This is a genomic window from Bradyrhizobium algeriense, assembly GCF_036924595.1.
Classification (GTDB): domain Bacteria; phylum Pseudomonadota; class Alphaproteobacteria; order Rhizobiales; family Xanthobacteraceae; genus Bradyrhizobium; species Bradyrhizobium algeriense.
Genome location: NZ_JAZHRV010000001.1, coordinates 227,321 through 339,369, shown reverse-complemented (window position 1 = coordinate 339,369; position 112,049 = coordinate 227,321). Strand labels below are relative to the sequence as shown.

General features: G+C 63.2%; 116 protein-coding genes, 1 other RNA gene, 3 pseudogenes and 2 riboswitches (2 of these 122 running past the window's edge). Of the genes and pseudogenes, 39 read left to right on the top strand and 81 right to left on the bottom strand.

The window, feature by feature from the left end; all coding sequences use genetic code 11:
- On the bottom strand, positions 1-399 hold the start of the coding sequence (locus V1286_RS01670; RefSeq protein ID WP_334477164.1) for a sensor domain-containing protein. Its footprint begins 2,307 nt before the window's first position; the window shows 399 of its 2,706 coding nt (coding positions 1-399); it begins with the start codon at positions 397-399; its stop codon lies beyond the left edge, outside the window.
- 258 nt (positions 400-657) lie between these two features.
- On the opposite strand from V1286_RS01670, the gene V1286_RS01665 reads away from it, so the two are divergent.
- Positions 658-1,761, top strand: a complete 1,104-nt coding sequence (locus V1286_RS01665; protein ID WP_334477163.1) for an NAD(P)/FAD-dependent oxidoreductase — start codon at positions 658-660, stop codon at positions 1,759-1,761.
- Positions 1,762-1,837: 76 nt separating this feature from the next.
- Here V1286_RS01665 and V1286_RS01660 read toward each other — a convergent pair whose 3' ends face one another.
- Positions 1,838-2,023 (bottom strand): YdcH family protein, encoded by a 186-nt coding sequence (locus tag V1286_RS01660; protein WP_108514121.1) that lies wholly within the window; start codon positions 2,021-2,023, stop codon positions 1,838-1,840.
- A gap of 344 nt (positions 2,024-2,367) precedes the next feature.
- Here V1286_RS01660 and V1286_RS01655 point away from each other — a divergent pair, with 344 nt between their 5' ends.
- From V1286_RS01655 to V1286_RS01645, 3 genes are all read left to right on the top strand, one after another.
- A complete protein-coding gene (locus V1286_RS01655) occupies positions 2,368-2,574 on the top strand; it encodes a YdcH family protein (protein ID WP_057851906.1) in 207 nt (68 codons plus the stop codon).
- A 296-nt stretch (positions 2,575-2,870) separates the two neighbouring features.
- A complete protein-coding gene (locus V1286_RS01650; protein ID WP_334490243.1) occupies positions 2,871-3,017 on the top strand; it encodes a hypothetical protein in 147 nt (48 codons plus the stop codon).
- A gap of 23 nt (positions 3,018-3,040) precedes the next feature.
- Positions 3,041-3,292 (top strand): hypothetical protein, encoded by a 252-nt coding sequence (locus tag V1286_RS01645; protein WP_108514122.1) that lies wholly within the window; start codon positions 3,041-3,043, stop codon positions 3,290-3,292.
- A 116-nt stretch (positions 3,293-3,408) separates the two neighbouring features.
- Here the strand turns inward: V1286_RS01645 and V1286_RS01640 are convergent, their stop codons facing one another.
- Positions 3,409-4,092: a GGDEF domain-containing protein gene (locus V1286_RS01640; protein ID WP_334477160.1), complete on the bottom strand. Its 684-nt coding sequence runs from the start codon at positions 4,090-4,092 to the stop codon at positions 3,409-3,411.
- A gap of 151 nt (positions 4,093-4,243) precedes the next feature.
- Here V1286_RS01640 and purE point away from each other — a divergent pair, with 151 nt between their 5' ends.
- Both purE and V1286_RS01630 read left to right on the top strand, forming a co-directional pair.
- Positions 4,244-4,732 (top strand): 5-(carboxyamino)imidazole ribonucleotide mutase, encoded by a 489-nt coding sequence (purE, locus tag V1286_RS01635; protein WP_334477158.1) that lies wholly within the window; start codon positions 4,244-4,246, stop codon positions 4,730-4,732.
- Positions 4,729-5,832: a 5-(carboxyamino)imidazole ribonucleotide synthase gene (locus V1286_RS01630; protein ID WP_334477157.1), complete on the top strand. Its 1,104-nt coding sequence runs from the start codon at positions 4,729-4,731 to the stop codon at positions 5,830-5,832. Before purE ends, V1286_RS01630 begins: the two co-directional genes overlap by 4 nt.
- Positions 5,833-5,868: 36 nt before the next feature.
- Here the strand turns inward: V1286_RS01630 and aqpZ are convergent, their stop codons facing one another.
- Positions 5,869-6,591: an aquaporin Z gene (gene aqpZ / locus V1286_RS01625; protein ID WP_334477156.1), complete on the bottom strand. Its 723-nt coding sequence runs from the start codon at positions 6,589-6,591 to the stop codon at positions 5,869-5,871.
- A 251-nt stretch (positions 6,592-6,842) separates the two neighbouring features.
- On the opposite strand from aqpZ, the gene rpsU reads away from it, so the two are divergent.
- Together rpsU and V1286_RS01615 are read left to right on the top strand one after the other, a co-directional pair.
- Positions 6,843-7,148: a 30S ribosomal protein S21 gene (gene rpsU, locus V1286_RS01620; protein WP_100385686.1), complete on the top strand. Its 306-nt coding sequence runs from the start codon at positions 6,843-6,845 to the stop codon at positions 7,146-7,148.
- 227 nt (positions 7,149-7,375) lie between these two features.
- Complete coding sequence (locus V1286_RS01615; protein WP_334477150.1) at positions 7,376-8,041, top strand: tetratricopeptide repeat protein; 666 nt, start codon at positions 7,376-7,378, stop codon at positions 8,039-8,041.
- Between the two features lie 110 nt (positions 8,042-8,151).
- Here V1286_RS01615 and V1286_RS01610 read toward each other — a convergent pair whose 3' ends face one another.
- The 14 genes from V1286_RS01610 to V1286_RS01545 all read right to left on the bottom strand — a co-directional run bounded on the left by V1286_RS01610 (position 8,152) and on the right by V1286_RS01545 (position 19,082).
- Positions 8,152-9,216 (bottom strand): hypothetical protein, encoded by a 1,065-nt coding sequence (locus V1286_RS01610; protein ID WP_334477149.1) that lies wholly within the window; start codon positions 9,214-9,216, stop codon positions 8,152-8,154.
- A 209-nt stretch (positions 9,217-9,425) separates the two neighbouring features.
- Positions 9,426-9,710 carry a cupin domain-containing protein gene (locus V1286_RS01605; RefSeq protein WP_334477147.1) on the bottom strand — a complete coding sequence of 95 codons (285 nt, stop codon included), beginning with the start codon at positions 9,708-9,710 and terminating at the stop codon, positions 9,426-9,428.
- A 21-nt stretch (positions 9,711-9,731) separates the two neighbouring features.
- Positions 9,732-10,829 carry a calcium:cation antiporter gene (locus tag V1286_RS01600; protein WP_334477146.1) on the bottom strand — a complete coding sequence of 366 codons (1,098 nt, stop codon included), beginning with the start codon at positions 10,827-10,829 and terminating at the stop codon, positions 9,732-9,734.
- Between the two features lie 54 nt (positions 10,830-10,883).
- Positions 10,884-11,690: an alpha/beta hydrolase gene (locus V1286_RS01595; RefSeq protein ID WP_334477144.1), complete on the bottom strand. Its 807-nt coding sequence runs from the start codon at positions 11,688-11,690 to the stop codon at positions 10,884-10,886.
- 18 nt (positions 11,691-11,708) lie between these two features.
- Positions 11,709-13,106: an NAD(P)(+) transhydrogenase (Re/Si-specific) subunit beta gene (locus tag V1286_RS01590; RefSeq protein WP_334477142.1), complete on the bottom strand. Its 1,398-nt coding sequence runs from the start codon at positions 13,104-13,106 to the stop codon at positions 11,709-11,711.
- A 42-nt stretch (positions 13,107-13,148) separates the two neighbouring features.
- Positions 13,149-13,466: a proton-translocating transhydrogenase family protein gene (locus V1286_RS01585; RefSeq protein WP_212419221.1), complete on the bottom strand. Its 318-nt coding sequence runs from the start codon at positions 13,464-13,466 to the stop codon at positions 13,149-13,151.
- A gap of 11 nt (positions 13,467-13,477) precedes the next feature.
- The gene (locus tag V1286_RS01580) at positions 13,478-14,605 is read right to left on the bottom strand and encodes a Re/Si-specific NAD(P)(+) transhydrogenase subunit alpha (RefSeq protein ID WP_334477140.1); all 1,128 of its coding nucleotides are present in this window, start codon (positions 14,603-14,605) and stop codon (positions 13,478-13,480) included.
- A 132-nt stretch (positions 14,606-14,737) separates the two neighbouring features.
- Positions 14,738-14,890, bottom strand: a complete 153-nt coding sequence (locus V1286_RS01575; protein ID WP_108514134.1) for an aa3-type cytochrome c oxidase subunit IV — start codon at positions 14,888-14,890, stop codon at positions 14,738-14,740.
- An 83-nt stretch (positions 14,891-14,973) separates the two neighbouring features.
- On the bottom strand, positions 14,974-15,360 hold the full coding sequence (locus V1286_RS01570) for a type II toxin-antitoxin system death-on-curing family toxin (protein WP_334477138.1): 387 nt from the start codon (positions 15,358-15,360) through the stop codon (positions 14,974-14,976).
- Positions 15,357-15,629 (bottom strand): AbrB/MazE/SpoVT family DNA-binding domain-containing protein, encoded by a 273-nt coding sequence (locus tag V1286_RS01565; protein ID WP_334477136.1) that lies wholly within the window; start codon positions 15,627-15,629, stop codon positions 15,357-15,359. The genes V1286_RS01570 and V1286_RS01565 overlap by 4 nt, the downstream gene beginning before the upstream one ends.
- Positions 15,630-15,712: 83 nt before the next feature.
- Positions 15,713-16,300, bottom strand: a complete 588-nt coding sequence (locus tag V1286_RS01560) for a dioxygenase family protein (RefSeq protein ID WP_334477134.1) — start codon at positions 16,298-16,300, stop codon at positions 15,713-15,715.
- A 101-nt stretch (positions 16,301-16,401) separates the two neighbouring features.
- Positions 16,402-18,264 carry a M3 family oligoendopeptidase gene (locus V1286_RS01555; RefSeq protein WP_334477132.1) on the bottom strand — a complete coding sequence of 621 codons (1,863 nt, stop codon included), beginning with the start codon at positions 18,262-18,264 and terminating at the stop codon, positions 16,402-16,404.
- 45 nt (positions 18,265-18,309) lie between these two features.
- The gene (locus V1286_RS01550; protein ID WP_334477131.1) at positions 18,310-18,753 is read right to left on the bottom strand and encodes a hypothetical protein; all 444 of its coding nucleotides are present in this window, start codon (positions 18,751-18,753) and stop codon (positions 18,310-18,312) included.
- Positions 18,750-19,082: a helix-turn-helix domain-containing protein gene (locus V1286_RS01545; protein WP_334477129.1), complete on the bottom strand. Its 333-nt coding sequence runs from the start codon at positions 19,080-19,082 to the stop codon at positions 18,750-18,752. The genes V1286_RS01550 and V1286_RS01545 overlap by 4 nt, the downstream gene beginning before the upstream one ends.
- A 78-nt stretch (positions 19,083-19,160) precedes the next feature.
- Here V1286_RS01545 and V1286_RS01540 point away from each other — a divergent pair, with 78 nt between their 5' ends.
- The 5 genes from V1286_RS01540 to V1286_RS01520 all read left to right on the top strand — a co-directional run bounded on the left by V1286_RS01540 (position 19,161) and on the right by V1286_RS01520 (position 26,243).
- Positions 19,161-19,502, top strand: coding sequence for a hypothetical protein (locus V1286_RS01540; protein WP_334477128.1), 342 nt, complete (start codon positions 19,161-19,163; stop codon positions 19,500-19,502).
- Positions 19,503-19,621: 119 nt separating this feature from the next.
- A complete protein-coding gene (locus V1286_RS01535; protein ID WP_334477126.1) occupies positions 19,622-20,266 on the top strand; it encodes a TerC family protein in 645 nt (214 codons plus the stop codon).
- Between the two features lie 104 nt (positions 20,267-20,370).
- Positions 20,371-21,870, top strand: coding sequence for a sigma-54-dependent transcriptional regulator (locus V1286_RS01530; RefSeq protein WP_334477125.1), 1,500 nt, complete (start codon positions 20,371-20,373; stop codon positions 21,868-21,870).
- 366 nt (positions 21,871-22,236) lie between these two features.
- Positions 22,237-24,366, top strand: a complete 2,130-nt coding sequence (locus V1286_RS01525) for a L,D-transpeptidase family protein (protein WP_334477124.1) — start codon at positions 22,237-22,239, stop codon at positions 24,364-24,366.
- A gap of 254 nt (positions 24,367-24,620) precedes the next feature.
- On the top strand, positions 24,621-26,243 hold the full coding sequence (locus tag V1286_RS01520) for a peptidoglycan L,D-endopeptidase MepK (protein ID WP_417021090.1): 1,623 nt from the start codon (positions 24,621-24,623) through the stop codon (positions 26,241-26,243).
- Between the two features lie 111 nt (positions 26,244-26,354).
- Here V1286_RS01520 and V1286_RS01515 read toward each other — a convergent pair whose 3' ends face one another.
- Positions 26,355-26,627, bottom strand: a complete 273-nt coding sequence (locus V1286_RS01515; protein ID WP_108514145.1) for a DUF2312 domain-containing protein — start codon at positions 26,625-26,627, stop codon at positions 26,355-26,357.
- Between the two features lie 13 nt (positions 26,628-26,640).
- Here V1286_RS01515 and V1286_RS01510 point away from each other — a divergent pair, with 13 nt between their 5' ends.
- Positions 26,641-26,790, top strand: coding sequence for a hypothetical protein (locus V1286_RS01510; RefSeq protein ID WP_190241771.1), 150 nt, complete (start codon positions 26,641-26,643; stop codon positions 26,788-26,790).
- Positions 26,791-26,917: 127 nt separating this feature from the next.
- Here the strand turns inward: V1286_RS01510 and V1286_RS01505 are convergent, their stop codons facing one another.
- Entirely contained in the window at positions 26,918-27,220 is a 303-nt protein-coding gene (locus V1286_RS01505; RefSeq protein WP_334477122.1) for a DUF1244 domain-containing protein, read from the bottom strand.
- A gap of 207 nt (positions 27,221-27,427) precedes the next feature.
- Between V1286_RS01505 and V1286_RS01500 the strand changes: the two genes are divergently transcribed.
- Both V1286_RS01500 and pyk read left to right on the top strand, forming a co-directional pair.
- Positions 27,428-28,009: a DUF1036 domain-containing protein gene (locus V1286_RS01500; protein ID WP_334477121.1), complete on the top strand. Its 582-nt coding sequence runs from the start codon at positions 27,428-27,430 to the stop codon at positions 28,007-28,009.
- The gene (gene pyk / locus V1286_RS01495) at positions 28,006-29,442 is read left to right on the top strand and encodes a pyruvate kinase (RefSeq protein WP_334477120.1); all 1,437 of its coding nucleotides are present in this window, start codon (positions 28,006-28,008) and stop codon (positions 29,440-29,442) included. Before V1286_RS01500 ends, pyk begins: the two co-directional genes overlap by 4 nt.
- Positions 29,443-29,497: 55 nt before the next feature.
- On the opposite strand, the gene V1286_RS01490 is transcribed toward pyk, so the two are convergent.
- From V1286_RS01490 to V1286_RS01460, 7 genes are all read right to left on the bottom strand, one after another.
- Entirely contained in the window at positions 29,498-29,923 is a 426-nt protein-coding gene (locus tag V1286_RS01490; RefSeq protein WP_334477119.1) for an OsmC family protein, read from the bottom strand.
- 84 nt (positions 29,924-30,007) lie between these two features.
- The gene (locus V1286_RS01485) at positions 30,008-30,682 is read right to left on the bottom strand and encodes a TetR/AcrR family transcriptional regulator (RefSeq protein ID WP_108514149.1); all 675 of its coding nucleotides are present in this window, start codon (positions 30,680-30,682) and stop codon (positions 30,008-30,010) included.
- Between the two features lie 272 nt (positions 30,683-30,954).
- Positions 30,955-32,178, bottom strand: coding sequence for a glycosyltransferase family 87 protein (locus V1286_RS01480; RefSeq protein ID WP_334477118.1), 1,224 nt, complete (start codon positions 32,176-32,178; stop codon positions 30,955-30,957).
- Positions 32,179-32,313: 135 nt separating this feature from the next.
- Positions 32,314-33,597: an IS4 family transposase gene (locus V1286_RS01475; RefSeq protein WP_334489483.1), complete on the bottom strand. Its 1,284-nt coding sequence runs from the start codon at positions 33,595-33,597 to the stop codon at positions 32,314-32,316.
- Positions 33,598-33,892: 295 nt separating this feature from the next.
- Positions 33,893-35,023, bottom strand: coding sequence for a ribonucleotide-diphosphate reductase subunit beta (locus V1286_RS01470; RefSeq protein ID WP_334477117.1), 1,131 nt, complete (start codon positions 35,021-35,023; stop codon positions 33,893-33,895).
- 26 nt (positions 35,024-35,049) lie between these two features.
- Positions 35,050-37,965 carry a ribonucleoside-diphosphate reductase subunit alpha gene (locus V1286_RS01465; protein ID WP_334477116.1) on the bottom strand — a complete coding sequence of 972 codons (2,916 nt, stop codon included), beginning with the start codon at positions 37,963-37,965 and terminating at the stop codon, positions 35,050-35,052.
- A 115-nt stretch (positions 37,966-38,080) separates the two neighbouring features.
- A riboswitch (cobalamin riboswitch) is annotated at positions 38,081-38,296 on the bottom strand.
- 138 nt (positions 38,297-38,434) lie between these two features.
- Positions 38,435-39,856, bottom strand: a complete 1,422-nt coding sequence (locus V1286_RS01460; RefSeq protein ID WP_334477115.1) for a short-chain fatty acyl-CoA regulator family protein — start codon at positions 39,854-39,856, stop codon at positions 38,435-38,437.
- Between the two features lie 134 nt (positions 39,857-39,990).
- Between V1286_RS01460 and V1286_RS01455 the strand changes: the two genes are divergently transcribed.
- From V1286_RS01455 to V1286_RS01430, 6 genes are all read left to right on the top strand, one after another.
- Positions 39,991-40,422 carry an acyl-CoA thioesterase gene (locus V1286_RS01455; RefSeq protein WP_334477114.1) on the top strand — a complete coding sequence of 144 codons (432 nt, stop codon included), beginning with the start codon at positions 39,991-39,993 and terminating at the stop codon, positions 40,420-40,422.
- Entirely contained in the window at positions 40,419-41,972 is a 1,554-nt protein-coding gene (locus tag V1286_RS01450; protein WP_334477112.1) for an MmgE/PrpD family protein, read from the top strand. Before V1286_RS01455 ends, V1286_RS01450 begins: the two co-directional genes overlap by 4 nt.
- 11 nt (positions 41,973-41,983) lie before the next feature.
- Entirely contained in the window at positions 41,984-43,156 is a 1,173-nt protein-coding gene (gene prpC / locus V1286_RS01445) for a bifunctional 2-methylcitrate synthase/citrate synthase (RefSeq protein WP_334477111.1), read from the top strand.
- 10 nt (positions 43,157-43,166) lie between these two features.
- A complete protein-coding gene (gene prpB, locus V1286_RS01440; RefSeq protein WP_334477109.1) occupies positions 43,167-44,081 on the top strand; it encodes a methylisocitrate lyase in 915 nt (304 codons plus the stop codon).
- 109 nt (positions 44,082-44,190) lie between these two features.
- Positions 44,191-44,405: riboswitch (cobalamin riboswitch) on the top strand.
- A gap of 108 nt (positions 44,406-44,513) precedes the next feature.
- The gene (metE, locus tag V1286_RS01435; RefSeq protein WP_334477108.1) at positions 44,514-46,898 is read left to right on the top strand and encodes a 5-methyltetrahydropteroyltriglutamate--homocysteine S-methyltransferase; all 2,385 of its coding nucleotides are present in this window, start codon (positions 44,514-44,516) and stop codon (positions 46,896-46,898) included.
- A 196-nt stretch (positions 46,899-47,094) separates the two neighbouring features.
- Complete coding sequence (locus tag V1286_RS01430; RefSeq protein ID WP_108514159.1) at positions 47,095-47,292, top strand: hypothetical protein; 198 nt, start codon at positions 47,095-47,097, stop codon at positions 47,290-47,292.
- Positions 47,293-47,427: 135 nt separating this feature from the next.
- On the opposite strand, the gene V1286_RS01425 is transcribed toward V1286_RS01430, so the two are convergent.
- The 4 genes from V1286_RS01425 to ybgF all read right to left on the bottom strand — a co-directional run bounded on the left by V1286_RS01425 (position 47,428) and on the right by ybgF (position 53,269).
- Positions 47,428-48,633, bottom strand: a complete 1,206-nt coding sequence (locus V1286_RS01425; RefSeq protein WP_334477106.1) for an ABC transporter substrate-binding protein — start codon at positions 48,631-48,633, stop codon at positions 47,428-47,430.
- Positions 48,634-48,815: 182 nt separating this feature from the next.
- Positions 48,816-50,738: an ATP-dependent zinc metalloprotease FtsH gene (gene ftsH, locus V1286_RS01420; protein WP_108514160.1), complete on the bottom strand. Its 1,923-nt coding sequence runs from the start codon at positions 50,736-50,738 to the stop codon at positions 48,816-48,818.
- 267 nt (positions 50,739-51,005) lie between these two features.
- Complete coding sequence (gene tilS / locus V1286_RS01415) at positions 51,006-52,070, bottom strand: tRNA lysidine(34) synthetase TilS (protein ID WP_334477103.1); 1,065 nt, start codon at positions 52,068-52,070, stop codon at positions 51,006-51,008.
- A 50-nt stretch (positions 52,071-52,120) separates the two neighbouring features.
- On the bottom strand, positions 52,121-53,269 hold the full coding sequence (gene ybgF / locus V1286_RS01410) for a tol-pal system protein YbgF (protein WP_334477102.1): 1,149 nt from the start codon (positions 53,267-53,269) through the stop codon (positions 52,121-52,123).
- 181 nt (positions 53,270-53,450) lie between these two features.
- Between ybgF and V1286_RS01405 the strand changes: the two genes are divergently transcribed.
- Positions 53,451-54,323, top strand: a complete 873-nt coding sequence (locus tag V1286_RS01405; RefSeq protein ID WP_334477101.1) for an alpha/beta fold hydrolase — start codon at positions 53,451-53,453, stop codon at positions 54,321-54,323.
- Positions 54,324-54,369: 46 nt separating this feature from the next.
- On the opposite strand, the gene pal is transcribed toward V1286_RS01405, so the two are convergent.
- From pal to V1286_RS01360, 9 genes are all read right to left on the bottom strand, one after another.
- On the bottom strand, positions 54,370-54,861 hold the full coding sequence (pal, locus tag V1286_RS01400; protein ID WP_108514164.1) for a peptidoglycan-associated lipoprotein Pal: 492 nt from the start codon (positions 54,859-54,861) through the stop codon (positions 54,370-54,372).
- A 339-nt stretch (positions 54,862-55,200) separates the two neighbouring features.
- Positions 55,201-55,941: an N-acyl amino acid synthase FeeM domain-containing protein gene (locus V1286_RS01395; RefSeq protein ID WP_334477100.1), complete on the bottom strand. Its 741-nt coding sequence runs from the start codon at positions 55,939-55,941 to the stop codon at positions 55,201-55,203.
- Positions 55,942-56,081: 140 nt separating this feature from the next.
- Entirely contained in the window at positions 56,082-58,412 is a 2,331-nt protein-coding gene (locus V1286_RS01390; protein ID WP_334477099.1) for a putative bifunctional diguanylate cyclase/phosphodiesterase, read from the bottom strand.
- Between the two features lie 181 nt (positions 58,413-58,593).
- Positions 58,594-59,886 carry a Tol-Pal system beta propeller repeat protein TolB gene (gene tolB, locus V1286_RS01385; RefSeq protein WP_417021235.1) on the bottom strand — a complete coding sequence of 431 codons (1,293 nt, stop codon included), beginning with the start codon at positions 59,884-59,886 and terminating at the stop codon, positions 58,594-58,596.
- Between the two features lie 126 nt (positions 59,887-60,012).
- Positions 60,013-60,951 carry a protein TolA gene (locus V1286_RS01380; RefSeq protein WP_334477098.1) on the bottom strand — a complete coding sequence of 313 codons (939 nt, stop codon included), beginning with the start codon at positions 60,949-60,951 and terminating at the stop codon, positions 60,013-60,015.
- Between the two features lie 47 nt (positions 60,952-60,998).
- On the bottom strand, positions 60,999-61,475 hold the full coding sequence (locus V1286_RS01375) for a biopolymer transporter ExbD (protein ID WP_334477097.1): 477 nt from the start codon (positions 61,473-61,475) through the stop codon (positions 60,999-61,001).
- 37 nt (positions 61,476-61,512) lie between these two features.
- Positions 61,513-62,226 (bottom strand): protein TolQ, encoded by a 714-nt coding sequence (tolQ, locus tag V1286_RS01370; protein WP_108514169.1) that lies wholly within the window; start codon positions 62,224-62,226, stop codon positions 61,513-61,515.
- Between the two features lie 1,172 nt (positions 62,227-63,398).
- On the bottom strand, positions 63,399-64,157 hold the full coding sequence (locus V1286_RS01365) for a serine acetyltransferase domain-containing protein (RefSeq protein WP_334477095.1): 759 nt from the start codon (positions 64,155-64,157) through the stop codon (positions 63,399-63,401).
- Positions 64,158-64,253: 96 nt separating this feature from the next.
- Positions 64,254-65,639, bottom strand: coding sequence for an MFS transporter (locus tag V1286_RS01360; protein WP_334477094.1), 1,386 nt, complete (start codon positions 65,637-65,639; stop codon positions 64,254-64,256).
- Positions 65,640-65,744: 105 nt separating this feature from the next.
- Between V1286_RS01360 and V1286_RS01355 the strand changes: the two genes are divergently transcribed.
- On the top strand, positions 65,745-66,668 hold the full coding sequence (locus V1286_RS01355; RefSeq protein WP_334477093.1) for a LysR substrate-binding domain-containing protein: 924 nt from the start codon (positions 65,745-65,747) through the stop codon (positions 66,666-66,668).
- 40 nt (positions 66,669-66,708) lie between these two features.
- On the opposite strand, the pseudogene coaA reads toward V1286_RS01355, so the two are convergent.
- The 11 genes and pseudogenes from coaA to V1286_RS01300 all read right to left on the bottom strand — a co-directional run bounded on the left by coaA (position 66,709) and on the right by V1286_RS01300 (position 74,599).
- A pseudogene (gene coaA / locus V1286_RS01350) lies at positions 66,709-67,665 on the bottom strand (type I pantothenate kinase).
- 389 nt (positions 67,666-68,054) lie between these two features.
- Positions 68,055-68,540: a DUF2852 domain-containing protein gene (locus V1286_RS01345; RefSeq protein ID WP_334477092.1), complete on the bottom strand. Its 486-nt coding sequence runs from the start codon at positions 68,538-68,540 to the stop codon at positions 68,055-68,057.
- A 108-nt stretch (positions 68,541-68,648) separates the two neighbouring features.
- Positions 68,649-69,362: a TetR/AcrR family transcriptional regulator gene (locus V1286_RS01340; RefSeq protein ID WP_334477091.1), complete on the bottom strand. Its 714-nt coding sequence runs from the start codon at positions 69,360-69,362 to the stop codon at positions 68,649-68,651.
- Between the two features lie 114 nt (positions 69,363-69,476).
- Positions 69,477-69,842: a hypothetical protein gene (locus V1286_RS01335; protein ID WP_334477090.1), complete on the bottom strand. Its 366-nt coding sequence runs from the start codon at positions 69,840-69,842 to the stop codon at positions 69,477-69,479.
- A gap of 91 nt (positions 69,843-69,933) precedes the next feature.
- On the bottom strand, positions 69,934-70,581 hold the full coding sequence (locus tag V1286_RS01330) for a glutathione S-transferase family protein (protein ID WP_334477089.1): 648 nt from the start codon (positions 70,579-70,581) through the stop codon (positions 69,934-69,936).
- Between the two features lie 61 nt (positions 70,582-70,642).
- A complete protein-coding gene (locus V1286_RS01325; protein WP_334477088.1) occupies positions 70,643-71,068 on the bottom strand; it encodes a YciI family protein in 426 nt (141 codons plus the stop codon).
- Between the two features lie 72 nt (positions 71,069-71,140).
- Complete coding sequence (locus V1286_RS01320; protein WP_334477087.1) at positions 71,141-71,554, bottom strand: YciI family protein; 414 nt, start codon at positions 71,552-71,554, stop codon at positions 71,141-71,143.
- Positions 71,555-71,682: 128 nt separating this feature from the next.
- Positions 71,683-72,876: a serine hydrolase domain-containing protein gene (locus V1286_RS01315; protein WP_334477086.1), complete on the bottom strand. Its 1,194-nt coding sequence runs from the start codon at positions 72,874-72,876 to the stop codon at positions 71,683-71,685.
- A 67-nt stretch (positions 72,877-72,943) separates the two neighbouring features.
- A complete protein-coding gene (locus tag V1286_RS01310; protein ID WP_334477085.1) occupies positions 72,944-73,318 on the bottom strand; it encodes a nuclear transport factor 2 family protein in 375 nt (124 codons plus the stop codon).
- Positions 73,319-73,331: 13 nt separating this feature from the next.
- Positions 73,332-73,985, bottom strand: coding sequence for a glutathione S-transferase family protein (locus V1286_RS01305; RefSeq protein WP_334477083.1), 654 nt, complete (start codon positions 73,983-73,985; stop codon positions 73,332-73,334).
- A 62-nt stretch (positions 73,986-74,047) separates the two neighbouring features.
- Positions 74,048-74,599, bottom strand: a complete 552-nt coding sequence (locus V1286_RS01300) for a dihydrofolate reductase family protein (RefSeq protein WP_334477082.1) — start codon at positions 74,597-74,599, stop codon at positions 74,048-74,050.
- A 112-nt stretch (positions 74,600-74,711) separates the two neighbouring features.
- On the opposite strand from V1286_RS01300, the gene V1286_RS01295 reads away from it, so the two are divergent.
- From V1286_RS01295 to V1286_RS01280, 4 genes are all read left to right on the top strand, one after another.
- The gene (locus V1286_RS01295) at positions 74,712-75,209 is read left to right on the top strand and encodes a winged helix-turn-helix transcriptional regulator (RefSeq protein WP_334477081.1); all 498 of its coding nucleotides are present in this window, start codon (positions 74,712-74,714) and stop codon (positions 75,207-75,209) included.
- A 212-nt stretch (positions 75,210-75,421) separates the two neighbouring features.
- A complete protein-coding gene (locus tag V1286_RS01290) occupies positions 75,422-77,098 on the top strand; it encodes a methyl-accepting chemotaxis protein (RefSeq protein ID WP_417021089.1) in 1,677 nt (558 codons plus the stop codon).
- A 163-nt stretch (positions 77,099-77,261) separates the two neighbouring features.
- Complete coding sequence (locus V1286_RS01285) at positions 77,262-78,050, top strand: SDR family NAD(P)-dependent oxidoreductase (protein ID WP_334477078.1); 789 nt, start codon at positions 77,262-77,264, stop codon at positions 78,048-78,050.
- 280 nt (positions 78,051-78,330) lie between these two features.
- Positions 78,331-78,621, top strand: a complete 291-nt coding sequence (locus V1286_RS01280) for a hypothetical protein (protein WP_334477076.1) — start codon at positions 78,331-78,333, stop codon at positions 78,619-78,621.
- 73 nt (positions 78,622-78,694) lie between these two features.
- Here V1286_RS01280 and V1286_RS01275 read toward each other — a convergent pair whose 3' ends face one another.
- Together V1286_RS01275 and cobS are read right to left on the bottom strand one after the other, a co-directional pair.
- Positions 78,695-79,273, bottom strand: coding sequence for a histidine phosphatase family protein (locus V1286_RS01275; RefSeq protein WP_334477075.1), 579 nt, complete (start codon positions 79,271-79,273; stop codon positions 78,695-78,697).
- Positions 79,270-80,028, bottom strand: coding sequence for an adenosylcobinamide-GDP ribazoletransferase (gene cobS, locus V1286_RS01270; RefSeq protein ID WP_334477073.1), 759 nt, complete (start codon positions 80,026-80,028; stop codon positions 79,270-79,272). Before cobS ends, V1286_RS01275 begins: the two co-directional genes overlap by 4 nt.
- A gap of 60 nt (positions 80,029-80,088) precedes the next feature.
- Here cobS and cobT point away from each other — a divergent pair, with 60 nt between their 5' ends.
- Positions 80,089-81,105 carry a nicotinate-nucleotide--dimethylbenzimidazole phosphoribosyltransferase gene (gene cobT / locus V1286_RS01265; RefSeq protein ID WP_334477071.1) on the top strand — a complete coding sequence of 339 codons (1,017 nt, stop codon included), beginning with the start codon at positions 80,089-80,091 and terminating at the stop codon, positions 81,103-81,105.
- A 66-nt stretch (positions 81,106-81,171) separates the two neighbouring features.
- Positions 81,172-81,609: a hypothetical protein gene (locus tag V1286_RS01260; protein WP_334477070.1), complete on the top strand. Its 438-nt coding sequence runs from the start codon at positions 81,172-81,174 to the stop codon at positions 81,607-81,609.
- A 136-nt stretch (positions 81,610-81,745) separates the two neighbouring features.
- Here V1286_RS01260 and V1286_RS01255 read toward each other — a convergent pair whose 3' ends face one another.
- From V1286_RS01255 to V1286_RS01230, 6 genes are all read right to left on the bottom strand, one after another.
- Complete coding sequence (locus V1286_RS01255) at positions 81,746-82,159, bottom strand: VOC family protein (RefSeq protein ID WP_108514189.1); 414 nt, start codon at positions 82,157-82,159, stop codon at positions 81,746-81,748.
- Between the two features lie 37 nt (positions 82,160-82,196).
- Positions 82,197-82,733 (bottom strand): SRPBCC family protein, encoded by a 537-nt coding sequence (locus V1286_RS01250; protein ID WP_334477069.1) that lies wholly within the window; start codon positions 82,731-82,733, stop codon positions 82,197-82,199.
- Between the two features lie 28 nt (positions 82,734-82,761).
- A complete protein-coding gene (locus V1286_RS01245; RefSeq protein ID WP_334477067.1) occupies positions 82,762-83,175 on the bottom strand; it encodes a DoxX family protein in 414 nt (137 codons plus the stop codon).
- 262 nt (positions 83,176-83,437) lie between these two features.
- Complete coding sequence (locus tag V1286_RS01240) at positions 83,438-84,709, bottom strand: RNA polymerase sigma factor (protein WP_334477066.1); 1,272 nt, start codon at positions 84,707-84,709, stop codon at positions 83,438-83,440.
- Positions 84,706-85,074 carry a YciI family protein gene (locus V1286_RS01235; protein WP_108514193.1) on the bottom strand — a complete coding sequence of 123 codons (369 nt, stop codon included), beginning with the start codon at positions 85,072-85,074 and terminating at the stop codon, positions 84,706-84,708. Before V1286_RS01235 ends, V1286_RS01240 begins: the two co-directional genes overlap by 4 nt.
- Positions 85,075-85,378: 304 nt before the next feature.
- Positions 85,379-85,678, bottom strand: a complete 300-nt coding sequence (locus V1286_RS01230; protein ID WP_334477063.1) for a hypothetical protein — start codon at positions 85,676-85,678, stop codon at positions 85,379-85,381.
- 108 nt (positions 85,679-85,786) lie between these two features.
- Here V1286_RS01230 and V1286_RS01225 point away from each other — a divergent pair, with 108 nt between their 5' ends.
- Positions 85,787-86,752, top strand: a complete 966-nt coding sequence (locus tag V1286_RS01225; RefSeq protein WP_334489479.1) for a 2-hydroxyacid dehydrogenase — start codon at positions 85,787-85,789, stop codon at positions 86,750-86,752.
- 47 nt (positions 86,753-86,799) lie between these two features.
- Here V1286_RS01225 and V1286_RS01220 read toward each other — a convergent pair whose 3' ends face one another.
- Together V1286_RS01220 and V1286_RS01215 are read right to left on the bottom strand one after the other, a co-directional pair.
- Positions 86,800-87,783: a Bug family tripartite tricarboxylate transporter substrate binding protein gene (locus tag V1286_RS01220; protein ID WP_334477061.1), complete on the bottom strand. Its 984-nt coding sequence runs from the start codon at positions 87,781-87,783 to the stop codon at positions 86,800-86,802.
- 29 nt (positions 87,784-87,812) lie between these two features.
- Positions 87,813-88,910 carry a mandelate racemase/muconate lactonizing enzyme family protein gene (locus V1286_RS01215; RefSeq protein WP_334477059.1) on the bottom strand — a complete coding sequence of 366 codons (1,098 nt, stop codon included), beginning with the start codon at positions 88,908-88,910 and terminating at the stop codon, positions 87,813-87,815.
- Here V1286_RS01215 and V1286_RS01210 point away from each other — a divergent pair.
- On the top strand, positions 88,851-90,002 hold the full coding sequence (locus tag V1286_RS01210; protein ID WP_334477058.1) for a LysR family transcriptional regulator: 1,152 nt from the start codon (positions 88,851-88,853) through the stop codon (positions 90,000-90,002). The two genes, V1286_RS01215 and V1286_RS01210, sit on opposite strands and share 60 nt — an antisense overlap.
- Positions 90,003-90,322: 320 nt before the next feature.
- Here V1286_RS01210 and V1286_RS01205 read toward each other — a convergent pair whose 3' ends face one another.
- The gene (locus V1286_RS01205) at positions 90,323-90,976 is read right to left on the bottom strand and encodes a TetR/AcrR family transcriptional regulator (RefSeq protein ID WP_334477056.1); all 654 of its coding nucleotides are present in this window, start codon (positions 90,974-90,976) and stop codon (positions 90,323-90,325) included.
- A gap of 109 nt (positions 90,977-91,085) precedes the next feature.
- Here V1286_RS01205 and V1286_RS01200 point away from each other — a divergent pair, with 109 nt between their 5' ends.
- Positions 91,086-91,730, top strand: a complete 645-nt coding sequence (locus tag V1286_RS01200; protein WP_334477055.1) for a glutathione binding-like protein — start codon at positions 91,086-91,088, stop codon at positions 91,728-91,730.
- Positions 91,731-91,759: 29 nt separating this feature from the next.
- Here V1286_RS01200 and V1286_RS01195 read toward each other — a convergent pair whose 3' ends face one another.
- From V1286_RS01195 to V1286_RS01135, 13 genes and pseudogenes are all read right to left on the bottom strand, one after another.
- Complete coding sequence (locus V1286_RS01195; protein WP_334477054.1) at positions 91,760-92,326, bottom strand: TetR/AcrR family transcriptional regulator; 567 nt, start codon at positions 92,324-92,326, stop codon at positions 91,760-91,762.
- Positions 92,327-92,330: 4 nt separating this feature from the next.
- Positions 92,331-92,798: a nuclear transport factor 2 family protein gene (locus tag V1286_RS01190; protein ID WP_334477053.1), complete on the bottom strand. Its 468-nt coding sequence runs from the start codon at positions 92,796-92,798 to the stop codon at positions 92,331-92,333.
- 68 nt (positions 92,799-92,866) lie between these two features.
- Positions 92,867-93,319: a tol-pal system-associated acyl-CoA thioesterase gene (gene ybgC / locus V1286_RS01185; protein ID WP_334477051.1), complete on the bottom strand. Its 453-nt coding sequence runs from the start codon at positions 93,317-93,319 to the stop codon at positions 92,867-92,869.
- A gap of 215 nt (positions 93,320-93,534) precedes the next feature.
- Positions 93,535-94,446, bottom strand: coding sequence for a metallophosphoesterase (locus V1286_RS01180; RefSeq protein ID WP_334477050.1), 912 nt, complete (start codon positions 94,444-94,446; stop codon positions 93,535-93,537).
- Positions 94,447-94,540: 94 nt separating this feature from the next.
- A complete protein-coding gene (locus V1286_RS01175) occupies positions 94,541-95,386 on the bottom strand; it encodes a DUF6869 domain-containing protein (RefSeq protein WP_334477048.1) in 846 nt (281 codons plus the stop codon).
- Between the two features lie 117 nt (positions 95,387-95,503).
- Entirely contained in the window at positions 95,504-96,553 is a 1,050-nt protein-coding gene (ruvB, locus tag V1286_RS01170; RefSeq protein WP_334477046.1) for a Holliday junction branch migration DNA helicase RuvB, read from the bottom strand.
- Entirely contained in the window at positions 96,550-96,969 is a 420-nt protein-coding gene (locus V1286_RS01165) for a cytidine deaminase (protein ID WP_334477044.1), read from the bottom strand. The genes ruvB and V1286_RS01165 overlap by 4 nt, the downstream gene beginning before the upstream one ends.
- 128 nt (positions 96,970-97,097) lie before the next feature.
- On the bottom strand, positions 97,098-97,640 hold the full coding sequence (locus tag V1286_RS01160; RefSeq protein WP_334477042.1) for a hypothetical protein: 543 nt from the start codon (positions 97,638-97,640) through the stop codon (positions 97,098-97,100).
- Positions 97,641-97,705: 65 nt separating this feature from the next.
- Positions 97,706-97,774: pseudogene (locus V1286_RS01155) on the bottom strand (Holliday junction branch migration protein RuvA); the annotation flags it as partial.
- A 47-nt stretch (positions 97,775-97,821) separates the two neighbouring features.
- Entirely contained in the window at positions 97,822-98,316 is a 495-nt protein-coding gene (locus V1286_RS01150) for a hypothetical protein (RefSeq protein WP_334477041.1), read from the bottom strand.
- The gene (gene ruvA / locus V1286_RS01145) at positions 98,313-98,930 is read right to left on the bottom strand and encodes a Holliday junction branch migration protein RuvA (protein WP_334477040.1); all 618 of its coding nucleotides are present in this window, start codon (positions 98,928-98,930) and stop codon (positions 98,313-98,315) included. Before ruvA ends, V1286_RS01150 begins: the two co-directional genes overlap by 4 nt.
- Complete coding sequence (ruvC, locus tag V1286_RS01140; RefSeq protein WP_334477038.1) at positions 98,927-99,454, bottom strand: crossover junction endodeoxyribonuclease RuvC; 528 nt, start codon at positions 99,452-99,454, stop codon at positions 98,927-98,929. The genes ruvA and ruvC overlap by 4 nt, the downstream gene beginning before the upstream one ends.
- A 459-nt stretch (positions 99,455-99,913) precedes the next feature.
- A complete protein-coding gene (locus tag V1286_RS01135) occupies positions 99,914-100,660 on the bottom strand; it encodes a YebC/PmpR family DNA-binding transcriptional regulator (RefSeq protein WP_334477037.1) in 747 nt (248 codons plus the stop codon).
- A gap of 201 nt (positions 100,661-100,861) precedes the next feature.
- On the opposite strand from V1286_RS01135, the gene V1286_RS01130 reads away from it, so the two are divergent.
- The 5 genes from V1286_RS01130 to V1286_RS01110 all read left to right on the top strand — a co-directional run bounded on the left by V1286_RS01130 (position 100,862) and on the right by V1286_RS01110 (position 108,297).
- On the top strand, positions 100,862-102,631 hold the full coding sequence (locus tag V1286_RS01130; RefSeq protein ID WP_334477035.1) for a methyl-accepting chemotaxis protein: 1,770 nt from the start codon (positions 100,862-100,864) through the stop codon (positions 102,629-102,631).
- 107 nt (positions 102,632-102,738) lie between these two features.
- Positions 102,739-104,163, top strand: a complete 1,425-nt coding sequence (locus V1286_RS01125) for a methyl-accepting chemotaxis protein (RefSeq protein ID WP_334477034.1) — start codon at positions 102,739-102,741, stop codon at positions 104,161-104,163.
- A gap of 392 nt (positions 104,164-104,555) precedes the next feature.
- Positions 104,556-105,071: a (2Fe-2S)-binding protein gene (locus tag V1286_RS01120; RefSeq protein ID WP_334477032.1), complete on the top strand. Its 516-nt coding sequence runs from the start codon at positions 104,556-104,558 to the stop codon at positions 105,069-105,071.
- Positions 105,068-106,084, top strand: a complete 1,017-nt coding sequence (locus V1286_RS01115; protein ID WP_334477030.1) for an FAD binding domain-containing protein — start codon at positions 105,068-105,070, stop codon at positions 106,082-106,084. The genes V1286_RS01120 and V1286_RS01115 overlap by 4 nt, the downstream gene beginning before the upstream one ends.
- 5 nt (positions 106,085-106,089) lie before the next feature.
- Positions 106,090-108,297: a xanthine dehydrogenase family protein molybdopterin-binding subunit gene (locus V1286_RS01110; protein ID WP_334477029.1), complete on the top strand. Its 2,208-nt coding sequence runs from the start codon at positions 106,090-106,092 to the stop codon at positions 108,295-108,297.
- Positions 108,298-108,324: 27 nt separating this feature from the next.
- Here the strand turns inward: V1286_RS01110 and V1286_RS01105 are convergent, their stop codons facing one another.
- From V1286_RS01105 to ssrS, 4 genes are all read right to left on the bottom strand, one after another.
- Positions 108,325-108,966, bottom strand: a complete 642-nt coding sequence (locus V1286_RS01105; protein ID WP_334477028.1) for a hypothetical protein — start codon at positions 108,964-108,966, stop codon at positions 108,325-108,327.
- A gap of 27 nt (positions 108,967-108,993) precedes the next feature.
- A complete protein-coding gene (locus V1286_RS01100) occupies positions 108,994-109,815 on the bottom strand; it encodes a TIGR00282 family metallophosphoesterase (protein ID WP_334477027.1) in 822 nt (273 codons plus the stop codon).
- Positions 109,816-109,818: 3 nt separating this feature from the next.
- Complete coding sequence (locus tag V1286_RS01095; protein WP_334477026.1) at positions 109,819-110,394, bottom strand: 5-formyltetrahydrofolate cyclo-ligase; 576 nt, start codon at positions 110,392-110,394, stop codon at positions 109,819-109,821.
- A 191-nt stretch (positions 110,395-110,585) separates the two neighbouring features.
- Positions 110,586-110,746: non-coding RNA, 6S RNA (ssrS, locus tag V1286_RS01090), on the bottom strand.
- A 249-nt stretch (positions 110,747-110,995) separates the two neighbouring features.
- Here ssrS and V1286_RS01085 point away from each other — a divergent pair.
- A pseudogene (locus V1286_RS01085) lies at positions 110,996-111,387 on the top strand (endonuclease domain-containing protein).
- 81 nt (positions 111,388-111,468) lie between these two features.
- Here the strand turns inward: V1286_RS01085 and V1286_RS01080 are convergent.
- Together V1286_RS01080 and V1286_RS01075 are read right to left on the bottom strand one after the other, a co-directional pair.
- Positions 111,469-111,852, bottom strand: coding sequence for a cell division protein ZapA (locus V1286_RS01080; protein WP_247518535.1), 384 nt, complete (start codon positions 111,850-111,852; stop codon positions 111,469-111,471).
- Positions 111,849-112,049, bottom strand: the 3' portion of a protein-coding gene (locus V1286_RS01075) for a DUF4164 domain-containing protein (RefSeq protein WP_334477023.1). The gene runs 120 nt beyond the window's last position; the window shows 201 of its 321 coding nt (coding positions 121-321); the start codon falls outside the window, past its right edge; the stop codon is at positions 111,849-111,851. Before V1286_RS01075 ends, V1286_RS01080 begins: the two co-directional genes overlap by 4 nt.

Sequence of the window (112,049 nt, the reverse complement as noted above, 5' to 3'; positions counted from 1 at the left end):
CGAAATCTCGGCGCGGCTGAGCCCGTACATTTCGAGAAAGCGGTCGTTGCAGAAGACCACGCGGTTTTGCGCGTTGGTGATCATCACGCCCTGGTTGAGCGTGTTGAGCGCCGAACCGATGAATGCGCTACGCTGCAATTGTGCGCTCTTGGCCCCGCGCAACGCCGCCAGTATCCAGATCCCGATCGCGACCAGGAAGGAAACGACGGCAATCCCCCCGAGCAGGAGTTCCCACACCAGATTGGGATCGAGTTCGCCGATATAGCTCGCCGGGGCAAAGCCCGCGGAAGGCGCGGCAGCCCACGCAATTCCGCACGGCGCAGCAATGGCGAGCAGACAGACGAGGGCCTGCGCCGGAATCGAATTCTTCCGTCCTGCCTGCCGGTTCCTGTCAGTCATTACCCACCCGAGGTTTCCGGGCGGAGTGTCTGGCTTGACGGGTTTGGATCGGGTAAATGACTACCCCTGCAATTCTAAAATGCGACCCAAATTACGGCAATTGGCCTGACATGATTAATGCTTCACTAACAAGACGGCGTTCGCGGCGTATTTCGAACCAAACCAACGGGTTGTTTGGCTGCTCCGGCGGACGAAACGACGATTGCCGTGCGTGGCAGGCGCCGATCTCCACGCCGGATTCTCAGGTCCGAAGCTGACATGGACAAGGTCGATAGCGTCGTCGTCGGAGCGGGGGTGATCGGGCTTGCGATCGCGCGACGGCTGGCCCAGGCGGGCCGCGAAGTGATCGTGCTCGAGGCCGCTGAGGGCATCGGCACCATCACCTCCTCCCGCAACAGCGAGGTGATCCACGCCGGCATCTATTACCGCGCGGGCAGCCTGATGGCGCAGATGTGCGTGAGCGGCAAGCGCGCGCTCTACCAGTATTGCCGCGACCACGGCATTCCCCATCGCAATTGCGGCAAGCTGATCGTTGCGACGACACCAAGCGAAACCGAAAAACTGCAGTCGATCCGCACGCATGCCAAAGCCAATGGCGTCGACGATCTGCAGTTGCTGACGGGCGAGGCGGCGCGCGCGCTGGAGCCCGCGCTCAACTGCGATGCCGCCCTGCTCTCGCCGTCCACCGGCATCATCGACAGCCACGCCTACATGCTGGCGCTGCGGGGCGACGCGGAAGAAGCCGGCGCGGCTTACGCATTCCACACGCCGCTGTTGAGCGCCCGGGCCGGCGCCGGCCGGATCGAAATCGAAGCCGGCGGCGACGTGCCGATGACGCTTGCATGCAACCTGCTCGTCAACGCGGCGGGGCTGGGCGCGCCCGCGTTGGCGCGCAGCATCGAAGGCATGCCGATCGGGCTGATCCCCTGCGCCTATCTGGCCAAGGGCAATTATTTCAGCTGCAGCGCGCGGGCCCCGTTTTCACACCTGATCTATCCGGTGCCGGAGCCCGGCGGGTTGGGCGTGCACCTGACGCTCGACATGGCGGGACAGGCGCGTTTCGGCCCCGACGTGGAATGGATCGAGAGCATCGACTATGCGGTGGATCCTGCCCGTGCCGAGCGATTCTATCCCGCGATCCGGCGCTACTGGCCGACGCTGCCGGACGGCGCGCTGATGCCGAGCTATTCCGGAATCCGGCCGAAGATCGTGCCGCCGGCCGTCGCTACCCAGGATTTTCTGATTCAGGGCCCAGCCGATCACGGCGTCGCCGGGCTGATCAATCTGTTCGGTATCGAATCGCCGGGACTGACATCGTCGCTCGCGATCGCCGATCATGTCGGCGCGCTGGCGGCGATGTAACAGGCCGCGAGCGGACGGATGAGCGCAGCGGCGCCCATCCGGTCGCGTGGGAATTTTCGATACTTTGCTGGACTGATTAGTGGAGAGTTTCGCCGACGGTATGCTTCAACCGCTCGATCTCATCCTTGACCATCAACTTGCGGCGCTTCAACTCGACAATTTGCAGGTCGTCTGTGGAGAGGTGCACGAGCGCTTCGTGCAATTCATTCTCGAGGATCTTGTGTTTACGTTCAAGTTCAACAAGATGCGCCTGTAGTGCCATACGAAATCTCCTCGGTGGGTGAACCTCAGATTCGATCCGGACGAGGGAGTGTACACCAGACCGCGAATCTGTCGATGGTTATCCAGAATCGCGCCTGTCATATTTTCGGATTTATCTGTAACCAAACGTGAGTATGGGAACCCGGTCAGCTTGCGGACCGGCCTCGCAGGGACGATATTCACTGCCAGCCCAGAGCATGATCTCCGCGCCAACGCGTTCCGCGTTTGTCGCGGAGATTGTGCTCAAATCAAAGAGCTGGAGCGGGATGACTATTCGAGGAAGAGTTATCGCGCTCCAGGAATAATCCGTTCACAACCTCATCGCGCTTTCAGCTAACGTACACCATGACCGACGATGATGAGCGTGAGCTAGAAAACGAGCTCGCCCGGCTGCAGCAGGAGCATCGCGATCTCGATGCGGCGATCGACGCGCTGCATCAGTCGCCGGCGCCGGACTTGCTGCGGTTGCAGCGGCTGAAAAAACGCAAACTGCAATTGCGCGACCGCATCGCCTTCATCGAAGACCAGATCACGCCCGATATCATCGCCTGATCGTTGCGCTTGCCTGGTTCGGCCAATTCGGTTCGCAAAGATCGTCCGCCTTCCGGCAGATATTTTTCCCCGACATCCACACCACCCGGCGTCGCGAAGAATCTTGCCGGACGGCCAATCGAAAAAAACAGGTTTCCGGTGGGCGGATGCGGCTTGACTTCACAAGAACAAAAAGGGAACATATCACCCTGCCGCCAGCCTCGGGAGTTCCGCCATGTCCGTCACATCATCCATGTCCGTCACCCCTCCACTGTCCGACAACAGCCGTTGAGCAGGCCTGCGACCAGGCCATCGCGATGTGCGACGGCAATCTACGCTCGACCATCAAGGCGCTGATCATGGCGAACGAGTATCTGGAAACCGAACTGGAGGAATTGCAGGCGGCAATCGCCGCCGGCTGCGTGCCGGCGCGAACCTCCCATACGGAGAGCGACGCTGCCTGATCCACCAAACCCGGAGCGAACCAATGGCCGATGTCACTTATTACGTCGCAATGCCATTCCTGCAGGACGATAGCGGTTCGCCGATGGCGGGAGCCGCGGAAGAATGCCAGAGCCCGACGACCGCGTTACGGCGCGCCGAGATGATGTCGCGAATGGCCGGCAGCATCGGCGCCGTCGCCTTCAGCCGCAGCGGCGATCCGATGATCGGCGAATTCGGCGACGCGAAGTTGCTGCGCAAGTTCGGCGATGTGCCGGATGATCTCAGCGGGCTGTAGGGATCGTCGGCATTCGTAGGTGGGCAACGCGCAAGCGTGCCCACCATCATGCTTGCCAGATATACGGTGGGCACGGCGCAAGCGAGCCTTTGCCCACCCTACAGATCTCAAGCTCTTCACGACGCCTCGTGCCGCCGCAGCGCCTTGCGCACATACATGGCGCTGTCGGCCGCTTCCAGCGCGCGGCCGGCTTCGGAGTGGGTATCGAGAACAGAGACGCCCGCGGAGGCGCCCGCGGTAATGGTGCGGCCATCGAACTCGAAGGCGAGGCGATCGATCGCTTCCTCCAGCGCGGCCGCCTTGGCCCTGGCATCGGTCTCGCTGAGATTCCACAACAGCAGCGCGAACTCGTCGCCACCGAGCCGGCCGACCACATCGGAAGCGCGCACCTGCGCGAGCAGCGTCGTGACGATGGCCTTGAGCACCTGGTCGCCTGCGGCGTGTCCGAAGGCGTCGTTGATCGGCTTCAAGCGATCGACGTCGAGCACGACCAAGGCACCGCCGGCACGATAGCGCTTGATGTAGGCAATCGCGCGATTGAGCTCGCGCTCGAAGCCGCGCCGGTTCGGGATGCCCAGCAGGAAGTCGGTATCGGCGGAGGCCTGAAGTTCCTCGATCTGCGCCTGCGTCCGGGCCAGTTCCGCCTTCAGCCGGCGAATCGTCGCCTTGGTGCCGTTAGACACTGCCGGCGGCCGGGATCCCGGCGCGGATGACCGCCGCGGTGCGGCTTTTTGCCCGGAAGCCGCGCTTTTGAGGCGTTTTCCGGCCCTGGAGGCGGTCGCCCTGGTTTTCTTCTTCATGGCCTTCCCTGTGCAGGCTTGCTTATGAAGGCTTGCCGGGATTCACCAAGACAGGATAGTCCATTCCTGATCCCTTGCCACGCCTTGGATGAGCCCCGGGTCGACCCTATAATCGGCCTATGTTTCTGGATTCCCGAACAGAATTGACGAGATGACCGCACCCATCGCCATCATCATGGGCAGCCAGTCCGACTGGGAGACCATGCGCCACGCCGCCGAGACGCTGACGGCGCTCGGGATCGACTGCGAAAAGCGCATCGTCTCGGCCCACCGGACCCCGGACCGGCTGTTCGCCTTCGCCAAGGGCGCCAAGGCGGCCGGCTTCAAGGTCATTATCGCCGGCGCCGGCGGCGCGGCGCATTTGCCGGGCATGGCGGCGGCGCTGACGGAACTGCCGGTGTTCGGTGTTCCCGTCGAATCCAGGGCGCTGTCGGGGATCGATTCGCTGTACTCGATCGTGCAGATGCCGGCCGGCGTTCCCGTCGGCACGCTGGCGATCGGAAAGGCCGGCGCCATCAACGCCGCACTGCTCGCAGCAAGCGTGCTCGCGCTGAATGACGCGGCGCTGGCAACGCGATTGGCCGCCTGGCGCAAGCAGCAGACCGACGCCGTCAACGAGCGCCCGGAGGGATCGGCGTGACGGCTTCAGGCAAGGTGAAGCTGAAGCCGGGCGATACCATCGGAATTCTCGGCGGTGGACAATTGGGCCGGATGCTGGCGATGGCGGCGGCGCGCCTTGGCCTCAGATGCCAGGTGTTTTCGCCGGACCCGGATTCGCCCGCCTTCGACGTGGTGCTTAACGCGACCTGTGCCGAATATGCCGACGTCGAGGCGCTGGAGTTGTTCGCCAACGATGTCGATGTCATCACCTATGAATTCGAGAACGTGCCGGCCGCCACCGCCATGGTGCTGGCCGCGCGGCGTCCGGTATTGCCGGCGCAGAGGATCCTCGAAACCACGCAGGACCGGCTGATCGAAAAAGATTTCGTCAAGCGGCTCGGCATCGACACCGCCGACTATGCTGACGTGTCGTCGGTGGAAACGCTGCGGAGCGCCATTGCACGCATCGGCCTTCCCGCCGTGATCAAGACCCGCCGCTTCGGCTATGACGGCAAGGGCCAGGCGATCATTCGCGAAGGCGACGACCCCGCTCAAGTCTGGCAAGACCTCGGCACCAAATCCGCGATCCTCGAAGCCTTCGTTCCATTCGAGCGCGAGATCTCTGTGATCGCCGCGCGCTCAGTCGACGGTCAGGTCGAATGCTACGATGTCACCGAAAACGAGCACCGCGATCACATCCTGAAATTCTCGCGCGTGCCCGCTGCGATCTCGGATGCGCTGACCGCAGACGCGCGTGCGGTCGCCGAGAAGATCGCCAACGCGCTTGACTATGTCGGCGTGCTTGCAGTCGAATTGTTCGTGGTCGCCGGAAACGGCGGACCGCATGTGCTGGTCAACGAGATTGCGCCACGGGTGCATAATTCCGGCCACTGGACGCTGGACGGCGCCTCGATCTCCCAGTTCGAGCAGCACATCAGGGCGATCGCCGGCTGGCCGCTCGGCAAGCCGGTACGTCACGGCCAGGTCACCATGACCAACCTGATCGGCGACGATATCCTCGATTACGAGCAATGGCTGACGGTGCCCGGCGCCACCGTTCACCTCTACGGCAAGGGCGCGCCGCGGCCGGGCCGCAAGATGGGCCATGTCACCGAAGTGGCTCCGGCAAGCAAAAAATAGCGTGCCTGCTCTGCTTCGCCGGGCGCGTTTAAAAGATCAGGCTGTTTTCAAGCCTTCTACGACACCGGCCGGCTCCTCGCTGAGCCAGCGATAGATCACGCCGCCGAGCGCACCGCCGATCAGGGGCGCAACCCAGAACAGCCAGAGCTGCGCCAGCGCCCAGCCGCCGACGAACAGCGCAGGCCCGGTGCTGCGCGCGGGATTCACCGACGTGTTGGTGACGGGAATGCTGACGAGATGGATCATCACCAGCGCCAGGCCGATAGCGAGCGGCGCAAAGCCCGCAGGCGCCTTGCCGTGGGTGGCGCCCATGATGATGAACAGGAACATCATGGTCATCACCACCTCGGTGATGAAGCAGACCATCATGTTGTACTGCCCGGGCGAATGCGCGTCATAGCCGTTGGAGGCAAAGCCCTTGGCCAGATCGAAGCCGGGCGCGCCGCTTGCGATCACATAGAGCAACGCCGCGGCAACGACCGCGCCGATCACCTGCGCGATCACGTAAGGAACGATCTGCTGCGCCGGAAACCGTCCGCCGGCCGCGAGGCCGATCGTGACGGCGGGGTTGAGATGGCATCCCGAAATGTGGCCGATCGCATAGGCCATGGTGACGACGCTCAGGCCGAACGCCAGGGACACGCCAACCAGGCCGATACCGACCTGCGGAAAACCGGCGGCGATGACCGCGCTGCCGCATCCCGCAAAAGTGAGCCAAAACGTGCCGATCGCTTCAGCGGTATATTTTTTGGTGTTCATACTCGCCTCCTGCATGTTTAGGTTGCCGGATGCTAGAGAGAGCCCGTGAAGGGCTCGTTATTTGAAAAAACCGGGGAGCACAGGCCGAATCCCGCTGATATTAGTGGCTTTCCGGGGCTGGAAACCGGCTTCTCAGGTGGACATCTGCGGATTTGTCTGCTACATGCCCGCGCTCAGGGTAAGGGCCAGGCCTTTCGCCGGCCCTTCACTTTACCAGAATTCCTATCCGATCAATTGAAAGAGGATGCCGCGTGCAGGTTCTCGTCCGCGATAACAATGTCGATCAAGCCCTCAAGGCGCTGAAGAAGAAGATGCAGCGCGAGGGTATTTTCCGCGAGATGAAGCTCCGCGGACACTACGAAAAGCCCTCCGAGAAGAAGGCCCGTGAAAAGGCCGAAGCCGTGCGCCGCGCGCGCAAGCTGGCCCGCAAGAAGCTGCAGCGCGAAGGCCTGCTGCCGATGAAGCCCAAGCCGGTGTTCGGCGCTGGTCCCGGTGGCGAGCGTGGTGGCGCTGGCGGCCGTGGTGGCCCGGGCGCAGGTCCGCGCGGACCGCGCTGAGCATCTACAGAGTTTGAATTGAAAACGCGGGCCTCGGGGCCCGCGTTTTTGTTTGGGCCGTTTTTGTTTTCGCCATCGCAGATCCAGCCGTATGGAATAATCGGCTCCGGTATGAGCAGCGCGCTCGATCCACATCTCCTTCGGCCATTGCTGCTATTTTGACCGATGCATTTTGCGACTCATCGGGTTATCTATGCTGCATTGGACAAGCGAGAGTATTCCGCTGCATGGCCGTTACGGATTGCAATGCCTTTCCCTGCGCTTTGCGCTTCACGCCCTGCGCTTCGCGCTTCACGGCCGCACCCATCGCGCTGCTGGCGATCGTTCTCACCTTTCCTCTCGGCGGCTGTTCGTTCGACCTGGGATCATGGGGGGCGGACAAGGAGAAGCCACAGGCCGCCGAGCAGAAGCCTACCGGCACGATCAGCGGGCAAGGCGCCGGCGACGCCCAAGGCTACGCCACGCGCGGCCAGACTCTCGCCAAATCCGGCAAGACCGAAGAAGCGCTGGCGGAATTCGACCGCGCGCTGGCACTCGATCCCTACAATGTGCAGGCCCTGTACGGCCGCGGGCTGATCTATCAGACCGACAAGCGGCATGAGCAGGCGATCGCGGATTTCACCGCAGCCAACGGCCTGACGCCACAACGGGTCGAGCCGCTGCTGGCGCGTGCAACCAGCTACCTCGCCATCGACAAGGCAAAGGAAGCCGCTTCCGATCTCGACGAGGCGGTGCAGGCCGACTCCAACAGCGCGCAAGCCTGGTCGGCTCGCGGCGTCACCTATGAACGTCTGGGCGACAAGGCCAAGGCGTTCACCTCCTACGGCCGCGCGCTCGCGCTCCGCCCCAAGGACGAAGCCGCGCGAAGCGGCCTCGCGCGCACCGGCGGCTAAGGTTTTTCCGGTTTTGATTGAATCGGAATCTGGCTGCAGCTTTGCTTGCGCCAAGCACAAGCCCCCGGATCAAATCCGAGGGCATGCCTCGCCCGAAGACGCCATAGACTTTATTTCGGCAGCACCGCGTGGAAGATCGACTTCGCCGTCGATAGCGCGTCCTCGGCAGCCGCCGTGGCGCGTTCGCGCACGGAAGGTTCGGCCACTTCGGCACGCAGATCGAGCGGGCGCGAGACCGGAATATCGGCGGGCGGGGTCGGGCGGTTCGGGTTGACGGCTTCGGCATAAGGCGGCCGCGCCGGTGACGGAGCTTGACCATAGGGCTCGCCGGCCGGCGAGCCCGAGACCATGATCGGCGGCGGCAGCGGACGAAGCGCGGGCGCATTCGCGGCTGCAGCCGCATTGGCGACCACGGGCGCGTTCGTAACGACAGGCGCGTTCGCGACCCTGGGCGCCTCGGGAGCGCGAGCCGTCTCCGCGGCGCGCGGAGAGGCTTCGCCGTTGGCGCGCAGGCGCTCGATCGCAGCACGCGCCAGATCGTTGGCATCGCGCCGTTCATCCGGTGCAACCGCGGTCTCGACCGGAGCAGCCGGCGCGGCCGCCACAACCGGCGCCGCCGAGGAATTCACGGGAGAGGAATTCTTGGGCTGCACGGGCGACGGCAATATGACTCTGATCTTTTCCTTTTCGCGCGGCGCCGCTGCATGGCGGCTCTGGTCGGCGTCGGCCGGACTTTCGGCCGATTTCGCATCGGACTTGGAATCGGCGGACTTGGTATCGGCGGACTTGGTATCGGGCTTGGCGTCAGCCTTTGCTTCGGTCTTCGCGTCAGTCTTTTCCTGGGCCTTTTCGACCACCGCCGGCCGTTCGGCAGCGGTCTTCTCCATGATGGCTTTCTCGGAGATTCCCCTCGCCTTGACGCCGGCGGCCGGGAGGTTGCTGACACTGGCCGTGGTGTCGGCCGACTTGGATTCGGACTTGGCGGATTCGGACTTGGCGTCGGATTTGGCTTCCGCCTTGCCATCCCCCTTGGGATTGGCAGTCGACGCCGCCGCGGCAGGAGCATCCGCGCTGGGCTTGGTCACGATGTAGTGGTTGACGATGTAGGCCCCGATGACGGTCGCAGCCACCGAGGGAAAGATGTCTACGGCGAACTTCTTCAGGTAATTCAACATTCAGGCCACTCCCCGCGGTCCCTCAATTGCAGGAACTTTGAGGCACATTGAGGGATCAACTGCGACGGATCGGTGGCAATTCAGCAGTTCCCGTGCAGGCCGGGCAACGCCGGCCTGGATCGATCTGGAAAATCCAGGTTTCGTTTCAGGGAGGTTAACGGGTTCCCGCCGCCGCCCGGCCCCCGGGGCCACGGCTCCACGGCGGTTGGTCAGGGCTTCAGTTCGACCTCCAGAAACACGATCTCGGCTGCCGTCTCGTTGAGCACGTCGTGCTGGACGCCCGCCTTCCGGAAGTAGGATTTGCCGGCCCCGAGCTGCGCCTTGGTGCGTTCGCCGGTTGGCGCGACGATGGTCATTTCGCCGGAGGTCACCGGCACGATCACGTAATCCATCCCGTGGGTGTGATGGCCGGTGGCGCTGCCCGGCGCCAGCCGCCACTCGGTGACGCGGACTTCGGGGGTGTCGACCTGAACGTCGGATTTGGCGGCAAGCATATCGGGTTCACTCCAGGAGAACTACGGCACGAACACCATAAACACGAATACGGCAAACACCACCATATGCACCAGTCCGAACAGGATGTTGGTGCGGCCGGTGCCGAAGGTGAGCATGCTGAGGGCGAAGGTGAGCAGCAGCAGTACCATGCCCTGGCCGTTGAGCCCGAGCACCAGTTCCTTGTCGAGCGCGTAGGTCGCCAGGCCGACCGCGGGAATAGTCAGCCCGATGGTCGCCAGCGACGATCCGAGCGCGAGATTGATACTCTTCTGCAGATCGTTGTTGCGCGCGGCTGCAATGGCGGTGACCCCCTCCGGGAGCAGAATGAGGAGCGCGACCAGTACGCCCGCGAACGCCGGTGGGGCGCCGATCATCGCGGTTACGACATCGACTACGAGCGAAAATTTCTTTGCCAGAAGCACCACGGCAAGCAGCGAGACAAGCAGCAGCGCAATGCTGAGCGCCAGCATCCGGTTCGACAGGGATGAGGTTTCGGTGGCAGCACCGGCGCCTCCCTTGATGAAATAGTCACTGTGCCGGATCGTCTGGGTATAAAGGAACACGCCGTAGAGCATGAGCGTGACCAGGTCCACAAAGCCAAGCTGCGCTGCCGAATAGATCGGCCCCGGCGCCGTCAGCGTATAATTGGGCATGATCAGCGTAATGGTCGCCAGCACGAACAGCACGCTGAGATAAAGGTTGGCGCCGGAAACCTGGAAATCCTGCTCGCGATAGCGCAGGCCGCCAATGAAGATGCAGAGGCCGACGAGGCCGTTGCACACGATCATCACCACCGCAAACACGGTGTCGCGCGCCAGCGCGGGCTGCGGCTTTTCGCCGAGCATGATGGTGGCGATCAGCGCGACCTCGATGATGGTGACCGCAAGCGTCAACAATAGCGTGCCGTAGGGCTCGCCGATCCGCTCGGCGATCACCTCGGCATGATGCACGGCTGCGAACACCGTGCCGAACAGGACCGCCAGCAGCACGGCCGCGAACAACAGCCCGCCGGCCGACGGCGTAAAGCCGAGCCCGAGGCCGGTGGCCCCGGCAAACAGCAGCACCGCCAGCGCCGGGAATATCCAGGCCGATTTCGGCATTGGTCCGTGTGCGCTCATGCGGTCAACTCCCCAATGGGTCGTGGACACAAGATGCGTCCCTGAGGGCAGCCATCACCCCTTCGCAAGGTTGATGAAATTTCGCGCGATTTCAATCGCGCCGAAATTATCCAGATCGTTATGACCGCCCCGGGCAAGCCGGACAAACCGTTTCGGCTCGTTCGCCAGCGCAAACAGCCGCTCGCCAAAGGCAACGGGTATCGTGGGATCGAGCGCACCGTGCATGACGAGCAGCGGAACCTTGACGCTTGCGATCTGCGCGTCGGAACGGAACTGATCCCGCATAAATAGACGCACCGGTGCGAACCAGAACGCCGACGCGGCGACATCGGCGATCGACGTATAGGGAGCTTCCAGGATCAGCCTTCCGATGCGCTGCTCCGCTGCAAGCGCCACCGCAACGCCGGTGCCGAGCGAAAAACCCCAGACGACGATGTCGTCGGCGCGATAGCGTGCGGCCGCAAAGGCATTGGCGACAGCTGCGTCCTGCAGCAATCCGTGCTCGCTCGGTTGCCCGGTCGAGCCCGCATAGCCGCGATAGGACAATGCGATGACCCCGGTCCCGTCAGCGATGATGCTGCGAAAGCGGCCGAAGAAGCCGGCGAGATAATCGCCATTGCCATGGAAGTAGAGGACGACCGGGCGGCCCGGCTTGGCCGGAACGTGCCAGACGATGACCTTCTCACCATCAGCCGTGGTCAAGATATGTTCTTCGGCTTCCGGAAAGCCCGCCGCTGGCGGCGCAGTGCGCGCGGTCGTCGGCACCGGAAACAGAACGGCGCGCTGCGCGAAGAACAGGGCGAGCAGACCACAGACGTAACCGACTGAGACGACGATCAGCAGCCATTTCAGTACGGTCATGAATTTCCTGCGCGCGACCTACATCCCCTTGACGATGTTCTCGGTGACCTTCTTGGCGTCGCCGAGCAGCATCATGGTGTTATCGCGGTAAAATAGTGGATTATCGATGCCGGCATAGCCCGAAGCCAGCGAGCGCTTGATGAACATCACGGTGCCGGCCTTCCAGACCTGCAGCACCGGCATGCCGTAGATCGGCGAGGTCTTGTCTTCTTCCGCGGCCGGGTTGGTGACGTCATTGGCGCCGATCACGAAGGCGATGTCGGCCTGCGCGAATTCGGAGTTGATGTCCTCTAGCTCGAACACCTCGTCATAGGGCACGTTGGCTTCCGCCAGCAGCACGTTCATGTGGCCGGGCATGCGCCCCGCAACCGGGTGGATGGCGTACTTCACCTCGACGCCTTCCTTCTTCAGGAGGTCGCCCATTTCGCGCAGCGCATGCTGGGCCTGCGCCACCGCCATGCCGTAGCCCGGTACGATGATCACCTTCTGCGCGTTCTTCATGATGAAGGCCGCGTCGTCGGCCGAGCCGAGCTTGGCGGGCTTCTGCTCACCGCCGCCACCGCCGGCCGCGGCGGTTTCGCCGCCGAAGCCGCCGAGGATGACCGAGATGAAGGAACGGTTCATCGCGTGGCACATGATGTAGGACAGGATCGCGCCCGAGGAGCCGACCAGCGCGCCGGTGATGATCAGCGCGGAGTTGCCGAGCGTGAAGCCGATGCCGGCCGCAGCCCAACCGGAATAGGAGTTCAGCATCGAGATCACGACCGGCATATCGGCGCCGCCGATCGGTATGATCATGAGCACGCCGAGCACCAGCGCGATGATCGTGATCAGCCAGAAGTCGAGCGCGCTGCCGGACCGGACCAGGCCGAAAATGAAGAACACCAGCGCAAGCGCGAGCGCGATGTTGATGATGTGGCGGCCGGGCAGGATGATCGGCGCGCCGCTCATGCGCGCGGATAGCTTCAGGAACGCGATCACCGAGCCGGTGAAGGTCAGCGCGCCGATGGCGACGCCGAGCGACATTTCGACGAGGCTGGATGCGTGAATGGCGCCGGGCTTGCCGATATCGAAGGCTTCGGGCGCATAGAAGGCGCCGGCGGCGACCAGCACCGCGGCCATGCCGACCAGCGAGTGGAAGGCGGCGACCAGTTCGGGCATCGAGGTCATCGGCACGCGCCGCGCGATGACAGCGCCGACGCCGCCGCCGATGGCGATGCCGAGGATGACCAGCACCCAGGCGATGCCATCCGCCGGCGGATGACTGGCGAGCGTGGTCGCGACCGCGATCGCCATGCCGATCATGCCGAACAGATTGCCCTGGCGGGACGACGCTGGACTGGACAGACCGCGCAGCGACAGGATGAACAATACACCCGCCACGAGATACAGAATTGCAGCCAGATTGGCGTTCATCTCAGGTCCCCTTTGTCTTCGTCACCCCGAGGTGCACGCCGCTCACTTGGCCTTTTTCTTGTACATCGCCAGCATGCGCTGGGTGACAAGGAAGCCGCCGAAGATATTCACACAGGCGAAGATCAGCGCGATAAAGCCGAAGCCGCGCGCCCAGCCGCTGCCGCTTGAGATCATGGGGACGCCGACCGCGAGCAGCGCGCCGACCACGATCACCGAGGAGATCGCGTTGGTCACCGACATCAGCGGCGTGTGCAGCGCAGGGGTCACCGACCAGACCACGAAATAGCCGACGAAGACGGCGAGAACGAAAATCGACAGCCGGAATACGAAGGGATCGACGGCCTGGGCGACATGCTCCATGGATTCTCTCCTTAGGCTTTCGGCTGGAAGTTCGGGTGGATGACGGCGCCGTCCTTGGTCAGCGCAGTGGCTTTCACCAGTTCGTCATCCCAATTGACCGCGAGCGCCTTGTTCGGCTTGTCGACCATGGTCTCGATGAACGAAAACAGGTTGCGGGCATAAAGGCTGGAGGCCGACTGCGCGACACGGCCGGCCACATTCGTATAGCCGACGATCTTGATGCCGTCGGCGTCGACGACTTCGCCAGGCTTCGCGCCCTCGACATTGCCGCCGCGTTCGATCGCGAGATCGATCAGCACCGAGCCCGGCTTCATCGACTTCACCATGTCCGAGGTGACGAGCCGCGGCGCCGGGCGGCCCGGGATCAGCGCGGTGGTGATGATGATGTCCTGCTTCTTGATGTGTTCGGCGGTGAGCGCGGCCTGCTTGGCCTGGTACTCTTTCGACATTTCCTTGGCGTAGCCGCCGGCGGTCTGCGCGTTCTTGAATTCCTCGTCCTCGACCGCGAGGAACTTTGCGCCGAGCGATTCGACCTGCTCTTTTGTGGCCGGGCGCACGTCGGTCGCGGTGACCACGGCGCCGAGCCGGCGCGCGGTCGCGATCGCCTGCAGGCCGGCCACGCCGACGCCCATCACGAACACTTTCGCCGCCGGAACGGTGCCGGCCGCGGTCATCATCATCGGGAACGCGCGGCCAAAGGATTCGGCCGCCTCGATCACCGCGCGATAGCCGGCGAGGTTCGCCTGCGAGGACAGCACGTCCATCACCTGCGCGCGCGTAATGCGCGGCATCAATTCCATCGCAAACGCCGCGACGCCGGCGTCCGCGATCGTCTTCAGCGCCGCTTCATTGCCGTAAGGGTCCATGATGGCGATGACCAGCGCGCCGCGCTTGTATTGCGAAAGTTCGCTGGCTTCCGGCCGTTTCACCTTGATGATGATGTCGGCGTCCTTTAGCGCGTCCGCGCTGATGGTGGCGCCGACCGCGGTGAATTCGGAATCCGGCAGGCCCGACTTGATGCCCGCGCCCGGCTCGATCGCGACTTCGGCACCGAGTGCCTTGAATTTCTTCACGGTGTCCGGGGAGGCCGCAACCCGCGGCTCGGACGGATCGATTTCCTTGGCAACGGCAATCTTCATGAGGCCTCCCGGCGCGGCAGGCGCGCGCGCAAGCAAACTAGCGTCTTTTTCGCTTAGTTGGATACCGGTTTCGCAACCGGCATGCGTGCATTTTCTGGCCACCGCCGAGGTGGCGGTGCAGGCAGCGATGCGTCAGGTCAGAAAGTAGCCCATCAGGGCCACGATGATCACGACGGCGATGGTGCCGTATTTGACCAGCATGATGAACCCTTCATAAGTCTGCTCATGGGCCTCATAGTCATTGCCGTCAGCGGTCGTGTAGGCCACTTCGTTATGGTCTGCCATCGGTATCCCCAGTCAAAATCCGCGTTTCTCGCGTGCAATTACCGCAAAGCGTTTGGCAGGGCAACGGCCCCCTGCCTATCGGGTCATTCGGAAGGCCAATTATCCCGGATCCAGCGGGTCAGGTTTTCCTCGCTGACCTCGCCTGCGGCGAGGGAGAGGATGATGGCGGCCGCCTCTGCCTCGGGCACAATGAAGTCGACGCCGTTGACGCCGAGAAAGGTGTACAGCGCCAGCAGTGACGTTCGCTTGTCGCCGTCGACGAAGGGATGATTGCGGGCAATGCCGAAAGCATGGGCTGCAGCCAACTCGGCCAGTTCAGCCTGCTCGTATGCCCATCTGTTCTTCGGTCGATCGAGGGCAGATTCAAGCATGCCCTCATCGTGCAATCCGCTCGCACCGCCGTGTATCGTGAGTTGCTCGTCGTGAATGGCAACGATCATCTGGCGAGTGAGCCAGAACGGCTCAGTCATTTGGCAAGCTCGGCCAACGCGTTGTGATAGCGCTTCATGCCACGCCGGGCGACTTCCATCGCCTTCTCGAAATCCGGGTCATGCGGAGTTAGCCGAAAACCACCGTCGGGCGTTAGAGTCGCATAGAGTTTATCGCCGACGCTGACGTGCATCCGAGCAAGTACATCCTTCGGGAGGATGATCCCCGAGGAATTACCAATCTTCTTGATTTCGACGGTTCCGATCACTTGACCGCGGGGATCGGGCGTAACTTTCGGTTGCTCGTTCATGGCGCAAGCTCCGTTATACGAAATGTATAACATACCTCGGCCACCCGTTCAACAAATGTTTTACGGCGCCTGGCGCGGCGCCGCTACCCGACCACGAAGTCGAAACGTCCGGCGAGCCAGCCCGTGTTCTTGGCCGTGCGCACCAGCAGTTCCTTGCGGAACAGGCCGTCGGAGCGGTTTTTTGCCTCGCCGGGGAAATAGAGCTGGGTGGTCAGCACGCGGCCATCGCGCGGCTGCACCTTCACATGGATATGGCGCGTGCGGCCGGGATAAACGCCGGGCACGATGCTGCGCAACCGATAACGCCCTTCCGCATCGGTGAACTGATGGCCACGCAGGCGGAAACCGGAATTGTCGTAGCGGCCCTTATCGTCCGCCTGCCAGAAATCCAGCAAGGCGCCGGCCAGCGGTTTGCAGGCGCGGGAGAGCACGAAGCCAACCAGTTCGATCGGCTGCCCCGCCATGCCCTCTTCGAACAGTTCGGTTCGCTCAGGCGACGACGGCTTGAAGTATGGCCCTTCGGTTTGCGGCACTGTGGCGTCGTCGCCGTCATGGCATTCCGGCGTGGGTGCAAGCGGGGCCTGAGCCATGCTGCCATCGGCCATAAGCAGCGAACCGGCCGCGAAGACTCCCGCTCCAAGTACAACACGCCGCGTCGGGGTGTCGATCATGGGGCACTCCCCTCCTATCGTCACCGTCATCATGGAGTGCGACGGCGGCTGAAATTGTGTCCGCGCCCATCACAAATCCGTTTCGTGGCCGCGGGCGCCCGTCAGCCCATCTCTTCCAGTTCGTCGATCATGCCGGCAATCACCGACAGCCCGCCGTCCCAGAATTGGGGGTTCTTGGCATCGAGCCCGAACGGCTTGAGCAGTTCGGAATAATGCTTGGTGCCGCCGGCCGCGAGCATGGCGAGATAGCGCTCGGCAAAACCCTCCGAGGCATTTTCGTAGACCGCATACAGCGAGTTCACCAGGCAATCGCCGAACGCATAGGCGTAGACGTAGAACGGCGAATGGATGAAGTGCGGAATGTACATCCAGAAATTTTCGTAGCCGGGACGGATGTCGATGGCCGGCCCGAGGCTTTCACCCTGCACGCTGAGCCAGATCTGGCCGATGCGCTCCGCAGTCAATTCGCCGTTCTTGCGCTCGGTGTGCACGGCGCGCTCGAACGAATAAAACGCGATCTGCCGCACCACGGTGTTGATCATGTCCTCGACCTTGCCGGCCAGCAGCGCCTGGCGCTGCCTGGCGTTTTTGGTCTGCGACAATAGCCGCTTGAAAGTCAGCATTTCACCGAACACGCTGGCCGTCTCGGCGAGCGTCAGCGGCGTCGGCGCCATCAGCGCTCCATTTTTGGCCGCCAGCACCTGGTGCACGCCATGGCCGAGCTCATGGGCGAGCGTCATCACGTCGCGCGGCTTGCCTTGATAATTCATCAGCACATAGGGATGCGCCGACGGCGTGGTCGGGTGCGAGAACGCGCCCGGCGCCTTGCCCGGCCGCACCGGTGCATCGATCCAGCGATCGGTGAAGAAGCGTTCCGCGATCGCAGCCATCTCGGCGGAGAAACCGCGATACGCCGTCAGCACCATCTTCTGCGCCTCCGGCCAGGCGATCGTGCCGGTGGCCGCAAACGGCAGCGGCGCATTGCGGTCCCAATGCGCGAGCTTCTTCTTTTTGAACCAGCCGGCTTTCAGTTTGTAATAGCGATGCGACAGCCGCGGATAGGCCGCGCGAACCGAACCGACCAGGGCATCGACGACCTCGCGCTCGACGCGGTTGTTCAGGTGACGCGAATCCGCGACATCCTTGAAGCCGCGCCAGCGATCGGAAATCTCCTTGTCCTTGGCAAGCGTGTTGGTGACGAGCGCAAACGTCCGCTCATTGTCCTTGAAAGTCTTGGCCAGCGCCTGGCCAGCGGCTTTGCGCTTTTCCGGCGCGCGGTCCTGCAGCAGACTGAGCGTCGGCTCGATCGCCAGTTCCTTTCCGCCGACCTTGAAGCGCAGGCCGGAGATGGTCTGGTCGAAGAGCCGGTTCCAGGCGGCATAGCCGCTCTGGGATTTTTCGTGAAACAACTGCTCGACGCGATCTTCGAGCTGATACGGCTTGTCCTTGCGCAGATCCTCGATCCACGGCCGGTAATGGGCGAGCTCGGGCGTCTGCATCGCGCGCTCGATCACGGCGTCGTCGATGCGGTTGAGCTCGAGGGCGAAGAACAGCAAATGTACCGAAGCCGCCGTCAGCCGCTCGGAGACGTCGCCATAGAATTTGGAAATCGCCGGATCGACGCTGTCCCCGGCATGAACGAGGCCAGCATAGGAGCCGAGCCGGCCGGCGAGATCGTCGATCGCCTCGTAGCGCTTCACCGCTTCGGCGAGCCAAAGGCCGCCATCGTCGCGGGCAACGCCTTCCGCCAGCTTGCCTTTGTAGTCCGTCTCGAACGTGATGCATTCCGCATCCATCGTTTGCAGGTCGCGTGCGATTTCGGCCGCGCCGATGCCGGAATATAGGTCGGCCAGATTCCATTCCGGCAGCTTGCCGGTTTTGGATTTGGCTGCGGCCGCCTTGCTGCCCGTGGCTGATTTGCGGGACGTCTTGCCGGCTCGGGAGGTCGCAGATTTCACGCTCATGACACTTTCAAAATTGGGAGGTGATCAGGAAATGGGTTTGCGAGATCAGGCGAAAGCCACAAGCTGCGGCACGAACTGGACGAACAGCTCTTCACCCTCGAGGAGCATCGAATCGAGCTTTTCGTCGGTCGCACTGCGAATCGCAATCCACAACGTGATCACGCGGACCATGAGCCACGACGTCGACGGGACGGCGGCCTTCGCGTGAAGTGCCACGAGATCGAGGTTGCGATGCTCGAACAGCAGCCGGCCCGATCCGTCTTCCAGGATGTAACGACCCCCGATCCGGGACACGCACAACTCGCAGGCCTGATCCGGCAGCGGGCTCAGCAGATAGAACTGGACGTCGCCCTTTTCCGTCACGCCGGTTTCCCATTCGCGTCCGGTCCCCGGCGCAGTCGCCGCGCTCAGCGTCGCCAGGATGGTGCCCAGTTCCCTTTCACTCCATTCGCCGGTGTTCTGTTTACGCTCGAACGCCACGACGCTCATTTGCTTTCCGCTCCGAACAGCAGCCGGTGCAATTCCGGCTCGTAGTACTTTAACAGATGCTTAGCGAAGGCTGACTGTTCAATCCCCAATTCGTTGGCCCATGCCCCCATAATTTCCGTTGGAACCCGGCTGAAGCCGTTCTCGACCTGTGAGATGAAAGTGTAATACTTCAGGCCAAGACGTGCAGCGAGATCCGCCTGCGACAATTCGGCATCCGCCCTGCGCGCCTTGAGCCAATCCCCAGCCAATTTCCGCAATTGCTTGGCCTCCGGCACAGCCTTGCCGGCAAGACGTTCAGTGAAAACGTCTTGATGTTTTCCTCGTTTCATGATTACTAAACTATCTAGAGTGAATGACCGGGTAGGTGATGTTCCCTACCACAATCTCAGCTCGCGAATAAGAATCAGATGGCTTTCTTAGACCGCAGTCAGATTGTTGAGACAAATCCCCGGCCCCCCGCGGCGCGCGGCAAGGAGTTGTTTGCCGGCATCCTGCTCGTGTCGCTGTTAGCGACCGTGGGAATCCGGAACATTGTGCCGGTGGACGCCCTGGCACCCGCGATCGTCACCCTGCTCTTTGCGGTTGCGGCATTGACGGCCGGTTTCGCGCTGCTCTGCCGGCGCGACCGATTCCGCGTCATGTGGTTCGACCTCGCCGGAAGCCTGACGTTCATCGGCGTCGTTCTCTCCGTTCTGATCGAACCGGACCAGATGATCAGGCTCTTCGCCCTCACGGATCAGCCTGAGTAACGGGGAAGCATTTTTCCGCAGTCTGACTGCGTCTTTTTCTACGGACGTCCAAGCCCGGGCCCCTCTGGCAGTTCAAGCGAACTGCGATGTCGGATTGGACCATTAACGGAGTGGCCCGAATGCTGGAACTAATCTCCTCGCAACACCTGACAGCGCTTTTTCAGGTCATCATGATCGACCTGGTGCTCGCCGGCGACAATGCGATCGTCATCGGGCTCGCAGCTGCAGGCCTCCCCGAGGGCCAGCGCAAGAAGGCGATTGTGATTGGCATATTGGCCGCCACGATCCTGCGTATCGGCTTCGCTTCCGTCACGGTTCAGTTGTTGCAAATCATTGGACTGCTGCTCGCGGGCGGCGTCCTGCTGCTTTGGGTATGCTGGAAGATGTGGCGCGAGCTGCGTGCGTCGCATCGTCACGAACCGAAATTGCAGAGTCTTTCAGCCGCAAGCACGTTCGACGGGGCAGCCCCTGCGGGCCATCAAAAGACGCTTGGCCAGGCCGTCTGGCAGATCACGCTCGCCGACGTGTCGATGTCGCTCGACAACGTGCTCGCGGTCGCAGGCGCCGCGCGCGAGCACCCGATGATCCTGATATTCGGTTTGGCACTCTCCATCGCACTGATGGGGCTCGCTGCCAACTTCATCGCGCGCCTCCTGGAAAAGCAGCGCTGGATCGCCTATGTCGGCCTCGCGATCATCCTCTATGTAGCTCTCGACATGTGCTACCGCGGCGCGCTGGAGGTGTGGCCACACCTCAACGCTTAGTTCCCCGCCCCACGGATGCCATTTCCAACAATTAAGCGTGCGTTAATCGGCATCGGCGAAAGTGCCCCGATTCGATACAATCCAGTAGCGTGCGGGGAAAAACCATGGCTGCCACCATTTTGATTGCCGATGACGACGCTGTGCAGCGCCGTTTGGTTGAAAACATGGTGCAGAAGTGCGGTTATGAGCCCCTCGTCGTCGATAGCGGCGATGCCGCCGTGGCCCTGCTGACCGCCCCTGATGCGCAGGCGATCGATGCGGTGGTGCTCGACCTCGTGATGCCCGGCCTCGACGGCCTCGGCGTACTTTCAAAAATGCGTGAAGCAGGCCTGAGCATCCCCGTCATCGTGCAGACCGCCCATGGCGGCATCGACAATGTGGTTTCAGCGATGCGCGCCGGTGCGCAGGATTTCGTGGTCAAGCCGGTCGGCTTCGAACGGCTGCAGGTGTCGCTGCGCAACGCACTCAATACTTCTGCGCTCAAGGGCGAACTGCAGCGCATCCGCCACAGCCGCGAAGGCCGGCTGACCTTTGCCGACGTCATCACCCGCAGCGAAACCATGGCAGCCGTGCTGCGCACCGCGCAGAAGGCGGCGAGCTCGAGCATTCCGGTGCTGGTCGAGGGCGAGTCCGGCGTCGGCAAGGAATTGTTCGCCCGCGCCATCCATGGTTCCAGCGAACGCAAGTCGAAACCGTTCGTCGCGGTCAATTGCGGCGCCATCCCCGACAATCTCGTGGAATCGATCCTGTTCGGTCACGAGAAGGGCGCCTTCACCGGCGCCACCGAACGTCACATGGGCAAATTCGTCGAAGCTTCCGGCGGCACGCTGTTTCTCGATGAGGTCGGCGAGTTGCCGCTGGCGGCGCAGGTAAAGCTGTTGCGCGCGCTGCAGGAAGGCACCGTCGAGGCAGTCGGCGGCCGCAAGCCGGTGAAGGTCGACGTCCGCATCATTTCCGCGACCAACCGCAAACTGCTCGACCTCGTGAAGAGCGGCGCATTCCGCGAGGATCTGTTCTACCGGCTGCACGTGCTGCCGCTGACGATCCCGCCGCTGCGGCTGCGGCGCGAAGACATCCCGCATCTGCTGCGGCATTTCCTGGCGCGCTTTGCCGCCGAGGAAAACCGCACCATCACCGGTATCAGCGGCGAGGCCGTGGCCCATCTCGCGCAGCTCGATTGGCCCGGCAACATCCGCCAGCTCGAGAACACGGTGTATCGCGCCGTCGTCATGAGCGAGAGCGACCAACTCGGCCTGTCGGATTTCCCGCAAACCGTCGGCCACGCCGCAACCGACGGCCAGCTGGCGCACAGCGAACCGTTAATCGTCGCGCCATCGACGGCGCCCGCCATGGTTTCGGGTAGTGATATACCGATTGCTCCGCTCGCCACTGCCGGCAACCTTTCGATGCTGACCGCCACCGGCGAGGTGCGGCCGCTCGAGGACATGGAAAACGAGATCATCCGTTTTGCGATCTCGCATTATCGCGGGCAGATGTCGGAAGTCGCGCGGCGACTCAAGATCGGCCGCTCCACGCTCTACCGCAAGCTCGATGAGGCGGCCGCCGACGACTCTGCCGAAGACGGCGCGCAGGATGCGAACTGAGACGCGAACTAAGCGGACAGCCGGCGGGCGATTATGGCGCCCGCATGGCAAAGATCGTGGCAAACCAACGACATCCATCGTTCGGAAGCTTTTGAACCGTGGCTTGGCGGTGACAGACAAACGGCGGGGAGCGTGGCAAAACCGCGAGACCCGAATGCAAACGGGTTGTTTGAGGTCAGTTTGTCGTGAGTTGTCCCGCATGGCGCTGGCTGCATGAGAGGGGCATATGTATCGTCTGCGTTTGAACCGTGGCGTGCAGGCGTACGACTGAGAAACCGACCGAGCCGGCGCTTCCCGCGCAAGCCGTGACGAACGATACCTAACGACTGTTCCATGCCGGGGCAGTTCGCCCAAGGGGGTGTGACGATGCGTGACTGTTCGATGAATCGTGCAGGATTTGACCGCGTGCTGATGGCCGTCGCGGCAACCTTCCTCACGGTATCCGCGACCTCAGCACTGGCGGCCCAGTCGACCACGCCGCGCGCCAGCGCCGCCGAGCTCGCGATCGACGCAGCAGTCCCCCGCCCCGAACCTGCGAACGTTCCGCCTCCCACCGTCGACGACTTCAAGACGGACACCACCGCCACGGTGCCTGACGCATCCAAGGTAACTGACAAGCCGGCCGAGGCGGCCCCGGCCGCAAAGGCGACCGAGCCCAAGCCGGCCGAAGTCGTCACCACGCCTGCAGCCAACGACGCCGCAACCGCCGCGCCGCCGGCTGCGACAGCCACCGCGCCCGCCGCCGAACCCGCCAAGGAGTCAGTGAAGGTAAGCACCGTCGCACCGGCCGACCAGCCAGTTGCCGACCGGCTGCGCGACATGCTTGGCACCAAGTCGCTGCGCTATTTCGACCGCAAGAACGAGCGCGCTGCCGTCGAGAAGTTCTACTCCGCGCGCGACTATGCGCCGCAATGGACGCAAGCCGGCAAATTGACCGACAGCGGCAAGGGCGTGATCACCCGTTTGAAGGACGCCGCCTCCGAGGGCCTCAATCCGGCCGACTATCCGGTGCCGGATTTTGCGGCCGCCGCTTCGCCGGACCAGCTCGCCGAAGCCGAACTGAAACTGACCGCGAGCATGCTCGACTATGCGCGACAGGCCCAGAGCGGCCGGATGCACTGGTCGCAGGTCGCGGCCGACATCCTCTATCCCGAGCATCCGACCGATCCGGCCGAAGTGCTCGCCAATATCTCGACCGCCAAGGACGCATCCGCGGCGCTCGACGGCTACAACCCGCCGCACAAGCTCTACAGGGAATTGAAGGCCAAGCTCGCCGAGCTGCGCGGTCAGGGCGACGGACCGATGATCCACATCGCCGAGGGGCCGGCGCTGGCTTACAAGGCTGCGACCAAGAAGCTCGGTGAGGTGGCGCCGGAAGATCCGCGTGTGCCGCAACTACGCGCCAAGCTCGGCATCGCCGACCATCCCGACAGCACGCATTACGACGCCAAGGTCGCATCCGCCGTGCGCAAATTCCAGGAGAGCGTCGATCTCAAGCCGACCGGCGTACTCGACGACCGCACGGTGAAGGCGATCAACAGCCCGAAGCGCGACCGGCAGATCGACATCGTCCTCGTCAATCTGGAGCGCCTACGCTGGCTGCCGCGCCAGCTCGGCGCGGCCTCGCTCGGCAACGCCTATGTCATTCTCAACGTTCCCGACTTCACGCTGAAGGTGATGCAGAACGGGGCCCCGGTCTGGACCACGCGGGTCGTGACCGGAAAGCCGGGCAAACATGCGACGCCGATGCTGACGGAGACGATGAAGTTCATCACGGTCAACCCGACCTGGAACGTACCGCCGTCGATCATCTACAACGAATATCTGCCCGCCCTGCAGCAGGATCCGACCGTGCTGGATCGCATGGGCCTGCGACTGGAGCGCAACCGCGACGGCAGCATCCATATTTCGCAGCCGCCGGGCGAAGCCAATGCGCTCGGCCGCATCCGTTTCAACTTCCCGAACAAGTTCCTGGTCTATCAGCACGACACCCCGGACAAGAATCTGTTCGCCAAGGAAGAGCGCGCGTTCAGCCATGGCTGCATGCGGGTGCAGAATCCGGATCAATACGCCTCGACGCTGCTCAACATCGTGATGCCGAACGCGAGCTACACCCCGGAGAAAATCCGCAGCATGTACGGCCGCAGCGAGATCGACCTGAAATTCCCGACGCCGATACCGGTCAACATCACCTACCAGACCGCGTTCGTGGATGACGCCGGCAAGCTGCATATCCGCAAGGACATCTACGGCCGCGACGCCACGATGATCAATTTGCTGAAGAACGGCCGCAACCGGGACCTCGAGACCCTGGTCTCCCACGCGCAGCCGAACTATTCGCGCCCGAAGGATGCGTTGCCGCCCGGCGTCAGCTTCGCCAGCGACAACACCTTTTCCTCCGGACCCTCATTCTTCGAGCGCCTGTTCGGCGGCCCGTCGACCGCGACGCCGCCGGCCCCGGTTGGCCGCCGGCCGCAACAGCGATTCACCCGGTAACCCCGCCGAACGGGATTTCCGAACAAAATCAACGACCTCGCCTCCGGGGCGGGTTCGTTTACGTTAACCCTATCCATCCAGGTTTCGGCACCGGGCACTTTTTCGCCACAGTCCACGGGTTAGGTTAAGTCTAACTGGGGGGCGGGACGGTAAACATCGGTTAACCATCCCGCTTTAAGAAAGCGTTCACCCTCTTTTGCCGGGGTCTTGCAAAAGAAACACCGTGAACGCTCGTCGACTGGGTGGGCTCTTACGTGCTGGCTGGTTTCGCGCGCCAATTCAATCCGCTTGTTCTGCCAAAGGCCGGATATCGGATCGGGCTGACTTCGCTGTTGCTGCTCGCCGGTGCCGGCTCGGTGCATGATGCGACGGCGCTGAACGAAACCCGCACCCTCTCCTTCCACCACACCCATTCCGACGAAGACCTCACCGTCACCTTCAAGCGCGACGGTCGCTACGACGAAGAAGCGCTGAAGAAACTCAATCACTTCCTCCGCGACTGGCGCAGCCAGGACTCCACCACGATGGATCGGCATCTGTTCGACATCCTCTGGGAAGTCTACCGCGACGTCGACGGCAAGAAGCCGATCCAGATCATCTCCGCCTACCGTTCCCCCGCTACCAACTCCATGCTCCGCCGCCGCTCTTCCGGCGTGGCGCGCTTCAGCCAGCATATGCTCGGCCACGCCATGGACTTCTACATTCCGGACGTGCCGCTGGAGCAGATCCGCGCCGCCGGGCTCCGCCTGCAGCGTGGCGGCGTCGGCTTCTACCCGACCTCGGGATCGCCGTTCGTCCATCTCGACACCGGCAGCGTCCGTCACTGGCCGCGCATGACCCACGATCAACTCGCCAGGGTGTTCCCGGATGGGCGCACCGTTCACCTGCCGTCCAATGGCGGTCCGATGAAGGGCTATGAACTGGCCCGCGCCGACATCGAGCGCCGCGGCAATGGCGACAATGCCGCAACCGTCGGCAAAATGCCGAACCTGTTCGCGGCCCTGTTCAGGGGCGGCAAGTCGACCGAAGAGGACGACGAAGGTGGCGGCGCTCCCGTCAAGAACGAGAAGCCCACCCCGGCCAGCGTGACGGCCGCAGCGTCACCGGCGAAGTCAGCGGATCCCGTTCCGACGCCGCGTGCGAAACCGCAGGTCGGAGCCACGCTCCAATTGGCTTCGGCCGACGCGCAGATCGTGTCGGCGCCCAAGGCTAAGCCTGACGCGAAACCGGCCGCGCAGGCTTCCGCCGACAACACCGAGCCGAAACCGCAGACGCCGGCGGATATCATCAACTCCCGTGGCTTCTGGGACGACGTACCGAGGGCGGCGAACCAGGCTACCCCTGCCCAGGTCGCAGCGCTGCGCGCACGCCAGGCGCTCGCCGCCGCCACCGATCCGCAGCCGACGGCCAGCGTCACCGAAGCGTTCAACAAGGCGATGGCCTATGCACCGGCCGCCTCCTCGCCGGTCGATCGCGCCAACGTCGTCGCCGCCTCCGCGCCGGTCCCGCCGCGTCCCACCCGTCTGGCGCGCAATGCCGGTGCCGCAACCGAAATCAATACCGTGGTCGCCAAGGGCGCGCAGGGTCAGGACGCCGTGGTCGCGACCTCGACCCGTCTCGCCGCCGCCCGGGGCAACGATGTCTGGATGCGGGTGGTGATACTGGCGCCGAGCGCGAGCAGCGCGATGTCGACGACGGTACTCGGCGACACCGAGATGACCCAGATGCGCAGCTACTTCGTCAAGCCGCCGGCCGCGATCGCCATGGCCTTCTCGGAAGATCCGATGATGGGCATGACCTGCGACCGCTTCACGGGATCGGCGACCGCGCAACTGCCGACGCAGTCGTTCGTAATGCGCACCGCCGCGCTGCGCTAGGCGCTCGTCGTCATTGCCGGGCTTGACCCGGCAATCCATCCTCTTCGCATGAAGGGCTTTGATGTTTGATGGATACGCGGGTCAAGCCCGCGTATGACATCGTTCGACGCCTCACAGCATCCCGAGCGCCTGCATGTAGGTCTCCAGAATGGTTTCCTGCTCGGCGCGCTCATTGGCGTCCTGCTTGCGCATGCGCACGATGGTGCGCAGCACCTTGACGTCGAAGCCGTTGCCCTTGGCTTCCGCATAGACGTCACGGATATCGTCGGAGATCGTCTTCTTTTCTTCTTCCAGACGCTCGATGCGCTCGATGATGGCCTTGAGCTGGTCTTTGGCGAATTTTGTCGCGGGCTCGTCCTGGACGGCGGCGGCGGAGGTGGCCATCGGGTACTCCTGAATGGAACTGAAAGTGATGCTGAAAGATCAAGCGCCGCACGCGTTACCGCACGGCGCTTTTTTCAGGATTGACCTGAAAGATCGCCGCGCCTTGCGTCAAGGCAGCATCGCGCTCATCCACAGCGCGCCCACAGGAGATGAGGATACGTAGCCGGATGGAGCCAACGGGTCGCGCGAATGCGCGCCCGATGACAGGCTCCGCGCAATCCGGGAAACTTTCGCCCGGCGGGCACTGCCCCGGATTGCGCTGCGCTCCATCCGGGGCTACGAAGTAAGGCTCAATGCCCGGGGTGGACCTTCTTCATCGCGGCCAACTGCTCCGGCGTGGCCGTACCCTGGTGTTTCGCCTTCCACTCCTCATAGGGCATGCCGTAGACCGCCTCGCGGCTCTCGTCCTTGCTGACGGCGACCCCTTTGGCGTCGGCCTCTTCCTTCATCCAGTTGGACAGGCAGTTGCGGCAGAAGCCGGCCAGATTCATCAAATCGATGTTCTGGACGTCGGTACGGGCGCGCAGGTGGTCAACCAGGCGCCGGAAAACGGCGGCTTCCAGTTCCGTTCTGGTTTTGTCGTCGATCGTCATGGCCTTGGGTCCTGGGTCCTGCGTGATATGGGGTCGAGCATATTGATATCAGGTGGGAATTGTCACAGATTTTGCCATATCTGCGCGCAAAAGCGGCTATCGCACGTGGGGTCCCGGTTTCCCATAGCGCGGGAAAGGCGTGCCCGGCCGTTGACAGGTCCCGCCGGCTCACGCGAAATCGTCAATGATTTGATATAGCTTCACTGCATGACCGCAAAAGATTCTCGATGCCTGACCTCCCTCTCCGCTCGCATGACCGCCGGCCTGATGCCGATGCTCGCGTTGGCGGCGACGTGCCTGTGGAACAGTCCGGCGGCAGCCGATTTCCGGCTCTGCAACAACACTTCCAGCCGGGTCGGCATTGCGCTGGGCTACAAGGACCCCGAGGGCTGGACCACCGAAGGCTGGTGGAACGTGTCATCGCGCAGTTGCGAGACGCTGCTGCGCGGAACTCTTGTCGCCCGTTACTATTACATCTACGCGCTCGACTATGACCGCGGCGGCGAATGGTCGGGACAGGCCTTCATGTGTTCGCGTGACAAGGAATTCACCATCAAGGGTACCGAGAATTGCCTGGCGCGCGGCTACGACCGCACCGGGTTCTTCGAGGTCGACACAGGCGAACAGCGAGCGTGGACCGTGCAACTGACCGAAGCCAACGAGCTACCCGGGCAGCGCGTGCCGGGAATTCCGGGAACAATGGGACCGGGCGGCCCCGGCGGGGTTCCCGGCCTGTCCAATCCGCCAAGCGGACCGGGTCTGCCGCCAGCCCCGGCGCCCAAGCAATGAGACGGCTCCGTCGTATCAAAATCCTCGCAACCCTCGGCCCGGCATCGTCAGACAGCGCGATGATCCGGAAGCTGTTCGAGGCCGGCGCGGACGTATTCCGCATCAATATGAGCCACACGCCGCACGACAAGATGCGCGAGCTGGTCTCGACTATCCGCAATGTCGAGTCGAGCTATGGCCGCCCGATCGGCATCCTGGTCGACCTGCAGGGACCGAAGCTGCGGCTCGGTGCCTTTGCCGAAGGCTCCACCCAGCTCAAGAACGGCCAGAGTTTTGTGCTCGATTCCGACAAGGCGCCGGGCGACAACAACCGCGTGCAGTTGCCGCATCCGGAAATCCTCGCCGCCCTGCGGCCGGGCCATGCCCTGCTGCTCGACGACGGCAAGGTGCGGCTGATCGCCGAGGAAACTTCGAGCGAACGCGCGGTGACGCGGGTGGTGATCGGCGGCAAGATGTCGGACCGCAAGGGCGTCAGCCTGCCCGATACCGACCTTCCTGTTTCGGCGATGACGCCGAAGGACCGCGCCGACCTCGAAGCGGCGCTGGTGACCGGGGTTGACTGGATCGCGCTCTCCTTCGTGCAGCGCGCCGAGGACGTTCACGAAGCCAAGCGGATGATCCGCGGCCGCGCCGCCGTGATGGCCAAGATCGAAAAGCCGCAGGCGATCGACCGGCTCGGCGAAATCATCGACGCCTCCGACGCGCTGATGGTGGCGCGCGGCGATCTCGGCGTCGAACTGCCGCTGGAGCGGGTGCCGAGCCTGCAGAAGCAAATGACGCGGATGGCGCGCCGGGCCGGCAAGCCGGTGGTGATTGCGACGCAGATGCTGGAATCGATGATCCAGGCGCCGGTACCGACGCGCGCCGAAGTCTCCGACGTCGCGACCGCCGTCTATGAAGGCGCCGACGCCATCATGCTGTCGGCTGAATCGGCCGCCGGCAAATTCCCGGTCGAAGCGGTCTCGACTATGAACCGCATCGGCGAGGAAGTGGAGCGCGATCCGACCTATCGCTCGGTGCTGACGGCGCAGCGGTCCAACCCGGAGAATACGGTTGGAGATGCCATCGCGGACGCCGCGCGACAGATCGCCGAGACGCTGGAATTGTCGGCGATCATCTGCTGGACCTCCTCGGGTTCGACGGCGATCCGCGTGGCGCGCGAGCGGCCGAAGCTGCCGGTGGTGGCGATCACGCCGAACCTTGTCACCGGCCGCAAATTGTCCGTCGTCTGGGGCGTGCATTGCGTGGTGGCCGAAGACGCCCACGACCAGGACGACATGGTCGATCGCGCCGGCTCCATTGCTTTTCGTGACGGTTTTGCCAACGCCGGCCAGCGCGTGATCATCGTCGCCGGCGTGCCGCTCGGCATCGCCGGCACCACCAACATGGTGCGCATCGCCAAAGTCGAGCCGGAGGGCGCGGCGAAGAAGTGATGGCGTACGTTGCGCCGGGGCGCGCGCAGGCGCGAACCCGGAATGACAACGCCAATTACTGCAGCGTCGCGTCCAGCGTGATCTTCGTGTTCAGCAATTTCGACACCGGGCAGCCGGCCTTGGCCTTGCCCGCCAGCTCCTGAAATTTCGCATCGTCCGCGCCCGGGATCTTTGCGTTCAGCGTCAGATGCACGGACGTGATCGCAAAACCATCGCCCTGCTTTTCCAGTGTGACGTCGGCCTTGGTTTCCATGTGTTCGGCGGTGAGCTTGGCTTCTCCCAAAATCAGCGACAGCGCCATGGTGAAGCAGGCGGCGTGCGCGGCGCCGATCAATTCTTCCGGATTGGAGCCGGGCTTGCCCTCGAAGCGGCTGGCGAAGCCGTAGGGGTAATCGCTGAGCGCGCCGCTCCTGGTCGAGATCGCGCCCTTGCCGTCCTTGATGCCGCCCTGCCATTTGGCGGATCCTGATGTCGTCGTCATCGCATGCTCCTGATCGCGGTTGAACCCGTCGATAAGCCGCAGCGTGGCAAATGGTTGCGACACAGGCGTGTCGAACAGCCGGGTTCAGGCCCCGACCAGCGCTTTCGCCGGCAGTACCGCCTGCACCACGAGGCCGCGGGCGCGGGCATCCATCACGCCGACGGCGCGCAGCGCCAACAACGTGACGGTTTGCACGGCGTCGCGCAGCTTCGCGGAATCATCCAGGTTCTCGGGCGCCAGCGGGCCGACCAGCGATTCATGCAGCGCGCCGAGCAGCGCGGTGGCGGCAAGTGCCGTATCCTGCGCCGGCAGATGGCCGGCGCGCACCGCGGCGTCGATTCTGGCGGCAATCTCGCCGGAGATTTCACGGCGGCTGGCAAGCCGCGACACCGAGACGTCGACATCGACCGGTTCGGCCAGAATGCCCCAGGCGAGCTTGCGTTGTGACAGCACATGCACGGCCACCGTGGTAACGGCGGCAGCCAGTGCCGAGGACGGCCCGGGAGCGGCATCCGCCGCACGGCGGATCGCCGCCAGTTCGTCGCGCGACACTTCGGCGATCAATTCGGAAATCAGCTCGGCCTTGGAGGGAAAGTAGCGGTAGACAGTGCCGGCCGCGACATTGGCGCGGACTGCGACGGGAGCAATCTGCACCGCCGCCATGCCGCCTTCGGCCGCAGCGTCCCGCGCCGCCGCCAGGATGGCGCTACGCCGCGCCGCCAGCCGCTTTACGACCTGATGGGTTCGCCGATAGACCATGGCGCGTCTTCCGTCCCCGGCGCGCCCTCGAGCCCCCGTGGAGCCTGCCAGAACGCGCACACCTTCAACGTCTTGAGCGATGAACGTACTCATCGCTTTGAAGAAGTGAACAACTATTCACGACTGATGACAAGACGGTTTTCAGCGTGTTTCGGGAAGGATTTGCCGGCCAAGGCGCTAGCGAATGCCGCGTTGTGGGCGGCGTTCATCAAATAGCCAGCGGTGATTTCATGCCCCCTGCGCATGATATTGCCGCCATCGCCTCACGCCATTCACGCGCCGGCCGCAACCAGCTTTGGCACCGGCTCATGCCGCCACCACGATCCGGCTCGGCGCAGGACCAGCGTGGACACGACCAGCGTGGCGCCAAAGCCGGTCGGAATACCCGTGAACATGTAGCAGCCGATGAGAGCGACGACGGCGCCGAGCGCCGGGAGCTCGTAGGTGCGAAAACCGGTCTTCAGTCCGACGCGGACCATGAAGGCGATCGGGATCGCCAGCACCATCATGTCGTACATGAAGAGATAGGGCGTGGTCAGCAGCGTACCGGCGGCAAGCGCTGCGGCCTTCAGCGTGTAGGGCACGCGGCTTCGCCACACCAGCGCCAGCACCACGGCCACGGAGGCGGTGAGAACCCACTGGAATGCCCAGCCGAGCGGCTCCGTGCCGCCGAAGTAACGCACCATCGAGAAGATGCTTTGCAGCTTCCACCATGGGGCCTTGCCGTCGGTCAGGAAGGCTTGCGAGAATTTCGGCATCCAGTGGAAGAACGCCAGCCAGCTCTCGATGCCGAAGGCGAGCCAGGAAGCGGTGGCCAGCACGACCGCCGTTACGCCGGCGCTGATGAACACGCGCCAATGCCCGGCTGCGATCAGCATGATCGGAAACAGCAGCCCGTATTGCGGCTTGTACGTCAGAAGCCCGAGGCAGATGCCTGCCAGTACCGGGCGTACCGGGATCAGATAGAGCGTACCGCCGATCAGCGCCGCGGTGAGGAATCCGTTCTGCCCGACCAGCGCATTGATGAACGCCATTGGAATGGCGAGCGCGAGCAAATAGCCGAAGTCGCGGCCGACGATCGCGCGCATCGCGACAACAAAGGGCAGAAAGCTGACCACAGCCCAGCCGATAAAGGCGAGCTGATAGGGAAGCTGTGCCAGCAACGAAGCGACGAACAGGAACGGCGGCGGATAGTGCCAGGCAAAATAGCCGACAAAATCCTGACCGAGTTTTGCGACCTCGACCTGCTTCTGGACGTCCCAGTCATAGGCCTGAGCCGGGACACCATCGAGCACCAGGCGGCCGGCCGCCCAGACGTTGATGAAGTCGGTCGGGATGCCGAGGCCGTCAGCATTGTAAACCCACCAGTGCGAGAAATACGCCGACAGGCAAAGGGTCACGTTCGCAACCGCCAGCACCAGGCAGACCCTGACGAGCCACGCGGGAATTGCAGTTTGCTCCGGTGCGGGCCTGAAGGTGGAGTGAGAGGCGGCCATGCGAGATCCTTGCTCGGGCGCCTGTCCCAAAGCGCACGCCCCTAAAGCAATAGACCGGGCCGAATTGAGGAAATCTTAAGTTTTGACGCAGCAACGGCAGTTTTTGTTGTCGTCCCTGCGAACTCACTAGCGTTTCTACACATTTTCGATGGCTCTGGCAGCGACGATGATTTGGAAGCGAGCCATTCCGTTGTGAAATGTGATTGGTCCGGGTGGCCGATGCGAGGCGTAGCCGGTCCATCCGCCGAGCTTGGCGATGATCCATGCCGCCCACTGAAGCGTGTGGGGGCGATGCGGGTTCTTCTGAAGCTCGGTCCTGCCTTTCATGGTTTTGTTGATGGCGGCAAGTGCTTCGATTTCTTCGGGGGTGAAGGCGCATTTGACCGACAATTGTTCGCCACCATTGCGGGCCTGAACGAGTTGAATGACGATACATGCCGCTTTAGTAGCGATCGTCACGAGCTTGATCAGGGCCTCGGCGCTTTCGAGCTGACTGTCCTCGATTCGCAAGCCCTGGTTCTTCAACGAGCGAAAGAGCTGTTCGATGATCCAGCGCTGCTTGTACCAGGAGACGATCCGCCAAGCATCGGCCGCATTGGCGATCGAATGAGTGGTCAAGAGCAGCCAATGAACGGGCTCAGCCCCCTTCGGGGGGTGCAACTCGACGACTTCCACGAAGCTGACTTTGACGCCTTCAGGCAGTTCCTTCACGCCGGGTCGCGCCGGCCGCTTAAGCACGACGGTTCCAAAGCGCAGCGAGAGATGGGCTTGGCGACCGTGGCGATCCATCCGCTGCGGCAGATCGATCACCGCCTTGTCGCAGAAGCGAACTCGCTCCACCGCTTGATAAAGGGTTCCGCCGTCGGCCAGCGCATGATCATGCATAGCCCGCGTCAGCAGGTGGACGTTGTCGCCGGGCGTCAGCGCCCAGTGCGCAAAGAACTCCCCTTCACGGTCATTGATGACGGTGATCATGCGCGCCGCAGCCAGAACCTCGCAGCCCTGCTCAGCCGTCGTAACCCAGCGCGCCGACTCCTTGTTGGCCAACTCCCGCTCGTCGTGAGGGGTCTTAACTTTGCCCCTGCGCGTCCACACCTTGCCGCCGGTGAGACCGAGACAGGCCCCGCTGTCGGCATCGACCGCTATCATGGCATGCAGCAACACGCCGCGGGCATTGCCTTTGCCGACTTTGCCCAGTCCACGCCGACATCCCTGCCGCGTCTGAAACTTGACCTCGCTGGTGTCCTGGATCGCCAGCACATGACGCCCGCCGACCACGGTCGCCGTCTGCCTGCTCCAGCCTTCAATCAGTCGATCGGTCGTGACTTGCGGATTGTTCACGAACCGCCAGTACGCCATGTACGCGGCCCAGTCACCCTGCGCCATCCGGCGCAAGCAGACACTGCGCGTGCAAAGCATAGCCTGCACAAACGCCGCCCCCTTTTATCGAGGCGAACGTCGCCAAACTCACCCAGTGACAAATCCGGCTCGTGCTCCATCTCCGACGCTCCTTCGAATCAAAGCGTCAGAAACAGAATCATACAAACCGCAAACGCGGGATAACATCATGACCCACCGAGTCAATCTGTCGCGCCAGACGTGTAGAAACCCTAGTGCGTTCGCAGGGACGGCAGACGCCTGCTTACACAACTACGTTCGGTGGCTATGGGTCCCTGCGTTCGCAGGGACGACGTGTGGAGGGAGCCTGCCACCCCTACTCCCAGCTCAGCGCCCCGCCGTTCTGATATTCGATCACCCGCGTCTCGAAGAAGTTCTTCTCCTTCTTCAGGTCCATCGCCTCCGACATCCATGGAAACGGATTTTCGGTTTCGTCGAACACCCGCTGTAGCCCAAGCTGCGCACAGCGGCGGTTGGCGATGAAGTGCATGTAGCTCTCGCACAACGCCGCATTCAGGCCGAGGAAGCCGCGCGGCATGGTGTCCCGCCCGTAGGCCGCTTCCAGTTCGGCCGCCTCACGCACCATGGCGCGGACCTCGTCCTGAAAGGCTTTGGTCCACAGATGCGGATTCTCGATCTTGATCTGGTTGATGACATCGATACCGAAGTTCAGGTGAATGGATTCATCGCGCAGGATGTACTGATACTGTTCGGCGATCCCGACCATCTTGTTGCGGCGGCCGAGCGAGAGGATCTGGGCGAACCCGGTATAGAACCACATGCCCTCGAAGATCACATAGAACGCGACGAGATCGCGCAGGAACGCCTGGTCGGCTTCCGGTGTCCCGGTCCTGAAATCGGGATCGTCGAGGTGCTGGGTGTGCTTCAGCGCCCACGCCGCCTTGTCGGTGATCGACGGCACCTCGCGGTACATGTTGAACAGCTCGCCCTCGTCGAGGCCGAGGCTTTCGACGATGTACTGGAAGGTGTGGGTGTGAACGGCCTCCTCGAAGGACTGCCGCAACAGATACTGCCGGCACTCCGGATTGGTCAGATGGCGGTAGATCGCCAGCACGATGTTGTTGGCGACGAGGCTTTCGGAAGCCGCGAAGAAGCCGAGGTTTCGCTTGATGGCGCGGCGCTCATCCTCGGTCAGGCCGTCGCGCGATTTCCACAGCGCGATATCGGCCTGCATCGAGACTTCGGTCGGCATCCAGTGATTGTTGCAGCCGGCGAGGTATTTCTCCCATGCCCATTTGTATTTCAGCGGCAGCAATTGATTGACGTCGGCGCGGCAGTTGATCATCCGCTTGTCGTCCACGGACACCCTGCCGCCGCTGCGATCGATCGCGCCGAGGCCGGTTTGATCGGCCGCAACAGTGGTTTGCGCCTCCAAGGGAAGTGGCATCCGGCGCAGGGGCGCAGCGGGTTCTGACCAGTCGAGCATTGTCGTTTCCTTCTTTTCTTGTCTGCTTACTGGCAGGCTTCGCATTCGGGATTGTCGATGGAACATGCCACCGCGCCGGACAGGTCGGGCGCCGTGATCGCGGACGGAACGATGATCGGCGCGGCCGACATCGCAGGTGCAGCCGCAACGGCGTTGAGCTTGCCGTCGGTGCCCCGGAGCGTGGATTTTTCGACATGCGTCGCGCTGCGCGAGCGCAGATAATAGGTCGTCTTCAGCCCGCGCGCCCAGGCCAGCCGATAGAGCGCGTCGAGCTTCTTGCCTGAGGGATTGGCGATATAGAGGTTAAGCGACTGCGACTGGTCGATCCATTTCTGCCGCCGCGAGGCCGCCTCGATCAGCCAGGCACTGTCGATCTCGAAGGCTGTGGCATAGAGCGCCTTGAGGTCGTCCGGAATGCGATCGATGGTGCCAACGCTGCCGTCGAAATATTTGAGGTCGTTGACCATCACCTCGTCCCACAGCCCGCGCGCCTTGAGGTCGCGGACCAGAAACTCGTTCACCACCGTGAAGTCGCCGGACATGTTGGATTTGACATAGAGGTTCTGGTAGGCGGGTTCGATCGACTGCGCCACGCCGCAGATGTTCGAAATCGTCGCCGTCGGCGCGATCGCCATCACGTTCGAATTGCGCATGCCTGATGATTTGACGCGCTCGCGCAAGTGATCCCAGTCAAGCGCCATGCCGCGGTCCATCGCAAGGCCGCCGCGGGCTTCCGCCAGCAGTTCGATCGAATCGATCGGCAAAATGCCCCGGCTCCACAGCGAGCCGTCAAACGACGGATAGCGCCCGCGCTCGGCCGCCAGATCGACGGAGGCCGAGATCGCATAGTAGGAGATCATCTCCATGCTGGTATCGGCGAAGGCTACAGCCGCATCGGAAGCCATCGCGATCCGCAACGCCTGCAGCGCATCCTGGAAGCCCATCAGCCCGAGACCGACCGGGCGGTGCCGCAGGTTCGAGCGGCGCGCTTCCGGGATGGTGTAGAAATTGATGTCGATGACGTTGTCGAGCATCCGCATCGCGATGGCCACGCTGCGCTTCAGCCGCGGCTCATCCAGCCGCCCTTCCCGCACGTGGTTGAGCAGATTGATCGAGCCGAGATTGCAGACGGCGGTCTCGTCGTCGGAGGTATTGAGCGTGATCTCCGTGCAGAGATTCGAGGAATGAATCACGCCGGCGTGGCGCTGCGGCGAGCGCAGATTGCAGGGGTCCTTGAACGTGATCCAGGGATGCCCGGTCTCGAACAGCATGGTCAGCATCCTGCGCCAAAGATCCGTGGCGCGAACCTGCTTGAACACCCGGATTTCGCCGCGCGCCGCCTTCGCTTCATAGAACGCGTAACGCTCGGCGAACGCCGTGCCGTAGAGATCGTGCAGATCGGGCGTCTCGTCCGGCGAGAACAGCGTCCATTCGCCATCGGCCTCGACGCGCTGCATGAACAGGTCGGGCACCCAGTTCGCGGTGTTCATGTCATGGGTGCGGCGACGGTCGTCGCCGGTGTTCTTGCGCAGGTCCAGAAATTCCTCGATGTCGATATGCCAGGTTTCGAGATAGGCGCAGACCGCGCCCTTGCGCTTGCCGCCCTGGTTGACCGCGATCGCGGTATCGTTCGCCACCTTGAGGAACGGCACCACGCCCTGGCTCTCGCCGTTGGTGCCCTTGATGTGGGCGCCTAGCCCGCGCACGCGGGTCCAGTCGTTGCCGAGCCCGCCGGAATATTTCGCCAAGAGCGCGTTGTCCTTGACCGATTTGAAGATGCCGTCAAGATCGTCGGCAACGGTGGTAAGGAAGCAGGACGACAATTGCGGTCGCAGCGTTCCCGAATTGAACAGCGTCGGCGTCGAAGCCATGAAGTCGAACGACGACAGCAGGTCGTAGAATTCGATGGCGCGTGCCTCGCGGTCGATCTCGCGCAGCGCAAGGCCCATCGCGACGCGCATGAAGAACGCCTGCGGCAGTTCGATGCGGTTGCCGCGTTCATGCAGGAAATAGCGGTCATACAGCGTTTGCAGCCCCAGAAACTGGAACGCCAGATCGCGCTCCGGCTTCAGCGCCGCGGCGAGCTTCTTCAGGTCGAACCGCGCCAGATCGGGATCGAGCAGCTCGGCCTTGATGCCGGTCTTGATGTAGGCGGGGAAGTATTCGCCGTAGCGTACCGCCATATCGGCCTGCGACGCGCTGGTCGGCGCACCGAGCACGAACGACAGCACCTCGGTGCGCAGCTTGTCGAGCAATAGCCGCGCGCTGACATAGGCGTAGTTCGGCTCCTGTTCGACCAGCGTGCGCGCAGCCATGACGGACGCCAGCGCCAATTCATCCTGGCTGATGCCGTCATAGAGATTGCGATGGGTCTCAGTGAGCACTGGAGCCGCCTCGACGCCATCGAGGCCAGCACACGCCTCGTTGACGATCAACACCAGCCGCGCCGTGTCGAGCGGAACTTTCGTCCCGTTCGCCAGCGTCACATGCAACAAAGGTCCGGTTGACGGCTTGGCCGATTTGGCCGCTTCCTGCCCGGCGCGCTGCCGCGTTCGCTCCTCGCGATACAGCACATAGGCGCGCGCGACCTTGTGGTGCTCGCTGCGCATCAAGGCCAGTTCGACCTGGTCCTGCACGTCCTCGATATGAAAGGTGCGGCCCTCGCTCATCCGGCGCGACAGCGCGCCGACGACTTCGTCGGTCAGTTGCTCGACGATTTCATGCACGCGGCGGGAAGCGGCCGCGCCATGCCCCTCGACCGCGAGGAACGCCTTGGTCATCGCGACCGAAATCTTGCTGGCATCGAATTTCGAAACCGTGCCGTTGCGGCGGATCACCTGCATTGGAGGCGCGGCTTCCGGCGCGGCTGATGATTCGGAGCGCAACGCGAGAAAGGGAGCGGCTTTGGCTTCGGGAGAAACGAGTTGAGAAGATTGCGACATCGGCAGACCCCGTAGTGTTGTTGGGGCTGGATGTCTTGGGGCGACGCTGCATTGAATGCCCGGCGCAAAGCACCGGCATGATTCTGCAAGCGGCCGCCGGACACCCCGCCCGTGGACGTTTTTTGGTGTCGCGGCAGGTCTCCTGGCTCGCAGGTCGGCGTCGTACCCGGTCTTCCCAATGCGTGGCCGCATCAGTGACGTGAAATCGGGAACAACTCACTGCTTACAGTTGCGGGGGCAGCGTCGGATTCTCGCAAAACACGCGATACACCGACTTCCCTCTTAGCCACCAAATCTTGCGACAGGGTGGGCCGTGACAGCTATATCTGGTATTATTCGGGCCGGAGTGTCAATGGGGCGCTGGAGATCGACGATCAAAAAAAATTTCCGCAAGGGGATGAAAAGCACGGGAAGCTGATTCTTTCTCCGCTTGAAAAACGTTTTCCCCGCTATTCCAGCCGCGTTCAGCTCACGACGTCGCATAGGGCGCGAAGCGGGAGCGCGTCTCGTCGATTCGCAAGGCCCGGCCGACCGGCGGAAATGCGCGCTGCGGACAATCCGGCCGTTCGCACACCTTGCAGCCCATGCCGATCGGCGTCGCCAGTGACGGATCGATCTTGAGACCTTGCGAATAGACGATTCGCTCCGCATGGCGAACATCGCATCCCAAGGCGACCGCAAACGTCTTGGCGGGCGCGCCGTATCCCCCGCTGCCGTGCGACACTGTGCGGGCAACCCAGAGATAGGTTCGTTCATCGGGCATCCGCGCCAATTGCGTCAGGATACGCCCCGGGTTGGCGAAGGCCTCATAGACGTTCCACAGCGGACAGGTCCCGCCGACCCGCGAAAAATGGAAGTCGGTCGCCGATTGGCGCTTCGATATGTTTCCGGCGCGATCGACGCGAATGAAGAAGAACGGAATGCCCCGCGCATTATGGCGCTGCAGGGTGCTCAGCCGGTGACAGATCGTTTCAAAGCCCACCCCGAACCGGTGACTGAGCAACTCGATGTCGTAACGACACCGCTCCGCCTCGTTGAGGAAAACGGAGTAAGGCAGGATCAGCGCACCGGCGAAATAGTTCGCAAGGCCAATGCGGGCGAGGCCGCGCGCTTCGTCGCTGGTGAACTTGGCGTTGTCGACGATCGAACGTATCGCCTCGTCCAGTTCCAGAATGGCGATCTGCGTGGCGAGCTGAAACGCCTGCTGGCCCGGATCAAGGCTCGGCGACAGCCGCAGCGTTCGTGTGCGGCCATCGAACAGGCGCTGTGTTCCCGATCCCAGTTCGTCGATCGCGTCGATCAGGACAGTCACGCCATGCCGGCTTTCGAGATACGACACCAGGCCCGGCGTCATCCGCCCGACAGGCAATTCCAACCGGCCGGCGATCGCTTCCGCCGCATCGTCGAGCTCGGCAATGTGGTTGTGCTGCAGATAGAAGAAGTCGCGGACTTCCTCGAACGGCGTAGACGGAAGTACCGCCGCAGCGGCCTGACGGTCGTCGCCGAGCCGCGCGGAGATGGCCGCATATTGCTCGGCGGCATGGCGGTATTTGCGGTTGAGGTTGATCAGCGCGCGCCCGACCGCGGGCATGTTCTGCGCGAGTTCGCGAAGTTCAGCGATAGCGATCGACTCTCCTAGCGAAGGATCCGCCAGCGCTTCGCGCAAGTCCGAGATCAGGCGCGCCTCGTCGCCCTCGGCGAACGACTGCACGTCAAGGCCGAACACCGAATTGAGCGCCAGCAGCACCGGCACGGTGAGCGGACGCTGATTGTTTTCCAGTTGGTTGAGGTAGCTGAGCGAGATCCCGAGTTTGCCGGCAAGCGCCGCCTGCGTCAGGCGCTGCTCCTCACGCAGTCTTTTCAACCGCACGCCCATAAAGGTCTTTTTCATCGCAACACCTTCGCAAACTTTGCAAATCGACCGGCTTTTCTTCGCAAGACTACGCTTTTTCAGCCATTTCGACGGCGCACATTTGTAGATATTGCGAAGTCGGTACGGAAAGACAAGTCGTCCGGAGCAGGAAAATGCATTCAACGGCGTCGCCAAACCTCCATCCCGACGAGACACGGTTCGTGGAGATGGTGTTTCCGGAGCAAGCCAATCACTACGGCACGCTGTTCGGCGGCCATGCCCTGAGCCTGATGGGCAAGGCGGCATTCGTCACGGCCACGCGGCACGCTCGCCAGAGCGTCGTCATGGCGACCTCGGACAGAATCGAATTTCACGAGCCAGTCCATGTCGGCGAACTCGTCGAGCTCGTTGCCCAGGTCGTACGCGTCGGGCGCAGTTCCATGACGGTCGCCGTCGACATGATCCGCGAAGATTTGAGCAGCGGCAGGCGGAAATCCGCGGTGCGCGGAACGTTCGAGATGGTCGCGGTGAACGAATTCGGCCGGCCGGTCCCGATCGCGCAACCAACCATGACCGATCCAATCCAGAGGGAAGCTGCGTCTTGAAACAGCATAGCGTTCGTACGTTCAAATCGGCCGATCATCTGCCACGCGCAGGGCAACTGGCCTGGAAGATCGCTGAGGTGGCCGCCGACCCGGTCGCGGTCGAGAGCGATGTGGTGGAGATGCTGGGCAATCGCATCATCGACAACGCCGCCGTTGCCGCAGCCTCGGTGGCGCGGCGTCCCGTCATCAGCGCGCGAGCGCAAGCCGAGGCGCATCCGTTCCAGCCGGGAGCCACCGTGTTCGGGTTGACGCGGTCGCAGCGGATTTCGCCGGAATGGGCCGCCTGGGCCAACGGCGTCGCCGTCCGCGAACTCGATTTCCACGACACGTTCCTGGCGGCAGACTATTCGCACCCCGGCGACAACATTCCGCCGGTGCTGGCTGTCGCCCAGCATTGCGGGCTGACGGGCGCGGACCTCGTGCGCGGGCTGGCTGCGGCCTACGAAATCCAGGTCGATCTCGTGAAGGGCATCTGCCTGCACAAGCACAAGATCGATCACATCGCCCATCTCGGCCCGTCCGCCGCCGCCGGGATCGGCGCGCTGCTCGACTTGCCTGCCGAGACGATCTATCAGGCCGTTCAGCAGGCGCTCCACGTCACCACGACGACGCGGCAATCGCGCAAGGGCGAGATCTCGAGCTGGAAGGCCTATGCGCCGGCCTTCGCGGGCAAGATGGCGATCGAATCCGTCGATCGCGTGATGCGCGGCGAAGGCGCGCCGTCACCCGCCTATGAGGGCGAAGACGGCTTCATCGCCTGGCTGCTCGGCGGCCCCGGCGCAGACTACACGGTGTCGCTGCCGGAGAAGGGCGAACCCAAGCGCGCCATTCTCGAAACCTACACCAAGGAGCACTCGGCCGAATATCAGAGCCAGGCCTTGATCGACCTGGCGCGCCGGCTCGGACCGCAAATCGGCGATCTCTCGAAGATCGAAAGTATCGTCATCCACACCAGCCACCACACCCACTACGTCATCGGCACCGGCGCCAACGACCCGCAGAAGATGGACCCGAAGGCAAGCCGCGAAACGCTCGACCATTCGATCATGTATATTTTCGCGGTCGCGCTCGAAGACGGCGGCTGGCATCACGAGCGATCCTATGCGCCCGAGCGCGCGGGCCGCGAAACGACGGCCGCGCTGTGGCGCAAGATCTCGACGGTCGAAGACCCCGCATGGACCCGCCGCTACCACAGCCAGGATCCGAAGGAAAAAGCGTTCGGCGGCCGCGTCATAGTGAAGCTGAAGGGCGGCTCCGTCATCAGTGACGAAATTGCGCTGGCTGACGCGCATCCGCTGGGCGCCCGCCCGTTCAGGCGGCCGGACTACATCCGGAAATTCCGCAACCTGGCGGAAGGCCTGATCGCCACGACCGAGCAGGATCGCTTCATCGCAACGGTGGAAAGACTGGCGTCGTTGAAGGCGGGCGAGCTGACCGACCTCACGTTTACGGTCGATCCAGAATTCCTCGGCGCGACATCGACGCACGGCATTTTCGACTGGCGCGACGCCGCTCCGGTCACAGTCCAGCGCGCCGCCGGCAATCGATAAGGGAGATTGAGATGACGGACATCAAACCTTCGCCCAAGAAATCGGTCGCGCTATCAGGCGTGATCGCCGGCGACACCGCGCTGTGCACGGTTGGCCGCACCGGAAACGACCTGCATTATCGCGGCTACGATATTCTCGATGTCGCCGAAAGCTGCGAGTTCGAGGAGATCGCATATCTTCTCGTTCACGGCAGCCTGCCTACGCTGTCGGAGCTTCGAAACTACAAGGCCAAACTGAAGGCGTTGCGCGGGTTACCTTCAGCGGTGTTGCAGACGCTCGAGTTGCTGCCCGCCGCGGCACATCCGATGGACGTATTGAGAAGCGGCGTCTCCGCGCTCGGCTGCATCCTTCCCGAGGCCCATGATCACAATCAGTCCGGCGCGCGCGATATTGCCGACCGGCTGATGGCCTCGCTTGGATCGATGCTGCTCTACTGGCACCACTATGCCCACCACGGCCGCCGGATTGACGTCGAAACCGACGACGATTCGATCGGATCGCACTTCTTGCATCTGCTCCATGGCAGGAAGCCGCCGCCATCGCACGAGCGCGCGATGCATACCTCGCTGATCCTCTACGCAGAACACGAGTACAACGCCTCGACCTTCACCGCGCGCTCGATCGCAGGCACCGGCTCGGACCTCTACTCCGCGATCACAGGCGCGATCGGCGCACTGCGCGGGCCGAAGCATGGCGGCGCCAACGAGATCGCGTTCGAAGTGCAGAAGCGTTACGGCGATACGGACGAAGCGGAGGCCGATATCCGCCGGCGCGTCGCGGCCAAGGAGGTCGTGATCGGCTTCGGTCACCCGGTCTACACCATCGCCGATCCACGCAACAAGGTGATCAAGGAGGTTGCGCGCCGCCTGAGCATCGAAAGCGAGAGCACCCGCATGTTCGAAATCGCCGACCGGATCGAGGCCGTCATGGCCGATGCCAAGAAGATGTTCGCCAATCTCGACTGGTTCAGCGCGGTCTCCTATCACGCGATGGGCGTGCCGACCGCGATGTTCACACCGCTGTTCGTGATTTCGCGAACATCGGGGTGGGCGGCGCATGTGATGGAACAGCGCGTCAACAACAAGATCATCCGGCCGGCCGCGAACTATATCGGCCCGGAGAATCTGAAATTCGTGCCGCTGCATGAGCGTGGCAAGACAGCGACCACCCCGCGCGCCGCGTAAGGAGGCAAGCATGGTATATCTCCTGGGTGCTGATCTGGCCGACAAGCCGGCCGGGGCTCGCTTCCGCGAGCTCCTGGACAAACCGGGCATTCTCCAGATGCCGGGCACGCATAACGGAATGGCCGCGCTGCAGGCCCGCGACGCCGGCTTTTCCGCGCTCTATCTGTCGGGCGCGGCGATGACGGCGTCGATGGGCCTGCCGGATCTCGGCATTATCACGATCGAGGAAGTTGCCTTCTTCATCCGCCAGGTGGCGCGCGCTGGCGGCCTGCCGGTGCTGGTCGATGGCGACACCGGCTATGGCGAAGCGCTCAATGTCATGAACATGGTGCGCACCTTCGAGGACGTCGGCGCTGCCGCCGTTCACATCGAGGACCAGTTGCTGCCGAAAAAATGCGGCCATCTCAACGACAAGAAGCTGGCGGACGCGCGCGACATGGCCGCCAAGGTCGCTGCCGCCGCCAAGGCGCGGCGTCATCTCTATCTGATCGCAAGAACAGATGCCGCGGCGCACGAAGGCATGGACGGCGCGGTGGCACGCGCCAAACTCTATCTGGAAGCGGGAGCAGACGCGATCTTCCCGGAAGCGATGATCTCGCGTGAGATGTTCGAGGAGTTCGCCAGGCGTGTTCCCGGCGTTCCGCTGCTGGCGAACATGACCGAGTTCGGCAAGACGCCGTTCTTCACCGCATCCGAGTTCGAGGCGATGGGCTATCGGATGGTGATCTGGCCGGTGTCGTCGCTCCGCGTCGCCAACAAGGCCCAGCAGAATCTGTTCGCCGCCCTCAAACGCGATGGCAGCACCCATGAGATGCTCGACCAGATGCAGACGCGCGCCGAACTTTACGCAACGATCGGGCTGCATGACTACGAGGCGCTCGACGCCTCCATCGTCAGAACCATCGTTCCCACCGGCATGCCGTAGAGGTGAACTATGTAGCTATCGCGCTTCGATCGGAATGACGTTCATCGAATGATGGCAGAGAGCGCAGCGGGGGACGACCGATCTCGTATTGACTGAGATCGCCGTTGACCTTAACTGAACCCGTCGTGGTTCTTCGGGCTCGTTCGGCCCGAAGCTAAGAGGGAAGCCGGTGCGGCCGAAAAAGCCAAAGCCGGAGCTGCCCCCGCAACTGTAAGCGGCGAGCCGCTGTCCAACAAAGTCACTGAGACCTCACGGGGTTTCGGGAAGGCCGGACAGCAGCACAGACCCGCGAGCCAGGAGACCTGCCTCGACAACATACACGTCCTCGGGCGGGGTGTCCCGGTGGTGCGGTTGCGATTCCGCGCGCGCTGCCGTACGCGGAATCCAGACGTGTCACTTCGGCCTTTGCCCCCAACTTTTGGGGTTAAGCCAATGTCTACTGCAACGTCATCTTCTACATCGTCTACCTCCACAGTCTCCACTTCTGCGCTTCCCGTTGCCTCCCTCGGCACGCCGCGTATCGGCCCGCGCCGCGAGCTGAAATTTGCATTGGAAAGTTTCTGGTCCGGCGCCTCGGACGAAAAAGCCCTGATCGAAGCCGGCGCTGGGCTTCGCGCCGCTAACTGGGCGCGACAGAAAAAGCTCGGCGTCAGCGTGATCCCGTCGAACGATTTTTCGTTCTACGACCAGATGCTCGACACGTCAGTGATGGTCGGCGCGATCCCTGAAATCTATCGCTGGAACGGCGGCCCGGTCCCGCTCGCGACCTATTTTGCGATGGCTCGCGGCGCGCAAGGCAACGCGAACGAGGCGAGCTGCGGCCATACGCATCACGGGCACGATGCAGCCCACGGCATGCCCGCGCAAGAAATGACAAAATGGTTCGATACCAACTACCACTACATGGTGCCTGAACTAGCGAAGGATCAGCAATTCACCCTCGCCTCGCGCAAGCCGATCGAGGAATACGAGGAAGCCAAGGCGCTGGGCTATCAGACCCGCCCCGTGCTGGTCGGGCCGGTCACGTTTCTCAAGCTGGCGAAAAGCAAGGATACCGGTTTCAATCCGCTGTCGCTGCTCGACCGGTTGCTGCCAGTTTACATCGACGTGCTGCGCGAATTGGCCTGCCGGGGCGCCGAATGGGTGCAGATCGACGAGCCATGCATGGTGCTCGACCTCGACATCATCGCGCAGCAGGCGCTGCATTACGCCTATAGTGAGATCGCCAACGCGGTGCCGCAACTCAAGATCATGCTGGCGACCTATTTCGGCGGGCTGGGCGGCAACCGCGATACCGCGCTGGCGTTGCCCGTCGCCGGCCTGCATCTCGATCTGGTGCGCGCGCCGGATCAAATCGACGGCTTCGCCGATTTTCCGGATAACCGCGTGCTGTCGATCGGAATCATCGACGGCCGCAACATCTGGCGCGCGGATCTGGTCCGGATCCTCGACCGGCTCGAACCCGTGATCGCGAAACTCGGCAAGGACCGTGTGCAGATCGCCCCCTCCTGCTCGCTGCTGCATGTCCCGATCGATCTGGCGCTGGAAACGGGGCTCGATTCTGAAATCAAGAGCTGGCTGGCGTTCTCGGTGCAAAAGCTCGAGGAACTGACCACGCTCGGAACGGCGCTCGCCGGTGGCCGCGGAGCGGTCGAAGCCAGCCTGAAAGCTTCAGACCAGGCCGCCGCCGCGCGCAAGGCCTCGCCGCGAATTCACGACGCGAAGGTCGCGGCGCGCATCGCCGGCATCGACGCCGCGATGCGTCGCCGCGCCAGCGTATTCACTGATCGTGTCGGCGTTCAGCACGAGCGCTTCAACCTGCCGGCGTTCCCGACCACGACCATCGGCTCGTTCCCTCAGACGGCCGAAGTCAGGAAAGCCCGCGCCGCGCACGCCAGCGGTGCCCTGACGGATGAAGTCTACAAGGTCTATTTGCAGGACCAGACGGCCCGCGCGGTGCAGTGGCAGGAAACCATCGGCCTCGACGTACTCGTGCATGGCGAGTTCGAGCGCAACGACATGGTGCAGTACTTTGGCGAGCAGCTCGCGGGCTTCGCCTTCACCACCCACGGCTGGGTGCAGTCCTACGGATCGCGCTACGTCCGTCCGCCGGTGCTGTTCGGCGACGTCTCGCGGCCGAAGCCGATGACAGTCGAGTGGTGGCAGTACGCCCAGTCACTGACGAAGAAGCCGATGAAGGCGATGCTGACCGGTCCTGTCACCATCCTGAACTGGTCCTTCGTTCGCGACGATATGGCGCGCAGCGAGGCCTGCCGCCAGATCGCGCTCGCGATCCGCGACGAGGTGGCCGATCTCGAAGCTGCTGGCGCCGGCATGATCCAGATCGACGAGGCGGCGTTGCGCGAAGGCTTGCCGCTGCGCAAATCCGAATGGAAGGCCTATCTCGATTGGGCCGTCGACGCCTTCCGCCTCTGTTCCTCCGGCGTGCGCGACGAGACGCAGATCCACACCCATATGTGCTACTCGGAGTTCAACGACATCATCAACGCGATCGGCGCGATGGACGCCGACGTGATCTCGATCGAGACTTCGCGCTCGAAGATGGAGTTACTCGACGCGTTCAGGGACTACCGTTATCCGAACGAAATCGGCCCCGGCGTCTACGACATCCATTCGCCGCGCGTACCCGATGTCGGCGAGATGACCGCCCTGCTCAGGCTGGCGCGCAAGCGGCTCTCCGACGCCCAGATCTGGATCAATCCCGACTGCGGATTGAAGACCCGCAAATGGGAAGAGGTGCGGCCCGCGCTCGTCAACATGGTGGCGGCGGCTCGCGAATTGCGGGCGTCGGCCTAGCGCGAGAAGCGTCGCGCCTCTAGTCGGTTGCGTAGGGTGGGCAAAGGCGCACTTCGCGCCGTGCCCACCATCAACCCTCCGCATGCAATGGTGGGCACGCGGAGCCTGTCATCGGGCGCGCATTCGCGCGACCCGGTGGCTTTGCCCACACTACGACTGTCTTTATGATTATCGCGGAAGATCGAAGGAGACCGCCATGCGCTTCTGGATTGAATGCACGAGGTTCGAGACGGGGCAACCCATCCACATCAATATCGCGCTCGTCGGCAGCATGTCACGCGACGGCGAGCGCACCGTTCTTGCCTTTGTCGGCGGCGACGGGGAGACGATCGAAGTGGTAGAGACGCCGGAGCATATCCTGGCCGTGCATCTCGGCGCCCCCGCGAAGGCATAACTCATCTCGTGGCGGCAACCACGCCATTGCGAGCGAAGCGACTTGTCCGCCGTAGCCTTAGCGGAGGCGGAAGCATTCCATAGCGCGGCAGTATGGATTGCTACCTCGCTGCGCGTCTCGCAATGACGGGTGAGCTCAATTCCCCGTCTGCAATTCCCCAAAGCGCTCCCAGGTCTTGCCGTTGAACCGCATGAACTGCATCTGGTCGACCGGCACGTGGTCGGTCGGTGAGGTATTGACCTTGATGCCCGGCAGCAGCATCGGCAGTTCCAGATCCTTGATCGAATAGGCCTGCTTTAAAATATTCTCGGTCGACAGGTCGTTGCCGCAGGCCTTCAGCACGGCCTCCAGCACCATGGCGCTGTTATAGGCATTGACATAGTTGGTGTCGTGCTGGTCGCCGTCCGGAACGTATCTTGTCATGAATTCCCGCCAGCCCTTGACGCCTGCATCGTCCTTCCAGGCGGGATCGTCGGGATCCTTGACATAGGCGGTGGAGAGAATGCCGGTGCCGGCCTCGACGCCTGCCGGCTCCATCACGGTGGAAATCCACACCGCGACGTTGGAGAGGAAGGTCATCGGCCGCCAGCCGATCTCGAACGCCTTGCGGATCGATTGCGCAGCGAACTTCGGTGTGGCCGCGATCAAGAAGACATCGGCGCCGGAGGCCTTCAGCTTCACGATCTGCGAGTCGATGGTCGGGTCGGAGATTTCGTAGGTCGCGCCGGTGACGACGGAATCGTATTTGTCGCCGAGCACGTCCTTCAGACCCAACAGATAATCGCGGCCGTAATCGTCATTCTGCGAAATCACGGCGAATTTGACATTCGGATTCTTCGAAAGCGCATAGCGCGCATAGAGCCGGGCCTCGTAGCGGAACGGCGCCTGCACGCCGACGGTCGCCTGCGGAAACTGCGCGATGTCGGCGAATTTCGAGGCGCCGGAGGCCAGGAACAGTTGCGGGATATTCTTGCTCTGCAGATATTTCGCGATCGCGGTGTTATGCGCGGTGCCGATCGAGGAGAAGATCAGTGCGACCTCGTCGCTCTCGACCAGCCGGCGTGTCTGCTCCACCGTCTTCGGCGGCGCGTAGCTGTCGTCGAGCGAGATCAGATTGACCTTGCGGCCATTGATGCCGCCGCGCTCGTTGACCATCTTGAAATAGCCGACCTCGCCCTTGCCGAGAGCGCCGAACGCCGACACCGGCCCGCTATAGGGCATGGTCTGGCCGATCTTGATTTCGGTTGCGGTGACGCCGCGCATTTCGGCTGCGGTTGCGGGAAGCGCCAGGAACACCAGCGCGCCAAATCCTGCGAGCAAACGCACCGTTTCGCCTCCCATGGTTTCGCCTCCCATGCGCGGGCGCTTGGCCGATGGCCGCGACAGGCGCGGTTTGGCCGACGCTCTCTCTTGTGGTGCAAACATGCCATGGCGTTCCGGACCACGCCATGGCTAACGATGACATCCGCGACATAAAAAACGCGGCGTCACCGCCGCGTTTTCTATTCAGGTGCAGTCCGCTCTTACGCCTGCGGCTGCGGCTCCAGGCCGGGGTCCGGATCGGGACGCGGGCGCGGCTTGCCGGCGGGCGGCACGGCAGACGCCCGCGGCGTGCTCGGCTCCAGCACCGACTCGCGGTTCGGCTTCTTGCCGTTGAGCAGGTCGATGATCTCGTCGCCGGAAAGCGTCTCGAACTCGAGCAGGCCCTTTGCCAGGGTTTCGAGGTCTTGGCGCTTCTCGGTGAGGATACGCGTGGCTTCGTTGTAGCCCTCTTCGACAAAACGCCGGATCTCGGTGTCAATCTTCTGAACCGTGGCTTCCGATGCGTTCTGGGTGCGGGATACCGACATGCCGAGGAACACCTCGTCCTGGTTTTCGCCGTAGGACACGGTGCCAAGGGCTTCGGACAGACCCCATCGCGTTACCATCATGCGCGCCAGTCGCGTTGCCTGCTCGATATCTGAAGAGGCGCCGGACGTAACCTTCTCCTTGCCGAAGACCAGCTCCTCCGCAACGCGGCCACCCATCATGATCGCCAGCCGTGACGTCATCTGCTCGAGCGACATCGACAGCTTGTCGCGCTCGGGCAGCTGCATCACCATGCCGAGTGCACGGCCGCGCGGAATGATGGTCGCCTTATGGATCGGGTCGGTTGCGACGACGTTGAGGCCGACGATGGCGTGGCCGCCCTCGTGATAGGCCGTCAGCAGTTTCTCTTCCTCGGTCATGACGAGCGATTTGCGCTCGGCGCCCATCATCACCTTGTCCTTGGCTTCCTCGAACTCGGCCTGCGTCACCATCCGCTTGTTGCGGCGGGCGGCGGTCAGCGCCGCTTCGTTGACGAGGTTCATCAGGTCGGCGCCGGAGAAGCCCGGGGTGCCGCGCGCGATGGTCTTGAGGTTGATATCCGGCGCCAGCGGCACCTTGCGAACGTGAACCTTCAGGATCTGCTCGCGGCCGACAACGTCCGGGTTCGGCACCACGACCTGACGGTCGAAGCGGCCGGGACGCAGCAGCGCGGGATCCAGCACGTCGGGCCGGTTGGTGGCCGCGATCAGGATCACGCCTTCGTTGGCCTCGAAGCCGTCCATCTCGACCAGCAACTGGTTGAGCGTCTGTTCGCGCTCGTCATTGCCGCCGCCCAGACCCGCACCGCGATGACGGCCGACCGCATCGATTTCGTCGATGAAGATGATGCAGGGCGCATTCTTCTTGGCCTGCTCGAACATGTCGCGGACACGGCTTGCGCCGACGCCGACGAACATTTCGACGAAGTCCGAGCCGGAAATGGTGAAGAACGGCACGTTGGCTTCGCCCGCGACCGCACGCGCGATCAGCGTCTTGCCGGTGCCGGGAGGGCCGACCAAGAGCACGCCGCGTGGAATACGTCCGCCGAGGCGCTGGAATTTTCCGGGATCGCGCAGGAATTCGACAATCTCCTGCAGGTCCTGCTTGGCTTCGTCGACGCCAGCCACGTCCTCGAAGGTGACGCGGCCATGGGCCTCTGTCAGCATCTTGGCGCGCGACTTGCCAAAGCCCATCGCCTTGCCGGCGCCGCCCTGCATCTGCCGCGACAGGAAGATCCACACGCCGATCAGCGCGATGAAGGGCAGCCAGGAGACGAGCAGCGACACGAACCACGGCACGTTGTCGCCGGGCGGCTTCGCAGTGATCGAGACCTTGCCGTCATACAGGCGCTTGACCAGCGTCGGATCGCTCGGCGCATAGGTCTGGAACGAGGAGCCGTTGGTAAAGGTGCCGTGGATTTCCGGCCCCTGGATCACGACGTCGCGAACGCGGTTCTGGTCGACCTCGCTCAACAGCTGCGAAAACGAGATGTCCTGTGAGGACGTGCGCTGACCCGGATTCTGGAAAAGCGTGAACAATGCCAACAGCAGCAAGACAATTATGACCCAGAGGGCGAAGTTGCGCAGATTGGCGTTCATCGATCTTCCTTCGTGGTCGCGCGGATCGCGGCCTTATATCCTTGGCAGTAACCCTTGAGTATTCTTTGGGTAGTGAGGCGAGAATCCCCGGTCCACTGCACCCAATCTAGGTGGCGCCCGGGTCAATGCCAAGGGAACCACACGGGACTATTTAACGCATCTTAACGCGATTCCCGGTCAAAAAATGACGTTAGATCCGGGGTTTTTCCGGGGTGGTTAAGGCTCTCCGCCCGCATTGCAAGAGATATCGCGAGATTAGACGGTATCTCAAGCCCTCCGGCCCCGGCGCGGCGGCGCCGGATCGACGTGAATTCGGCCTCCGGTCAGGCTGATCGCGGCCCCGGCAAGCGTCTGTTTCAGACTTGTCTGTTTCAGACTTGTCTGTTTCAGACTTGTCTGCTTCTGGCCGTTCGCAATGGCGTTGTCCAGTACCGCCAGCAGCGCCTCGACCTTGCCGAGTTCCGCAGGCCCTTCGTGGCCGGCCCGGTCAATCGCGCGCTTGAGCAGCCGAAGCCGGATTTCCTCGGGCAGGCCGGCAAACGCCCCGGCATCGAATCCGAAGCGCGAGGCATCATCGCGATCTCTCAAGGCGAGATAGCGCTCGGCGCCGTCGGCCAGCACTTCGATCGCGGCATTCGCCCGCGCCAGCCTTGTTGCCAGCCGCGCCAAATTTCGGCTGTCGCCGCCCTCCTTGATCAAGGCCGGCATCAACGCGCGCAGCCGCGGCCGCGTGAAGCTCATGTCGCGATTGGTGGGATCGTCGGCAAAGGCGATCTTCGCCTTGCCCAGCGTCGCGACGAGCTGAGATTTCGGAACGTCCAGCAACGGCCGCGCCAGCCATACGCCCTCGCGCTCGGTCTCGCGCGCCATCGCCGCAAGCCCCGCGATGCCGCTGCCGCGCAGTATCCGCATCAACAGCGTCTCGGCCTGGTCGTCGCGGGTATGCGCGGTCAGGATGTGCGTGGCGCCGCTCGCCCGCGCGGCTTTCGCCAGCAGGCGATAGCGCGCGGCGCGGGCCGCGGCCGGCAGGCCGGTCTTCGGCTTGGTCCCGGTCCAGCGCAGCGTGCGATGGGGCACATCGAGGGCATGTGCGAGACGCTTGACCTCGCGCGCCTCGCGCGCAGCTTCAGCCCGCAAGCCGTGATCGACGGTAACCGCGATCAGTCGCGGCCCGCGCGAAAGCGCACGGCGCCAGCGGGCGGCAAGCCACATCAGGGCAAGCGAATCAGGACCGCCGGATACCGCCAGCACGAGTGCCGGCGCGGCCTTCCAGTGTGCGAACAGATCCTTCGCTTGCTGTACCGAGATCGGCGCGTGGTCGTCGTCAGGCATGGCATCGCCAGTCTATTCGAGGCCGGTGGCGGCCTCGACCGGCTTCCGCTTTAGCACTTAACCCGCTTCTGCTCACGATCGACGGCGGCCTTCACGCCAGCAGATGCGCGCGGATATTTCCGCGTCACCTCGCCGAGCGCGGCGCAGGCAGCTTCCTTTTCCTTCAGCGCCGCCAGCGACTGACCGAGTCGCAGCAGGGCGTCGGGCGCCTTGCCCGACTTGTCGAACTTGGTGGTCACGCCGAGGAACGCTTCGGCGGCGTCGCGATATTGCTGGCGCTGGAAGTAGCTTTCGCCGAGCCAGTATTGCGAATCCGCGATCAGCGGATCGCTTGGATATTTCTGCGCAAAGTTCTTCATCGTCTCTTCGGCCAGCGCATAGTCCTTGCGCTGCATGTAACCGATGCCGAGATCGAATTCGTCCTTTGACGTGGCCGAGGGCGGCAGCGTGGTCAGCGCGGCGCTGGCGCCGGGCCCGGGGCCGCGCGGTGGCGGTGCGGCTGCCGCGGGCGGCGGCAAGGCGCCACCGGGATCGCGCGGACCGCCGAGATTGAGCGGCTCGCCGGGCCCGCGTCCGCCGGGAGCGCCGACCGCCGCGTCGCTCGACATTGGCATCTGGCCACCGCCGAGCGCGCGCGGCGCGCCGGGGGCGTTGGGATTCTGGCTGGGGTCGAAAGCATCGCCGCGACGGCGGCCACCGACCTGCGGAGCTGCCGGGTCCTGTGCGATCGGCGCGGGAGAGGCGACCTGCGGCTGCTGGTCGTAGCCGGGTTGGGCCTGCGGATAGCCCTGCTGCTGGCGAGCCCCCTGCTGCGGATAACCTTGTTGCGGATAGCCCTGCTGCCCCTGCGGCGGGCCAAGCTGAACCGGAGGCGGCGCCGCGGCCACGTTGGGCTGCGCACCTGAGGGCTGGCCGCCTGGCGCCGGCGGCGCCGCGCCGAGCTGGCGCAGCCGATCCTCAAGCTGCCGGTTGCGGTATTGCAACTCCTCATTCTGGCCGGTCAGTTGCCGGAGCTGATTTTCCAGCCGCTGGATCCGCATTTCCAGGTCGGCGTCGTCAGACTGCGCCTGGACCTGCGGGGAGCCCTGCGGAGAACGCTCCCACGGGAACGTGATCTGTGCGGACGCGGTCTGCACAGACAAAGCCAGCATCGCGGCAATCGCCGCGGCACCGGAAGCATTGAGGAGTCTGGATGACATTTTGCCCTGACGACGAAAATCACGTGTCAAACGAAAGCAGAACACTATTGAGATAGGGAGTACGCCAGAATTGTGACTGGCATTTCCGATTCGGTTCACTGAATTCGGTATGGTTTAGTATCCCCTTCAAGACAAGCCGCCGGGCCCGGCGGAGCGTTCACAAATCGATGGAGATCCGCTCATGCACGTATCCGTGAACGGGGTGCGGCTGTTCTTCGATATCGAGGGCGCGAAGCTGGTTCCGGACGGGCCGGTGATGCGGGAAAAGCCGGTGCTGCTGATGCTGCATGGCGGCCCCGGCTTCGACCATTCGATCTACCGGCCGGCCTATTCCGCCCTGGCCGACATTGCCCAGATCGTCTATCTCGACCACCGCGGCAACGGCCGTAGCGAGAACGGCCCGCGAGAGGGCTGGACATTGGCCCAATGGGGCGACGACGTGCGCGCGTTCTGCGACACGCTCGGCATCGTCGATCCGATCGTGCTGGGCGCCTCGTTCGGTGGTATGGTCGCACTGGCCTACGCCACGCGTCATCCAAGCCACCTCACGAAACTGATCCTGATCAGCACCGCGGCCGCCGGCGACGAATATCTGGAGCGGCGGGTCGAGCTGTTCGAACGCTTCGGCGGACCGGAGGTCGGCGCGCTGGCGCGGCGTCGCCTGCTGGAGGAACAAGGCCATCCAGACCAAGCTTCGGTGCAGGCCTGGGTGCGACTGGCGATGCCGCATTACACGCGCATCCCGCGCGATCCGGACATGGCGCGCCGCGCCGTCAACCGGCCGGAGGTGCTGCAATGGTTCACGCGGCCCGGTGGCGAGAGCCACAGCTACAACTTCTTCCCCGACCTGGATCGCATCCGGTGTCCGACGCTGGTGCTCGGCGGCGAAGATGACCCCATTCACCCGATCGAGAGCCAGGCCGACATCGCAGCCGCGCTGCCGTCGCATCTGGTGCGGTTCGAACGGTTCGTCGACTGCCGGCACGCCTGCATACAAGACGCGCCCGAGCCCACACTGGCCGCGATCCGTCGCTTCATCATGAGCCCAAAATAAAACCGGCGCCCGAGGGCGCCGGCTGTTGAACTCTGCGTGGCTAACCTCAGGCGCCGGCGTTCAGCACCGTGACGGCGCGGCGGTTCTGCGACCAGCAGGAGATGTCGTTACAGACCGCCACCGGACGCTCCTTGCCGTAGGAGATGGTGCGCATGCGGTTCGGATCGATGCCGCGCGAGGAAAGATAGCTGCGCACCGACTGGGCGCGGCGGGCGCCGAGCGCGATGTTGTATTCGCGGGTTCCGCGCTCGTCGGCATGGCCTTCGATGGTGAAGGAGTAGCGGTTGTAGGTCTGCAGCCACTGCGCCTGCTTCTCCAGCGTGGCGATCGCCTGCGGGCTCAGTTCGGTCTGGTCGCTCTCGAAGAACACGCGGTCGCCGACATTGACCACGAAATCTTGCTGGCTCCCCGGGGTTGCCGCGCTCGCCATCGCGCCATCGGCGCCGACGTTGTTCTTGGCGCAGGCGCCCATCGACAGCGCCACCGCGACCACAGCCGCCAGCTTCCATCCCTGGAGGATGCGCATCTGATATTTCATTCCGGAGCCTCCACGCTCACGTTTTTCGACTGTTATCCGGTCTACAGGTCGATGGTTAAGCGAACGTTCCGTCAACCTTGATGGAACCTTGCCAGACCCGATCAAATGCCGACAAACCGTGAAAAGCGACCGCGATAGTTAATGGTTTGTAAATGTGGCGCGACGGTGAAGGCAAGTGCGCACCGGGCCGAAATCACTAGATTTAGGGCTTTGTCATGGACATCGGGGCGAAATGCGCCGGCGCCGGGGTGAGGAGCCTTGATGACGAGCCTTGATGACGAGCCTTGATGACGAGCGGGCCTGGGGGCGGCTGATTCTACCCGCCTCCTTCTACCCGCCTTAGGAACTCGGGACGATCGAGGCCGGCTCGAAGGAGGTAACCACCGCATCGAATGACGAGGGCCGCCCGCCGCCGCGGTCGAAGAGTGTTCGCCGCTCGAAAGCGCTCGAACGCAGAAACGGATAACGGGCCAGAACCCTGTCACGCACCGTCGGCAAATGCGCAGCCATCAACCCGACAGGCTTGACGAGGCCCGGATATGATCGCGGCTCGCACCAGGTTTCATGCAGGAACACGCGCCGGTAGAACGCCTGATGCTCGGGACGTACGATCGCCAATCCATAGTCGGCATTGAAATAGACGCCGGCCATGGAGCCCAACCTGACAGTTACGTAGGGAAGCTCCGGAAAATTTCGCGCCTTTTCGGGGTCGGCAACGAAGCGCGTTGAATCGATAATGACCTTTCCCTTATCAAGTTCGGGGTGGAGGACATCGCCAAACAGCTCAACTGACGGCGACATCCGCCATTCGGACGTCAGCACGCTCACGCGAATTGAGCTGTAGAGCTGATCGTGAAAATAGACGCCGAAGGTCCAGGCGTTGGGAGCATCTTCATATTGATCGATCACGCGTCCGTCAGCCGAAGGCTGGATAGCCCCCTCGCGAAGGTAGGCCCGGTAGCGGAGCCTGTAGATCTCGTCCTTTTCTTCGGGAGTCTGCGCCAATCGATAGTCGACTTGATCTAGCGGGTCGGGACTCCGTCCCAAGGCCATGGGGCGTGCTTCGGCCGGGGACCTCATACTGTACTCCTTACGCTTCCAAGCAACCTCTGCGAGCGGCTGAATGATTAACAGCTTGTTAACAAGATTGCAAAGGCTTCAAGAAGTTAAGGTTACTCCGGCGGGCCCCGATTCTCCCGTATTTTCACGGGGATGGGGGATCAGGCGATGGACCGTGAGGGGACCGGAACCAGCACGCTGTCCGGCGGACGGCGGCCATGCGAGGCATTCAGCAACTGACGAACCCGCACCGCAGGCACCGGCGGGCTGAACAGATAGCCCTGGGCCTCGGTTACCGCACCATCGGCGCTGATCAACTCGAGCTGCTCGTTGGTCTCGATGCCCTCGACCACGACGGACATTCCGAGGTCGGCCGAGAGCCGTGCCACGCCGCGCAGCAGCGTCAGCGGCCGGTCGCTGTCGATACCTTCCAGGAAGGAGCGGTCGATCTTGACCTTCTGCAATGGGAAGTTGTGCAGGTAGCTCAGGCTCGAATAGCCGGTGCCGAAATCGTCGAGCGAGATCCGCACGCCGAGCGAATGCAATTGCGACAGCACGTCGTGCGTCAGTTGCGTGTTACGCAGCAGCGAGGATTCGGTGATCTCGATTTCGAGCCGGTTGGCCTGCAGGCCGGAGACCTCAAGCGCGTAACGGACCTCGCTCAGCACGTCGCGCTGATGGAATTGCTGCGGCGAGAAGTTGACCGCGACGCTGACGCCCTCGGGCCACTTCATGCATTCCATACAGGCCTTGCGCAGAATCCAGCGGCCGAGATCGACGATCAGGCCCATGTCCTCGGCGACCGGAATGATATCGGTCGGCGAGACCGTGCCGCGAACCGGATGATTCCAGCGCAGCAGCGCCTCGCAGGTGGATATCCGGCCCGACTTGAGATTGACGAGCGGTTGGAAGAACAGCTCGAACTCCTCGTTGGCCAGCGCCTTGCGCAGGTCCAGTTCGAGGATGCGGCGGGATTCGACGACCTGCGCCATCTCTTCCCGGAAGAAGCAGAACGTGCCGCGGCCGTCGGCCTTGGCGCGGTACAGCGCCATGTCGGCGTTCTTGAGCAGCGTGTCGGCGCTGACGCCGCGCGAGGTCATGGCGATGCCGACGCTGGCGCCGATTTCGACCAGATGATTGTCGATCTTGTAACGCTCGCTCAGGCGATCGACGATGCGCCGGGCGAGGCCCGCGGCGTCATCGGCCGAATGGATGTTCTGCTGGAACACCACGAACTCGTCGCCGCCGAAGCGCGCCACGAAATCCTCGGGCCGCAGCATCTCGCGCAGCCGGTCGGCCACCGCGCACAGCAACTGATCGCCGCAGGGATGGCCGAGCGTGTCGTTGACCTGCTTGAACTGGTCGAGGTCGACGAACAGCAGCGCCGACAATTGTTCGGCGCCCTGCTGGACAGCCAGAAGCCGCCCGATCTCATCCCGGAAATTGACCCGGTTCGGCAGCGCCGTCAGTTCGTCGTAACGCGCCAGATGACTGATCCGGGCTTCTGCATTGCGGCGTTCGGTAATATCTTCCAGCAGCACGACCGCGCCGCCACCGGCCATCGGCTGGAAGGTCCACGACAGCGACCGATTTCTGGCGAAGTCGGGATCAGCGGTAACGACGCCCCTCGCCTGCGAATTCTCGATTTCAGCGAGGATTATCTTGCCGCTCGCCGCCGAGATCGATCCGGCGCTGACACAGGCCGCAATGATGTCGGAAGCACTCGCGCCGCTTTGCACGAGACCGTCGGATAGCTCCATCATTTTGCTGAAACGATAGTTCATCACCGCAAGCCGGCCGTCGGCCCCAAACATACACAGACCATGCGGCATGTTGTTCAGCGCGGTATCGAACTGATCAGCCAGCGCCGCCTCGCGCTCGCGCGCGACGTGTGCTCGAACGAAAATCCGCTGCAAGTCGGTCGAAATCTGCTTCAGCGCCAAAAAAAACACCGCGCTGACGATCGCCATTCCGATGTAATAGGGGGTGCCGCGAAGCGCCAGCGCAATCGCCGTCGGACCGCAGGCGAGTGCAATCTGCACGTGGAATATCCACGGCCTTCCATAGGTCCGGCCCGCACCTCCAGCCACGTACCCGGTGGTGACGGTCAGGCAAATCATGTGGGCCACAGCATCATCGCTGCCGAGCAGAGTCACCGTGCACCATAGCCCGAGCGCAACGGCATAGATCATCGCCCCGATCTGATAGCGCACCTCCCAACGCGCGGCTTCATCGGCGGTCAGAGCGGATCTGCGGCTGTTGTAGTGGTGCATGTCGAGGGCGCGGGCGGTGCCGGACAGCACGAGAAAAGCAACGCACGGCCAGAGCAGGTCTTGTCCGGTCTTCACGGCGGTCATGGCCGCGGCAAAGGCAACCATCACTGCGCCCGCGAACAGCGGCGCGGGATTTTGGAAAAGCGAATCGATCAGCGCCGAGTAAGTTGACGGCGAGACCTTCTGATCCGGCTCTTCGGTTTGACTTGCAAGCTGCATTTTAGGGGCGCGCATCCTATTCGGGTAGGTAGTTTTACCCGCTGCAGATGAAGTCTTTCTGAGGGAATATCGTTACCGAGACGTTGTTTTTTGCGGCGCACGACGAAAATATGCATGAAAAATCAGTTGGCTAGGCAATGTTTGCCGGTTAACAGCCGGTCCCTTCCGGGACCGGGTTCCATTATGACAACAGCGGCGACCATGCCGGGTCGGAGGCAAAACCGGGCGTTGGCACCCGCAATTCGTTACGACCTGAGATATCGACCGTGTAGAGCGAGGGTCCGCCGCTGCCGCCGGGCTCGCGGAAGAACATCACGACCCGGCCGTTCGGCGCAAAGGTCGGCCCCTCATTGTGGAAGCCCGAGGTCAGGATCCGCTCGCCCGAACCATCGGTCTTCATGATGCCGATCGCGAACTGTCCGCCGCCCTGCTTGGTGAACGCGATGTAGTCGCCGCGCGGCGACCACACCGGGGTCGAATAGCTGCCCTCGCCGAACGAGATGCGCTGCGCGCCGCCGCCGGTGGCCGCCATCACGTAGATCTGCGGCTTGCCGCCGCGGTCGGATTCGAAACAGATGCGGGCGCCGTCGGGCGAATAGGACGGCGAGGTGTCGATCGCCGGCGTGTCGGTCAGCCGCGTCGTCGATTTCGAGCGCAGATCCATCACGAACAGGTTCGAGTTGCCGCCCTGCTGCAGGCTCATGATGATGCGCTGGCCGTCCGGCGAGAACCGTGGCGAGAACGACATGCCGGGGAAATTGCCGACGATCTCGCGCTGCCCGGTCTCGACGTTGAACAGATAGACGCGCGGATCGCCCTGGCCGAATTCCATATAGGTGATTTCCTGGGTCGACGGCGAGAACCGCGGCGTCAGCACCAGATCGCTTCCCTTGGTCAGGTATCTGACATTGGCGCCGTCCTGATCCATGAGCGCCAGCCGCTTGACACGGCGCTCCTTGGACCCGGTCTCGTCGACGAATACGACGCGGCTGTCGAAATAACCCTTCTCGCTGGTCAGCCGCTCATAGATCTGGTCGGAGATGATGTGCGCGATCCGCCGCCAGTATTCCGGCGAGGTCTGGAATTGCTGGCCGGCGAGCTGCTGCTGCTGATTGACATCCCAGAGGCGGAATTCGGCTTTCAGACGGCCGTCGCCTTGCCGCGTCATGCGGCCGACCACCAGCGCCTGCGCGCCAATCTGCTTCCAGCTCTGAAACGTCGGCGGGTTGTCGGGATTGGTGATGCGCTCGATGAACGCAGCCTGATCGATCGGCGCGAACAGCCCGCTGCGCTTGAGGTTGTTGGTGATCACCTGCGCCACGCCGACGCCGACCTCGGCATCGCCGGGCGTGCCCGCCACGAAATTCGGGATCGCGATCGGCTGTGGAACGAACTCACCTTCGGGAATGGGGATCCGCTTTGGCGCTTGTGCGAAGGCATTGCGACCGCCGGCGACCGTGCCAAGCGCAGCCATTCCGGCTATGATCTGACGGCGGCTCGGGCGATGCAGCATCTTCGGCAATCCATCTTTGTCAGTCATCGCTTCAAACTTTGCTCATATCTGTCATTGCCAACTGGTGTCCGCCACGTGACAAAACCGTTAGACTTTTTCCTTGAACACCGGCGCAAAATATTTCCATTCCTCGTAAAGGGCCGCCGGCAGCTTGTACGGCTGGCATTCGATGATCGCGCGCAACGCGCTCTCCTGATAGACGCGAAGGTAGGGGGTCGCCGGAGCGCCTTCCGGAACCGGCGAGCCTTCAAGGGTGCCGTCGCGCTTCAGACGAATGGCAAACGCGGCTTCAGGCTTCTGCGATTCGATTCCGCCATAGGGCTTCTTCCAGCATCGCTCGACCTGCTGCTTGAACATCGCGCCCCAGGTTGCGGAATTGTCCGCAGCCGTGCCCTTCGCAAGGCCGAGCGCTGCGTTCGAATTCAGCGTGTCGCCGGTCGTGGCCTGACGCGACGGGTCACGCTTGTCGAGCAGGGCCGCGATCTGGTTCTGATCGAAGTGCCGTTCGACAATACGCTTCTGCGGCTCGGGCGGCTTGGCGGCCTGCACCGGCTTCGGCGGCGGCTTCTTCTCTTCCTTCTTGATCGCCTCGGCGATCGGATCGGGCTTGACCGGCTCGGGTTTTTTCTCGACCGGCTTCGGCTCTTGCTTCGGCTCTTCCTTCGGCTTCTCGACGACCTTCGGCGGGTCGGGCTTCTTCTCGACCGGCTTCTCCTCGGCCTTGGGCTGCGGCGGCGGCGCGGTCTCGGTCACAACCGGCGCCTTCTCGGCGATTTTGCCGACGGTATCGTCAACCGGCTTCGCCTCGGCGACCTTCTCGACCAGCGGCTTCGGGTTTTCCTTCTTGCCGGTCTTCATGCCGGCCATGACCTTGGCAAGCTGGTCAGGCGAAATGACATCGACGGCGACCGAATCTTCCGGCTGCATTTCGAGCGCCTTGGTCGAGAACGACAGCATCACCCACCCCAGCACGAATACGTGCAGGACAACCGACGCAACAACTGTCTTGTCGACCTTGACCTTCACTTGAGCTTTCCCGCTCCGCCGTCAGCCGTCGCGTGCCGCTTCATGGCTCAAGAACCCTGATCCGGCACGATGACGATATTCGCCTTGAATCCCGCCGTCCTAATATACCCCAATAGTTTCATCATATCCGTGTAGCAGACGTCCTTGTCGCCGCGCAGGTATACCACGCTCTCGGCCTCCGACCGGGTCTCCCGGATCGCCTTGATCTTGGGCAGCAGGTCGTTGGTCGAAATCAGCGTATCCCCGAGATAGAGCTCGACATTCGAATTGCAGGCTCCGCCGGTGCGCTTGACGGAGAGCGTCAACGGCGGCGCGTTGGCCTGGATCTGCTTGCCGCCGGAGGCGACCGGCAGGTCGATATCGATGCTCGACGTCATCAGCGGCGCCGCCACCATGAAGATGATCAGCAGCACGAGCATCACGTCGACCATCGGCGTGACATTGATCTCCGCCATCACGGCGGCGCGACGCCGGCCGCGGCGTCCACCGCCACCGCCTGCCGAACCTGCCATGTTCATCGCCATGATCTTGATCTCACGATGCGCTCATCATTTGCCGTCCTCACGCCCGCTCGTCGATCTGGCGGGACAGGATGGCGGAAAATTCGTCGGCGAAGCCTTCCAGCCGCTGCGCCTGCCGGTTCACCTCGGACGTGAACTTATTGTAGAAAATGGTCGCGGGGATGGCGGCGATGAGACCGATAGCGGTCGCAAACAGCGCTTCCGCAATGCCGGGCGCCACCACCGCGAGCGAAGTGTTTTTCGAGGCCGCGATCGACTGGAAGCTCGACATGATGCCCCAGACGGTTCCGAACAGGCCCACGAACGGTCCGGCGGAGCCGACGGTCGCCAGGACCAGGAGCCGCCGCTCCAACCGCTCGACCTCGCGGGCGATGGAGACATTCATCACCTTCTCGATCCGCATCTGCAGGCCGGCAAAGGAGCGTGTCTGGCTCTCGAACGAGCGCTTCCACTCGCGCATGGCCGCGACGAAACACGCCGCCATCGACTGCGTCGGTTTGGCCGACAGCGCGCGGTAGAGCTCCTCGATCGACTGCCCCGACCAGAACGCCTGCTCGAAACGGTCCATGGCGCGCTTGGTGCGGCCATAGAGGAAAATCTTGTCGATCGCGATCGCCCAGACCCAGACCGAACAGGCCAACAGCCCCAGCATGACTGTTTTTACGACCCAATGGGCCTGCATGAACAAGGCGATCAGCGATACGTCGGCGGAGACCAACGGCAGGGCTGCCGGAGCCACGTCGGCGGGATTCATGAGCGGTATCCTCTCAACGCAAGTGTCCCTATTTCCTCCGGGAGCAAACGGCTGCCGGTACCACAGCCGCGCGTCGGGCGCGGCGATATGCGCCAGCGCGAAAGCCTCTCTAGGTGTCGCATGGGGGCCCGCCGAAAGCCGGGTATTTGCTTCCCCTGCCAACATGTCAAAACGAGGGCTGTCAGCGCGTCATTCCGTCCCTAACCAGACGCTAAGCTTGGTTAACACTAGGTTACCAAAGGGAAATCCGACTGCCGGAAATCCAGGCAGGCCGGGCGGTTACGGGGGCGGGGGGCCGGGTTCCATGCCCTCGGAAGTGGTGCCCGGCCGGTCGCCTCGCCCTTCGCGACGGCCGCTCCCGCTGCCCCGTCATTGCGAGCCAAGCGAAGCAATCCATAGCGCGGCATGCGGAGAGGTGGATTGCTTCGCGGAGCCTGGTCATCGGGCGCGCATTCGCGCGACCCGGTGGCTCGCAATGACGGCTGAACGAACTTGCGCATTCTCGCGACGTGATACGCCCGAGGTTTGCTCTTGACCTTACCCTCGAAAATCAGAGGGCGCAGGGAAGACCGGGTGCTTGCTGCACCCGCGGTCTCGCGTGCGATTTGCGCAAACAAAAGTGCACACGAGCATACAGGTTCAGCGGAAACACTCCGGCCTTCCCTGCGCAATGGCTTTACGGCTTACTTCGTGCTCTTCCCGGAGAACGGCTCTTTTGCCTCCGTCGCCACGAGAGAAGCGTTGCCTCTCCCGGACTTAGCGCCAGCACCGCGGCGCCCGAACCACACGACTTCGCCGTACGCTCAAGCCACACACGTCAGTCGCAGCTCTCGCGTCCATCGCATCTCACCGCGCGTTCGTGACGATGGCCAACGCCCCTCATCCGCCGTGAGACGGGCGGAGTTATGGGACTGATTTGGGTGAGAACGAAAGCAGAATATTTTTGCGCCAGGGGCTGGACAGGTTTTGGGTGATTTGCCCGTCGTGCCGGTTTGTCGCAGGCCAGCGAATGAAATTGCGCTTGTGCGCGAAGCAAATCAGTTCGCGGTGCGTAATGAATTGTAGCCCGCATGAGCGCAGCGATATGCGGGTTTTCTCGCATGGGTCCCGGGATCGCGGAGCCTGTCATCGGGCGCGCATTCGCGCGACCCGTTGGCTCGCCCGGGCTACACTCAGACGGAAACCTTCTCCCGACAATTCGTTAGCCTCGCGGGAACGCCGACCGCGGTGCAGCCGGGCGGTACGTCATGCTCGACGACGGCGCCGGCGCCGATCTTGGCGAAATCGCCGATGCTGACGCCGCCGATAATGCTCGATCCGGCGCTGAGTAAAACGCCCCTGCCGATTCTTGGGGCGCGGTCCGGCTCCGAATGTTTTCGGCCGATGGTGACGTTCTGCAGAACCGTCACCTCGTCGCCGATCACGGCGAAGGCGCCGATGATGATGCCGGTGGCGTGATCGAGAAACACCGACGTTCCGATCGATGCTGTGGGGTGAATGCTGACGGAAAGCTGATCGGACGACAGGCTCTGCAGCAGCAGCGCGAGATCGTTGCGGCGCTGGCGCCAGAGCAAGTTGGAGACGCGCCAGGCCTGCAGCGCGACGTAACCCTTGAAGTTCAACAGCGGCGGCAGCAGCGTCGTCGTCGCGGGATCGTGAACGGCGATGCTCTGCAAATCGCGGCTTGCGGCGTCGACCAGATCGGGCGAACGACCAAACGCGTCGCGGGCAAGCTGCGTAAACCGCGCGCGATCCGCCGGACTTTTGCCGAGCCGCGCGCCGATCTGGTGCGCCAGCGCATGAGCGAAGTCAGGATGATCGAGAATCGCCGATGACAGCGCCGCGCCGAATACTGGGTCGCGCGCCATAGCGCTTTCGGCTTCACGCCGGATCGTTCGCCAGAGCTGATCGACAGATGGCGTTGCATTCATGGAAGCCGTCCCGAAATAGCCGCTGGTTCGTAACATATGCCGGCCCTGGAACAATGCCAGAGATACAGTTCAAAACGTGCCGCCCGCCTGGCGCTGCTACTTTTGCGCGGGCAGCAAGGCGAGCGCCGCGACCAGTCCGGCTACCGATGCAATCGCGGCTACCGAAAACAGCCAGACATAACTGATCGCCGATCCCTCGGCATGGAGCACCGCGCCGAGAACTGCGATACCGACCGCGAAGCCGGCCTGGCGCATGACGACTGTCACGGCAGATGCCATGCCTGCTTGATCGGGAGGCACCAGCGCGACGGCTGCGCCGGACAGTTGCGGGTGCGCGAGCGCCACGCCAACCCCGATGGCGACCATGCCGCAGAAGATCGGAATCATCGGCGGTACTGCGCCGCCCGACATGAGCGCGATCACAATGGCGACATTGCCGGCTGCCACGAACGCAAGGGCCAGGGCGAAATGCAGCCGCCATCCTGCCCGGCCGATAAGCCAGCCGCCCAACGGCGGCAGGAACAGCATCGGCAGCGTGGCCGTCAGGAGCGCAAGCCCGGCCACCTCCGAAGACCAGCCGAAGGCGGTGGCGAAGAACAGCGGCAAATAGACCAGCACCGCCCAATAGCCGATCGACACCGCGAACAGCAGTATCGCAATCCCGATCATGGCCCGCTGAGCGAACACGCCGGGATCGAGGATCGGCTTGTCGAGGCGCCGCTGCTGGATCGCGAATATAGCTAGCAGCAACGCACTCAGCGCGAGCCCGCCGGCCAAATGCAGGGTTGAGGTGCGGCCAAGCAGCAGCGCCTCCACCAGCACAGCGAGCGCAGCGGTGAGCAGCATGACACCCACGAAGTCGAGCGGCCTGGGCACCGCCTCGCGCGCTTCCGCGACCAGCCGCGGCACACCCCACGCGATCAAGGCGCAGGCCGGCAAGTTGATCAGGAAGATCCAGCGCCAACCGATCCACGATGAGACAAGACCGCCGATGGTCGGACCGAGAGACATGGCGATGCCGGACATGACGCCGAGCCAGGCGAATGCGCGCGTGCGCGCCTGCGCTTGCACATAGACCGTTGCGATCAGCGCGAAGCCGCCGGTCACGAGGAATGCTGCGCCAACGCCCTGCAGGGCGCGGGCAGCCCATAAGCTCGGTCCGTCCCAGGCCATCCCGCACGCCAACGACGCGAGCGCAAAAATGCCGTTGCCGGCGAGCATCGCCCGCCGCCGCCCATACCGATCCGCCAACGCTCCCGCAAAGAGCAAAGCGCCTGTGAACGCCAGACTGTAGGCGTCCATGACCCAGGCATATCCAGCCACGCCGAACCCGAGCTGACGTGCGACCGCCGGCAAGGCGATGACCACCGCCGTCACGTCAAAGTTGGCGAGGAATGCCGCCATCCCGAGAAGCAGCGCCGGCGCCATGGATGGTGTGGGCTGAGCATTGTCGCTGTCGGGCTTGTTCGTCGGCGGTGTCATCAGGCGGTCTCGGAGCTGTGTGGTGACTACTGGTGTCTTGAGCCGCCGCCATGTGCCAACGCCAATTGTTCACATCGGCATGAATCTCCTTCATAGTGCTTCAATATGCGTGCCCTTCCCCCTTTTGATGGTCTGATCGCGTTCGACGCGGCGTTGCGTCATCGCAGCATGACGCTCGCGGCCGGTGAGTTGGGGCTCACGCAGAGCGCGATCAGCCACCGGCTGAAAAAGCTCGAGGCCTTTGTCGGCGCGCCGTTGTTGAACCGCACGGGGGTCGGTCTGTTGCCGACGCCGGCCGGCATGACCTTGGCCGAGGGGTTGGGGCGGATGCTCGATGAGATGGCGGAGCTACGCGCCCGCTCGCGCGCAACGGTGCAGCCGGCGACGCTCAAGATCGGGCTCGGCTCCGCCCTTGCGGACTATTGGCTGGTCAGGCGTCTGCCGGCGTTTGCGTCCGCCCATCCAAATGTGGCGATCGAACTCTTCATCATCGAAAGCGATGTGCAGGCGCGCGCCCTTGATCTCGACGTGCAGATCCGGTGGCTGCCCAAGGCCGGCGCGCGCGCCACCTCGACCCAACGCCTGCTATTCGACGAGATGGTTTTCCCGGTCGCCATCCCGTCGCTTCTGCCACGCGGGCGGCCCTTGAAGGATCCCGGCGCGCTCGGCACCTTGCCGATCCTGCACAAGAGTTACGTTGGCCGCAACGATGGCGCGGAGTGGTCGTGGCCGGTCTGGTTCGAGCGGCTCGGAATCACGGCTCCCGTTCCGGCCGGGCTTCGCTTCGACAATCTCGGAACGGCAATCGCTGCGGCCTTGCAGGGCAGCGGCGTCGTTGTGGGCCGGTCACTGCTGGTTCACGATGCCCTCGCGGAGCGACGACTTTGCCGCGTCGTATCGTCAAGCCGGGATATGGCGTCCAGCAAAGCGCATATCATCCGCTGGCCCGCGGCGCTCGCCAACGACAAGCGGGTCGCACTGTTCGTCGCCTGGATTGCAAAGGAAGCGGCGAAAACTTCTCTTCGATGAAGGAGCGTCACCGCCGACTTTCGCTCAAGTACGCTCAGCGCTAAAGCCGTCGCAGCGCCACCGTCTCGATGACGTGATCGGCACCCTTAGTGAGGATCAGCGTCGCGCGCGGCCGCGTCGGCAGGATGTTTTCCTCGAGATTGGCGAAATTTGTGCGCTCCCAGATCGCCGTTGCGGTGGCGATCGCTTCATCGTCCGACAGCAGCGAATAGCGGTGGAAATAGGACCTTGGATCGTGGAACGCGGTGTCGCGGAAGGTCAGAAAGCGCTTCACATACCAATCGCGCAGCACCGACACGTCCGCGTCGATGTAAACGGAGAAGTCGAAAAAGTCGGAGACGACGGGCACTGCCCTGCCGTGGTGCGGCAACGGGGCGGTCTGCAGGACATTCACGCCCTCGACAATAAGGATATCGGGCTGGTCGACCTCCTGTCACTGGTTCGGAACGATATCGTAGGTCAAATGCGAATAGACCGGCGCCCGCACCGGGCTTCGTCCGGCCTTGACGTCGCTCAGGAACGACAACAACCGCGCCCGATCGTAGCTCTCCGGAAATCCCTTCTTCTGCATCAGCCCTTCGCGCTCCAGCACCGCTTTGGGAAAGAGAAAGCCATCGGTTGTTACCAGATCGACTTTGGGCCGCGGCGACCATCGTGCGAGCAGCGCCTGCAGGACACGCGCGGTGCTCGACTTACCCACTGCAGCCGAGCCGGCGATACCGATGATGTAGGGCACTTTGCGGTCGCGGATGCCGAGAAACTGACGCTGAGCGTAATAAAGCCGCTGCGCGGCATCGACATAGATCGACAACAGGCGCGAGAGCGGCAGATAGATTTCCTCGACCTCCTTGAGGTCGAGGCGGTCATGCATCGAACGCAGCTGCGAGAATTCGCCGGGCTCCAGCGTCATCGGCGTGTCGTTGCGCAGCGCGGCCCACTGCTCTCGCGAAAAGATGCGGTAAGGATTATATCTCTGGTCGGGAGCACGGATATCCATGTCGCCGTCTCTCAAAGGGCGCATACCCGTGGAGAAACTTATCCGCCGCGATGACGCTTGTCAGCCTCGATCGTTCGCATCGGGGTCGAAAGCGCGCCTCTTGCGTAGCTGGAGGATGCCCGTTCCTTCCCTCAGGGCCAGGCATGAAGCGACGGCTGCGGCATGTCGGTTTCGGGTCACAGCGGAAGCCGGACCGGGCTGCTTCCCGAGAACGCCAGGTGTTTAAAAACAAACCGCCCACCTGCTCTCGCAGATGGGCGGTTGTATCGCCATCAGGCATCATGGGGGCATCACGCCTGAGGCTGAACTCTCACTCGCGACGCGCGCTTTACTTTTGACGCGTTTTCTTCACGCGAACCGGTATCCACTTCGCTTGAAAACGCTATGCTTCAGCCCTGCTGCGGCTGGTCGTTCGGCGGGGTCGGACGCGTCTTGTGCTGCGCCATGAACTGGTCGAACTCTTCCTTGTCCTTGGCGTGACGCAGGCGATCGAGGAAATTCTTGAACTCGACCTGCTCTTCCTCGAGCCGGCGCAGGGTTTCCATGCGGTACTCGTCGAAGGCGCGGTTGCCGCTGGTCGGCGGGCCGAAGCCGAAGCCGCCAAAGCCGCGGCTCTCCATGCGGTTACGCATCCGGTCCATCTTGTACTGCATCCGCTCCATCTTGTTCTGCCAGCGATCTCCGTTGCTCCAGCAACCCATTTTTCTGCTCCCTAGTGTGAAAAAGAGGAGGGCAAGGCCGATCGGCCACCAGATGATGAAGCCTAGGATGGTCACCGCGATCCAGCCGGGGTGCCAGGGGCTCTCAAGCATATGCGGGCGATAGTTCTCTTCCGTCGGGCCGCGCCATCGATTGACATCTGCGGTGTAGGCCATTTCCCTCTCCATGACGGCGATCACGCCATTGTGAATGTAAATAACATTTACATACCTAAACCATCCAGAATTTTTGTCAAGCGGGCGGCTGGCCGCACCTTCGAAAAATTATTTGGGGGTTCCCCAGGGACCACCGGCGGGCGGCACTGGCGGCGGACCCGGCGGTCTGGATTCCGGCCGGCGCTCGGTCGGGAAGCCGAGGCCGCGCAGATAGATCAGCACTTCGGCTTCCAGGAGTTCTTCCGGCGACATAGGCAGCTTGCGCCGCGCCGCATCGCCGCGGCCGAACAGCGAGGCCACGCCATGCGACATCGACCAGATGTGCAGCGCCATCATCATCGCCGGCGGCCGCGGCATGCCGGGCGGCGCCAGCGCAGCAAGCCGTTCGGCGGCGGCGCGGATGATGGCGAAGGCGCGCTCGCTCGCAGCCATCAATGTAGGGTTTGCATCGACCGGAAGGCCGGATTCGAACATCGCCGAGTAGAATGCGGGCTCGTTGCGCGCAAACGCCAGATAGGCCTTCCCTACCCGCTCAAACGCCGTGACCGTGTCCGGCCGGCCGTCGTCCCAGGCCTGGGTCAGCAGCGCCTCGAACTGCTCAAAACCGCGCTGGGCGATCGAGGACAGCAATTCATCGCGATCGCGGAAATGGCGGTAGGGCGCGGCGGGGCTGACGCCGGCCATCCGCGCCGCGTCGGCGAAGGTGAAGCCGGCCGCGCCTTTTTCGGCAATCAGGCCGAGCGCCGCCTGCAGCAGCGCCTCTTTCAGATTGCCGTGGTGGTAGCCGCGCTCGCTGCGGCCTTGGTCCTTTCGCCAGCTCATGTGAAAGGCTTTTACATGAGCCGGGTGAAAAGGTCACTTATTTTGAGGCCGTTAACTGGCGTTCATCAAGATTAACGGCGTGCGGCGCGACCGGGCGCTCCGAGCCGCCCGGGTCTAACCGCCCGGGATCGGGAGGACCGGCATGATCTCAACGCGCTCGCCGGGAAAGATCGCAAAGTGCGGGTGGTTCTCGAACAGTTTCGCGGCGGCCTCATGTGAGCCGGCGCGCACCACCGCGAAGGCGCCCATCTCGTTGGCGATGTCGGCAATACCGTTTGCATCGACTTTCTTGGTCTTGCCCAGCGGGCCTCCCATGGCGGCGATCGCCGCCTGGTGCTTGTCGACCCAAGCCTTCCACGCCGCGATTCCCTGCGCCTCCTTGGCGCGCCGCTCAGCCTCGGGCAGCGCATTCCAGGCCGCCATTTTCGCACTGGTCTTGCTGCCGAGAAAGACAGCGAGGAACGTATCGTTGGTGCTCATGAGGTTTCTCCTCTTTTGCGGTTGACGGATCGCGATAGGCGTAGGGTCAGGACCCATAAACTCTCGGATGTCGGCTTCGAGCGGACCTCAATCAGCCGGCCGGTGGCTTGTTGACCGCCAATTGAGCGTCGAAGGCACGCTTGTAGGCGGGCCGCGCTTCGCCGCGGGCCACATAGGCGGAGAGGTTCGGATATTCGTCCAGCAAACCCGACGCTTTCAACCTGAGCAGCACCGACACCATCATCAGGTCGCCCGCGCTGAACGCGCCATCGAGCCAGTCGACACCGCCAAGGCGACGGGAAAGTTGCCCCAACCGGTCACGGACGCGATCCTCGACGAGAGGCATGCGTTGCGCGGTCCAGGACTTGTCGCCCTCAAGGATCCTGGCGGTTACGAGTTCAAGGATCGGCGGCTCCACTGTGCTGAGCGCGGCGAACATCCATGTGATCGCGCGCGCCCTTGCATTCGCATCGTCCGGCCACAGGCCCGCATGGCGCTCCGCGATGTGGAACACGATCGCGCCCGTCTCGAACAAGCCGAGATCGCCTTCCTCAAAGGTCGGAATCTGCCCGAAAGGATGAAGCGCCAGATGTGCGGGTTCCTTCATCGCCCCAAACGAAACAAGACGAACCTCGTAAGGTTGGCCCACTTCCTCCAGCGCCCAGCGGACGCGCGTATCACGCGCCAGTCCCTTGCCGCCATCGGGTGACCGTTCAAAGGCGGTAATGGTGATGGTCATCGTGAGGCTCCTCCTTGGCCAGAATCATCGGCTGCGAGGCTGGCAAGCTGTCAAGGCAAACTCACCGCGCCTTGTGCGCATTTCCCTTCTGCAACTCGTCAAAGCCTTTGGCTGCCTGCTGCACCTCTTCGGAGAAATCGGATATCTCCTGCACCTGGCGGATTTCGATGATCTCGTTCTCGGAGGCCGGGCATTTCTTGGCCCAGGCGATCGCCTCCTCGCGCGACTTCACGTTGATCATCCAGTAGCCGCCGAGCACTTCCTTGGCCTCGGTGAAGGGGCCGTCGGTGACGACAGGCTTGCCGGTGGCGAAGGAAACCCGTGCGCCCATCGAAGGCGGATGCAGCCCATCGAGCGCGATCAGTACGCCGGCGTCCTTGAGCGCCTCGTTGTATTTCATCATCGCCTTGACCCGTTCGGGATCGAGCTGGACGTCCGGCGGCGCGGTCTCATAGCCCAGGGGGATCATCAGCATCATGAAGCGCATGGTGGGTGTCCTTTGTTGTTTGGCGTCATTCCGGGATGGTCCGAGGGACCAGACCCGAAATGACGAGGAGAGTTATTTCTTCGCGGAGGCGCGCAGCCGCTCTTCCTGCTCGCGCAGTTCGGGGGTGAGCGCTTCGCCGAAATCTTCCGCGGCAAACACCTGGCGGATCTCGATCTCGTCGCCATCGAGGAACGGCGCGCGCTTCATCCAGTCGATCGCTTCATCCAGCGATTTGGTGTTGATCAGCCAGAAGCCGGCGACGAGATCGCCCGAGAAAGCGAACGGCCCGCGGCTGACGCCGCCCTGCCCGCTGCCATACTTGATCCGTGCGCCCTTCGAGGTCGGATGCAGGCCCTCGCCCGCCTCCATCACGCCGGCCTTCACCAGCTCCTCGTTGAACTTGCCCATCGCGGTGAGCAGTTCCGTGCTCGGCATCACACCGGCTTCCGTATCCTTGCTGGCCTTCACAATCACCATGAATCGCATCGCTATTCTCCGGTTGATCTTCTTGGGCCGGCTACCATCCCGTCGGCCTTCGTCAACAAGACGAGCGGGCTTTTACGCCCCCGACATGTCAGTGGAAATTAATTTGGATCTAATTTGACCGCCGGCCATCAATCGCCGATCGCCTGATAGGCGGAGGTCCAGAAGTCGCTCATCACACGCGGCGGTTGCGGCGATTCCATCATCCGCTGCGTCAACAGAATGCCGGTGAAACTCTCCCGGGGGTCGGAATACCACGAGGTTCCGTAGCCGCCGAACCAGCCGAAGCGGCCCGGCACGCTGCAGAGATCGTCTCGCCCGGTGTACACAGAGAGCCCAAAGCCCCAACCCTTGACGTCGCCGAAGAAAAGCTCGGAGCCCTGCTTCTGCGCGGGCGTGAGCTGATCGGCCGTCATCAGTTCGACCGACGGCCGCGACAGGATGCGCTCGCTGCCTAACCTTCCGCCGTTCAACATCATCTGCGCAAAGGCATTGAAATCATCGGCGGTCGATACAAGTCCGGCGCTGCCGTTCTCGAACACCGGCGGTTTTGCCCATTTGCCGGTGGCGGGATCATCGAACACCTTCAATTCGCTGGTTGCGGGGTCCCGCGCATAGGCGGTCGCGAAACGCGCGCGACTGGCTTCGGGCACGTAAAAGCCGGTATCCTTCATGCCGAGCGGCGCGAAGATGCGATCTTCAAGAAATTTAGCAAATGTCACGCCCGCCGCGCGCGCGATCAGCACGGAGAGAATGTCGGTGCCGCTGTTGTAGAGCCAGCGTTCGCCCGGCTGATAGATCAGCGGCAGCGTGCCGTAGCGCCGCATCAATTCATCCGGCGGAAACGAAGGGAATACCGGCCCCGGCGCAAAGCCGGCTTCGGCGATCGCCTTCTGGATTGGATAGCGATCGGGAAACACCATCAGCATGCCGAGACCAAGTCGGAACGTCAGGAGATCGCGCAGCGTGATCGCGCGGCGGGCGGTCACGGTATCATCGAGCGGCCCATCGACGGCGCGCAGCACCTCGCGGCCGGCCAGTTCAGGCAGAAAGGGATCGACGGGGTCATCGAGCCGCAACTTGCATTCCTCGACCAGGATCATTGCGGCAACCGCCGTGACCGGCTTGGTCATGGAGGCGATGCGGAAGATGGTGTTGCGCTGCACCGGCGCGCCGCCGATTGCCATTTTTCCAATGGCATCGACGTGAATTTCGCCACGGCGGCTGACCAGCGTCACCAGGCCCGGCATATCGCCGCTGGCGACATGGCCGGCCATGACATTATGCATGCGCGCGAGGCGCGGCCGCGAGAGAGCGTCGCTCATTCTTCGTTCCTTCCCTTTTCAAATGCGGTATCTGACGCAGGAGGCGTGCGCCAAACCGACAATCCGGTCAGGCCGACGGCTGCTGTTTGACGAACGCGCCATTCTGGTAGGCGGCACCGAAATAAACGTCGATGCGCTTCACCTTGTCGCCCTCGAAGCCGAAAAACTCGGTATTGCGAAAGCTCCTGCCGCCCTTGGCGACGCAGCGGTAGGTGACAAAGGCTTCATCGCCTTCGACGAAAATCCGCTCCAGCTCGTGCCGTTCGATCCAGTCGCTGTTCTTCCAGCACCGCTCGAAATAGGCCGGCTTGTCGATATTGTCGTCGTAGGGGCTGGTGAAGCGGAAATCCTCGCTGAATGCGTTCTCGACGAACGCGCGATCGTTGGCGAGATAGGCTGCGAAGATCCGGCGGATCGTCTCTGCCTTGCTTGCGTGAACCATTCAACGCTCCTTCTTAGCGCTCCTTGGGCACCATCTGGAAATAGGGCTCGGCCTCTTTCAGCACGCGCACGAATGAGGGACGCGCCTTCAACCGCTCGAGATAGGCCGCGAGATTCGTGTGCATTCCGCCGAACGGCTCGGCCATGTTGCCGTAGAACAGCGACGGCGCCGCAGCGCAATCGGCGAGGGTGAAATCGTCGCCCATCGCCCAGCCGCCACGTGCCATCTGCTGCTCGATCATGGCGTAGGAGGTCCGTAGTTGCGCCCTCGCCTCTTCAACACCGTGCGGATCCGTCTTGTCTACGGGCCTCAACCGGTCGATCATGATCTTCTGCATCGGCAGATGCACATAGAGATCGTAGAAGCGGTCGCGCAGCCGCGTCTGCAGGGCGCGGCCGGCATCGTCGGGAATGAACCGCGTTCGGCCGCGGTAGTTCCTGTCGAGATATTCGACGATGATGCTGGACTCCGGCACGGTCTCGTTGCGCGCATCGTCACGCAGCACCGGAAATTTTCCTATTCCCCACAGCTTCACCAGCGCGGCGCGCTCGGCGGGATTGCCGAGATCGACCAGGTTCGGCGTGAACGGCGTATCGTTCTCGTACAGCGCGATCAGCGCCTTCCAGCAGTACGAGGCCAGCGGGTGGAAATGCAGGGTGAGCGACATCGAAAAACTCCCGGTGTAACAAGACGGCCCGCATTCGCGCGCGCCGACATCTGGGCCAAAGATTATTTTGCCGCGGCCGGCACGTAGCGCAGGATCACGATGCCGGTCGACAATGGCCGGCTGTCGACCAGCTTCAGCCTGACCTTCTCGCCCGGCTTGAACAGCGGCGTTCCACCGCCAAGGATGATCGGGGTCACGGCGATCCGGAACTCGTCGATCAGTCCGTGCGGGATCAGGCTGGCAGCGAGATCGGCGCTGCCGAACAGAAAAATATCCTTGGCGCTGTCGCGTTTCAGGCGGGCGACGGTCGCGGGTACGTCAGCGCCGAACATCTGCGTATTGTTCCAATCGGATTTCTTCACCGTGCGGGAGAATACGTATTTCGGCGCGGCATTCATGAAATCGGCGACTTCGCCGGTCGCGCTCGGCCAGTGATTGGCCATCAGTTCGTAGGTGACCCGGCCGAACAGCAGTCCGCCGGCGGCGGTCAACTGCTCGATCGACAATTGCTCCAGTTCCTCGCCCCAGACGTCGGAATGCCAGGAGATGTCGCGGTTCGGGCCTTCGACGAAGCCATCCAGCGTCATCAGGTTCCACATGATCAACTTGGCCATCATTTCCTCCTTAAACCGATTGCAGTTTGCAACTGGTTGTATCCTGAGACAACCGGTGCAATATTGCAAGCAGTTTTTTGGGGCCGCCTTGCCCGCCTGTATGGAACCGAACATGACCGACATCAGCCGCTCGGGCTGCCCGATCAATCTCTCGCTGGAAGTGCTCGGCGATAAATGGAGCCTGCTCATCATCCGCGACATGATGTTCGGCAACCGGCGGCATTTTCGCGAGCTGCTAACGAAGTCCGAGGAAGGCATCTCCTCCAATATCCTCGCCGACCGGCTGAAGACCCTGCTCGACGAAAAGATCATCACCCGCCAGGACGATCCCACGCACAAGCAGAAGGGAATCTATTCGCTGACCGAACAGGGCATCGAGCTGCTGCCGGTTCTCGCGCAGATGGCGGCCTGGGGTTACAAATATCTTCCCGTCAGCGAGGAGCTCGGCATCCGCGCGCGGCTGCTCAGCGAGGGCGGACCGAAACTGTGGGCCGAATTCATGGATGAGTTGCGCGAGAGCCATCTCGGCGTGAAGCGGCGCAAGCGAACCGGCCCGTCAGTCGGCGAACGCTTGCAGGCGGCTTACGAAAGCGTCGTGAACGGAAGGTAGCCCGAATCGCGCCCGCCCTGCTCGCGCAGCGGGCGGCATGCGCAGATATATCCTTAAGGTCCGCGTTATCTTGCGATGCTATCCGGCATATTACGGAGAACAGCGTTAACGCATTCTTTTTTCCTTTGGTCAAACGTGGCCCCTGGCAGCGAGGCTCGAAAGCGTTTGGTCGACAGCCTCATTATTTCACCTCGATCCGGATGAGGCTTTCCGTGTTTCAGCTTCTCAAGAACTCCTCTGCAGACAAGGCGCTGGCTGATGCGCTCGGGCGCTCACAGGCCGTGATCGAGTTCGGCATGGACGGCACCATCCTCACCGCCAACGACAATTTCCTCAAAGCCCTCGGCTACTCGCTCGGCGAAATCCAGGGCAAGCATCACAGCATGTTCGTCGATCCGTCGGAGCGCGACGGCGCGGCCTATCGTGACTTCTGGGCGGCGCTCAGGCGCGGCGAATACCAGGCCGCCGAATACAAGCGGATCGGCAAGGGGGCCAAGGAAGTCTGGATCCAGGCGACCTACAACCCGGTGCTCGACGGCGGCGGCAAGCCCATCAAGGTGGTGAAGTTTGCGACTGACATTACCGCGCGCAAGATCAAGAGCATGGAGGATGCCAGCCAGATCGCCGCAATCAGCCGCGCGCAGGCGGTCATTGCGTTCGAGATGGACGGCACCATCGTCACCGCCAATGAAAACTTCCTGAAGGCACTCGGCTACACGCTCGCCGAAATCCAGGGCAAGCATCACAGCATGTTCGTCGAACAGGCCGAGCGCAACAGCGCGGCCTATCGCGAGTTCTGGGCAAAGCTTAACCGCGGCGAAACCCAGTCGGCCGAGTACAAGCGGATCGGCAAGGGCGGTAAGGAAGTCTGGATCCTCGCTTCCTACAACCCGGTGCTCGACGAGAAGGGCAAGCCGTTCCGGGTGGTGAAGTTCGCCACCGACATCACCAGCCAGAAACTTTCGACCGCCGACCTCGCCGGCCAGATCGCAGCCATCGGCAAGTCGCAGGCCGTGATCGAATTCAAGATGGACGGCACCATCATCGGCGCCAACCAGAACTTCCTCAGGACGGTCGGCTACATGCTGGACGAGATCCGCGGCCGGCACCACAGCATGTTCGTCGATCCGTCCGAGCGCGAGGGCGCGGCCTATCGTGAATTCTGGGCGGCGCTCAACCGCGGCGAATATCAGGCCGCCGAATACAAGCGGATCGGCAAGGGGGCTAAGGAAGTCTGGATCCAGGCGTCCTACAATCCGATCCTCGATCTCAACGGCAAGCCTTTCAAGGTCGTCAAATACGCCACCGACACCACCGCGCAGGTGCTGGTGCGCATGGGCAACGAGCGCGTGCGTGGCATGATGGAAACGGTTGCAGCGGGCGCGGAGGAACTGAACGCCTCGGTTCGGGAAATCTCCGAAGCCATGACCAAGTCGCGCGAGACGGCGGCGACCGCGGTCGGGCGGGTCGAGGCGGCCGACGCCCAGGCCAAGCGCCTGAACGAAGCGGCGCAGGCCATGAGCGGCATCGTGGAACTGATCGGCAACATCACCGGCCAGATCAACCTGTTGGCGCTGAATGCGACGATCGAATCGGCACGTGCCGGCGAGGCCGGGCGTGGCTTTGCCGTGGTGGCTTCCGAGGTCAAGAACCTCGCCACCCAGGCCAAGCAGGCGACCGACAAGATCGGGGCGGAGATCGGAAATCTCAACGGCATCTCCGGCGACGTCGTCGGCGCGCTCGACAGCATCAGGCAGGCGATCCAGGGCGTCAGCGAATATGTCACGGCCACCGCAGCCGCGGTCGAGGAACAAAGCACCGTCACCAGCGAGATGTCCTCCAGCATGCAGCGCGCCGCCGCGGAAGCGAAGGCGATCTCGCAGCGGTAACGCTTCGCCATCGGCAGGCGCATTGACCCGATAGGGGACGTTTCCTGTATCGCATTGGGCCTGCCCGAATCTGCATTGAATTTCACTGCACCGCAGGGCAGGACACGGAACGGGGCATGGGTTATACGGGCGGGAAATTCATCGCTCGCAAACGGACGCGCCCATGCCCCCCTCCCCGCAAAAAGTTGCTCTCGTCACCGGCGCCGCGCGCGGGATCGGGCTGGCGACGGCCAAACGCTTTCTCGCCGAGGGCTGGCGGGTGGCGATGCTCGACATCGAGGGCGAATTGCTGCGCGGCGCGGTCGCTGACCTTGCGAACGCTGACAACACGCTGGCGCTGCATTGCGATGTTTCCGATGCGGGCGCGGTGGCGAACGCCATGGCGACGGTGAGCGAGTGCTTCGGCCGCCTCGACGCGCTGGTCAACAATGCCGGCATCGCGGTGTTCGCACCTCTGCTCGACACCTCGGATGAAGACTGGAGCCGCATCCTGCAAGTCAACCTCACCGGGCCGTTTATCTGCACCAAGGCGGCGGCGCCCCTGATGCGCGAACATGGCGGCGGCGCGATCGTCAACATCACCTCGATCTCGGCGGTGCGCGCCTCCACGCTGCGCTCGGCCTACGGTACCAGCAAAGCCGGGCTGGCACATCTGACAAAGCAGCTCGCGGTCGAACTGGCTTCGCTCGGCATCCGCGTCAATGCGGTAGCGCCCGGCCCGGTCGAAACCGCGATGGCAAAGCAGGTCCACACGCCGGAAATCCGCGCCGACTATCACGACGCCATTCCGCTGAATCGGTACGGCCTCGAGGAGGAACTGGCGGAAGCGATCTTCTTCCTGTGCAGCGATCGTTCGAGCTACATCACCGGGCAGGTCCTCGCCGTCGACGGCGGTTTCGATGCCGCCGGCATCGGTCTGCCGACGCTGCGCGGCGCGCGGCGGAACGGGTAAGCCTGCTTCTTCCCGCTCCCCGTGAGTGGGGCGACGGAAACGCGGCAAACAAAAAATGCTGATGCATAACCGGTTCCGATTGAATCAGAACCGAAGCTCCAGGTTCTTGATTTGACGCGTTTTCTCCATGCGAACCGGAATCCGCTTCACTCGAAATGCCAAAGCGCCCTTCGCTGGCGCAGCGTGACCTTCACGTCGCAAACGCTTAGGTTGTGCCGGCGATGGTCCGGCGCCCTGCCCATGGAAAAAACTTCACACCGGATCGCGGGAGTGTCGTGTCATGTCGGGAATACTCATCAACCTGATCATCCAGATCGTCAGCGGCGCCATCGGCGGCAATGTCGCAGGGAGCGCTGCCAAGAACATCGATCTCGGCATGGTTGGAAACACCATCGCGGGCGCCATCGGCGGTGGTGCCGGAGGGCAGCTTCTGGGCATGCTGATTCCACTGCTGGCCAATAGCGCCTCGACGCCCGATATCGGCAGCATCGTCGGCCAGATCGCCGGCGGCGGCGTCGCCGGCGCCGTTCTCACCGCGATCGTCGGCGCCATCAAGAACCGGGCGGCCTGAGCGGTCCGCGACCACACGCCTGCATATTTGGCGGCGGACATTGCAAAAAATCGCATTTGTCCGCTTGAAAACGCTATTGGTCTTTCGAGCGCTGGTTGACCGCAACCACGCGCCAACCTTCCTCGAGCCGATCGATCCGCGTCAGCGACAGAGGATCGACCACGAAGCGCAGCGCCTGCTCGGGCACGAGATCGAGCGCGATGGCGAGCACGGCGCGGATGGTGCCGGAATGCACGACGAGGATTGCATCGCCCGCGGGGAGAGCCGCAAGCCCAGCGCCGGCGCGCGCGATCTGGTCGACAAAACTTTCACCGCCGGGCGGCCGATTGCTCGCAGCCGATTTCCAGAATTCGCGATAGGCCGGGCCGAGTTCGCGTTCGAGTTCGTTGTGACGCCGTCCGGTCCACGCACCAAAATCCTGTTCGCGAAAGGCCGCCTGTTCGACTGCAACAAGACCCAGTCTCTCGGCCGTCTCCCGCGTGCGGCGCGCCGGACTGCACACCGCAAATGCGCCTCCCGGCAATCTTGCCATCAGCGCGGCAAAGGCCGTAGCATCGGAAAGGTCGGCCGGCGCGTCGGGTCCGTGAATCACCCCGCGCGGTCCGTCGACCGGCGCGTGGCGGATCAGCCAGAGATTTGTCTGGGCATTCACGGCTGCGCCAACCGTGCGGCGAGCAGGACAAGGATCGCGGTCTCGGCCACTTGCTCGGCGCCGCCGAGCACGTCGCCGGTCTGGCCGCCGACCTGCCGCAGCGCCAGCCACGCGATGCCGAGCCCGCTCAGGCCCGCCATCGCCGCCGCGTAGAACCCGTTGCTCCATGACAACGACAACAGCGCGATCAGCAGCGCCAGCCCGCCGGCGATGGCCGCCGTCGCCGCATCGGGCTGGCCGGCATTGCGGGCCAGCCCATCCTTGCGCGCATAAGGCAGGTTCAGCGACATCGCAGGCAAGATGCCGCGCCCCAGCGCGTGCGCGGCGATCAGGCTCGGGATGACATAGCCGTCCGGGACCGCCGCCAGCGCCGACAGTTTTGCGGCAAAACTCACCAGCAGGATCATGGCGCCATAGGTGCCGAGCCGGCTGTCGCGCATGATCTCCAACTTCGATTCGAGATTGCGGCCGCCTCCGAATCCGTCAGCAACGTCGGCAAGGCCATCCTCATGCAGCGCGCCTGTCATGATGGCGCTTGCGCCCAGGGCCAACGCGGCGGCGGCCAAATCAGGCACGCCGACGGATCGCAGGCCGAGACACAGCAATCCCACGACGGCGCCGATCAGCGCGCCGACCACCGGGAACATCCGGTGCGCGCGCACGAAATTCGCAGGGATAGCGCCATCGGGATGCGGCATCGGCAGCCGCGTCAGGAACGCGACGGCGGTTTTGAAATCGTCGAACCATTCATTCATGGAGGTGTCCGGAGAATCGTTTTAGCGTGCGGCCCCGCCCCGACGTCCCGAGAGAATCGCATGCAGTTCGCCAGTCTAGACGACATCCGCGCCTTCTGTCGCGACCTGCCCGGCGGCGACCAGCGATTCGCTGACATGGCCGCACACCGCCAACAGAATCTGACAAAGCCGCCGGGCAGCCTCGGCCGTCTCGAAGAACTCGCGATATGGCTGGCGCAATGGCAGGGCCGCGAGAAGCCGCGACTGGAGCGCGTCACCATTGCCGTGTTCGTCGGCAATCACGGCGTCGCTTCGCGCGGCGTCTCGGCCTATCCGCAGGCCGTCACCGCGCAGATGGTGGCGAATTTTGCCGCGGGAGGCGCGGCCATCAACCAGATCGCAAAAGCGGCTGCCGCCGAGCTCTGCGTGGTGCCGATCGAACTCGAACGTCCCACGCACGATTTCACCGAAGCGGCGGCGATGAGCCCGGAGGAATATCTCGAAGCGGTCGACGCCGGATATCGCACCGTGCCTGACGATTGCGATCTGCTGGCGGTCGGCGAGATGGGCATCGCGAACACGACGGCGGCGGCAATGCTGTGTGCGGCCTTGCTCGGCGGCGGCGCGGCGCGCTGGGCCGGCCGCGGCACCGGCGTCGACGATGACGGGCTGGCGCGCAAGCGCGCGGCGATCGAGACCGCGCTGAATTTCCATCGCGGCATTTTGGGCGATCCGCTGGCGGTGGCGGCAGCGCTCGGCGGCCGCGAACTCGCGGCGATCGCCGGCGCCGGGCTCGCCGCAAGGCAACATAACGTTCCGGTGCTGCTCGACGGTTTCGTGGCAACAGCGGCGGTGCTGCCGCTCGCGCGTCTCGATGCATCCGCGCTCGATCATTGCCGCGCCGGGCACGTCTCGGCCGAATCCGGCCACCGCGACCTCTTGCGCGAAATGAGGCTGCTTCCGCTGCTCGACCTCGACATGCGGCTCGGCGAGGCGTCCGGTGCGGGCGTTGCGATCCTGCTGGCACGCGCCGCGCTGGCTTGCCATGCTGGGATGGCGACATTCACGGAGGCTGGCGTCTCCGGCGCGGGGGATTGACGAAACCTTGCCACATATGTCTGCGTAACTGCCTCAGGGCAGACAATGCTGACGGAGGAGCCGCGCATGCGAACAGCGGTCGTCAAGGTAGTCGTTGTCGCCGCCGCGCTGTTCGCGGCGATCGCCCCTGCGCGGGCCGAGGTTCGCATTCTCGCGAGCCCGGGCGGACAGGTCGGCCCGTTTATCGCGCTGTTCGATCGCGTGAACGCCTCCGGCGAGCGGGTCGTAATCGACGGGCCATGCCTGTCGGCGTGCACACTGGTGCTGATGATGGTGCCGACTGAGCGCATCTGCGTGACGCGCCGTGCGGTGCTCGGCTTTCACGCCGCACGGTCGATCGACGGCCGCGGGCGAATTTACGCCGAACCGGAAGCCTCGCGGGATGTGGAGGCAGCCTATCCGGCGCCGGTGCGGGACTGGATCGGCCGCCGCGGCGGATTGACGTCGCGGCTGCTGCTGTTGCGTGGGCGCGAACTCGCCGCAATCTATCCGCGGTGCAAGTAGGGCTTCGTAGGGCGGGCAAAGGCGCCCCTTGGCGCCGTGCCCACCATTTCTAGCTCGCCCGAAAATGGTGGGCACGCTTCCGCCTTCGCTCGCTGAGCTACGGCAGACAAGTCGCTTTGCCCACCCTTGTCTCGCATCACATGTCTTCCTTCGGGCAGTTCACCATCCAGGGAATGCCGAACTTGTCGACGCACATGCCAAAGCCGTTGGAGAAGAAGGTCTTGCCGAACGGCATCCGCACCGTGCCGCCCTCGGCGAGCGCGTTGAACCGACGCTCGGCGTCCGCGGGATCCTCGACCGCGAGTGCGACGGAGATGCCCTGCGGCTGATGGTAATCGCCGGGCGTGGCGTCGGACGCCATCAACACCTCGCCGTCGACGGTGATGCGGGCATGCATGATCTTGGTCTTCCAGTCCGGCGGCATCGGCATGTCGGCGGGACCGTCACCGTACGGCATCATTGCCTCGATCTGCGCACCCAGCGCCTTCTGATAGTATTTTAGCGCTTCCTCGCAATTGCCGTTGTAGAACAGATAGGGATTGACTTGCATCGCGGTCTCCTTGGGTAACTGGAATTCGAGTGACGAGTTATTTCTCGGTGAGCTTCTTCAAATTGGCAAGACCGGCTTCGAAATCCTTTCCGATCATGCTGTCCAGATTCATGAACACCTGAATCAGCCTGGACATGAAATTCGCGGGACCATGCATCAGCCATGTGACATGGGTGCCATCGCCCTGCGGCAGCATTGTGAACTCGGCGGTGTTGTGGCCTTCGAACGGCGTGAAGAAATCGAGCTTGATGACGATCTTTTGCGGCGCGGAGGCTTCCAGAATTTCCATGCGGCCGGAACCGACATTCTTGTCGCCGGCCCAGGCATAGACCGCGCCCTTGCCGCGCTCCGCGCCGCTATAGGTGCGCTTCATCGCCGGATCCTTCTGCTCGTAGGGCGACCAGCTCAGCCACTGATGAAAGTCGGAGATCAGCGGAAAGATCCCTTCCGGCGGCGCCTTGATGCTGGTCGAGCGCTGCACGCGCAGCGTGCCCGGCTTGGTCGCAGCGAGAATAAGGACCGCGGCGATGGCGATCGCCAATATGACAGCGATGATGACAAGAACTTCAGACATGTCTGGCTCCACAAGATGTTGCCGCTGATCAACGGCGGAACGGGATCAAGGTTTGCAAATTCCGGTCGCGCAGCCACAGCCCGCCCCATACCATCAGGCCTAGATAGAGTCCGAACAGCGTGTGCGTGAACAGAGGACTGCCGATCCGTACATGCGAGGCCATGGCGCCGCCGAGATAGCCGGTGAGCAGGATCGCACCGAGGATCGAGGTCGGCGGAATCGAATAGAGCACGGTGCAGACGATGGTGATGAGGCCGAGACTGCGCGCCATCGTCTCGCTCGAACCATAGCCCATCCTGTCCATGGTTTCGGTGACGATCGGCCACGGCACCAGCTTGATGGCGCCGTCGAACATCAGGAACACGATGACGAGTGCGCTGAGGATGCGGCCGGTCCAGCGCGCGGGATTTGGGACTGGCGTAGTCTCGGTGATCGTTGTCATGGCTTGCTCCTGTCGTGTCGTCTTGAATGGCTGCTCGAATTCAAGACGAACGACGGGAGGCGGAAGCCGACAGAGGGAGTGAATTTTTTTTGTGGCGTTCGGCCTTCTTCCCTTCTCCCCTTGTGGGAGAAGGTGGATCGAATGAGCGTCAGCTCATTCGAGACGGATGAGGGGTTTGCATCCGCGGGGAGAACCCCTCATCCGGCGCTTCGCGCCACCTTCTCCCACAAGGGGAGAAGGAAGCAAGGGGAGAAGGGAGAAGCTACTTCCCCGCTTTTTTGCCGCGGGGCTGGCTGTCGCGCTGGAGGCGGTCGAGATGCATGCGGATGTGGGCGGCTTCGGCCGAGGTGTTTGCGAGCGCAATGGCGCGGTCGAAGGCCGTGCGGGCTTCGTCGTTGCGGCCGAGCTGCATCAGGAAGGCGCCGCGCACGCCGAAGAAATGAAAATAGTTCGACAGCCGCGGCGCCAACGGCTCGATCATGTCGAGCCCGGCCTGCGGTCCCTTCACCTTGGATACGGCGACCGCGCGGTTCAGCGTCACCACCGGCGACGGCTGCATGATTTCGAGCGCGCCATAGAGCAGGTCGATCTGGGTCCAGTCGGTATCTTCGGGCTTTTCGGCGCGGGCATGCAGCGCCGCGATCGCGGCCTGCACTTGATAAGGCCCGCTGCGGCGATGGCGCATCGCCTTGTCGATCAGCGCCAGCCCCTCGGCGATGAGAGACTTATTCCACTTTGAACGGTCCTGATCGTCGAGCAGGATCACCGCGCCATCCGCATCGAAGCGGGCCGCAGCGCGCGCGTGCTGTATCAGCAGCAGCGCGGTCAGCCCCATGATCTCGGGCTCGCTCTGGAACAGCCGCAGCAACAGCCGGGCCAGACGAATCGCCTCCTCGCACAACGGCGCGCGGATCTCGGCGGTATCGCCCGAGGCCGAATAGCCCTCGTTGAAGATCAGGTAGATCATGGCGGCGACGGAGGTGAGGCGTTCAGAGCGTTCCACCGCGCCCGGCGTTTCGAACGGCACGTCGGCGTCGGCGACGCGCGCCTTGGCCCGCGTGATGCGCTGCTCCATCGCGGCTTCCGAGACCAGGAAGGCGCGCGCGATCTGCTTGACCGTCAGCCCTGAGACGATGCGCAGCGCGAGCGCGATCTGCTGGGTCGCCGGCAGATCCGGATGGCAGCAGATGAACAACAGCCGCAGGATGTCGTCGCGGTAGTGCGACCCGTCGAGACGCTCGGCAAGCTGTTCCTCGGCGTCATCGAGATCGGAAATCGCCTCGTCCTCGGGCAAGGCCTCCTGCTTCTTGCTCCGCCTGATATCGTCGATCGCGACATTGCGCCCGACCATGATCAGCCACGCCGCGGGATCGCGCGGCGGACCGTTCTGCGGCCAGCTCTTCAGCGCACGGAGGCAGGCGTTCTGAAACGCCTCCTCGGCGGTGTCGAGATTGCGGAAATAGCGCAGCAACGCGCCGACCGCCTGGGGGCGAGCCGAGGTCAGCGCGGCATCGATCCAGGCGGCGTCGGTCATGGCTGCACGCTCCCCGGCACAAACTGGCCGACGGGGCGGATCTCGTAAGCGCCGCCGGGATTGGCCGCGCCGAGGTCGCGGGCGACATCGAGCGCCTCATCGAGGTTCTTGCAGTCGACGAGATAGAAGCCGAGCAACTGTTCCTTGGTTTCGGCATAGGGGCCGTCCAGCACCAGCGGCGGATCGTCCTTGCGCAGCGTGGCCGCCGATGTGGTCGGCAGCAGCCGCGCCACCGGGCCGAGCCGGCCCTGTTTGGTCAGTTTGTCCTGCACGACGGCAAGCTTCTTCATGACCGCGGCGTCCTGTTCCTTGGTCCAGGAACCGACGGTGTCCTCGTCGTGATAGCAAAGGATGGCGTAAAGCATGGGACCAAGCATCTCCGTTGTCTTGATGACGAACGATTATGCCTTTAGCCGACAGAGGCGTCGAAGAAATTTTGAAAATGTTCCGCCGCCGGTCAGGGACCGATGATCGGCGGCGGTGGCGGATTGAAGTGCCGGTAGGTGTGGACGACCGCCTTGGAACAAAGGCCGCATACGGCGAGGACCAGAAGGATGATCTTCATCCTGGTCCTGCGGGCCTCGCGCCTCGTCGTGCCAGCGTCGCGGAGACAGTTTCGCCAGCAAAGCGCCAGCGAAAGCACCACCACCGCGATGATGACCGCCTGAATCACCAGGAGATGCCATACTGCGCGGCGATTTGGCGCGCCTTTTGCTCGTCGGTCTGGCGCCGGGTCGTCCCGGAGCGGGAGGTCTGCTTCCTGAAGGCTTGCTTCCTGGAGGCCAGCTTCCTGGAGGCTTGCGGCTTCGCGGCGTCAACGGTGGCAGATGGCGCGGCGGGCGGCGCGGCAACGGGCGTCGCAGATACCGCCGGCGCATCGTCGCCAGCTGGCACCCGATCGATGCGTTCAGCGGCCTGCGCCGAGACGGAAGCGAGAGCGAAAGCAGCGATGAGGACCAGTTTGCGCACTTGAAGTCTCCCTTGTTGGATGAAAGGAGGCTAGAGAAGCGGTTCGATCGATTAAGTGATGGAAGTCACGCCGGTGACGATGCGAAAGGGACAACTGAGAGAATGACAGTGAACAAAGGTGCGCTCGCTATCCTGGTGCATGGCGGGACTGAAAACTGGTCGCCGCGACGCTGGAAAAGCCGGTTCGACGACGTCTGCCCGGACCGCCGCGTGCTGCTGGTGCCCGATACCTCGTTCGATCCGGCCGAGGTGCATTACGCCGCGGTGTGGAAGCCGCGTCCGGGCGAGCTTGCCGCCTTCCCCAATCTGCGTGTCATCTTCAACCTGGGCGCCGGTGTCGATGCGCTGATGGCGGACCGCTCATTGCCCGACGTAACGCTGGTGCGCGTGGCCGTCACCGATCTCACCGCGCGGATGACGGAATATGTCGTGCTGCACGTGCTGATGCACCACCGGCAGGAGCTTTACTTGCGGGAGTCGCAGCGCGCCAAGCGCTGGGCGCCGAAATTGCAATGGGCGGCGAGCGCGATCTCGGTCGGCGTCATGGGGCTGGGCATGCTCGGGGCTGATGCGGCCGATGCGCTCAAGCGTCTCGGTTTTCGCGTTTCCGGCTGGAGCCGCAGTCCCAGGGCCATCAACGGCATCGATTGCTTTCACGGCGAAGCGCAGTTCGACGCGTTCCTGCGACAGACCGACATCCTGGTCTGCCTGCTGCCGCTGACGCCGGAGACGCGGCACATTCTCAACCGCGCGCTGTTTGAAAAGCTGAACCGCACGAGCCCGCTCGGCGCGCCGGTGCTGATCAATGCCGGCCGCGGGGGCTTGCAGAACGAGGCCGACATCCTGCAATGCCTCGATGACGGCACGCTCGGTGGCGCCTCGCTCGACGTCTACGCCACCGAGCCGCTGCCCGTGGACAGCCCGTTCTGGACCCACCCAAAAGTGGTGCTGACCCCGCACAACGCCGCGGATACCGATGCCGACGAGATATCCAAATACGTCGCGCAGCAGATCGCGCGCTTCGAGGCGGGCGACGCGCTGGAGAATGTGGTGGATCGCAACCGGGGGTATTGATGATTTGGTCGTCTCTGCCGGTGCTGCATGGCGGCTGGAGCCCAGCCTCATTCAGGTTTGATGTTGCCAGCAGTGACGACGTGGCGCCATTTCTCAATCGAAGTATCGATATGGGCCATGTATTGCTGCGGTGTGGAACCGATTGGTTCGTAGCCGATCTCGTCGAGACGCCGGCGCAGGTCGCCGGATTTTAGTGCGGCCTGTGCCACCATGCCGAGTCGAGTGACGATGGCTTCCGGCAAACTGGCAGGTGCAACGATTCCAAAGTCGGGCGCTGCGTCTATCTTCGGCAGACCGGCCTCTGCCATGCTGGGCACGTCGGGCAGTTGCGGGATCCGTCCCGTCGTGCTTCCCAACGCCCGCAACTTGCCGTCGCGAACATGCTCGAGAACGGCGGGGATCGTACTGAAAGTGAAATCAACCTTCCCGCCGAGCAGATCAATAATGGATGGGCCTCCGCCGCGATAAGGCACCGGGACAACGTCGATGCCGGTTTCCTGCCGGAATTGTTCACAGCCGAGATGAACAGCCGTGCCGAGGCCGGCGGTCGCCATGCTCAGCGTGCCGGGCTTCGACTTGGCGAGTGCGATCAGCTCCTTTACGTTGCTGACTGGAAGAGATTCCGAAACCACCAGCAGCAAAGAGGTGCGGGCCAGCAGGGATACCGGCGTGAAATTCTTTTTCGTATCGTACGGCAGTTTGTTCCCGAATAGGCTGGGATTGATCGTGAATGCGCTGTCGACGACGCCGATCGTGTAGCCGTCGGGCGCGGCAGTCGCAATCGCCTGGGTACCGATGATGCTCGCACCGCCTCCCCGGTTGTCGATAAAGAGCGATTGGCCGAGCTTCTCGCCCATCGCACCGGCGACGAGGCGTGCGACGATGTCCGATGCGCCGCCGGCGGCGTAAGGGACGACGACACGGATGGGACGCTGCGGATATTGTTGCGCCTGTGCGCGTCGTCCAGCGAGCGATGTCGCCGCGACGGATGTCAAGCCGGTCAAAAGAGAGCGTCGATCTATACGGATCATGATTTCGTGTCCTGGTTTCTGGTCAGTCGTCAGGCGCGATATTGATCGATGAGGTCCATATCCGGATCGCCGCCGAGACCCGGCCCATCGGGAATATCGATAAAACCGTCCGCAATCGGCGCGAAGCTGCCGCAGGGATCGAAGGCAAGATCGCAATAAAATCGTTCCAGGGCGCTCGCTTGCTCCTTGGCTGCCAGCACCTGGATCGTCGCGAGATAGCCCGGGCCGAAGAATGGCGAGTGGGGGACGCAAGTTGCTCCGGCCGCTTCCGACTCGGTGCAGATCCGCCAGAGCGGTGTAAGGCCGCCGATCTTGATCACGCTGGGTTGAACATAGTCGACGCAATCATCTGCGAGCATTTTTTTGAAATCGAGAGCATTGCCGGCGTTCTCTCCGATGGCGGTCGCAACGCCAGTCGTATGCCTCAGCGCGGCTAGCGATGCGAAATCTTCCGGCGGCCAGATCGGTTCTTCGATCCACAGAAGATCGGAAGGCGCCATTTCGGTAACAGCATCGGCTGCATCCGCGGGCAACCACGCACAATTGGTATCGACCATCAACGGCACGTTCGGCCCCGCGACGTCGCGGGCCGCTGCGACCGCTTCGGCCGTGCGCTCGTGCAATTTGATCTGTTGAAAACCGTCACCGAGCGCGCGGTCGACGATGCGCCGAACCCGATCCAGGTCGCCATTGTACTGCAGCAGGGACGCATAAACCCCAATGCGATCGCGCCTGCGACCGCCAAGCAAAGTCGCAACCGGCACTCCGGCAAGTTTGCCTCGGATGTCCCATAGAGCGATGTCGAGACCGCTGATGGCGTGAATGGTGGCGCCCGCGCGACCCAGATTATGCAGAGTTCGCTCAATCCGCGCCGGCAACTCCACATCGTCGACTTTCTGGCCAATCGCCAGTGGAGCGACCCATTGGTCGATCGCCGGAACGACCGCCGACCAAAAGCCGCCATAGGCTTCGCCCCAGCCCACCGTGCCACGATCGGTCGTGACCCGTACCAGAACGGTATCGAGCGTGGTGCGTGGCTGGCCTGCGAAGGCCGGTGACGGCCCCCAATGGTCAAATGGAATTCGCAGCGCGAATGCCGTGATTGCCGCGATCGTTGGTGCGCTCATGGAATGGAACCTTCGACGATCCGGCTTGCCCTTCGACGAGGCCGGCAAATACGGCCTGGTTGGCCGTCCGAAGCGATTGTCGTCGCAAGATGCATGTGTTCAAAATACCAAAAGCTGCACCAATCATGTCTTGGGGTTATGATGTTGAGCGTTCGGGAGTTGGAGGTCTTTCGCCGCGTTATGGAGCTGGGCACCGTTACCGCGGCCGCCGAGGCACTTCATATTTCCCAACCGGCCGTCAGCCGGACCCTCCAGCAGGCGGAACGACGGCTCGGATTCTCGCTATTTTTGCGCCGGAGGAAGCGATTGCTGGCAACGCCGGAGGCCCAGTCGTTGTTTTCGGAAACAGTCAGGGCGTTCGCTGCCCTCGATGTCGTCCAGAAGCGCGCTGCCGACCTCGGAGCGGGGCGCGCGGGCGGGCTCAATATCGCGGCGATTTCGGCCTTCGCAAATGCGTTGCTTCCGAAGGCCGTCGCAACATTCTGCAAATCGCGGCCTGATGTCGTTGTCACGCTTCAGTCGATGAGCGCGCTGCAAGTCGCCACGCACGTCGCCAATCACCAGGCAGATCTGGGGTTCGTCATCGATTCCATCGCGGCGCCGGGCGTGTCTGTGAGCGATCTCTGGGCCACCGACTTCGGATGCGTCATGCCGCGCACGCATCCGTTGGCGTCAACGCTTCATGTCGTGCCCGCTGATCTCGAGCATGAAAGGTTGATATGTCTGAGCAGGCAGCTCCCTTTGGGAATCCTCGCCGTACGCGTTTTTGCAGATGCAGACGTCCCGTTGAAGACTGCAATCGAGGTATCACAGTCCACAGTCGCATGCGCGCTGGTGCGAGCCGGTGCAGGTCTGGCGTTATTGGACGGGCTCGGAACGATGGGGATGCCGGCAGCAGATCTGGTCATGCGGCCGTTCCATCCTTCCGTCAAGGTAATGGGCAGGCTCGTCCGACCGCGCCACCTGCTGCAGTCTCGGTTGACCCGCGATTTTATCGACACTCTGAGTGACGTCATAAAAACCCAGGATAGTTGCGCCGATACCGCCGAAAGCGTCACGATATCCCGGGCCGTCAGCGAAAAGAATTCGTAAGGTTGGCGCTTCCCAGCCCGGACACAACGCTGGAGGACGCGTCGCGGACGACGAGATGAGGGGTGACGATCTGGACGGGGTCGGCCATGTCTAAGCTCCTGATTTAGGACAACGTCATGAAGACGAGCGAGGAAACCGGAAACCGACAGCGATCAGAAAAGAAAGATCGTCCCGAAAAGATCGTGTCCCGGCCTTGAGCCGAGACCTATAGCCAACCGGACATGATCGCTTTGGAAGGGGACTGCCACTTCGCTAAAGTGAAATCGCGGGGGGCTTGGGCCTCGGCTCAAGGCCGGGACACGAAAGGGGAGCAAGCGGAACTAGGCCCCGAGCATCACATCGAGCGCGCCGTTCACGATCGCCTCCAGCTCCTTGCGCGGCGTCCTGGCGCGGGCGCGGATCGCGATAGTGTGAATGGTGGCGGAGGCGAGTTGCGCCAGCACGACCGGATCGGCGCTGTTGGATAGCTCGCCCTTCTCCTTGGCGAGCCGGAAACAGGCCGCAAAGGCCTTGTCGAGTTCGGTAAAGCCTTCCAGCACCATGGCGCGAATATCGGGATCGTGCACCGCCTCGGAGGCCGCGGTCATCACCGTGAAGCAGCCGCGCGGACCGGATTCCCCGGAAAGATAAATGTCGAGCGCCACCGCATAGATCCGCTCCAGCCGCCGGCGGACCGGCAGCTCGTCGCGGAAGACGTCGCCCATGGCCGCGCGCGCGTCCTCGCGATAGCGGCGGTAGCTCTTGATGAACAGTTCGCGCTTGTCGCCGAACGCGCCGTAAAGGCTCGGCCGGTTCATGCCGGTGGCGGCAGAGAGATCGTCCAGCGAGGTCGCCGCGAAGCCATCCTTGCGGAACAGATCGAGCGCCTTGCCGAGCGCGACGTCCGGCTGGTAGGCGCGCGGCCGGCCGCGGCGCCTGGGCGCCACGGGATCGTCGATCTTCGTCACGGGCGGCTTTTTACTTTTTTGTACCATTTCGCAATAAATTCCTTGACCACGCTTATATTATGCGGAACAGTATAAAAATCAATCCCTGCCCGCCCTGAGCGCCGGCCCGATTGATCAACCGCCAAGGAGGCAAACCATGGATCTGTATTTTTCGCCGCTCGCCTGCTCACTGGCGACACGGATTGCGCTGTATGAAGCCGGCGCAGAGGCCAACTATCTCGAGGTCGATCCCAAGACCAAGGTGGTGCAGAAGGACGGCTCGGATTTCCGCGCGGTCAACCCGCTCGGGCTGGTGCCGACGCTGCGCACCGACGATGGGACGGTGCTGACCGAGAACGCCGCGATCCTGCAATATGTCGCCGATCGTTTTCCCAGCGCCGGCATCTCGGCAGAATCTGCGGAGGAGCGCAGCCGCCTGCATCAATGGCTCTGCTTCATCGGCACCGAGCTGCACAAGGCGCTGTTCGTGCCGCTGCTCGACAAGACGGCGCCGCAGGACGCCAAGACCTACGCGCTGACCAAGAACCTCTCGCGGCTCGACTATCTCGATAACTACCTGAAGGGCCGCGAATTCCTGCTCGATCATTTCAGCGTGGCCGATGCCTACCTCGTCACCATCATCAACTGGACGATGGCGACGCCTCCGATCGAGCTGGCGAAATGGCCCAACGTGAAGGCCTATTACGAACGGCTGCGCGCCCGCCCCAGCATCGCGAAAGCGTCCGCCGAGGAGTTCGAGTTGTACAAGGCCGAACTCGCGCGGCATAAGGCTGCGGCGTAAGCAGGCGTCGCCCGGATGGAGCGAGTAACTCATACTGGCGGCGCGAGCAACCGCGCCGTCAGATCACTCAGCGCCCGACGAAAGATTCCGGCGTCGTTGCGCGCCCGCGCCAGCACCAGCGCACCCTGAATGGTGAGCAGCGCATCCTCCGCGCGCCGCTGCGCCTGGCTCCTGCTCAATCCGGATCGCCGCAAGAGCTGCGCCAGCGCGACCTGCCAGCGGGCAAAATAGCTATCGACCGCTTCGGCAAACGTATCGCGCGCCGCCCCGAGCGCGACCAGGCCGACCAGACAGACGCGATCGCCGGAATGAAAATACTGGTCGACGCCCGCGATCATCGCGGCGATCGCGCGCGCGGGGTCGTCAGCTTCGCGCAACGGCGCATAGATGTTGAGCTCGAACCAGCCGTCGATGTCGGCCAGCACCTCGGTGGCCATCTGCTCCTTGCCGCCGGAGAACAGGTGATAGAGGCTGCCCTTGCCGAGCCCGGTGGCCTCCGTGATCAGCGTCAGCGAGGCGCCTTCATAGCCATGCGCGCGAAACACCTCGCCGAGCGCGCGCAACACTTGCCTGCGCTCGACGCCCTTCTTCAGCATGGCGTCACAGCGGGTTATCGCCTAGGCCCGCGACATCGGCCGGGCGCGGCCCTGGGGCCGGCCAGTGGAAGCGGCGCTCGCTTTCCTTGATGGCGATATCGTTGATGCTGGCCTCGCGCCGCCGCATCAGGCCGTGTTCGTCGAACTCCCATTGCTCGTTGCCGTAGGAGCGATGCCACTGCCCGGCCTCGTCGTGCCACTCATACTGGAAGCGCACGGCAATGCGGTTTTGATCGAACGCCCAGAGATCCTTGATCAGGCGATAGTCGTATTCCCTAGCCCATTTGCGGGTAAGGAATTTGACGATCGCATCGCGTCCTTCAAAGAATTCGGCGCGGTTACGCCAGCGGCTGTCCTCGGTATAGGCGAGCGACACCTTGACCGGATCGCGCGAATTCCAGGCGTCTTCCGCCATGCGCGCCTTCTGGGCGGCGGTTTCGCGGGTGAAGGGCGGCAGCGGCGGACGCGACATGAGGCTTCTCCGGATTGGCGATCCTGAGATCATTGTACCGATCGGTACACAGAGTCAATCCGGAAAGATCAATCCGGCGCGAGATCGGCCTTCATCAATTGCCGCAGCGATTTCGGGATCGGCTTCGCCCGGCCCTCGCTGATGAAGGCAACGCGCACCGCGGCCTTGATCAGCACCTCGTCGCCGCGCCGCACCTCCTGCGCCAGCGTGATCGAGGCACCCTTCACCGCGATCGGCCATGTCACGACGTCGAGCACGTCGTCCATGCGCGCGGGGCGCAGGAAATCGAGCTGCATCGAGCGCACCACGAAGGCAAAGCCCGGCGTCTCCTCCTGCGCCTGTTCGAACAGCGCATGCTGCGACGCGCCCATGAGACGGAGATGATTGGTGCGCCCGCGCTCCATGAAGCGCAGGTAGTTGGCGTGGTAGACGATGCCGGAGAAATCGGTGTCCTCGTAATAGACGCGCACCTGCATGTGATGGCGGCCGTCACGGATCTCGCCGTCGAGGGAGGAAGTCATTTCGATCGATTTAATTGCTCGTGAGCGCGCTTGAGAAATTCTTTCAAATCCCACGGCACAACGCGACCAGCTTCCTCGTCAGCCAAGCCCTTTTCGACAAGGCTCTTGAGCACAGCGAGCTTCCTAGCTTGTTCAGCCGGTAAATCCATGAGGGCAGACTAACAGCTTTGGCGCCGAATGCACAGGTCGCGAAACCGGTACGGCGATCAACAAAACTACGCCACCGCCGGCCTTGCCGCGCCCAGCGTCACCAGCACGATTTCGGGCGGCACCCCGAGACGGAACGGCATGATGCTGCAGCCGAGGCCGCCGGAGACCACGACGTCGCAGTTCATGCGGATGTGACCATAGGCGAGCTGCTGCCCGGACGGCGAGATCGGCGACCAGCCCAGCATCCGCACCTGGCCGCCATGCGTATGCCCGGAGAGCTGCAGCGCGACGCGCGAAGGCACGCGCCGGGCGACATCGGGCTCATGCGCCATCAAAACCACGGGGGCATCGTCGGTGATCTTCGCCAGCGTCGCGCCGAGATCGTCGACACCGATGCGCTTGAGCGGCCTGAAGCGGCGCGCCGGCATATAGGCGAGCTGGTCGCCGAGACCTGCCAGCCAGAACGAATGGCCGTTCTTGCTGAGTTTCTTGGCGTCGTTCTCGTAAACCGGAATGCCGGCAGCCTCCAGCGCTCGGCCTGCGGACGGCAATCCCTGCCCGTGGCGCTGCACTTCCTTGTCTTCCCACCAATCGTGATTGCCGAGCACGGCGTGCACGCCAAGCGGCGCCTTCAGGCCGGCCAGCACGGCCGCCCATTCGGCATCGGGAATGAAGCGCGTCACTTTGCGATGTCCGGCCACATAGTCGCCGAGCATGACGACGATGTCAGGCTTGAGCGCATTGGTACGCTCGACGATCTCCTGGATGTGATCGAGCGACATCCAGGGATCGCAGGCGTGGAGGTCGGCGATCGCAGCGATCCTGAGCTTGAGACCTGCCGGCCATTGCGGCGGTGAGATATTGTACCGCACGACGCGAAGCCGGACGACCGGCGCACTGAACCCGTAAGCGGTGGTCGAGACGCCCAGCGCGCCCAATCCACCCATGGCTTTCAGAAAATGACGGCGAGTTAACATGTGATCCAATCGTGATGCATCGCAAACATGGTGGCGGATTGAGCCTGAATTGCGGTACGTTTGTGCAGATGGTCAGCAGAGCTCCAGCAGCTTCTCACCAGCGGTTCTGGCCTACCAGCGCATCCAGCCGCGCCTTCAGCTCATCGGACGCGCGGTAATACCATACGCCGCCGAGCAGATCGTGGAAACGCTTGTTGGTGCAAGCTTCGCGCTCGATGCGGTCGATGGTCTCCATGCTGATGACGTCCTCGAGCGGACCGGCGGCGAGCAGCGACAGCATCACCGGATTGGTCTCGATCTTAAGGATCTCGACGATGAGGTCGATTGCCTTATCGGGGTACTCCTCCCGCAGATCGCGCTCGTAGTCCATCATGGCGAAGAAATTGTCATCGCGGTCGCGCTCGGATTTCGAATACTGCTCGACCCAGGCGCCCGCCAGTTCCGGCACCGACATGGCCTCGCAATCAAGCGGATGCTTCGGCGTCCGGCGCGCGAGATCGTCGGCGCGCCAGCCCTTGCTGTCGGCAATCGCCTCGATGCGGCGCTTGAAGGGCTCATCGGGCCCGAAGTAAATCCCGCCTAGCAGCCAGCGCAACCCGGCATTTTGCTTCGCCTCGGCTTCGATCCGTCCGATCACGCTAGCACCTTGCGCATAGAGCAGCGACAGCATGAACTTGTCGTTGAGCTGCATCACCGTCGGCTTGTCGACCTCGGAGCGCAGCACTTCGAGTGCGAGATCGAGCGCGCGGTCCGGCCGCTTGTGCGGCAGATGATCGAAATAGAGGATCGCCGACCAGGTCGCGCCCGTCCGGTCGCGCCGGCTCAGGCGCTGCAGCACGCCCCACATCGAGGCAAGCTCGGCGATCGGCATGGCGTCGAGGAAGATTTCAGTATCGTCGGGTGTCGCCAGTTCCGGCGCCGCCGCAATGAGAGCGAGCATGTCAGCGTCTTCGGTCGAACCCATAGTTTGTTGCACTCCACGGCAAGCAGACCCGATGCGGAAGCGCGCCTGACATTTGCCCTTAGTGCATTGCTGGAACGATCAGGTTCGAAGCGATCAATCGTCGCTGTCGCCGTTGCCGAAAAGGCCGAACTGCGCGGGGTCGCGCGCGGGTTCGGCGAGGCCGAGATGGCGGAAGGCGTGCGAGGTCAACAATCTGCCGCGCGGGGTGCGCTGCAAATAGCCGCACTGGATCAGGAACGGCTCGATGATGTCCTCGATGGCGTCGCGCGGCTCCGACAGCGCCGCCGCCATGGTCTCGACACCGACCGGGCCGCCGCCGTAGTTCAGCGCGATCGTCGTGAGATAGCGCCGGTCCATGGCATCGAGGCCTGCGGCATCGACCTCCAGCGCGCTCAGCGCGTGGTCGGCGATGGCGCGGTCGACGGAGCTTGCATCCGCGGCGGATGCAAAGTCGCGCACGCGGCGCAGCAGTCGTCCGGCAATGCGGGGCGTGCCGCGGGCGCGGCGCGCGATCTCGTTGGCGCCATCAGGCGTCATGCCGATGTTGAGCACGCGGGCGCCGCGGGTGACGATCTTCTCCAGCTCTTCCACGGTGTAGAAATTCAACCGCACCGGAATGCCGAACCGATCGCGCAGCGGATTGGTCAAGAGGCCGGCGCGCGTGGTGGCGCCGACGAGGGTGAATTTCGCCAGCTCGATCTTGACCGAACGCGCCGCAGGTCCCTCGCCGATGATCAGGTCGAGCTGAAAATCCTCCATCGCGGGATAGAGCACTTCCTCGACCGCCGGGCTGAGACGATGAATTTCGTCGATGAAGAGCACATCGCGCTCTTCGAGATTGGTGAGCAGCGCGGCGAGATCGCCGGCTTTTGCTATCACCGGGCCTGAGGTGGCGCGAAAGCCGACGCCGAGCTCGCGCGCAACAATCTGCGCCAGCGTGGTCTTGCCGAGGCCGGGAGGGCCGACAAACAGCACGTGATCCAGCGCCTCGCCCCGCTTGCGCGCGGCCTCAATGAAGATCGAGAGATTCTTGCGCGCCTGCGCCTGCCCGACGAATTCGGACAGCAGTTGCGGACGCAGCGCGGTGTCGCCGACATCGTCGGAACGGCGCTCGGGAGTAACGATGCGGGAGGGCGGATTCACTCGCTGCCCCGCTTGTACTTGTTCGGCAGGAGTTCACCGATGCTCACGACTTTCGGCGCACGGCCGTTGTCGGGGACGATGACCCGCGCGTTGGCGTCATAGTCGTGGATCAGCTCGCGACAGATGCCGCAGGGCGAGACCACCGCGATCTTGCCGGGCTCCCCGGGCTTGGGGTGACGCACGGCGACGATGGTTTCGATGCCGTGGTCGCCGGTTTCGGTGATGGCGCGGCCGATGGCGATCGCTTCGGCGCAGACCGCGATCCGGCCGATATAGGCGTCGATATTCACGCCGGTGACGATACGGCCGTCCCGGGTGCGCATCGCAGCGCCGACCTCCTGCCAGTCGTTGCGATAACGCCGGCTGATCGCGTCAGTGGCGGCGGCGATCAGCTCTTCGTCCTTGTTGCTCAGCATGGTGGAGAATACGTTCCTTCGTCAGCCAGTGGCGAACATAGTCTATTTCGTCAGTTTCTTCAGGCCCTGCGCAGTGTCGCAGACATCGTCGGAACGTCGCCCTGGAGTGACGATGCGGGAGAGGATGGTCATGCGGGCCTCGCGAACCGCCGCGTCAGACGCCAGCAGATGAGCGACGCAATCAGTGAGGGAACAACAAAAATGAAGTAGCCTTCGAGCGGTACATTGAGCAGGTTGTGCGTTGGTTCAGGCGCCATCGCTGAGATCGAGAACATGATCAGGATTGCTGCACATCCCGCTGCCAGCATAGGCACCCATACCGAATTATGGTGAAACCTGATAGCTGCAACGGCATGAATGATGCCTACGAATAGTGCTGCGGGGGCTAAGAAATAGGACCACATCGCTATGATTGCCACCCCAACAAGGAGCAGTGGGCCGTGGTCAAACTTCATCCACCAACCCACGTTGCCGAAGATGGGCGGCCAGACCAGTAGAAAAATCGCGACAATGAGCACGGAACGCCAGAACGGCGACAGCATTCCCGCTTCATCACGGAAGAATGTGGCTCCGCTCACTTCGCCGGCTCCTTTGAGATCGTAGGGTGGGCAAAGGCGCGCTTTTGCGCCGTGCCCACCGTCTATCCGGTTGCGCCACTGAATGGTGGGCACGCTTCCGCCTTCGCTCGTTGAGCTACGGCGGACAAGTCGCTTTGCCCACCCTACGGCATCCACACTCACTTCGCCAATTCCTTCAAGCCTAGCCGGATCAGTTGCGCGGTCTCGGCATTCTCTCCCGCGCTGTGCTGTGTCGCCGACATCGTCGGAACGGCGCTCAGGCGTAGCATTGCGTTCATGCCAGAACCTGCTGGTCTGAGCGGCGGCGAAACGGCCACAGCACCGTGTTACAGATCAGCCAGCACCATATCGTGCTGCCGACATGCAGGACGAGGAATATCGACAACCTTTCCCAGGCCGGCGGACTCGCGCTTTTTACCATCACGAAGACGGCGTATGCCACGGTTACGAACAGCGATCCAAGAAAGACCGGGCGGAAGGGCACCAATCCGGTTCGCGATACGGCCTGGGCAATCGAAGCCACGAAGGCCAGAAACAGCGCCTGCGCACCGCCGGCAATATAGGAAGCGATCGCAAAGAAGCCGAACGTCCACAAATAAGCCGAGAGACCGTAGCTTGCGGCAGGCTGGCCATACCCGAACATCATTCCCGTTGCCCATATCAACAGGAAGCCGAGCGGCGGGCCGGCTGCGAGAAAGATCAGGAACACCAGCGCCGTCTTCGGCGTAAACCCCACCGCATCGCTCACATTGTCCGCCGCGTCGCTCACTTCGCGAGCTCCTTCAGCCCCAACCGAATAAGCTGCGCCGTCTCCGCGTTCTCACCCGCACTGCGCGAGGCGGCGGCGATGGCGGCCGCCGCTTGCGGCGGGCCGTAGCCGAGATTGACCAGCGCCGAGATCGCATCCGTCACCGGACGCGGCGCGCGGTCGTTGTCGATCGCGCCAGCAAGATGCACCACGGTCGGATCGACATTGGCAAACGCCGGCGCCTTGTCCTTCAATTCAGAGACGATGCGTTCGGCGACTTTCGGACCGACCCCGGGCGTGCGCGACACCGCAGCCTTGTCGCGCAGTGCGATCGCATTGGCGAGTTCGGCCGGCGGCAAAGTCGACAGCACCGCGAGTGCTACCTTGGCGCCGACGCCCTGCACGGTCTGCAGCAGGCGAAACCATTCGCGCTCGGTATCGGTGCGGAAGCCGAACAGTTTTATCTGATCCTCGCGCACGTACGTCTCGATCGACAGCAACGCGGCATCGCCGGGCGACGGCAGCGCCTGCAGCGTGCGCGACGAGCAATGCACCTGATAGCCGACGCCGCCGACGTCGAGGATCACGTAATCCTCGCCGTAGGAATCGATCAGGCCTTTGAGCTTGCCTATCATAGGTTCGCCACCTTGAGCCGCAGCGCCACGCCCTGGCGGTGATGCGCATGCGTGATGGCAATCGCCAGCGCGTCGGCGGCGTCGGCGGATTTCGGCTCGGCCTTCGGCAGCAATATTTTCAGCATCACCGCGATCTGGTTCTTGTCGGCGTGGCCGGCGCCGACCACGGTCTTCTTGACCTGGTTGGGCGCATATTCCGCAACCGATATGCCGAACATCGCGGGCGCCAGCATGGCGACCCCGCGCGCCTGGCCGAGTTTCAGCGTGGCGACGCCGTCCTTGTTGACAAAGGTTTGTTCGACCGCCGCTTCCGCCGGCCTGAAATCGCCGAGGATTGTGGCGAGCCCCTCATGGATCGCCAGCAGGCGGCTGGCCAGCGGCAGATTGTCCGGCGGCTCCACCGAACCGCAGCCAATGAAGACGAGACGGTTGCCCTCGGTCTCGATCACGCCCCAGCCGGTGCGGCGCAGGCCGGGGTCGATGCCGATGATCCGGACGGGTTGGCGAATCGGTGGGGGTGTCATGGCGTAGTGATAACGCCAGAGCCGGGTGAACGAAACATAAAGAGAACGGAAATCCCCGCGAAACCGTACTGTCCGTATTTAACCCCAAGTGTCCCAAGTAGAGTTTCGGAGCGTCCCAATTCGATTTTGGTCCGAATTGTCTCTGTCGCGTCCGTGAGCCCAATCCTATATGCTCAAAGAGAAGCATCGATAGGAGCCGTCATGTTCTCCTGGGTCGTTTTCATCACGATTCCCGTTCTCACCGTAGCGTTCTTGAGCGGACGCTTCACTGCCAAATACGCGGCAGAGAAGGGGCGCTCTACACGCGCTTGGTTCCTCTGGGGCGCCCTGTTCTTTCCGCTCTTTCCTGTTCAGTGGATGGTCTTGGGGCTCCTCCCAAAAAAGTAAGGCCGCCTCAGTTGGCGGCCTCTGTTGGGCGAAAGTTCTTTGCCGCCGTGCCATGATTGATAGATCACGCGGTCACCCGCCCATCTTCGCGACCAGCGCGTCGGAAATCTCGAAATTGGCGTAGACGTTCTGGACATCGTCGTGCTCGTTCAACAGGTCCATCAGCTTCAACAGCTTCTCGCCAGTCTCGTCGTCGACCGCGACCGTGTTCTGCGGCTTCCAGGTCAGCGCCGCCTTGCGGGCTTCGCCGAACTTCGCTTCCAGCGCCTTCGCAACCTCGCGAAAGGTTTCCTGCGAGGCGTAGATCTCGTGGCCGCTTTCGCTGGAGACCACGTCGTCGGCGCCGGCCTCGATCGCGGCATCCAGCATCGCGTCGTCGGAAGCTTTGCTGGCGTTATATTCGATGACGCCGGTGCGATCGAACATGAAAGCAACCGAGCCGGTTTCGCCGAGATTGCCGCCGGACTTGGTGAAGAAGGTGCGGACATCTGAGGCGGTGCGGTTGCGGTTGTCGGTCAGCGCCTCGACGATCACGGCGACGCCGCCGGGGCCGTAGCCCTCGTAGCGGATTTCGTCGTAGCTCTCGCTGTCGCCGCCGGTCGCCTTCTTGATGGCGCGCTCGATATTGTCCTTCGGCATGTTCTCCTGGCGTGCCGCGATCACGGCCGCGCGCAGCCGCGGATTCATGGCCGGGTCCGGGGTCCCCAATTTGGCCGCCACCGTGATTTCCCGCGCCAACTTGCCGAACAGTTTCGACTTCTGGGCATCCTGCTTGCCCTTGCGATGCATGATGTTCTTGAACTGGGAATGGCCGGCCATGCAGGGGTCTCTTGGATTCGTCCGGGAGGGATGCGGGTGAAGCGCGGCCTTATAGGCCGCTAATCGGCCGAAATCAAAGATTTGCGAACCCATGAGGGTATGTAAGTACTGCCGCCTGCCGGAATGTCAGGCAGTTGTTAACCATGATTTCATGCTCGGATGAGAGGATTTCGCACCTGTCCTCAACTTTCAAGAGACGTCATGGCGTTCGGTTTGTTCAAAAAGCGGGTGCCGGAACCGGTTGCGCCTGCCGCTGAAGCCAAGGTTCCACAGGCCTTGGCCGGGACTGAGGCCGTCATTGCCGATGGCGATTCGGCCAAGGCAGTCCTTGAACTGCTGGAGCTCGAACTTGGCGCGATGATCCGCCAGCTCGAACGCGCGGCCAACTCGGTCGCCGGCGGCGCCGAGGCGACGGCTGCGACGCTGTCGACCATCCGCCAGCGCACCGATGCCCTGACGAACCGGACCAACGCCGCCCAGGGCACCGCGACCACCTTTTCGCACGCCGCCGACAAGTTCACCCAATCGGCGCAGGGCATCGGTTCCCAGGTGCGCGACGCCAGCAAGCTTGCCGACCAGGCCAGCGAGGCCGCCCGCGAAGCCAGCGCCAATGTCGACCGCTTACGGGAATCCTCAGCGGCGATCGGCAATGTCGTCAATTTGATCGCGCAGATCGCGCGGCAGACCACGCTCTTGGCGCTCAATTCCACCATCGAGGCCGCACGCGCTGGCGAGGCCGGGCGCGGCTTCGCGGTGGTCGCGACCGAGGTGAAGGCGCTCGCGGTGCAGACCCAGAACGCGACTGAAGAGATCACCAAGAAGATCGAGGCGCTGCAGCGCGACGCCGCGGGCTCGGTCGACGCCGTGCATCGCATCTCGCAGGCGATCGAGGCGATCCGCCCGGTATTCGACAACGTCAACGGCGCGGTTGCCGAGCAGAACGCGACCACAGGCGAAATGGCTGACAATGCGGCTTCCGCGTCCAGTTTCATCGGCTCGGTCGGCGACAGCGCCACCGAGATCGATCACGCGACCAAGGAAGCCGAGGCGCATGGCGAAAGCGTCGCCCAAGCGGGACGGGCCGTCACCACATTCGCGCAGAAGCTCAAGTCGCGGTGCGCGGTGCTGCTGAGGCAGGGAGAGAAAGAAGGCGACCGCCAGGACCGCCGCAAGGACCAAAGGCTGCCCTGCAGCCTCAAGATCGAAATTGCCGCCCCGCGCGGGACGATATCAGCACCGGTCTACGAAATTTCCATGGGTGGCCTTCTGGTCAGCGGGGCAGACGCGGAAGCGCTGGCGCAGGGCCAGAGCTTCAACGCGACGCTGCAGGATATCGGCGCCTGCCGGATTCGCATCGTCCAGCGGTCGAAGGCCGGCACGCACGCGCAGTTCGAAAGGCCGGATGCGGCGCTGACCGAGAAGATCGAAGACAAATTATGGTCGATCCAGGACGACAACACCGAGGCCGTGACCCGCGCGATGGAAGCCGGCGCGGCGCTGAAGAAGATATTCGAAAACGGCATCGATAGCGGCGCCATCTCGATGGAAGACATGTTCGACACCAACTATGTCGAGATCGCAGGCAGTAACCCGGCGCAGTACCGCACCAAAATCCTGGACTGGGCCGACCGCGCGCTGCCGCCGTTTCAGGAAGCGTTCCTCGCCAGGGACAAGCGGATGGCATTCTGCGCCATGATCGACACCAACGGCTACCTGCCGGTGCACAACAAGATCTATTCGCATCCGCAGCGGCCGGGCGACGTCACCTGGAACACCGCCAACAGCCGCAACCGCCGCATCTTCAACGATCCGGCAGGCCTTGCCGCCGGGCGCAACCAGCGCGCCTATCTGATCCAAAGCTACGCCCGCGACATGGGCAACGGCAACACGGTGATGATGCGCGAGATCGACGTGCCGATCCGCGTCAAAGGCCGCCACTGGGGCGGATTCCGCACGGCCTATCGGCTCTAGTGCGCTCTCAGGCAAGACGCCAAAGCGCGAATCAAGTTCTAACCTGGAATTGGAATGCGATCGCCGCGGCGTGCCGATCGTCGGCTCTGACTGGAGAAAGCTCGAACATGTCCGTTGTGCAGCGTGCAGTGCTGGACACTCATTCCAACCAGACAGTGGCCGAACGACTCATTGACCAGCTTGCCGACCGCATCGGCGGGCTCGGCGTGGAACTTGCCGATATCGCCGGCAACGTCCGGGAGGTCGCAAGCCGCGTCGCGAACCAGTCGGAGCGGTTCCACCACTTACAGAAGACGGCCGAGACGATGGTCTCGGCCAACCGCGACATCGCTAACGCATCGCAAGCGGTGCAATCGACCACGTCCGCAGCTGTCGAAGAAATCGTTCAGTCGCACAGCGCGGTGAATACGGCCGTCAGGCACATCGCCGAACTCGTCGAAGCGGTCGGCCGCATCGAGGCCCGGCTCAGCGCCGTTGGCTCGGCCCTGTCGCAGGTTGCAAAAGTTTCCGGCTCGATCGAGGCGATTGCGAAGCAGACTAACCTGCTGGCGCTCAATGCCACGATCGAGGCGGCGCGCGCCGGAACCGCCGGCCGCGGCTTTGCCGTGGTCGCGAGCGAAGTGAAGAGCCTGGCGGAGGGGACTCGCCAGGCCACGCAGCAGATTTCCGATACCATGCGCGATCTCGACGGTCAGATCGGCAGCCTGATCAGTGAGAGCAGCGACGCCTCACTCCGCGCCAAGAGCGCCGGTGAAGGCGCACAGCAGATCAGCGGCATCATCGCGCGCGTGCACCAGGGCGTGGCGTCCGTAGGCCAGGAGATCGACGGCGTCGCCAGGGCTGCGACCTCCAATCTCGGCCATTGCGACACCGTTATCACCGAGCTCAGCGAGCTCGCCAAGGGCGTCGACCTCTCCTCGCGCGACCTCAAGCACGCGGACGACCAGGTGGCAAAGCTGCTCGAGACCTCCGAAGGCCTGATCGCGCTGATCGCCGACAGCGGCGTCGAGACCTCGGATGCACCGCTGATCCGCGTCGCCGTCGACACCGCGAAGCGCATCTCGGCCGAGTTCGAGGCCGCGATCGACCGCGGCGAGATCACGGCCGACCAGTTGATGGACGAAAAGTATCGCGAGATCGCCGGCACCGATCCGAAGCAATATCTGACCGACTATGTCGCCTTCACCGACCGCGTTCTTCCCTCGATCCAGGATCCGATCCAGAGTAGCGATCCGCGCATCGTGTTCTGCGTCGCCTGGGCCAAAGGCGGTTATCTGCCGACCCACAATCCGAACTACCGCCTGCCGCAGGGCAAGGACCCGGTCTGGAACAACGCCAATTGCCGCAACCGCCGCCTGTTCAGCGACCGCGCGGTGAAGAAGGTGGCGGCGAACACAAAACCGTTTCTGCTGCAGACCTACCGGCGCGACATGGGCGGCGGCAATTTCGCGCTGATGAAGGACCTGTCGTCACCGATCTTCATTCGCGGCCGCCACTGGGGCGCATTCCGGATGGGCTTTCGGCAGAGCTAACCCATGATCGGTTGTCGTGGCTTGGCCTCGAGGTGCGAGAGCCGTCACTGGGGTGGCTTCCGCACGGCCTACAGGTTGTAATCAAACATTTCATCTAATTGCGCGCGTCGCTTCGCCCGTCGCTGGCTGCATGGAAAATGCGCAGCCCCAACGTGCAAGACCCGTCCGATTTTTCGTAATGGCACGATTATCGGAGATGCCACCGGGCTCGGGGATTGGCATATCGCTCTCTCTCCTTGAACCTTCGTCGCCTTGGCTGGTTGTAGATTGGCTGAGAACCAGGCTTGAGAAATCCAGCCTCTTCTTTGCGCACGACAAGCGGAGCGGTGAAAGTCATCGTACTGACGCGCGGATATGACATCCCCAGGCGGTAAAGCAGGCGGAGAAGAAGAATGACGCATTCTGGGACAGCAGCGCCCGCAAGGCGCATCACCGCAGTGCCCGAGAAAATTCCGGTAACGCTGAGTGTCAACGGCAAGCCGGTCAAACTTCTGGTCGCACCATGGACAACGCTCCTGGATGCTCTACGCGACCATCTCAATCTGACAGGCACCAAGAAAGGCTGTGACCACGGCCAGTGCGGTGCATGCACCGTTCTCGTCGGGGGACGGCGGATCAATTCGTGCCTGACCCTCGCCGTGATGCAGGAAGACAGCGAAATCACCACCGTCGAGGGCCTCGCGCGCGACGGCGAGCTACATCCGCTGCAGCAGGCCTTCATCGATCACGACGCGTTTCAGTGCGGCTATTGCACGTCGGGACAGATCTGCTCGGCGGCCGGGCTGATCGCGGAGGGCAAGGCAAGAACGGCCGACGAGATTCGCGAACTCATGAGCGGCAACATCTGCCGCTGCGGCGCCTATCCGAACATCGTGGCAGCGATTCAGCAGGCGATGGAGCGATCATGACCCCGTTTCAGTACACGCGCGCAACCGACGTCGCCGACGCCATCAAGCAGATCGCGACAGATCCTTCCGCAAAATTCATTGCGGGCGGCACCAATCTGATCGATCTGATCAAATACGATATCGCGACGCCCACACGGCTCATCGACATCTCGCGTTTGCCGCTCAGGAATGTCGAGGAGACTGCCACCGGCGGCGTTCTGATCGGGGCGATGGTGCCGAATACCGACCTCGCCTACCATCCCCTGATCGAACAGCGCTATCCGCTACTGTCACGGTCGATCCTGGCTGGCGCGTCGCAGCAGCTGCGCAACATGGCCTCGACCGGCGGCAACCTCGTGCAGCGCACGCGCTGCTTCTATTTCTACGACGCGACAACGCCCTGCAACAAACGCGAACCGGGCAGCGGCTGCTCGGCGATCGACGGCGTCAACCGCATCAATGCGATCCTTGGAACAAGCGGCTCCTGCATCGCGACGCATCCGTCCGACATGTGCGTGGCGCTCGCAGCGCTCGAAGCGACCGTGCATGTCACAGGCCCGGCCGGGACGCGCACCATTGCGTTTGCGGATTTTCACCGGCTGCCCGATAACACGCCGCAGCTTGACACCAATCTGGAGCCCGATGAGATCATCACGGCGATCGAGCTTCCGGCAAAAGGTTTCAGCACGAACTACTCCTACCTGAAGATCCGCGATCGCCTGTCCTATGCGTTCGCACTCGTATCGGTGGCAGCAGCGCTCGAACTTGACGGCGACACGATCAAGGAGGCACGCCTGGCGCTCGGGGGCGTTGCGCACAAACCATGGCGCAGTTCAGCGGCCGAAGCGGCCCTGCTCGGACAACGCGCCGACGCGGCTGCATTTGCGCAAGCCGCCGATTGGCTACTGCACGGCGCCAGAGGCTACGGACACAACGACTTCAAGATCGGCCTGGCGCGGCGCGCCATCGTGCGAACGCTTGGTCAGGCTGCGCGGGGAACGCCGCAGTCGATCTCCGACAAGAAAATACGGTGAGCGCCATGGCAAGCTATATCGGAACAGCGACCTCCCGCGTCGACGGCCGGGCCAAGGTCACCGGCGAAGCCAAATACGCCGGCGAGTTCAGCGTTCCCGGTCTTGTCCACGGCTACGTCGTCGATTCGACCATCCCGAAGGGGCGGATCGTGCGCATCGATACCAGCGGCGCGCTGGGCATTGCCGGCGTGATCGACGTGCTCACCCATCGCAATCGGCCGCCAATGGCTGACAAGGATGACGCCTACAAGGACGACGTCGCGCCCGAGAAGGGTTCGCCCTACCGCCCGCTCTACGACGACAAGATCCAATTCACCGGACAGCCGGTCGCGCTGGTGCTGGCGGAAGACTGGGAAACCGCGCGTGTCGGCGCCTCGCAGGTGAGGATCGAATACCAAAAGGAGCCACACGTCACCGACCTGCAAGCAGAGCGCAGCAGGGCGTTCGCCATCGACGTGCCGGAAAAGCCGCGCGGCGATGCCGAAAAGGCATTTGCGTCCGCCGCCGTGCGCCACGCGGCCGAATACTCCATTCCGACCGAGCACCACAATCCGATGGAATTGTTTGCCTCGACCGCGATATGGGAAGCCGGCCAGCTCACCGTCTATGACAAGACGCAAGGCGTCCAGAACGTCCAGCAGTATCTTTGCAAGGTGTTCAAGCTGCAACCGGGTGCAGTTCGAGTCATGTCGCCCTATATGGGCGGCGGTTTCGGCGCGGGACTGCGTCCGCAATACCAGGTCGTGCTGGCGGTGCTGGGAGCGAACGCGCTCAGACGCCCGGTGCGCGTCATGCTGACGAGGGCGCAGATGTACGCGCTCGGCTACCGGCCGGCGAGCATCGAACGGCTTGCGCTCGGCGCGAGCAGCAGCGGCACGCTCGATTCAATGCAGCATGAAGCCATCGCCGTGACGTCGCAGTTCGAGGAATTCGCGCGCAACGATACTGGCTGGGGCAACCTGCTTTACAAAAGTCCCAACGCGAAATTCGAGCACAAGCTCGTCAAGCTCGATCTGCCGACGTCCTGCGACATGCGGGCGCCGGGCGCGGCGACCGGCGTCTACGCGCTGGAATGCGCGATGGACGAACTCGCCATCGCGCTGAAGACCGATCCGGTGCAACTGCGGCTGCAATGCTACTCCGACCGCCATCAGGGCGAGGACCTTCCCTACACCAGCAAGCAACTGCGCGAATGCTACCGGCAGGGCGCGGCGGCGTTTGGCTGGGACAAGCGCAACGCGGAGCCACGCTCGATGCGGGACGGCAGCGAGTTGGTCGGCTGGGGCATGGCATCGGGCGTATGGGAAGCGCTGCAGATGCCGGCAACAGTCCGCATCGTGCTGACGGCTAACGGTCACGCGGAAGTCGCGACGGCCGCCTCCGATATCGGCACGGGCACCTACACGATCATGGCGCAGGTGGCCGCCGACATGCTCGGCCTTCCCATCGACAATATCAGCGTCAAGCTCGGCGATTCGACCCTGCCGCAATGTCCGGTGGAAGGCGGCTCGTGGATAGCGTCATCGGTGTGCAACGCCATCGCGAACACGGCCCGCGCGGTTCGCGGCGACTTGCTGGAGCTTGCGAAGGCGACGAAGGATTCGCCACTCTCGGGCGCCGGCGTAGACGACGTCGCGCTGGTGGATGGCAGGATCGCCAGCAAGCGCGATGCGAACCGTGCGGTCTCGATCGCGAGCGCGATGCAGTCGGGCAAGGCCGAGCGCATCACGCGCGAGGAAACCAACATGCCCGCCGAAGACAAGTCTCACGCGCGCAATGTCCACTCCGCGATCTTCGCAGAGGTCAAGGTGGACGAGGAACTTGGAGTGATCCGCGTGACGCGCGTGGTCAAAGCTGTCGCCGCAGGCCGCATCCTCAACCCAAGGACGGCCCACAGCCAGATCATGGGCGGCGTGGTCTGGGGGATCGGCATGGCGCTGCACGAGGAAACGCTCTACGACCATCGCTTCGGGCGGGTGATGAACGCCAACATCGCCGAATACCATGTGCCCGTGAATGCCGACATCCACGACATCAAGGTCATCTTCGTCGATGAGCCGGACGAGATGGTCAACCCACTCGGCATCAAGGGCCTTGGCGAGATCGGCATCGTCGGCGTGGCGGCGGCGGTCGCCAACGCGGTCTATCATGCGACCGGAAAGCGCGTGCGCGACCTGCCAATCACGCTCGACAAGGTGGTTCAGTTCGATTGAAGCGGTCGCGGCTGGTGCTGCTGCTGGCTAGCGCAGGCTCGCCGGCAGTTCGAAGCCTTGGTACTCGCGCCTCAGCAACGCCTTCAGCGCCGGCATGTTCGGCGTCGCATCCCTGGCCGGCATCGGGTTGTTGTCCGCCTTGACGAAGTCCGGCGGCGCGCCCGGCAATTTATAGAGATTGAAATTGTTGCGACGGATCGCGAAGTCTGCCTGCAAAAAGCCGTCGCTCATCATCAGGCCGGCGGGCGCGACGTAGAATGCATCTTCGCGAAACGGGCCGAGGATCGGATACGTGGTCGATGCTTTCCTGACATCGCGGCGCTGGCTTGAGAGCCTGACCAGTTCAGTCTGCTCGCCGTTGACGGTCACGTAGACCCGGCGCAATGGCAGTTCGGCCGCGTCCTGGGTGACCACGCTGACCAGCACCAGCACATACTTGCCGATGGCCCGGTATTCCTCGACGCTCGACGGCCAGCAGAAATCGACCGACGATCCGCGCGCCGCGCCTTTCGGCGCCTGCTCTTTGGTTCGCAACGCAGCCTTCTCGAGCCGCTCCGTCATATCGGCAGGCGTCACCGCGCCTTGCGAAACCGGCCGCTGGGTGAGCGTCTGTGCACCGGCTGTGGTGGAAACAAAAAGCGCCAGCGCAACAATCAGCAGCCTGCGCATCGACATTCTCTCCGCGTTGGTAATTTATCAGACCCAGAATCCCGGCACCGCCGGCTCCAGCCTTCCGCCAGCCCGCACCGGCGCGACGCGTAGCGCAAGGCCGGTGGCATCATCGGTCTCGACCGCAACGCCACTGAGTGTCGCAACTCCAGCCGCCGGTTCGAAGCGGCCTGAGGGAATGCCGGTCGTGAAGCGCCGCAGCGGCTCTTCCTTCTGCATGCCGATGATGGAATCATAATCGCCGGTCATGCCGGCATCGGTCATGTAGGCGGTGCCACCGGAAAGGATCTGATGATCGGCGGTCGGCACATGGGTGTGGGTACCGACGACGAGGCTGGCGCGGCCGTCGCAGAAAAAGCCGATGCCTTGCTTCTCGCTCGACGCTTCGCCGTGGAAGTCGACCACGATCGCGTCCGCCGCCTCGCGCAACGGACAGGCCTCGAGTTCACGGTTGAGCACCGCGAAGGGATCGTCGAACGGCGTCATGAAGACGCGGCCGATGGCGTTGATAACAAGCGCGCGCTTGCCGTTCTTAGTATCGACCAGCGCCGCGCCGCGGCCCGGCGTGCCTCTTGGATAGTTCGCGGGGCGGATCAGCTTCGGCGCGCGCTCGATGAACACCAGCGCCTCGCGCTGATCCCAGGCGTGATTGCCGAGCGTGATGGCATCGGCGCCGGCGTCGAGGAATTCCTGATAGATCGCCTCGGTGATGCCGAAACCGCCGGCGGAATTCTCGCCATTGACGACGACGAGGTCGAGGGCCCAGTCACGGACCATGCCAGGCAGATATTCCGCGATCGCGGCGCGGCCTGCCCGGCCGACCACGTCGCCAACGAAGAGAATACGCAAAGTTCAGCTCCGGAAATCGAACACTTTCTTTTCCGTTAGCACATAATCCAGCGCCACGTCGTGCGGCAGCGCGGGAACAGCTTTTATTTCCTGCAACGAGAAGGCGATGCCGACAGCCGTGATGGCCTTCACTTTACGCAAATGGGCGAGCGTGAAGTCATAATGGCCTGCGCCATAGCCGATACGGTGGCCCTCGCGGTCGAACGCCGCCAGCGGCACCAGCATGATATCGGGAATGAGTTCGACGGCGGCCGGCGACGGCTCGAGGATACCGAGCGGCCCCATCATCAGCCGATCGTCGGGCGACCATGCGCGAAACGCCAGCGATTTTCCGCGCGCCATCACCGCCGGCAGCGCCAGCTTCGCGCCCTGCTCGGCGAGCTTGCGCATCAAGGGTGCGGGATCGATCTCGCTGCGGATCGGCGAATAGCCTGACACGACCATGCCGGGCAGAATCGTGAACGGCACGCCGCGCTTGGCCATGGCTTGTGCCGAGGTCGCGCGTTGTTCATCGCTCAACGCATCGCGTTTCGCCAGCGCGGCGGAGCGGAGGTCGGCTTTCGACGGAGTTGCGGTCATGCGATGAATGAACCGATTCCAGAGCAATCGTAGCCCGGATGGAGCGAAGCGAAATCCGGGGGACCATCTCGCAACCAAACAAACCCTGTCCCGGAATTGCGCTTCGCTCCATCCGGGCTACGGCTCGGCACGCCGCAGCAGACGGCAATGCACCGAAAAACGTGGAATCAAACCGACCGACAAAATCAAAGTGCGAAGCCGCGAACGCCGTTGAAGCACTCGATCCCGGAGTTCCCTACGAAAGTAGGTGGGCACCATATGCCCGGATCCACGGACCCGGCCAGGGACAGTTCCCTAAAGGATCGATAAGGCCCCGGGGATATATGGCTCCTGACGCACGACGCAGCTTCGCGGAACCAATGTAGGGGTTACGGACCGAATCCGCCAGCGGTTACCGATAGGCCTTCTTCGTCATCCCCGGGCGCGTGAGGCGCAAGGCTCGATACGAACGAGCGATCTCGAGGTGGAGATATTTGTAATTCTCCTTTAGATTGCGCTCTGCTTCACCCTCCCCTGTAGGGGGAGGGTCGCTCGCATTGGCGATGCGCAGCAGCGCCAATGCGAACGGGGTGCGGTGATCTATCCGCGAGCACGACAGGCAATGATTTCAACCGCAATCCGCCGCGCAGCAGCCAAGAAACTGCGGGCCAATACGACGCCGCGCGAGCGCACGCTCTGGCGTGCGCTAAAAGAACTGCCGATCGAAGGCACACATTTCCGGCGGCAAGCACCGATCGGCCGCTACGTCGTAGACTTTTTCTGTCCGGCAAAGCGTCTGGTCATTGAGCTCGATGGCGGGCATCACAACGACGACGCAACTGCCAAGCACGACAGAGAACGTCAAGCGTGGCTCGAAAAGGATACCGCGTTATCCGCTTCTGGAACTCCGATGTAACCGGTGATCTGAATGCGGTGCTCGAACGGATTCATGTGGAGCTGTATGGCTCCCGTGAAGCAGAGGCCTTTCCACTGAAGCACCTCCGACGACGATAGACTTTCACCCCGCCCCGCCGCTGCGCGGCGACCCTCCCCCTCCAGGGGAGGGTAAGAAGAAGCCAGCGGTAACGGTGGGCTTCACCCGATCGCGACGCCGCTGCCGATGGTGCGGTTGAGCATCTGCGTGGTCTTCTCGATGCGGTCGGCGGCGGCGTTGAGTGCGTTGGCGACTGCGACCTGGGTGGCCTTGGCGCGGTCGGCGGCGGCGACGCGAACGTTGCGCAGGGTTTCGAGTTCACCCTCCAGCGCGCGGATGCGGGCGTTGGCATCCAGCAGTTCGTCGCACACGGTGAGCGCCGCCATCACCGTGAGGCGCGCATCGCCGATCTCGCCGAACTTGCCGCGCAACTCGCCGACCCGCGTTTCCAGGCTCTCGGCGAGTTTTAGGAGCCGCACTTCCTGCCCTTCCTCGCAGGCCATGCGATACTGCCGGCCGTTGATGGTGACGTTGATGTGGCTCATTCATCCTCTCCGGCATCGAGCACCGCACGGATGGTGCCGATCGCGACATCCAGTTTTTCTGATACCTCGCGGTTGGTGCGCTCCAGCCGCCGCGTCTTCACCAGCGAGCCGTCGAGTTCGTCGGCGAGCCGCGAGCGATCGGCGCCGAGCGCCTGGATCCGGCTCGCCAGCTCGTTCTCGTCGCGGTCGGCGTCGCG

Coding starts and splice junctions, on each gene's coding strand:
- V1286_RS01655 (WP_057851906.1), top strand. CDS start 2,368: ATGACCGACGATGATGAGCGTGAGCTAGAAAACGAGCTCGCCCGGCTG.
- V1286_RS01465 (WP_334477116.1), bottom strand. CDS start 37,965: ATGTCGCAATCTTCTCAACTCGTTTCTCCCGAAGCCAAAGCCGCTCCC.
- V1286_RS01180 (WP_334477050.1), bottom strand. CDS start 94,446: ATGTTAACTCGCCGTCATTTTCTGAAAGCCATGGGTGGATTGGGCGCG.
- metE (WP_334477108.1), top strand. CDS start 44,514: ATGTCTACTGCAACGTCATCTTCTACATCGTCTACCTCCACAGTCTCC.
- tolB (WP_417021235.1), bottom strand. CDS start 59,886: ATGGCTGCGCTTGGCACGGTCGCCGGCGGTCGCAATGCCTTCGCACAA.
- V1286_RS01500 (WP_334477121.1), top strand. CDS start 27,428: ATGACCGCAAAAGATTCTCGATGCCTGACCTCCCTCTCCGCTCGCATG.
- V1286_RS01325 (WP_334477088.1), bottom strand. CDS start 71,068: ATGCGCTTCATGATGCTGATGATCCCCCTGGGCTATGAGACCGCGCCG.
- V1286_RS01235 (WP_108514193.1), bottom strand. CDS start 85,074: ATGCTTTACGCCATCCTTTGCTATCACGACGAGGACACCGTCGGTTCC.
- tolQ (WP_108514169.1), bottom strand. CDS start 62,226: ATGAATCCCGCCGACGTGGCTCCGGCAGCCCTGCCGTTGGTCTCCGCC.
- V1286_RS01280 (WP_334477076.1), top strand. CDS start 78,331: ATGTCGGGAATACTCATCAACCTGATCATCCAGATCGTCAGCGGCGCC.
- V1286_RS01565 (WP_334477136.1), bottom strand. CDS start 15,629: ATGAACGAGCAACCGAAAGTTACGCCCGATCCCCGCGGTCAAGTGATC.
- pyk (WP_334477120.1), top strand. CDS start 28,006: ATGAGACGGCTCCGTCGTATCAAAATCCTCGCAACCCTCGGCCCGGCA.
- V1286_RS01200 (WP_334477055.1), top strand. CDS start 91,086: ATGGATCTGTATTTTTCGCCGCTCGCCTGCTCACTGGCGACACGGATT.
- V1286_RS01510 (WP_190241771.1), top strand. CDS start 26,641: ATGGAACTGAAAGTGATGCTGAAAGATCAAGCGCCGCACGCGTTACCG.
- V1286_RS01490 (WP_334477119.1), bottom strand. CDS start 29,923: ATGACGACGACATCAGGATCCGCCAAATGGCAGGGCGGCATCAAGGAC.
- V1286_RS01320 (WP_334477087.1), bottom strand. CDS start 71,554: ATGCGATTCATGGTGATTGTGAAGGCCAGCAAGGATACGGAAGCCGGT.
- V1286_RS01340 (WP_334477091.1), bottom strand. CDS start 69,362: ATGAGCTGGCGAAAGGACCAAGGCCGCAGCGAGCGCGGCTACCACCAC.
- V1286_RS01345 (WP_334477092.1), bottom strand. CDS start 68,540: ATGGCCTACACCGCAGATGTCAATCGATGGCGCGGCCCGACGGAAGAG.
- V1286_RS01095 (WP_334477026.1), bottom strand. CDS start 110,394: ATGACCGCAACTCCGTCGAAAGCCGACCTCCGCTCCGCCGCGCTGGCG.
- ybgF (WP_334477102.1), bottom strand. CDS start 53,269: ATGTCATCCAGACTCCTCAATGCTTCCGGTGCCGCGGCGATTGCCGCG.
- V1286_RS01105 (WP_334477028.1), bottom strand. CDS start 108,966: ATGCGCAGGCTGCTGATTGTTGCGCTGGCGCTTTTTGTTTCCACCACA.
- V1286_RS01580 (WP_334477140.1), bottom strand. CDS start 14,605: ATGAAGATTGCCGTTGCCAAGGAAATCGATCCGTCCGAGCCGCGGGTT.
- V1286_RS01395 (WP_334477100.1), bottom strand. CDS start 55,941: ATGAGGTCCCCGGCCGAAGCACGCCCCATGGCCTTGGGACGGAGTCCC.
- ybgC (WP_334477051.1), bottom strand. CDS start 93,319: ATGACTTCCTCCCTCGACGGCGAGATCCGTGACGGCCGCCATCACATG.
- V1286_RS01595 (WP_334477144.1), bottom strand. CDS start 11,690: ATGACCGTACTGAAATGGCTGCTGATCGTCGTCTCAGTCGGTTACGTC.
- V1286_RS01220 (WP_334477061.1), bottom strand. CDS start 87,783: ATGATCCGTATAGATCGACGCTCTCTTTTGACCGGCTTGACATCCGTC.
- V1286_RS01605 (WP_334477147.1), bottom strand. CDS start 9,710: ATGCTTGCCGCCAAATCCGACGTTCAGGTCGACACCCCCGAAGTCCGC.
- pal (WP_108514164.1), bottom strand. CDS start 54,861: ATGAAATATCAGATGCGCATCCTCCAGGGATGGAAGCTGGCGGCTGTG.
- aqpZ (WP_334477156.1), bottom strand. CDS start 6,591: ATGAACACCAAAAAATATACCGCTGAAGCGATCGGCACGTTTTGGCTC.
- V1286_RS01585 (WP_212419221.1), bottom strand. CDS start 13,466: ATGGAGCATGTCGCCCAGGCCGTCGATCCCTTCGTATTCCGGCTGTCG.
- V1286_RS01560 (WP_334477134.1), bottom strand. CDS start 16,300: ATGATCGACACCCCGACGCGGCGTGTTGTACTTGGAGCGGGAGTCTTC.
- cobS (WP_334477073.1), bottom strand. CDS start 80,028: ATGAATGAATGGTTCGACGATTTCAAAACCGCCGTCGCGTTCCTGACG.
- V1286_RS01600 (WP_334477146.1), bottom strand. CDS start 10,829: ATGAGCGCACACGGACCAATGCCGAAATCGGCCTGGATATTCCCGGCG.
- V1286_RS01615 (WP_334477150.1), top strand. CDS start 7,376: ATGGCCGTTACGGATTGCAATGCCTTTCCCTGCGCTTTGCGCTTCACG.
- V1286_RS01355 (WP_334477093.1), top strand. CDS start 65,745: ATGCGTGCCCTTCCCCCTTTTGATGGTCTGATCGCGTTCGACGCGGCG.
- V1286_RS01210 (WP_334477058.1), top strand. CDS start 88,851: ATGGTCAAATGGAATTCGCAGCGCGAATGCCGTGATTGCCGCGATCGT.
- V1286_RS01190 (WP_334477053.1), bottom strand. CDS start 92,798: ATGTCGCGTCCGCCGCTGCCGCCCTTCACCCGCGAAACCGCCGCCCAG.
- V1286_RS01335 (WP_334477090.1), bottom strand. CDS start 69,842: ATGAGCACCAACGATACGTTCCTCGCTGTCTTTCTCGGCAGCAAGACC.
- V1286_RS01215 (WP_334477059.1), bottom strand. CDS start 88,910: ATGAGCGCACCAACGATCGCGGCAATCACGGCATTCGCGCTGCGAATT.
- V1286_RS01525 (WP_334477124.1), top strand. CDS start 22,237: ATGCGTGACTGTTCGATGAATCGTGCAGGATTTGACCGCGTGCTGATG.
- V1286_RS01365 (WP_334477095.1), bottom strand. CDS start 64,157: ATGAATGCAACGCCATCTGTCGATCAGCTCTGGCGAACGATCCGGCGT.
- V1286_RS01475 (WP_334489483.1), bottom strand. CDS start 33,597: ATGCTTTGCACGCGCAGTGTCTGCTTGCGCCGGATGGCGCAGGGTGAC.
- V1286_RS01540 (WP_334477128.1), top strand. CDS start 19,161: ATGGCTTTCTTAGACCGCAGTCAGATTGTTGAGACAAATCCCCGGCCC.
- V1286_RS01125 (WP_334477034.1), top strand. CDS start 102,739: ATGTCCGTTGTGCAGCGTGCAGTGCTGGACACTCATTCCAACCAGACA.
- V1286_RS01360 (WP_334477094.1), bottom strand. CDS start 65,639: ATGACACCGCCGACGAACAAGCCCGACAGCGACAATGCTCAGCCCACA.
- V1286_RS01260 (WP_334477070.1), top strand. CDS start 81,172: ATGCGAACAGCGGTCGTCAAGGTAGTCGTTGTCGCCGCCGCGCTGTTC.
- V1286_RS01460 (WP_334477115.1), bottom strand. CDS start 39,856: ATGAAAAAGACCTTTATGGGCGTGCGGTTGAAAAGACTGCGTGAGGAG.
- V1286_RS01660 (WP_108514121.1), bottom strand. CDS start 2,023: ATGGCACTACAGGCGCATCTTGTTGAACTTGAACGTAAACACAAGATC.
- prpB (WP_334477109.1), top strand. CDS start 43,167: ATGGTATATCTCCTGGGTGCTGATCTGGCCGACAAGCCGGCCGGGGCT.
- V1286_RS01545 (WP_334477129.1), bottom strand. CDS start 19,082: ATGAAACGAGGAAAACATCAAGACGTTTTCACTGAACGTCTTGCCGGC.
- V1286_RS01130 (WP_334477035.1), top strand. CDS start 100,862: ATGGCGTTCGGTTTGTTCAAAAAGCGGGTGCCGGAACCGGTTGCGCCT.
- V1286_RS01310 (WP_334477085.1), bottom strand. CDS start 73,318: ATGGTTCACGCAAGCAAGGCAGAGACGATCCGCCGGATCTTCGCAGCC.
- V1286_RS01455 (WP_334477114.1), top strand. CDS start 39,991: ATGCATTCAACGGCGTCGCCAAACCTCCATCCCGACGAGACACGGTTC.
- V1286_RS01610 (WP_334477149.1), bottom strand. CDS start 9,216: ATGTTGAATTACCTGAAGAAGTTCGCCGTAGACATCTTTCCCTCGGTG.
- V1286_RS01530 (WP_334477125.1), top strand. CDS start 20,371: ATGGCTGCCACCATTTTGATTGCCGATGACGACGCTGTGCAGCGCCGT.
- V1286_RS01665 (WP_334477163.1), top strand. CDS start 658: ATGGACAAGGTCGATAGCGTCGTCGTCGGAGCGGGGGTGATCGGGCTT.
- prpC (WP_334477111.1), top strand. CDS start 41,984: ATGACGGACATCAAACCTTCGCCCAAGAAATCGGTCGCGCTATCAGGC.
- V1286_RS01205 (WP_334477056.1), bottom strand. CDS start 90,976: ATGGTACAAAAAAGTAAAAAGCCGCCCGTGACGAAGATCGACGATCCC.
- V1286_RS01295 (WP_334477081.1), top strand. CDS start 74,712: ATGACCGACATCAGCCGCTCGGGCTGCCCGATCAATCTCTCGCTGGAA.
- V1286_RS01250 (WP_334477069.1), bottom strand. CDS start 82,733: ATGTCTGAAGTTCTTGTCATCATCGCTGTCATATTGGCGATCGCCATC.
- V1286_RS01135 (WP_334477037.1), bottom strand. CDS start 100,660: ATGGCCGGCCATTCCCAGTTCAAGAACATCATGCATCGCAAGGGCAAG.
- V1286_RS01590 (WP_334477142.1), bottom strand. CDS start 13,106: ATGAACGCCAATCTGGCTGCAATTCTGTATCTCGTGGCGGGTGTATTG.
- cobT (WP_334477071.1), top strand. CDS start 80,089: ATGCAGTTCGCCAGTCTAGACGACATCCGCGCCTTCTGTCGCGACCTG.
- V1286_RS01300 (WP_334477082.1), bottom strand. CDS start 74,599: ATGGCCAAGTTGATCATGTGGAACCTGATGACGCTGGATGGCTTCGTC.
- V1286_RS01515 (WP_108514145.1), bottom strand. CDS start 26,627: ATGGCCACCTCCGCCGCCGCCGTCCAGGACGAGCCCGCGACAAAATTC.
- V1286_RS01390 (WP_334477099.1), bottom strand. CDS start 58,412: ATGCAGCTTGCAAGTCAAACCGAAGAGCCGGATCAGAAGGTCTCGCCG.
- V1286_RS01505 (WP_334477122.1), bottom strand. CDS start 27,220: ATGACGATCGACGACAAAACCAGAACGGAACTGGAAGCCGCCGTTTTC.
- V1286_RS01480 (WP_334477118.1), bottom strand. CDS start 32,178: ATGGCCGCCTCTCACTCCACCTTCAGGCCCGCACCGGAGCAAACTGCA.
- V1286_RS01305 (WP_334477083.1), bottom strand. CDS start 73,985: ATGTCGCTCACCCTGCATTTCCACCCGCTGGCCTCGTACTGCTGGAAG.
- V1286_RS01330 (WP_334477089.1), bottom strand. CDS start 70,581: ATGACCATCACCATTACCGCCTTTGAACGGTCACCCGATGGCGGCAAG.
- V1286_RS01285 (WP_334477078.1), top strand. CDS start 77,262: ATGCCCCCCTCCCCGCAAAAAGTTGCTCTCGTCACCGGCGCCGCGCGC.
- V1286_RS01195 (WP_334477054.1), bottom strand. CDS start 92,326: ATGCTGAAGAAGGGCGTCGAGCGCAGGCAAGTGTTGCGCGCGCTCGGC.
- V1286_RS01640 (WP_334477160.1), bottom strand. CDS start 4,092: ATGAAGAAGAAAACCAGGGCGACCGCCTCCAGGGCCGGAAAACGCCTC.
- V1286_RS01645 (WP_108514122.1), top strand. CDS start 3,041: ATGGCCGATGTCACTTATTACGTCGCAATGCCATTCCTGCAGGACGAT.
- V1286_RS01165 (WP_334477044.1), bottom strand. CDS start 96,969: ATGCTGAGCAACAAGGACGAAGAGCTGATCGCCGCCGCCACTGACGCG.
- V1286_RS01175 (WP_334477048.1), bottom strand. CDS start 95,386: ATGCTCGCTCTCATTGCGGCGGCGCCGGAACTGGCGACACCCGACGAT.
- ftsH (WP_108514160.1), bottom strand. CDS start 50,738: ATGAACGCCAATCTGCGCAACTTCGCCCTCTGGGTCATAATTGTCTTG.
- ruvC (WP_334477038.1), bottom strand. CDS start 99,454: ATGACACCCCCACCGATTCGCCAACCCGTCCGGATCATCGGCATCGAC.
- V1286_RS01425 (WP_334477106.1), bottom strand. CDS start 48,633: ATGGGAGGCGAAACGGTGCGTTTGCTCGCAGGATTTGGCGCGCTGGTG.
- V1286_RS01115 (WP_334477030.1), top strand. CDS start 105,068: ATGACCCCGTTTCAGTACACGCGCGCAACCGACGTCGCCGACGCCATC.
- V1286_RS01470 (WP_334477117.1), bottom strand. CDS start 35,023: ATGCTCGACTGGTCAGAACCCGCTGCGCCCCTGCGCCGGATGCCACTT.
- tilS (WP_334477103.1), bottom strand. CDS start 52,070: ATGCCTGACGACGACCACGCGCCGATCTCGGTACAGCAAGCGAAGGAT.
- V1286_RS01375 (WP_334477097.1), bottom strand. CDS start 61,475: ATGGCGATGAACATGGCAGGTTCGGCAGGCGGTGGCGGTGGACGCCGC.
- V1286_RS01080 (WP_247518535.1), bottom strand. CDS start 111,852: ATGAGCCACATCAACGTCACCATCAACGGCCGGCAGTATCGCATGGCC.
- V1286_RS01315 (WP_334477086.1), bottom strand. CDS start 72,876: ATGAGCGACGCTCTCTCGCGGCCGCGCCTCGCGCGCATGCATAATGTC.
- V1286_RS01535 (WP_334477126.1), top strand. CDS start 19,622: ATGCTGGAACTAATCTCCTCGCAACACCTGACAGCGCTTTTTCAGGTC.
- V1286_RS01650 (WP_334490243.1), top strand. CDS start 2,871: ATGTGCGACGGCAATCTACGCTCGACCATCAAGGCGCTGATCATGGCG.
- V1286_RS01255 (WP_108514189.1), bottom strand. CDS start 82,159: ATGCAAGTCAATCCCTATCTGTTCTACAACGGCAATTGCGAGGAAGCG.
- ruvA (WP_334477040.1), bottom strand. CDS start 98,930: ATGATAGGCAAGCTCAAAGGCCTGATCGATTCCTACGGCGAGGATTAC.
- V1286_RS01120 (WP_334477032.1), top strand. CDS start 104,556: ATGACGCATTCTGGGACAGCAGCGCCCGCAAGGCGCATCACCGCAGTG.
- V1286_RS01555 (WP_334477132.1), bottom strand. CDS start 18,264: ATGAGCGTGAAATCTGCGACCTCCCGAGCCGGCAAGACGTCCCGCAAA.
- V1286_RS01430 (WP_108514159.1), top strand. CDS start 47,095: ATGCGCTTCTGGATTGAATGCACGAGGTTCGAGACGGGGCAACCCATC.
- V1286_RS01550 (WP_334477131.1), bottom strand. CDS start 18,753: ATGAGCGTCGTGGCGTTCGAGCGTAAACAGAACACCGGCGAATGGAGT.
- V1286_RS01405 (WP_334477101.1), top strand. CDS start 53,451: ATGCACGTATCCGTGAACGGGGTGCGGCTGTTCTTCGATATCGAGGGC.
- V1286_RS01575 (WP_108514134.1), bottom strand. CDS start 14,890: ATGGCAGACCATAACGAAGTGGCCTACACGACCGCTGACGGCAATGAC.
- V1286_RS01245 (WP_334477067.1), bottom strand. CDS start 83,175: ATGACAACGATCACCGAGACTACGCCAGTCCCAAATCCCGCGCGCTGG.
- V1286_RS01570 (WP_334477138.1), bottom strand. CDS start 15,360: ATGACTGAGCCGTTCTGGCTCACTCGCCAGATGATCGTTGCCATTCAC.
- purE (WP_334477158.1), top strand. CDS start 4,244: ATGACCGCACCCATCGCCATCATCATGGGCAGCCAGTCCGACTGGGAG.
- V1286_RS01240 (WP_334477066.1), bottom strand. CDS start 84,709: ATGACCGACGCCGCCTGGATCGATGCCGCGCTGACCTCGGCTCGCCCC.
- V1286_RS01485 (WP_108514149.1), bottom strand. CDS start 30,682: ATGGTCTATCGGCGAACCCATCAGGTCGTAAAGCGGCTGGCGGCGCGG.
- V1286_RS01110 (WP_334477029.1), top strand. CDS start 106,090: ATGGCAAGCTATATCGGAACAGCGACCTCCCGCGTCGACGGCCGGGCC.